Source organism: Roseateles sp. GW821-FHT09G03 (assembly GCF_059416045.1).
This window is the reverse complement of record NZ_JBWKOK010000013.1, coordinates 1-90,006: the sequence shown is the minus strand read 5'-3', so window position 1 is coordinate 90,006 and position 90,006 is coordinate 1. Positions and strand designations below refer to the sequence as shown.

Here is a 90,006-nt window from a genome sequence, read left to right as displayed (position 1 = left end):
GTACTCGGAGCGAGTCTCTCCGCCCCAGCAACCCCACCATTGAAGCCCCGTTGGGCCGGCGCTTCAACCATACAAGCAGAGCGAACCGCAGGTGAGCGGCGCGAGTTGGCGCCCCAGCTCGGCCACTCCGCCGGCCCCGGGCGACCTTGTGCCGTGGCTCGGTCACACTACAGGCCATGCCCCGCTTCGCCGCCAACCTGAGTTTCCTGTACCAGGAGCTGCCGTTCCTCGACCGCTTCGAGGCTGCGGCGCGGGATGGTTTCACGGGCGTGGAGTGCCTGTTCCCCTACGACGTTCCCGCCTCCGAACTGCGCGCTCGCGCTTCGGCCCAGGGGCTGAGCGTCGTGCTGATCAACGCGCCTACCGGGGACTGGGCGGCGGGGGAGCGGGGCCTGGCGTCGATCGATGGCCGGGAAGGGGACTTCCGCGATTCCGTCGAGCGTGCACTCGCTTACGCCTCGGTCGTCTCATCGCCGCGCGTGCATGTGCTCGCCGGTCTGCTGCGCGCCGGGAGTGATCGCGATGCGGCGATCGCACGCTACGAAGAGCGGCTGCATTGGGCTGCGGCGCACGCCGCGAGCGCCGGCATCGGGCTGACGATCGAGCCCATCAATCCGCATGACATGCCTGGCTACCTGCTGCAACGGCAGGACGAGGCGCATGCAATCGTCGAACGCATCGGCGCATTGAACCTGACGGTCCAGATGGACCTGTACCACTGCGAACGCGTCGAGGGCGACGTGGTGGCACAGGTGCGCCGATACCTGCCGACGGGACGTGTCGGTCACTTCCAGATCGCCGGCGTTCCGGACCGGCATGAGCCGGACGAGGGCTCACTGGCCTGGCGGGCCGCGCTGGCGGCGATCGACGAGATCGCGGCGGCGACCGGATGGGATGGCTGGATCGGCTGCGAGTATCGACCCCGGCGCGGGGCGGTGCCCGGGGGCACCAGTGCCGGACTCGGCTGGTTGATCCAGACTCGACGGGAAATCGCCTGACGCGGGTTGCCTCCGCCATCTACTGAGCGGCTCCATGTCAAGCGAGGAGTCGCGGTGAGAGATTGTCGAGGGAACATTGCCGTCCCCATATCGGGACTGGCGATCGCCCTGTCTGGCGGCTTGGCCATCCTTCCGACGGCCCAGGCCATGATCATCAACGAGGCGAAGTTCGCCGAGCTCGGCGGGAATCTGGACGCTGTGGATCAGACCTTCCACGTGGTCGCCGCAAAGCTGCGCGAGCGCAGTCTGTCGACCCAGTTCCTGGTGTCCGGTTGGCTGGACGGGTGCACGGCGACCTGGTTGGGAGAGGAGGCGCTGTACACCTACCTCTTGACGGCCGCCCACTGTGTCAACGCAGAAAGCGGGCAGGCGAGGCCTAGCCGTCGGACCTTCCTGGACTGGTACGGAAACGTCATTGCATCGGGCGTGGGCTGGGCGTTCCGGCCGCCCAAGGCTCCCAATCCTCCAGAGAAATGGGACTACGCCGAGGACATTGCCGTGCTTCGATTGCCAAGGTGGGCAACGCCCACGGATGCCGTCGGCAGACCCCTGGCGCGGCCGACGATCGCCGAAGGGCGACTGAAGGTCCTGGAGACCGTCCACTTTGCGGGATACGGAGCGACCGGCGTCGGCATGAGGTGTCTGGACCTGCCGGCAGAGCAGCGGCGAATGGCGGGCGAGGCGGTCGTGAGCCGTGCTTCAGTTGACGATCGGGATGTCGTCTACACGCGCTATGACCCTGTGAATGCGGGGCCGTCGTGGGCGTTCCCGTTCCGGGGCGACAGCGGCTCGGCGTGGTGGCGCTTGCAGGACGGCTATTGGTTGTTGTCGGGCTTGACTGCCGGAGGCACGGACCCACCCCTGCAGACGATGTCTCCGCCCATGTCCCGCTACGCGACGTGGATCAAGGGCCTCTTCGCGGGCGCCGTGCTGCAGTCGGAACGCATGTCGGTGACCGCGTCCGCCCCCTTCGTCTCGCGGAACCATGCAGACGACCCGTCAGGCCCCGCCATCTTCTTCCTCATTCCGCCCCAGGCCGGCGCTGTCGGACCGGCCGTCGGTCGATGGTCGGGCGAGTCCGGGATGAGCGTGATCACGGTGGATGTGACGGAGTCCCGTACCGGCGCATCCGCCAAGATTCGGCTCCGCGCCGTGCGGGATGCTGCCGGCTGCCGCCGCGCACCCATCGAGGATGCGTCGCCGTGCGTCGGATCGCGGGACAGTCGGCTGAAGGTGGCGTTTCGCGCGGAAGACAATCCTGACTTGAAGGCCGGCGCGTACATCGGCCGCTTCGATGTCGACGTGTTGTCCTGGTCGGATCGCTCCTTTCGGGAGCGCGTGACCCTCCATGTCGACATCCGGCATCTGCTGCGGGGTCAGGTCTTGACCACGGCGGCCTATGTCTCGCCCAACCTGGCCAGAGAAACCAGACGTGGCTCGGTCTACTACACGGTGCCTCCCCAGGATGGGGCGCGGGGACCGGCGACCGGCCTGTGGAGCGGCAGTCACGGCCCCAGCAGGATCGACGTGACGGTGCGCGATGCGGTGAGCCAGCAGGAACGACAGGTCGTGTTGAGAGCGCATCGCGATCCCCTGTGCGGTGGAACGACGGCCCGCATGGAAGACGGCTTTTCCTGTGGCCGCTCGGCCGGATCAGTGACGGTGCGCTTCCATGCCGAGGACAACCCGCATCTGCCGCCCGGTCTCCACCGGGGGCGACTGACCCTGCAGGCGCGCGGCTGGACCGATTGGCGCTTCGATCGATTGATCGAACTCGACATCGATCTGGACACGCTCGGGCCGCCGCCGCCGCCCGTTCCCCGTCAAGCGATCGTCCGCACCTCGCCGTCGCCGTAGAGATTGCTCTCGCAGCGTCCGCAGATCGTCGGATGCGCCGGATTGACGCCGACGTCCGCGCGGTAGTGCCAGCAGCGCTCGCACTTCTGGTGGGTCGACGGCGTCACCGTGATGCTCAGCTCGCCGGCCAGCGTGACGCTCGCCGCGGACGTGATCAGCACGAACTTCAGGTCGTCGCCCAGGCTCTGCAGCAGGGCGAGGTCCTCGGCGTTCACGCCCAGCGCGACCTCGGCCTGCAGCGACGAGCCGATCGCGCCGGTCGTGCGCACTTCCTCGATCGCCTTGTTCACCGCATCGCGGATCTCGTGGATGCGGTTCCACTTCGCGATCAGTCCGTCGTCGTGCGCGACACCGACCGACCAGTAGGTCTCGGTGAAGATGGTGTCGCCGGCCTGCTTGCCGGCGAAGACCTTCCACGCCTCTTCGGCGGTGAAGCTCAGGAACGGCGCCATCCAGCGCAGCATCGCGTGCGTGATGTGCCACAGCGCCGTCTGCGCCGAGCGGCGGGCGGCCGACTTCGGCGCGCTCGTGTACAGGCGGTCCTTCAGCACGTCCAGGTAGAACGCGCCCAGGTCCTCCGAGCAGTACACCTGCAGCTTGGCCACCACCGGGTGGAACTCGTAGCGCTGGTAGTGCGCCAGGATCTCCTCCTGGAACTGCGCCGCGCGGGCCAGCGCGTAGCGGTCGGCCTCCAGCAACTGGTCCAGCGGCACGGCGTCCGTCGCCGCGTCGAAGTCCGAGGTATTGGCCAGCAGGAAGCGCAGCGTGTTGCGGATGCGGCGGTAGCCGTCCACGACGCGCGCGAGGATCTTCTCGTCGCCGGCGATGTCGCCCGAGTAGTCGGACGCCGCCACCCACAGCCGGATGATCTCGGCGCCCAGCTTCTTGCTGGTCTCTTGCGGATCGACGCCGTTGCCCTGAGACTTGCTCATCTTGCGGCCCTTGCTGTCCACGGTGAAGCCGTGGGTCAGCAGGCCGCGGTACGGCGCGCGGCCGTTGACCGCGCAGGAGATCAGCAGCGACGAGTGGAACCAGCCGCGATGCTGGTCATGGCCTTCCAGGTAGAGGTCGGCCTCCGGCCCGGTCTCGTGCGCCGCGCCGGCGTGCGAGCCCTTGAGCACATGCTGGAAGGTGGAGCCCGAGTCGAACCACACGTCCAGGATGTCCTGGCCCTTCGAGTACTGCTCCGCCTCCGCGCCCAGCCACTCGGCCGGGTCCAGCTTGGACCAGGCCTCGATGCCGCCGGCCTCGACCAACTGCGCGGCGCGCTCGATGAACTCCAGCGTCTTCGGATGCGGCTGGCCGCTGTCCTTGTGCAGGAAGATCGGCAGCGGCACGCCCCAGCTGCGCTGGCGCGAGATGCACCAGTCGGGCCGGCCGGCGATCATGTCGTGCAGGCGCGTCTTGCCGTTCTCGGGATAGAAGCTGGTCTGCTCGATCGCGTCCAGCGCCAGCTGGCGCAAGGTCTTGTCGGCCTTGTCGACGGTGAACACGCCGTCGCCCTCGTCCATGCGGACGAACCATTGCGCGGCCGCGCGGTAGATCACCGGCGACTTGTGGCGCCAGCAATGCGGATAGCTGTGGCGGATCTTGCTGTGCGCCATCAGGCGATTGGCGTCCTGGAGCGCCGCGGCGATCACCGGGTTGGCCTTCCAGATGTGCTGTCCGCCGAACAGCGGTAGCTCGGCTTCATAGACGCCGTTGCCCTGCACCGGGTTCAGGATGTCCTTGAACGCCAGCCCATGCGCGATGCACGAGTTGAAGTCGTCCACGCCGTAGGCCGGCGCCGAGTGGACCACGCCCGTGCCGTCGTCGGCGGTGGCGTAGTCGGCCAGGTAGACGGGGCTCTCGCGATCGAAGCCCGGATGCACGTGCGCGAGCGGGTGCTTGAACTTCAGCAGCTCGAGCGACTTGCCCGCCGTGACGGCGACGGTCTTCCCTTCGATGCCCCAGCGGGCCAGGCACTTCTCGACCAGCGCCTCGGCCACGACGAAGTAGCCGCGCTCGGTGTCGACCAGCGCGTACGGCAGCTCGGGGTTCAGGTTCAGCGCCTGGTTGGCGGGGATGGTCCACGGCGTCGTCGTCCAGATGACGGTGAACGCCTCCTTGTCCAGCCTGGGCACGCCGAAGGCCGCTGCGAGCTTCTCCGGCTCCGCGCTCAGGAAGGCCACGTCGACGGCCGGGGAGTCCTTGTCGGCGTATTCGATCTCGAACTCGGCCAGCGAGGAGCCGCAGTCGAAGCACCAGTACACCGGCTTCAGGCCGCGATAGACGAAGCCGCGCTCGAACAGGCGCTTGAGGACGCGCAGTTCGCCGGCCTCGTTCTTGAAGTCCATCGTCCGGTACGGATGGTCCCAGTCGCCGAGCACGCCCAGGCGCTTGAAATCGGTGCGCTGCTGGTCGATCTGCTCGGTGGCGTAGGCGCGGCTCTTCGCCTGCACCTCGTCGCGCGGCAGGCCGCGGCCGAAGGTCTTCTCGATCTGGTTCTCGATCGGCAGGCCGTGGCAGTCCCAGCCGGGGATGTAGGCGGCGTCGAAGCCCTCGAGCTGGCGCGCCTTGACGATCATGTCCTTCAGGATCTTGTTGACCGCGTGACCCATGTGGATCTGGCCGTTGGCGTAGGGCGGGCCGTCGTGCAGCACGAACTTCGGCTTGCCCTGGCGCGCGACGCGCAGCCGCTGGTAGATGCCCTGGTCTTCCCATTCCTGGACCCAGCCCGGCTCGCGCTTGGGCAGGTCGCCGCGCATCGGGAACGGGGTGTCGGGCAGGTTGAGTGTCGAGCGGTAGTCGGACTTGGAGTCGTCAGTCATGGCGGCGGCAATCGAAGGGGGCGGCCGGAGGAGGAAGCCGCGAGAGAAGAGGGGTGGCGCGCAGGACGGAACGAAGGGCCGCGCGCGCCGGCTGAGCGGTCGAGATGAGCGGTCGGGCGCTCAGCCCTTCAAATTCGGTCGCGGGTGGTCTGGCGGCGGACGGCGGCGTGGGTCGTCGCCGGTTCGGCGAAGTACGCGCGTGCCTGGCGGACGTCCTCGCGGATCGCGGCGGTCAGGGCGTCCAGGCCGTCGAAACGGGCTTCGTCACGCAGTTTGTGCAGGAGTTCCACGCGCACGAGTTTACCGTAGGCCTCGCCCGGCCCCAGGCGGTCGGCCAGCGCCGCCGGCCAGTCCAGCGCATGGACCTCCAGCAGCACGCGGCCGGCATCCTCGACCGTCGGCCGCACGCCCAGCGAGGCGACGCCGTCCAGCACGACGCCCCCGGCCTTGCCGAGGTTCCGGTCCTGATCGTCGAGCCCGTGCACGCGCACGGCGAAGATCCCGTGCGCCGCCGGCTTGTCATGGTCGAACTTCAGGTTCAGCGTGCGGAAGCCGTCGCCCTGGCCGGGCGCGGTCTCCGCCAACTGCCGTCCGAGCTTCTGGCCGTGGATCACGTGGCCCGAGATCGCGTAAGGCCGCCCCAGCAGCCGCGCCGCGCCGTCCATGTCGCCGGCGGCCAGCGCCTCGCGCACGGCAGAGCTGGAGACCCGCAGGCCGTGCACCTCGTAGCTCATCATCCGCGCGACGTCGAAGCCCAGGCGCTGCCCGGCCGCGTCCAGCGTCGCGTAGTCGCCCTGGCGCTTGGCGCCGAAGCGGAAGTCGTCGCCGACCAGCACGTACTTCGTCCCGAGGCCGTCGACCAGCACCCGCTGGATGAAGTCCTGCGCCGGCAGCGAGGCCAGCGCCTCGTCGAAGCGCAGCACCACGACCTGGTCGATGCCGCAGCGTTCCAGCTCCTGGAGCTTGTCGCGCAGCGTGGCGATGCGCGCTGGCGCCAGCTCGGGCTTGCCGAGCTTCCTGGCGAAGAAGTCGCGCGGGTGCGGCTCGAAGGTGAGCACGCAGGTCGGCAGGCCGCGGTGGCGGGCCTCCGACAGCAGCAGCGCCAGCATGGCCTGATGGCCGCGATGGACGCCGTCGAAGTTGCCGATCGTCAGCGCGCATTGCGCCGCGATGCCGGGATGGTGGAAGCCGCGGAAAACCTGCATGGGCGGGGATTATCAGCCGCCGCGCGCGGCGCCGCCGCCGATCGGTGGATCCGGGCGGATCCGGGTGGATCAGGCCGCCGCCGCGGCCGCCGAGCCGGGGCTTGCCGCGCCGGGCAGGTGTTGCGCGACGACGTCCAGCAGCTCGTCCATCTCGAACGGCTTGACCAGGTGGCCGTCCATGCCGCTGGCCAGGCAGCGGGCGCGGTCGTCCTCGACGGTGCTGGCGGTCAGCGCCACCACGGGCGTGCGCGGCAGCAGCCGGCGCGCCTCCTCTTGCCGCCACGCGATGGTGGCGGCATAGCCGTCGAGTTCGGGCATGTGGCAGTCCATCAGGACGAGGTCGAAGCGCTGCGCGCGCAACAGCTCGAGCGCCTCGCGGCCATGACCGGCCGGCACGACGCTCAGTCCGCAGCGTTCCAGCATCGTCGTGGCGACCAGCAGGTTGACCGGGCTGTCGTCCACCAGCAGCACGCGGCCCGCCAGTTGCGGCAGCGGCTTCGGCGGCACGCCGGCGGACGGCGCGCGCGCCGGGGCGGCCTCGGCCGCGCAAGTCTGCAGCGGCAGCGTGAACTCGAACACCGAGCCCTGGCCCGGCGCCGACGCGCAGCGCAGGTCGCCGCCCATCGCCCGGGCGATCTCGCGGGAGATCGTCAGCCCCAGCCCGGCGCCGTCCCGGCGGGCCCGGTCGCTGCCGGGACGGCCCGCCTGCTCGAAGGGCGCGAAGATGCGTTCGAGCTGGTCCGCGGGAATCCCGTCGCCGGTGTCCCGGACCGCGAAGTGCAGCAGCGTGCCGGCGCGCATGTCCAGCACCGGCGAGACCTCGAGCGCGACGCGGCCGTGATCGGTGAACTTGATCGCGTTGCCCACCAGGTTGTGCAGCACCTGCTGGATGCGCGAGGCGTCGCCCATCGCGCGGGCGGGGAGCTGCGGCGCGACGCTCAAGCTGAAGTCCAGTCCCTTGGCCCGCGCGGACTCGCCCAGCAGCCGGGCGACGTCGCCGGCGACCTCGCGGATGTCGAAGGGCCGGGCCTCGACGACCAGCTTGCCGGACTCGATGCGCGCCAGGTCCAGGATGTCGTTGACCAGCGTCAGCAGATGCCGGCCGGAACGGCGCACGATCTCGACCTGCTCGCGCTGCTGCGCGCTGAGGTCGCCGCGCTCCAGCAGCTGGGTCATGCCGATGATGCCGTTGAGCGGCGTGCGGATCTCGTGGCTCATCACCGCGACGAAGCGGCTCTTGCTGCTGCTCGTTTCCTCCGCGGCGTTGAGCGCCAGCCGGCGCTGCTCGGCCAGGCGGGCCTGCTCGAAGCGCAGGCGCAGCAGTTCCAGCGTGCCGGCCTCGATGCGGCGGGATTCCAGCACCGTCAGCAGCCAGAACATGCCCAGGCCGCCGACGCTCAGCCAGCCAGTCACGCCGCCCTGCAGCGCGAGCCGGATCGCCAGCGGCGCGATCACCAGCGAGGCGAACAGCGCCTGCCCGCGCGCCCAGTGGCCCAGCGACACCATCGTGAACGCGACCAGGCCGACCAGCGTCGTCATGACCGCGCCGTCGATCTCCGGCAGGTTGGGGGTGGCGAAGAGCGCACCGATCACGCCCCAGGCCAGGCCGTCCAGTCCCAGCCCGGCCAGGTAGCGCCGTTCCTCGCGCGGCGAGGCGCGCTCCTGCAGCGGCAGGGCGAGGAAGCGCCGGGCCTGGACCGTGCGCCACAGCGAGATGATCCAGCGCGCGCCCAGCCAGCCGAGCAGGTCCACGACGGGCAGGTGCGGCCACAGCAGCACGACCGGCAGCAGGGCGAACAGCGCGCCGACGGCCGCCGGCATGGCCACGCGGGCCTGCAGGCTGCTCAGCCGCTCGGCCCGGACCTGGATCGCCACGCTGGGGGCGGCGTTGTCCTCGTGATGTTCGATGTCTGAGATTCCCATACGACCCGGTCGGCGAGGTGTCCGACCGATGCGGCTCCTGCTGCTGGAGCCGCCCAATGGCGGCGTTCTTGTAGCGGCGTTCCGGTGGCGCGTTTCTACCCAAGGATGGTGACAAATGATCTCGGGGACTTCCCGAAAGACCGGTGTCGTCCACTGACGCGGGATCATGAACCGGTTGTCCGACTTTCTCCGGACCCGCCTTGCGGGCCCTGCTCACGCCGATGCGCCCCGGGAGGCTCAGGCCGGGTCCGGCTCCGACATCGCCAGCTCACGCTGAGCGTCGTCCAGCCACATCCAGCCGCCTTCCTTCAGGTCGGCCGGCAGTTCCAGCGCGCCGATGCGCTGCCGGTGCAGGCTCAGCACCCGGTTGCCGACCGCGGCCACCATCCGCTTGGCCTGGTGGTAGCGGCCCTCGGTGAGGGCCATTTGCAGGCGGCCGTCCGGCAGCCGCTCCGCGGAGACCGCGCGCACCGGTTCCTCGGCGAGTTTCGGGTTGCGCTCCTCCAGCAGCACGCCTTCCACGAGCTTGCGCAGCTGCGCGTCGTCCACCTCGGCCTTGCAGACCGCCTGGTAGAGCTTGGGGACGTGGTACTTCGGGCTGGTCAGCTTGTGCTGCAGCGGACCGTCGTCGGTCAGCAGCAGCAGGCCGGTGGTGTCCTCGTCGAGGCGGCCGACGGGCTGGATGTCGCGGTTGCGTACCGGCTCGGGCAGCAGCGAGAACACGCTCGGGTGATGGCTCGGCTTGCGCGAGCATTCGTAGCCGGCCGGCTTGTACAGCAGGATCAGCGCCTTCTCGTGGTGGGGCCAGGTCTGGCCCTCCACCTCGAAGACGAGGCCGGCGGTGTCGAAGGTCTGGTTCGGATCGTCGACGACCGTGCCGCCGATCGACACCAGCCCATGATGGATCAGCGCGGCGCAATGCCGGCGCGTGCCGAAGCCCTGGCTGAACAGGATCTGGGCGATCGCCACGGGTTTGGCGGGCTTGTTGGCAGGCTTGTCAGCGGGCTTGTCGGAGGGGGCGGAACTCGAGGTCATGGGGAGGAATTGTCGCTGCGCGGAGGAATGTGTTCAGGAATTGAGCGATATCAAGGTTGGACGTTCGCCTGCGAGATGGATGGGGGCGTGGGGGGCACCCATGCGGCACCTCCGAACTGATGCCCACCGCCATGCCTTCCATCGTTCCAGTCACTTCCAGATCCATCACCGGGCAGATCGAACGCGACGCCGAGGCCGGCGATCACATCGAGGGCACGCGGCTCCACGATGAGTTGGGTGTCTGGACCTCGCAGCTGCCGCGCTGCTCCCCCGCGCCGGCGGGTTCGCGCACGCCCGCGCATCTCAACGACGAGACGCTGCTGGGCGAGGGGCTGCCCCACGCCAGCCGCCTGCGCGACGGCCCCGTGCTGATGGCGTCGCCGACCGTCCAGGAGGCGCTGCGTTTCGCCCAGGCCTGCGTGAAGCACCGGATCGGCTGGGTGGTGGATCTGCGGTCGTCGAACGACCAACAGTCGGCCCACGCGAGTCCCCTCGATGGTGGGGAGTCGGCCTTTGTCGATGAGGACGGGCGCGCGCGCTTTGCACGGAAGGGACGCGAGACACGGTTGAGCGGGGTGGGGCCGGGCGCGGCCGAAGACCACGTCCGCAAGCTCGAGTTCAGCCTGCAGCCCAGCCGGAAAATGCCGGCAACGGCGGGCCAGGCGCCGCGCGAGCTGTCGCAATCCCTGGACTGGATCCGGGTGCCCGTGGAAAACGGAAGCCCCATTTCGCCCCAGCGATTGCTCGACACCAGCGTGCATCTGGCCCGCACGGCGTCCGCGGCGCACGTGGCGTTCCAGTGCGCGCAGGGGCAGCATGTCGGCGCCACGTTCGCGGCGGCCCACGCCTTGCTGGAGTGGCATCGGCGCTCCCCGATCTCCGCGGATGAACTGCGCGATGTCGTGCTGGACGAATGCCTGAGCATCCGCCGCGATCGCGGCCCGGAGCTTTTCCGGCCAGAGGACCTCGCGTCGCTGATGGCCTTTGGCCGCCTGATGTTGGCAGCGAGGGATCTGCCATGACCGACGTCGAGTCCGGCACGGGGCGCGGAGATGGAAGCCAGGGCGCCTGGTCGCCCCGTCAGCCCGACTGAGACGGCGGCCGGATCGCGTCCACGATCGCACGCGAGACGACTTCCGCCGCGACCGCGCCCAGCAGCGTCATGTCGCCGTCGATGTCGGCGGTGCCGGTGGCGAGCGCGAACATCACGTCCCCATCCATCACCGTGTGAACGGGATGGATTGCCCGTGCCAGGCCGTCGTGCGCGATCTGCGCGAGCTTGGTGGCCTGCGCCTTCGTCAGGCGAGCATCGGTCGCGATGACGCCGATCGTCGTGGCGGATCCCTGCAGCGCGCCGCCGGGGCGCTCGCCGTCGAGCAACGCCTGGACCGTCGAACGTGGCCGGCCGTCCGCGCCGCGCGAGCCCGCAAGCACCTCGCCGCCGCGCGGGTCCACCACGTCGCCCACCGCGTTCACCGCCACCATCGCCGACAGGGTCATGCCGCCGATGCGGACAGTCGCCATGCCGAGTCCGCCCGGCATCGAGCGCTCGACGCCCAGCAGCTTGCCGACGGTCGCGCCCGTCCCGGCGCCGACGCGTCCGCGCGAGCGCTCGTCGGCCGAGGCCGCCTCGCAGGCGGCGCGTCCGGCCGCCGCATCGGGCGCGGTTTGCGCGCTGTGCAGCCAGAGATCGAAGAGCACCGCCGCCGGCACGATCGGCACGCGCACCTGACCGACCCGGAAGCCATGCCCGCGCTCCGCGAGCCAGCGCATCACACCGTCCGCGGCGGCCAGTCCGAACGCGCTGCCGCCGGTCAGCAGGATCGCGTGGACCTGCTGCACGGTGTTCTCGGGACGGAGCAGTTCGAGGTCGCGCGTGCCCGGCGCCGCGCCGCGCACGTCGACGCCCGCGGTCGCGCCGGCCTCGCAGAGCACGACGCTGCAACCGGTGGGCACGGACGGATGCGTGAAGTGACCGACCTTCAGGCCGGCCACGTCGCAGAGGGCGCCCGCGTCCGCACGTCCATCGGGCGCGGTCCTGCTCGGCGCAGCGCTCAAGGGCTCGTTCAAGGGCTCGCTGGAGGGGGCGCTCAAGGGATCGTTCAAGGCTTGGCGCCTTGCGGCTTCAACGCGCCGCAGTCGCTGCCCAGGTAACGGGCTTCGCCGGTGGAGCGCAGCACTTCCGTCTTGCCGTCGCGCTGCGCGCGGATCTCGCTCTTCGTCGTGTAGTGGTCCGGGCCGAGGAAGGTGATCTCGTTGGTCCCTTCCGAGGCCGGGTTGGTGCAGCGGAAATTCACCAGCATCGTGTCGCCGGTGCGCTTGCTGTCGTGCGTGCACTTGCCGTCGGTGCGGGGCATCGCGGCACGGTCGGCCTGTTCCTTCGTGACACAGGATTTGAGCGTCAGCTCGCCGCCCTGGAAGTTCATGCTGACGCCGTGCTGCGACATCATCGATTCCATCTGCTTGCGCTGCTCGGGCGGCAGCGCCGCCATCTGCTTCTGCATATGCTCCATCTGCGCCTGGCGCTGCGGATCGAGCTGGGGCTTCTGCTTGATCTCCCACAACCCGGGCTTGAAGTCCTGGGCGGAGGCGGTCATCGCGGCCGCCGCGAGCAGCAGGCCGGCGATCAGGGAGGATGGCGCGAAAGAGGAGGGCGCAAACGACATGGCGGGCTCCCTCGCCGCGAGGGCGGCGAGCTCCCGCCAGTTTATGCCCGCGTCAGGCGAAGACGCCGGCCGTGTCCTGCATGCGCGCACTGACCTCGCCCAGGTGGTGCAGCGAGTCGCCGTACTGCATCTCCATGACGGCCAGGCGCTTGAAGTAGTGGCTGCCGATGTACTCGTCGGTCACGCCGATGCCGCCGTGCAACTGCGTGCACTGCTGGCCGACGAAACGCATCGACTGCCCCAGCTGCACCTTGGCCTGCGAGATCGCGCGGCGGCGCGCGTCCGCCGGCTCGTTCAGCTTGAGCGTGGCGAAGTAGCTCATCGAGCGCGCCAGCTCCAGCTGCATCTTGACGTCGGCCATGCGGTGGCGCAGCGCCTGGAAGCTCGCGATCGCGACGCCGAACTGCTTGCGCGTGTTCAGGTATTCAGCCGTCAGCGCGACGAAGCGGTCCATCACGCCGACCGCCTCCGCCGCCTGCGCCGCGATGGCGATGTCGACGGCGTGTTCCAGCACCGCGAGCCCGCGGTCCGGACCGACCAGCAAGGTGGCGGGCGTGTCCTGGAGCGTGAGTTCGGCCGCGCGCGACCCGTCGTGCAGCGAATAGCCGCGCAGCGCGACACCGGTCGCGTCCTTCGCGACGAGGTACAGCGCGATGTTCGCGCCGGCGCCTCCGGCGCAGGCCGGCACGATGAACGCATCGGCCGCATCGCCTGCGGGGACCACGCTCTTCGCGCCGGTCAGCCGGTGGTCGGCGGTCGCGAGCGTGTCGCACACGTCGAGCCGGTAGCGCGCCTTGCGTTCCTGATGCGCGAGCACGACCAGCGCCTCGCCGCCCGCGATGCGCGGCAGCCATTCGCTTTGCACGTCGTCACCAGCATGCGCGAGCACGGCCGGCGCGACCAGTCCGCCTTGGGCATACGGCTCCATCACCAGGCCGCGGCCCAGTTCCTCCATGACCACCATCGCCTCGGCCGGGCCGAAGCCCAGGCCGCCGTGGGCCTCGGGCACCGCCAGGGCGGTCAGGCCCAGGCCGGCCAGCGCGTTCCACGCGTCGCGCGAGAAGCCCCCCGCCTTGACGATCGCGCGGCGCTGCTCGAAGCCGTAGTCCTTGTCGACGTAGCGCCGCACCGCGTCGCGCAGCGAGTTCTGGTCTTCGGTGAAATCGAAATCCATGTCGTGTCTCCTGCCTCAGCCCAGAACGGTCTGGGCGACGATGTTGCGCTGGACCTCGTTGGACCCGCCGTAGATCGTCGTCTTGCGATAGTTGAAGTAGTGGCTCGCGAGCGGCGCGCAGTGGGCCGCGCCGACCTGGTCGCCCTGCCAGCCGGCCTCCATCGCTTCCTGGATGAAAGGCGTCGAATACGGCCCGGCGGCCAGCATCATGAGCTCGGTGTAGCGCTGCTGGATCTCGCTGCCGCGGATCTTCAGCAGGCCGGCGACGTCCAGCGACTGCTTGCCGCTGGACTCGGCCGACAGCACGCGCAGCACCATCATCTCGAGCGCGACGATGTCCACCTCCAGCAGCGCGATCTGGTCGCGGAAGCGCGGGTCCTCGTAGACGCCCTCGGCCTTGGCGATGCGCTTCAAGCGCTCCAGCTCGCGCTTGCCGCGGTTGACGTCGGCGATGTTGGTGCGCTCGTGCGCGAGCAGGTACTTGGCGTAGGTCCAGCCCTTGTTCTCCTCGCCGACGAGGTTCTCCGCCGGGACCACGACGTCGTCGAAGAAGACCTCGTTCACCTCGTGTTCGCCGTCCAGCATGGTGATCGGCCGCACGGTCACGCCCGGCGACTTCATGTCGATCAGCAGGAAGGAGATGCCGGCCTGCGGCTTGACGCTCGTGTCGGTGCGCACCAGGCAGAAGATCCAGTCGCCGTACTGGCCCAGCGTGGTCCAGGTCTTCTGGCCGTTGACGACGTAGGTGTCGCCGCGGCGCTCGGCGCGCGTCTTGACCGAGGCCAGGTCCGAGCCCGAGCCCGGCTCGCTGTAGCCCTGGCTCCACCAGACGTCGCCGCTCATGATGCCGGGGAGGTGGCGCTCCTGCTGTTCGCGCGAGCCGAAGGCCATGATCACCGGCGCCACCATCACCGGCCCGAAGGGCACCACGCGCGGCGCGCCGGCCAGCGCGCATTCCTCTTCGAACAGGTGGCGCTGCACGGCGTTCCAGCCCGGGCCGCCGAACTGCTTGGGCCAGGCCCAGCCGTGCCAGCCCTGCTTGCCCAGGAGGCGCGCCCAGCGCTGCAGGTCGTCCTTGTTCAGGCGCAGCGCGTTGTGCACCTTGTGGCTGATGTCCTTCGGCAGATGCTCGGCCACCCACTGGCGGATGTCGGCCCGGAAGGCCTGCTCTTCGGGGGTGAAGTTGAGGTCCATGCTGGTGTGTCTCCTGCGGTCCTGGATGTCTTGCCCGGCGCTTGTGTCGCGCCTGTCGGGGGAACTGCGGCGGGTTTTAGCACGAGCGTTCGCTTTTTTCCTGTCCCGACCGGGACAAGCCCAGGGGCATCCCGGGGGCGGGGGAGAATGCGCGGCTTCCGGGCTCCGAAGATCCGCCATGACCGCCTCGCTCCCGACCGCACTCCCGGCCACGCTCCCGACCTTGTTCGCGACGTCCCTGCCGCGGCCCGTGCTCGCCATTCACGGCGGCGCGGGCACGATCCGCCGCGCCAGCATGAGCGCGGACATGGAAGCGCGCTACCGCGCCGCGCTGGCGGAGATCCTGGCCGACGGCGCGTCGCGGCTCGCGCGCGGCGACGCGGCCATGGACGTGGCGGTGGAGGCGGTGCGCCAGCTCGAGGAGTGCGAGCTCTTCAACGCCGGCAAGGGCGCGGTGTACACGGCGGACCAGCGGCATGAGCTCGACGCCAGCGTGATGGACGGGCGCGATCGCAGCGCCGGCGCGGTGGCCGGTGTGACGCGGGTGCGCAATCCGGTGCTGGCGGCGCGGGCGGTGATGGCGCACAGCGGCCACGTGCTGCTGATCGGCACGGCAGCGGACAGCTTCGCGTTCGAGCAGGGTCTGGAGCGCGTGGCGCCGGACTGGTTCGGCACGCCGCAGCGGCTCGCGCAACTGGAGCAGGCGAGGGCATCTGCCTCCGGTCAGGTGCTGGATCACGACGGGCAGCAGGCGGTCACCGATGCCAGCGCGACCGGCGGGCCTGGCGGGACCGCCGAGGGGCCCATCGATGAGCAGACCAAGTTCGGCACCGTCGGCGCGGTGGTGCGTGACGCGGCGGGCCACCTCGCCGCGGCGACCTCCACGGGCGGGATGACCAACAAGCGGCCGGGCCGCGTCGGCGATTCGCCGATCCTGGGAGCGGGCTGCTACGCGGACGACCGCAGCGTCGCGGTCTCCTGCACGGGCACCGGCGAAGCCTTCATCCGCGTCGCCGCGGCCCACGAGGTCGGCGCGCTGATGCGCATCGGCGGCCTGCCGCTGGCCGAGGCCTGCGCCCGGGTGGTCTTCGACGAACTGCCGACGGTGGGCGGCGATGGCGGCCTGATCGCCGTCGACGCGCTGGGCAATGTCTGGCTCGGCTTCAACACCGAGGGCATGTACCGCGGCTGGGTCGAGGCCGGCGGCGTGCCCGTGGTCGGCGTCTACAAGAACGAATGAGGACGGACAGGACCGGATGAGATCGACCGAGGCCATGAGCCACCGCGCCGCCGTCTTCCTGATGCTGCTGGTCACGCTGCTGTGGAGCACGGCCGGCGCGGTGTCGCGCCACCTGGACTCGGCGCGCGGCTTCGAGGTGACCTTCTGGCGCAGCGCGTTCAATGCGCTGGCGCTGACGGTCCTGCTGCCGCTGCTGCGCGGCGCGGACTACTGGCGGCACGCGCTGCCGCGCCTGCGCCGCTCCCCGGCGGTGCTGGGGTCCGGCTTGTGCTGGGCCGTGATGTACACGGCCTTCATGCTGGCGCTGACGATGACCGGCGTGGCCAACGTGCTGGTGACGATGGCGCTGGGGCCGCTGCTGACGGCGCTGTTCGCCCGGGTCTTCCTGCACCAGCGTCTGGCCGCGCGGACCTGGATCGCGATCTGGGTCGCGAGCGCCGGCATCGCCTGGATGTTCGCGAGCGAGATGAGCGCCGGTGACACCGCGTGGCTGGGCATGAGCGTCGCGCTGGCGGTCCCGATCGCGGCGGCCAGCAACTGGACGCTGCTGCAGGCGCGCGCCGGCGACGGCGAGACCGACCTGCTGCCCGCCGTCTGGCTGGGCGCGCTGCTGTCGGCGTTCGCGACGCTGCCGCTGGCCTGGCCGTTCGCGGCCTCGGGCCGGGACCTCCTGCTGCTCGCCGGCCTGGGCGTGTTCCAACTGGCGCTGCCCTGCCTGATCGTCGTCCGGCTGACGCGGGTGCTGCCGGCGGCGGAGGTGGCGCTGCTCGGCCTGATGGAGGTGCTGCTGGGCGTGCTGTGGGCCTGGCTGCTGGCGGATGAGGCGCCGTCGCCGGCGGCGCTGCTCGGCGGTGTTATGGTGCTGGCCGCATTGATTGGCAATGAGCTGCTGGCCGCGTGGCGCCGCCCGGCAGCTTCCACGAGTGGAGAAATGTCGCTGTGATTCCGTCGCTGCAATCCGAAGGGCAGGTCCTGGCCGAGGTCAACGGCTGCCTGGGCCTGATCACCTTGAACCGTCCGCAGGCACTGAACGCGCTGTCGCTGGCCATGATCCGCGACATGACCGCGCTGCTGACCGCGTGGGCCCGGGATCCCGCCATCCAGGCCGTCGCCCTGATCGGCGCGGGGCGCGAGGGCAAACCCGCGGCGTTCTGCGCCGGCGGCGACATCCGCTTCTTCCACCAGGCCGCGCTCGCCGGCGACGATGCGCTGGACGCGTTCTTCACCGAGGAATACGCGCTCAACCACCTCATCCACCAGTTCCCCAAGCCTTGCATCGCGCTGATGGACGGCGTCGTGATGGGCGGCGGCATGGGCATCAGCCAGGGCGCGCGGCTGCGCGTGCTGACGGAGCATTCCAAGCTGGCGATGCCCGAGACCAACATCGGCCTGTTCCCGGACGTCGGCGGCGGCTACTTCCTGTCGCGTTGCCCGGGGCACAGCGGCGAGTGGCTGGCGCTGACCGGCCAGGTCATCGGCGCGGGCGACGCGATCGAGCTCGGCCTGGGCGACGTCTTCGTCCGCAGCAGCGAGCTGCCCGCGATCGTCGAGGGCCTGCGGACCGGCGTGCAGGACAGCGCCGAACACGTGGTCGCGACGGTGATGGAGCGCGTCGACCTGGCGCCGGTCGCCGAGCACTGGAACTCGCGTGCGCTGATCAACAGGCACTTCTCGGCGGCCTCGGTGCCGGCGCTGTTCGCCTCGCTCGAGGCGGATGCCGATCCCTGGGCGCAGCACATGCTGGCGACGCTGAAGCAGCGCTCGCCGTTGATGATGGCCGTCACGCTGGAGCAGATCCGGCGCGCCGGCGCGATGAGCCTGGCCGACGACCTGCGCATGGAGCGCGACTTGGTGCATCACTGCTTCCACCTGCGGCCCGGCGCGGCCAGCGAGACGGTCGAGGGCGTGCGCGCGCTGGCCGTCGACAAGGACCACGCGCCGAAGTGGAACCCGGCCCGCGTCGAGGACGTGACGCGCGCCGATGTCGAGGCCTTCTTCCGGAGCCCCTGGTCGGCCGCCGAGCATCCGCTGCGCGGGCTCGACTGATTGGCGGTTCACGGACCGCCCCCGTTGTCCCTCGTGGGAGTGACGGGCAACACCCGACCCCGCGTTTTCAGAGAACCTTCACGGCATCCCCCTAGAGTCGCCGCACTCCGCACCTTCCGTGCGGAGTGATCTCGGAGCGACGGACGGATGACGATCAGGCGAGGGCCCAGGGCCGCGAACAGGGCGCGCATCGGCGCGGTGGTGTTGGCGGTCTGCGGCCCCGCGTGTGCCCAGATTTCAGGGAGCGTCGGCGTCCCGGAAGCCAAGGGATCTGCCGCGACACAGGACGCGACCGCGAAGCCCATCCAGATCGCCAAGGCGGAGCCCGTGACGCTCGATCGCGTCGAGCTCAGCGGCCGCCACTACGACAACGCCATCGGCACGACGGACGCCGCCTCGCAAGGCGCCGTGCGGGCCGAGCTGCTGAAGAGCCGCCCGGCGCTGCGACCGGGCGAGGTCCTCGAGTTCGTCCCGGGACTGATCGTCACGCAGCACAGCGGGGACGGGAAGGCCAACCAGTACTTCCTGCGCGGCTTCAACCTCGACCACGGCACCGACTTCGCGACGACGGTCATGGGGCTGCCGGTCAACCTGCCCAGCCACGCGCATGGGCAGGGGTACTCGGACCTCAACTTCCTGATCCCCGAGCTGGTCGAGCGCATCGACTACCGCAAGGGGCCGTACTTCGCCGGCAATGGCGACTTCGCGGCGGCGGGATCGGCGGACATCGGCTACTACCGCCGGCTCGACGATCCGTTCGTCGCGCTGACGCTGGGGGAGGGCCAGTACCGGCGCGGCCTGGCGGCAGGGTCGACCGATGTCGGCGGCGGCATGCAGCTGCTCGGCGCCGTGGAGGCCATGCGCAATGACGGTCCATGGAAGTTGCCCGAGGACCTGAACCGTCGCAACCTCGTGCTGAGCCTGTCGGGCGGCACGGGCGGCCCACGGGGGACGGACGGCGATCGTTGGCGCATCGGGCTGATGGACTACCGCGCGGACTGGACGTCGACGGACCAGATCCCGCAGCGCCTGATCGACGCGGGCACCCTCGACGGCCGTCCGTTCGGCCGCTTCGATGCCATCGACCCGAGCGACGGCGGGGACACGCGCCGCAGCAGCCTCTCCGCCGAATGGCAGCGGGAGGCGGACGGCACGACCACGCGCCTGGCGGCCTACGCGATGGCCTACAAGCTCGCGCTGTACTCGAACTTCACCTACGCGATGGAACGTCCCGACGTGGGCGACCAGTTCGCGCAGAAGGATGACCGCAAGGTCTACGGCATGAGCGGCAGTCACGCGTTCGATCACCTGCTCGGCGGCTTGCCGGCGCGCTCGGAGTTCGGCTTCCAGGTGCGCCAGGACCGGGCGCGCGTGGGACTGTTCAACACGGTGGCACGCGCGGTCGTCGATCCGGAGACCGACACGACGCGCGACGACGACGTGCGCGAGACGATGTCCGGCGTCTACGGCCAGACCAGCGTCGAGCTCGCGCCGTGGGCGCGTTCGGTGCTGGGCGTGCGCGCGGACCAGGGGCGCTTCCGCGTGGACCACCGTGCGGGGGAGGGCAACTCGGGCAGCGCGCGCGACACGCTGGTGTCGCCGAAGTTCTCGTTGGTGCTGGGCCCGTGGGCCAAGACGGAGTTCTTCGTCAACGCCGGCCGCGGCTTCCACAGCAACGATGCGCGCGGCGTGACCAGCGCGCTCGATCCGGCGCAGGGCCTGGTGAAGGCCAAGGGCTACGAGCTCGGTCTGCGCAGCGAGATCGTGCCGGGTCTGCAGAGCTCGGTGGCGTTGTGGAAGCTGGACTTCGATTCGGAGCTGGTCTACGTCGGCGACGCTGGCGCGACCGAGGCCAACCGGCCGAGCAAGCGCCGTGGCATCGAGTGGAACAACCGCTACGTGCCGCTGCCCTGGCTGCTGATCGACGCGGACCTCGCGTGGACGCATGCGCGCTTCTCCGACGCGGACCCGGCGGGCAATCGCATTCCGAATGCGGTCGACAAGGTGGCCTCGATGGGTGTGACGGTGCGCGAGCTCGGGCCGTGGTCGGCGAGCCTGCAATGGCGCTACCTCGGCAGCGGCGCGCTGATCGAGGACAACAGCGTCCGCTCGCATTCGTCGCTGACGACCAACCTGCGCGTGAGCCGGCGCTTCGGCACGAAGACCGAACTGACGCTGGACGTCTTCAATCTCTTAGCCCGCAAGGTCAACGACATCGAGTATTTCTACGAGTCGCAGCTGCCCGGCGAGGCCGCGCCGGTTGCCGATCGCCACGTCCATCCCGCCGAACCGCGCACCTTGCGCGTCACGCTGCGCCGCAGCTTCTGATGCGGCGCCGAATCAATGACCTCTTCTGCGTAGACGCAGGGGGACTGACCTACTTCAATCAACGCCCCCCATCAGAACGCCCTTCGGAGGGAATCGACAAACGCCTCTTCGCTCCGACACTGCATGCATCCGAGCCCTGAGTTCGATGGTTGTTGAAGTAGTGATGGAGAGACGCAATGGGGTTTGCAGAAGTGGAATATGACCTGGAGATGGAGCCGGAGGACGACTCGCTTGAGGAGCGCGTCACCGAGCCGGTGACGGATTCCGGTATCCCAGCGAAGCCGGTGGACCGGACGCCGGTTTTGGCAGATGAGGATTGGATGCGTGGCCTGGCCCCGCTGCTGAGGGTCTTGCGCGATCCGGAGACGATGTTCGGTGCATCGTCCGATCGCAGGCCGGAGCCGCGCCGGCCTGTTGATTGGGAGGCTACACCTCACCAGATTCAGGATTGCTTCGAGTACTGGGAGGCAAGTTGCTCGGACGTGCTGCTCCATCTGATGATGGCCGCCGACCTGCTGCGTGAATGTGCAGTGAAGATCTGTCGCGGCGAGGTGCAGATCACGATCCTTGAGCACGAAGATCTCTCGCCAAGCATCTTCATGGAACTGAGCATCGATGCGAGCTCGATGCAGGCTATGAGGCTCACGCATGAGTTGGATCGCCGCGCCTTCGACATGGAGCTGGCTTGTGACGGCTTCGTGTTCTGCTTCATGGACGGTGAAGGCGGTGATGACGACGAACCGGAGGGGAACGCGGTCCCCGTCTTCGCCTCGTTGAACTCTGCGATGCGAGAGGAAGAATGCGCATGACCACGAAACCTGAAGATCTGAAGTCGGTTGCGGAAGCGCTGTCCATCCAAGAAATCGAGGCGTGGCAGCGTTCTGCCATTTCGCGGGCGTACTACGCCAGCTTTCATCGATGCCTGGAGTGGGAATCTGGGCTACCGAAGAGGGCGTCCGTCAATCGACAGAAGGGTGGTGAGCACCAGCAGTTGCTCAATCGTTTGAGGAAGCCAAACGCCAACTGTTCCGAAAAGGAGAAGCAGCTCTCGATCAAGCTTCACAGTCTGCTACGGTCACAGCGAGAACGACGGGTCAAGGCGGATTACAGGATTGATGAGGATGTGAGCCGCAAGGAGATGCGACGGCAGCTTGCGGACGCGCGACAACTGTTCCGCGCTTGCGGCGACTGACCGCGATCAATGCGCCTCCCGGCGCATTGATCGTCGTTGCGGGGCCGGCAGGGCCCCGGCGGAGATTTACTTCGGCTGCTTGCGACGCGCCACGAACCCGACGGCCGCGAGGCCGGCCAGCATCAGCGCGTAGGTGCCCGGCTCCGGCACCGCCGAGAGGGCGATGTTGTCGATGGCCCCATTCAGGCCGCCGCTGAACACCAGCGAACGCCCCACGCCGGCGAAGCTCACCGACGCCAGGTCGAAGTGGCAGTACGACGAATCCGAGCAGCCCAGCTGCGCGTTGTTGGCCAGCGAGAACGAGCCCAGGATCGAGCCCGTGCCGTTCAGGCCGCTGTAGATCGTGACGGCACCGGCCAGCGCGCTCGCCGACGAATAGAACAGCGAGACCTCGCCGGTGAAGCCCTTGGCGACGTTCATGAAACCGGTCTCGCCCATGTTGTTGAACATCACGCCGCCCATCGTCGGGGCGTTGCTGAAGTAGTTGCCGCTCGGGCTGTCGGCCAGACCGTCGTTGGCCAGGCCCAGGATCGAGCCGCTGAACGACACGCCCAGGTTGGCGCCGCTGGCGCCGGCGCCGTCGGTGCCGCCGTTGTAGTAGTCGGCGACCGAGGCGAAGCTCGTCGGACCGTCGAAGTCGATCCAGGTGTTGGCGGCGCGGGCCGGGGCCGCGGACAGGGCGAGGGCCGACAGCGCGGCCACGGACATCAGGACGGTGGAAGCAGCACGCTTCATGGGAGTTCTCCGGTGGGGGTCAGGGGTTGCCTCCCGCATGCAGACCTTGACGACCGGTCGGATCGGGCATGCACGTCGGGACGCTTCGGCCGCGAGTCTCGAATCCGTCCAAGGCAGTCGCGTGACGGAAGTCTCATTCCACGGGTTTCCCGCGTCCCTGGTTTCAGGGGACGCGATTCCGGGACCTGCCACGGCGCTGTCACGGCTCGGTCAAGCCGGCTTTCTACGCTCCGCGTGACTTTTTCCTCACCTGATCCTCACCTTGTCCTCGCGGACACCTGGAGCACCCACCATGCGCTTCCCCTTCGCCCGACGCGACGTCGCCCTCGCCGCGCTCGCCGCCCTCGGCTCCCTCTCGCTGAGCACCGTCCCCGCGCCGGCCGCCGCCGCGGGCAAGACCCCCGGCCGCTACGTCAGCGGCGACTTCCACAACCACACCACCTGCTCGGACGGCTCGATCTCGATGCAGAAGCTGGTGAAGAAGGCCACCGACAAGCAGGACACCCCCTGGGGCCTGGACTGGTTCGTCCAGGCCGGCCACGGCGGCAACGGCAACCGCAACTGCACGCTGGTGGAGGACGCCTCGCTGTCCACGCCGTCCTATCCCTTCGTCGCCGGCCAGGGCCCGACGACGACCTGGACCGCCAGCATCGGCGCGGCCGCGATCAAAGGCGACGGCGGCGGCACCGGCGGCAACGGCAACATGTGGCGCTGGCAGTCGATCCAGGAGTTCCAGTACCCGCTGCTGGAGTACCTGTCGATCGCCAAGAACCAGCCGCTGTTCATCGGCATGGAATCGGTCGTCGCCGGCCATGAGCACACCTCGATGTCCATCGTGACGGGCCAGATGCCCAATGGCATCGACACCACGACCCTGCCCGCCAGCGGCAGCTTCTCCGCGCTCGGCAACGCCGACGCGCTGGCGCAGTGGTCCTACTGCTTCGACCGCGGCGACACCGACCGCAGCCGCGGCAACGTCACCGGCTCCAACGTGGGCAACAACTGGAACTGCGCGGTCCCGGGCAGCAACAGCCAGGCCGACGTGAGCTGGAACGCGCAAGCCCAGAAGCTGCTGCCCGCCGGCGGCGCCGGCACCGGCACGCGCGGCCACCTGAAGACGGTCGAGGCGCTGAAGTGGATGGCCCAGTACCACCCCAACGCCAGCTACTACGTGCCGGCCCACCTGGAGCGCGCCGGCCCGTTCTACGCCGACGGCAACCAGGGCTTCAACGTCGAGCACCTGCGCAACTTCAACAACGCGGCCCCGGGCATCGCCTTCGGCTTCGAGTCGCAGCCGGGTCACGGCGCCTCGGCCAACCGCGGCGAATACCAGGTCAACCGCAACACCTTCGGCAGCGAGCGGGTCGACTCGGTCGGCGGCACGACCTTCGGCGGCACCGGCGTGTACGCGGGCGTGGTCGGCGGCGTGTGGGACGCGCTGCTCGGCGAGGGCCGCAACTTCTGGTTCTTCGCCAGCTCCGACTGGCACAACCGCGGCAGCTTCGGTCCTGACGACCGCCGCTCGACGCAGGACTTCTACCCCGGCGAATACCAGCGCACCTACGCGATGGTCCGCAACGGCGCCGACAAGCTGCGCCCGCAGGCCATCGTCAACGGCCTGCGCTCGGGCAACGCCTGGTCGACGACCGGCCAGCTGATCGACCGTCTGGCCGTGGTCGTCTGCGCGTCGTACGCCGGTCCGGGCGCGCGCAGCAGCGCGTCGGTCGAGCAGCTCGCGCTGAACGCCGCCACCGGCAACACCGACACCGACGTGACCGGCTGCGCCACGATGGGCGAGAAGCTGGTGGTGCGTCCCGGCGCCGAGCTCGTCGTCGCCGTCGCGGTCCGCGACCCGGCGGGCACGAACTACTCGCCTTACAGCTTCCCGAACCCGTCGCTGAAGCAGGTCAACATCGAGCAGCCGCTCAACCAGCCGGTGCTGGACCACATCGACCTGATCCGCGGTCTGGTCAGCGGCTACCGCGCGCCGGGCTCGGCCGACTACGCCGGCGAATGGCCGCGCAACACCAACTGGCTGCGCACCGACGGCACGACCACCGGCCTGGCCAGCGTTCCCGCCGCGGCGAAGAACACGACGGCCTCGGTCATCCGCACCTTCAACGACGCCGGCGCGTCGCCGTGGGTCAAGGTGATCTCGGGTGCGGACAGCACGCAGTTCCTGAAGATGAGCTACCGCATCCCGGCGGTGACGGCCTCGCAGTACGTGCGTCTGCGTGGCTCCAACCTGCCGGCGTCGGTGCCCTTCGAGACCGACGGCAGCGGCAACCCGCTGGCCGACCTGTACACCAACGCCAACGACTCGACCAAGCTGCGCATCGCCTGCACGACGGTGGGCACCAACGTCCCGGCCAACGGCGCGACCTACACCGGCACGACGATCGACGGCTGCCCGAACCACCTGCCGACCGTCGGCGGCGTGAAGTACGTGGCGTACGACGTGGCGGCCTGGTCGGACCTCTGGTTCTACAGCAACCCGGTCTACATCGAAGTGTCGGGTTCGACGCAAGTGGCGGGTGTGAAGTAAACCAGCCGCACTGACCCCCTCGGCGCCGCGCGTTTCGACGCGCGGCGCATTTCCATTTCTGAAGTGATCCGATTGCCATGTCGATGACGATGCCTCCTGCGACCGAAGCGCGCGCCGCCTCCACTTCCTCCTCGTCCTCCAAGGGCGGCTGGCCCGCGTGGACGCGCGAGCCGCTGCTGCACTTCCTGCTGCTCGGCGGCGTGCTGTTCGGCGTGGACCACGTGATGGTCAGCCGCGCGGACGATCCGATGCGGATCGTCGTCGGCCCCGAGGTCGACGCCGAGGCGACGCAGGTCTTTACTGCCTCGCGCGGCCGGGCGCCGGATGCGAAGGAACTGGCCGCGCTGCGCCAGGTCTGGCTGGACAACGAGGTGCTGTACCGCGAAGGCCTGGCACTGCAGCTCGACAAGGGCGACACGGCGATCCGGGAGCGCGTGATCTTCAAGTCACTCAGCATGATCGACGCCGGCGTGAAGCTGCCGCCGGCCGACGACGCGCATCTGCGGGGCTGGTTCGAATCGCACCGCGAGAAGTACGACGATCCCGCGCGCTTCGACTTCGAGGAAGCGGTGCTGGCCGGCGACGCCGATGAGGCGGCCTTGCGCGCCTTCGTCGCGAAGCTCAACGGCGGCACGCCGGGCAGCGCGTCGGGCAGTGCGTCGGGCGATACCGGCGCGGGCCTGCGTGTCTTCAAGGGCCGGCCGCATGCCAACCTCGTGCAGAGCTACGGCGCGGATTTCGCGAAGGCGATCGAGTCGTCGACGGTCGGCGAATGGCGCGTGTTCCGCACCGTGGAGGGCGGCAACCCGGCCTGGCGCGCGATGCGGCTGGTGTCGACGACGCCGGCGAGGCCCGGTGACTTCAACGTGCTGCGCGGTGTGGTGCTGCAGGACTGGACCGACGCGACGCTGTCCGAGCAACGCAGTGCTGCGGTCCTCGCGTTGAGCCGCAAGTACACGATCCGCCGCGAAGGCGCCGCGCCAACGGCACCGGCCTCGAAGACCGCGTCCGCCGTCGCCGCCGGAGGCGAATCGAAATGAGCCGCTGGATGCGAAGACTCCTCGGCCTGCTGATGGCGGCGTTCGCGCTGGCGGGCGGCAGCGCGCGGGCGCACGAGATGAGCATGGCCGAGATGCAGGTGCGCGAGACCGCGCCCGGCGAGTTCATCTGGCAATGGACGGCAAGCGAGAAACGCGCCGCCGACGAGGTGCTCGCGCCGGCGTGGCCCGAGGGCTGCGCGGCGGAAGGCTTGACCCTGCGCTGCGGCAAGTCGGGCCTGACGGGCACGCTGACGATGGAGGGCGTCGGCCGGCAGTACTCGGCGGCGCTGGTGAAGGTGTTCTGGATCGACGGACAGACCAGCGTCTACACACTGACGGCGGGCCAGCCGTCGGTGCAGCTGTTCGGCTCGGCGCAGGACAAGCGCGGCATGGGCGAGATCGCCCGCGCGTACACGCTGCTCGGCGTGGAGCACATCCTGGCGGGCATCGACCACCTGATGTTCGTGATCGGGCTGCTGTTCCTGGTGGGCTTCCGGCGCCAGCTGCTGTGGACGATCACCGCGTTCACGGCGGCGCACAGCCTGACCCTGGGCATGAGTGCGCTGGGCTGGCTGCAGCTGCGCCCGCCGCCGGTGGAGGCCACGATCGCGCTGTCCATCGTGCTGGTCGCCTGCGAGGCGCTGAAACCATCACGTCGCGGACATGACGGCACAGGCGGCAGGGCCACGAGCAACGGCAACGGCAACGGCAACGGTGACGGCAACGACGGCGGTGCTGAGACGTTGGCGCGCCGTTGGCCGGCGCTGGTGGCCTTCCTGTTCGGGCTGGTCCATGGCCTGGGTTTCGCCGGTGCGCTGCGCGAGATCGGACTGCCGGAGAACCACCTGCTGGTCGCGCTGCTGACCTTCAACGTCGGCGTCGAGATCGGCCAGCTGATGACGGTCGGCGCGTGTTGGGCGCTGTGGCGGGTGTCGCGCCGGTGGCCGTGGACAGGTCGGCTGCGCACGGCGCTGCTGTACCTGATCGGCTCCGCGGCGGCGTACTGGTCGTGGCTGCGCATCGCGGCGATCGCCGGGTGAGGGCGCGACGATGGCCACCTCTGAAACTTTCAGCCTGTTCCCCACGCCTGTGATGCGGGTCCCGGGCGCCTTGCCACCCATGCTGGTGGCGGCGCTCGTGGCCCACTTCAGCGCGGAGGCGGTGCGGGACAACAACAGCTCGGCGAAGCTGGTGCACACGCGGATGCTCCAGCCGGGCGACAACCCCTTGCTGGTCGATGTCGCGGCGCTGCTGGCGGGGCCGTTGTCGGAATTCGGCGCGCTGCTCTTCGGCGAGCGCATGGCCTGGGGCGTCAAGGAACTGTGGGTCAACGTGATGGCGCACGGCGGCCATCAGGCGATGCACAACCATGCCAACAGCTTCGCCTCGGGCATCGTGTACCTGACGGGCACGAACGACTCGTCGCGGACCGTGTTCATGAAGTCGCCGGGCGGGACCGATTTCAGCTTCAAGAACGACCACCCCGGCATGGTCGCGGGACCGTTCAACGCGGAGAAGTGGATCAGCCCGTCGCCGTCGCCCGGGGACCTGGTGCTGTTCCCGAGCTACCTGATGCACGCGGTGCCGCCGAACGACGGGCAGACGCGCATCAGCCTCGCGTTCAACGCGATCCCGGCGCGGCTGAACTCGTGGGGCTACACGGTCGGGTTCAGCGGATGACGGTGTCGACGACGCCGACCGTCGTCGAGGCCGCCACGACGGCGTCGCGGAATCGCGCACGCGGCGCCGCGCTGGCGCTGATGGGATTCTCGGGTTTCGCGGGGCTCGGCTACCAGATGGTCTGGACGCAGCAATGCGCGCTGTGGCTCGGATTCGAGGCGGCGGCCGTGCTGGCCGTGATCACGGCGTTCTTCGGCGGGCTCGCGCTGGGTGCGATCGCCTTCGGTGGACGGATCGAGCGATCGACGTCGCCGTTGCGCTGGTACGTCGCCTGCGAGGCCGCGATCGGCCTGTGGGGGCTGACGCTGATCGTGCTGATGCAACCCGTGGGGGATGCCGTCGAGCACTGGATCGGCGCGGAACCCGCCGCGTGGTGGCAATGGACGGTGACCTTCGGCGCGAGCTTCCTGTTGCTATTGCCCGCGACTTCCGCGATGGGGGCGACGCTCCCGGCGATCGAGCGGATCCTGAGCGCTGGCGCCGACGCTGCGGCCGACCCGACCTCCGACCTCGAGGTCAGCGGGACAAATCGTTCGATCGCGGGGCTATACGCCGCCAACACGCTCGGCGCCGTGCTCGGCGTGCTGCTCGCGACGTTCTGGCTGGTGCCGGCCTTCGGGCTCGCGGCGACGGCCGCCGTCTGCGTGGGGATGAATGTCCTGTGCACGATCGGCGCGTGGAAGTGGCTCCACGCCGGGCGGCCGAGCGCGGCCCTGCACGATGCATGGAGGCTCCCGTCCGGGACCTCCACGCACCGTTCCGGTCCCGCCAGCGCTCGCTGGCCTCGGGCCCTGGCCTTGACGCTGCTCGCGGTCAGCGGCCTGCTGGGCATCGGGTACGAGGTCGTCGTCGTGCGCGTGCTCAGTCAACTCAACGAGGACACCGTCTACACCTTCGCGCTGCTGCTGGCGGTGTACCTGGTCGGCACGTCCATCGGCGCCGCAGGCTATCAACGTTGGCTGCGACGAGGGGAGGCGGACCGGCTCTCCCTGCTGCTGCCGGGCATCCTCGGCGCGACCTGTCTGCTCGGCCTCGCCGCGTTGTGGACGGCGCCCGCGCTGAAGGGCGGCGCCGTCGATGTCCTCGGCACGGGCTTCGCGGCGGCGCTCGGCGCCGAGGCGCTGCTCGCCGTGGTCGCCTTCGGCCTGCCCACGCTCGCGATGGGCGCCTGGTTCAGCCATCTCAGCGCGCAGGCGATGGGGCAGGGCGTCGCTTTCGGGCGTGCGCTCGCGGTGAATACGCTCGGTGCGGCGATGGCGGCACCGCTGTTCGGCGTCGTCATCGCGCCATGGTTCGGACCGAAGGCCGCCTTGCTGCTGATCGCCGGCGGCTACCTGGCCGCCACGTTGGCCGGATCGCAGGCACGCCGGCGACCAGGGAGCGCGCCGGGCGCGGCGTCCGGCCAGGTGTCCAGCCCCGCGTCCATGGCGTTCACGGCGGTCCCGGCGATCGCGGTCCTGGTGCTGGTGTTGGCGGCCGTCTTCGGCGCACCGCTCGCATTCGTCGATGTGCCGGACGGCGCACGTCTGGTCAGCTACGCCGAGGGCAGCATGGCCGCGGTCAGCGTCGTCGAGGACGGCGCGGGCGTCTCGCGGCTGCGCATCAACAACCGCCAGCAGGAGGGCAGCAGCGCGAGCCTGTTCGTCGATGGCCGACAGGCCTTGCTGCCCGTGCTGATGCATCCGGCGCCGCGTCGCGCGTTGTTCCTGGGACTGGGGACCGGCGCGACCTCCGGCGTCGCGGCGCAGGATCCGTCGCTGCAGGTCGACGCGGTCGAGCTGCTGTCCGAGGTGATCGAGGCGTCGCCGCATTTCACGCGGGCGCTGGGGCTGGAAGGCGCGATGCCGCGCCTCGTCGCGGCGGACGCGCGGCGCTTCGTGCGTGCGACCGAGACGCGCTACGACGTGATCGTGTCGGACAACTTCCATCCGGCGCGCAGCGGATCCGGCGCGCTCTATACCCGCGAGCACTTCGCCGCCGTGCGCGAGCGCCTGGCGCCGAACGGGCTGTTCTGTCAGTGGCTGCCGCTGCACCAGCTCGACCTCGACAGCCTGCGCAGCGTCACGCGCGCCTTCCTGGCGGTGTACCCCGATGCGATCGCGGTGCTGGCCGCCAACAGCCTGGAGACACCGGTGATCGGGCTTGTGGGCCGGCGCGATGCGGATGGCCCGCGGACGTCGACGGGGACGCCGTCGGCGGCAGCAGCAGCAGCAGCAGCAGCAGCAGCAGCAGCATCGACATCGACATCGACATTGGCGTCCTGGCACGCGCGTGTCGAAGGGGCGACCGCGCGGCGCGATGGCCGGACCTCGGCCGATTTCGGACTGGACGACGAATTCGCGCTGCTCGGTGGCGTCGTCGCGGGACCCCGATCGCTCGCTGCCTTCGCGGGTCAGGTGCCGATGAATACGGACGATCGTCCGATCGTCGCGTACCTCGCGCCGCGTCTCGTGTATGCGCCAGCATCGACGCCGAAGGAGCGGCTGTTCGAGTTCCTGCATCAGGCGAGCGCGTCGCCGACGGACATCGGCTTGCAGTCGCCGGACGAAGCGCGTCGCCTCGTCGCGTACTGGCAGGCGCGCGATCGATTCCTCGAGGCCGGGCGCACAGCGCGTCCTGTCGGCGATGCTGCAGCGATGCTCGCGCAAGTGGGTGAGCCATTGCTCGAGGCCGTGCGTTTGAGTCCGGATTTCCGGCCCGCCTACGACCCGTTGCTGCAGATGGCCGTGGCGCTGGCGCCGCGCGATGCGGCGACGGCCCGGCGCGTGCTCACCGCGCTGCGCGACGCGCAGCCCGCGCGCATCGAGGCCGCGCAGGCATTGCGAGCAATGGGGCCGTGAGCGACGCAATGGCCCTCATGTGTATGTGCAGGGGGACTCACCTACTCGAAGTGATTTCCCCCATCGATTCGCCCTTCGAGGGGAATCGACAAGCGCGCTTCTGATTCGACACTGCATGCCTTTCCGGGTCGTGGACTCGGATGCAGGAGTGGCTTGATGACGATGAATGTGCAGTGGGAGCGGGCGAGCAATCTGGTGATGCGTCTGCCCCCGGTAGGCCCGAGGCCCGTGGCCGAGTTTGATGAGGTCGTGGCGCTGTTGGCTGAGCCGACTGCGTTGTTCGGCCCGACGTCAGACGTGTGCGACGCCACCTGCGCCGGTCGATCGGCGAGCAGGAACTGGTCTCGGATCGCGGAGGATCTCCGCGTGTTGCTGAATCGATATCACCTCCGTCATTCGCATGCGATCCAGATGTTGCAGGTGGCGGCGCAGGTGCTTGTCGAGCATTCTTTGAAGCTCTGCAATTGTCCTCCGCGAGTGACGATGTCGCCACTTGGACTCGCTGCGCCGTCGATGCGCTATGAGTTGCAGATCGATGCGCCCGAACCTGTCGCGCGCGACGTCACGGAGGCGTATCTGGCGCGCTTGACCGCGATGGATCTCCAGATCGAAGGGGTGCGGATCTCGTTCAAGGGAAACGGGGAGGGCGGTCAGCGAGACATGGCCGTGCTGGAACGTGCGAAGCGGGTGGTGGCGAGTCTTCCGCCATTGGCGCCGAGGCCTCAAGTCAACTGTGCCGATCTGGCCGCGGTCCTTCTGGAGCCAAGCTCATTGTTCGGAGAGCCAAACGCGTCCAAGCGAATCACCACCGACGAAGGGGCCTTGCTCGACGCAGAAACGCTGGCCGAAGTGCTGAATCAGATCACGTGCGCCCACAACCTGGCGTGCTCGACGATCATGGAGGTCCTGCAGATGGCGGCCGCCTTGGCGCAGGAGCGGTCGATGCGCATCTGCGACGGCCAGAGTTTCAAGATCCAGATCTCGGATTTCGAGGATGAGGAACTCAGGCTGCGGTACATCCTGCGCCTCGACGCGACCAGTGATGTCGCCTATGAACTAGATGATGAATTGCTCTGGCAGCTGTGCGAGCTCGACACTGGCCACAGCGGCTTCGACTTTTCCTTTTCTGGTGAGTGGACGCGGAAGGATCGCCAATGCTCGCGCGATGTCCCGGACCACCAGGAGCCGATCGAGGAGGGCGCACGAGATGCCAGTGTCCTGCCGTGAGCTCTTGAGGCAGGCCAAGGAGCTGGAGGCGTCTCCCGAGGCTCATCACCGCCTGCTTGCCGGCCGCGCCTACTACGCCTGCTATCACCGGTGCCAAGACTGGGAGAAGACATTGCCGCACTTGGGCAGCGTCCGGCCGGAAACGAAGGGGGTGCATCAGGAGCTCATCGACCGTCTGCGGCGACCTCACAAGAGTTGTTCCCCGGACCAGGTGAAGCGGTCGAAATGGTTGGGAGCACGGCTCATCGAATTGCGCAACTTGCGCGCACGCGCGGATTACCAGCTTGAGGATGAACTTACAGAGGACGAAGCGGAATCGCAGGTGGAAATGGCTGAAGCCGTCTTCAATCGATGCGACTGGGACCGCAGTCAGCCGCGCTGAGTGCGGAGGACCTTTGCAGTTGCGTGGCGCGTCGGCAAGTCCTGACCCCACCACTGTTGGCACAAGCCCCTTCCCCCTTCACGGCTCGTTCACAACCCGGAAATTCTGCTGCTACACTTTGTTGAGAATAATTCTCATCCGTTCTGTAAGTGTTTGAAGTTAAAAAGCAAAATCAGTCCTTCCGTCAAGCTCGTCGCTTCCTGCGGCTTCGTCTTCTTCCGCTTCTGAGCACGCTGATCGCGTCCGCCGCCTGGGCGGTTGACGCGCCCGCACCGAGCCCCGCAGCCGCAGTGCCGGCCCCAGCACCCGCCGCGTCGGCCTCCGCCATCACCCTGTCTCAAGTCACCGTCTACGGCGTCCGCAGCGTCGCTCCGGGCAAGACCACGATCACCCCCAACGAGATCGAGCGCCAGCAGGCGTTGACCGTTCAGCAGTTGCTCGACAACCTGCCCGGCGTCGACCTCAACGGCAGCTTCCGCCCCGGCGGCCAGAGCCTGAACATGTGGGGCTTCGGCGATGTCGAGGACATCCGCGTGCAGCTCGATGGCGCCAACAAGGGCTTCGAGAAGTACCGGCAGGGATCGATCTTCATCGAGCCCGAACTGATCAAGCGCATCACCGTCGACAAGGGCGCGCACTCGGTGCGTTACGGCAACGGCGGTTTCGGCGGCACGGTGCTGGTCGAGAGCAAGGACGCCGAGGATCTTCTGCGTCCCGGCGAACGCGTCGGCGGGCTGGCCAAGCTCGGCTGGGCGAGCAACGACGACCAGCGCATCGTGTCGGGCAGCGTCTTCGCGCGCGCAGAGCCCGGCACCGCGCTGCCCTGGCAGTTCCTGGTCGCCGTCACCGGTCGCGACTCCGGCAACCAGGAGCGCGCCGACCACACCGTCTACGAGTTCTCCGAGACCCACAGCCGCTCCGCGCTCGCGAAGCTCACACTGCAGTTCGGCGAGAGCCGGCTGACGCTCTCCGACATCGAGGGCCGCAGCAAGGCCTGGGCCCCGTTCGCCGCCAAGCGCGACGAGGTGCCCGCGCCGACGCCGGCAGAGATCGCGAAGTACGGCGAGCGCGAGGCCTGGCTGCGCAAGGTGCTGTGGCGCGATCAGACCGACCGCACGCAGTCGCTGCTGTGGAGCTACGCGCCCGCATCGCAGCCGCTGCTGGACCTGCAGGTGCGTCTGAGCCAGTCGTCCAGCCGCCAGGACGACGAACGGCCCGACAGCATCACCAGCGACTTCGCGGCCAGCCTCGGCAAGGAGAGCCACGCCACCTACCGCGACCGGCAGGTCGACGTGACCAACACCGCCCGCTTCGACTTCGCCGGCGTGACGCACGCGCTGGCCACGGGCCTGCAGGCACAGCGCCACGACCGCGACACGCTGATGTTCCTGCACACCCGCACGAAGGACGCGAGCTACAACTACGGTTGGCTGCAGCCGTACTACATGCCGTCCGGCGAGCAGCGCACCGTGTCCGGCTGGGTCGAGGACGAGGCGCGCGTGGGCGCCTGGACGCTCACGCCGGGTCTGCGCTACGACCAGGTCCGTACGGCAGGCCTGCCGAACTTCGCGCCGCGCTACAACGATCCGGCCGCCGGCCACGACTACCGCCCGGTCTATCACAGTGGCTGGTCGCAGCACTTGTCGGCGAAGTGGCAGGCCACGGCCACCACCGCGCTGTTCGCGGACGCCGGCAAGACCTGGCGCGCGCCGGTCATCGATGAACTTTTCGAAGTGCAGTCGGCCGCGAGCAGCGCCCCGGCGACCAGCCGCAGCCTGCGCAAGGAACGCGTCACCGCGTTGCGCGGCGGCCTGAAGCACGAGCGCACCGATTGGCTCAGCAGCGGCGACGCGCTGGCCGCGACGCTGACCGTGTTCCGCAACCTCGTGCACGACAACATCCACAAGCGCTTCGGCATCTTCGTCGCGCCCGGCACCGAGCGGCCGCCCAACCTGCCGTTCTACCGGAACCTGCCCGGCTACCGCAGCGAGGGCGCGGAAGCGGAGACGCACTACGAGCAGCGGCGCGGCTTCGCCAGCCTGTCGCTGGCCTGGATGCGGGGCGAGCACCGCGGCTCCCTCCGCGATCCCTGGGCCGTGAAGAACCAGCCGCTGATCGACATCGGCGCGCCCAAGGCGGTCGTCGTGATCGGCGGGAAGTGGCCGTCGCTGGGCCTGGCCGCCGGCTGGCAGGGCAAGTTCGTCGCGGCGCAGAACAAGGTGCCGGACGACGAGGTCGTGCCGTACGCGCTGCCGCCGGCCAAGGGCTACGGGCTGCACGGTCTCTTCGCGCAATGGCAGGGCCGCGGCGCGTGGGCGGACACCAAGGTGCAGGTCGCGGTCGACAACCTCTTCAACCGCAGTGTCCAGCCCTACCTGGCCGAGCAGGTCTATGCGCCGGGTCGCAACATCAAATTGACGTTCAGCCAGCGTCTGTGAATCGTCGGGTCCGTCCCGTGAGACGGCGCCTGTGAAGGCGAGGGTGGTCCGACGCCACGGACCGCCCACCCCGATGACATCGAGGCAAACGGGCGTTGAGCGCCCGGATGCACCGCGCCCGTCAGCGCCGGTCGTGACCTTCGGCACGCGCAAGGTCCTTGGCAAGCCCTGACCCCTCAAGCGTGGGGGCGCGTTCTGCAAGCGCTTTCTCCACACTCCGCGCCGAGCGGCCGAAGCGTCGTCTCCTCCACTCTCGGGACTTATTCATGAGCAGATCCGGCGTGCGTGTCGTCGACATGACGGCGCGCCTGGGCGGCCTGGCCATCGGCCAGACCGGCGCGACCTTGTCCACCACGGAATCCCGCCAGGCGATCGCGCTGAGCGCGACGCCGGGCATGCCCACCATCGACTGGGTGCGCCCGCCCTATCCCAACGACGACCTCGGCGCCGACGACGGCCCCGCCGCGCTGCTGGTGATCCTCGGGCCGGGCTCGGTCCATGGCGCGCTGGACCTGCTGCGCCGCGCCTGGGCCGTCGACCTGCCGGCCGTGCGGCTGCTGCTGATGCCCAGCGCCATCGTCGAGGAAATGACCTTCGTGCCGATGGTGACGGCGGACACGCCGTCCACGGTGCTCTACCGGCTGCCCGACAGCAGCCCGGAGACGCTGTGGTTCGTCCTCATCGAGGAATTCAACAAGCTGACGAGCCGTTTCGGGCTCTCCTCCCTGCAACCCACTCCCTCCCTCAACAAGGACACCATGAGCAATCTGAAGCAGTCGATCGACGCCGCCATGACCATCGACGGCGCGCTGGCCGCCGCGCTGGTCGACTACCGCAGCGGCATGTGCTTGGCCCAGGCCGGTTCCGGCATGAACCTGGACCTGGCCGCCGCGGGCAACACGCAGGTCGTGCGCGCGAAGCTGCAGACGATGGAATCGCTGGGTCTGCGCAAGGGCATCGAGGACATCCTGATCACGCTGACGGACCAGTACCACCTGATCCGCCTGGTGCCCAACAACGCCGGCCTGTTCCTGTACCTGGTGCTGGACAAGAACAAGGGCAACCTCGCGCTCGCCCGCTACAAGCTGACCGAGATCGAGCGCTCGCTGCAGGTCTGAGACCTGCCCGCCGAACACTCGCTGATCAGGCGCTGATCAGGCGCTGATCACTCGCTGATGGTCTTCGTCGAGAAGGCCGTGTCCTTCGCGATGTCGGCCTCCGAGAACGGCACCTTCTGCCACTGCCCCGCGCTGTAGGCGCGCGTGTAGTCGCTGTAGTGCGCGGAGGCCGGGTCGTCCGACTGTGAGAAGGTCAGGAAGGTGTAGGCCTCGACGCCCTCGCCGGGGAAGCGCACCACCTGCAGGTAGCTGTTGGCGCTGGTCGCGGTGTTGAGGTCGTAGCCGCCCTGGTCCAGCCGGCTGAGCGCGCAGGCCACCGTGTAGTAGCCCTGCGGCTGGCCGCATCCGCCGAACAGCGGGATCTTCTCGCTGCCGCGCGTGGCGAAGAGCGTCTCGCCGCGCTTCGCGTTCAGCGCGAAGCCGCTGGCCTGCACGCGCAGGATCGCCGCGCCGAAGGCCTGCTGCAGCGTCGTCTTCACCGCGACGTTCAGGTCGCGCGGCGTGTGCAGCGGATCGGCGCTGCTGAAGGGCACCGCGAACAGCGAGGCCTCGGGGATGCGCGACGCGCGTGTCCAGAACTCATCCCACACATGCGCGCCGCGTGAGGCGAGCAGCGCCTTGCCGTCCCACGCCTGCAGCACCGCGCAGGCCTCGGTGGGATCGACCGTGCGCGCCGGGCTGAAGGTCTCGCCGGTGGCCGGATCGCCGCTCACGGTGAATGCCGTCGGCGGCGCGCAGAACATCGCGATCGCCTGATCCTTGAAAAGCTCCGACGTCAGCGTGCGGCTGTTGAGCACCATGGCGCGCACGGTCTCGCTGGTGGCCTTGTTGCCGCCGTAGCCGTCCGTGCCGGCCAGGCGTCCCTGCGCGAGCAGATGCGCGAGCCGCGTGCGGTAGCTGACCGACGCCGTGCCCGCCGGGCCGAGGACGTCCGGGAAGCCGGTCAGCGGCGCGGCCGTGTTGGCGAGCCAGTAGCTGTCGTTGCTGTTGAGCACGTAGTCGTCGCGCAGCAGGCTGGGCATGCGGGCGGGGCCGAGCGCGCCGGGCTGCTTCGAGTCGGGGTCGGTCAACCAGTCGCAGCTGCTCTTGGAGCCGTCGAGCACCGGCGTGCGCGGCAACGCGGCGCTGAGCGCGGTCGTCAATGCGGTCGCACAGCTCGTGAGCTGCGAGGCCGACACATTGGGCATCGCGCCGATGTCGGCGTACCAGGCCTGGCCGCTGCCGCGCGCGACGGCGACGGTGTTGACCCAGGGGATCGAGGATTCTTCGCGCTGGATGGCGGCGAGCTCGTCCAGCGTCTTCGCCTGGCTCCAGCGCAGCCAGACGCGGAACACGCGGAAGTTGTCGCCGTTGATGTCCCGGATCGCGAAGACGGTGTTCGTGCTCCAGCCCAGCGCCGCGTTGAGCGCGCCGAGGTTGACGATCGGACCGTACTGCGATTCGTACAGCGTGCGCGAGACCGGCGCGACGCTGCCGTCGCCCTGCTTGACCTGCACGGTGATCGCGCGGGCTGTCATCTTCACGGCGGCGCCGTCGCGCTGGTAGCTGGTCGGATCGCCGGGTGTCAGCGTCAGCTGGAACAGGCCGTAGCGGCGCGCGGTGGAGACGGTGTGGCTCCAGGCGACGTTGTCGGTGTAGCCGATCTGGATGACCGGCACCGCGAGGAAGGAGGTGCCCGCGACGTTGAGCTCGCCCGGAATGGTGAGCTGCGCCTGGTAGAAGCGGTCGGGACCGCGCCAGTACCAATGCGGGTTGCCGAACAGCAGCGGGCTGCCGTCGCCGGTCGCGGCGGTGCCGAAGCCGATCATGTTGCTGCCGACGCCGTCGCTGCCGCCGACCTGGAAATCGGGCAGGTGGGCCTTGGCGATGGTGATCCGTCGCGGTGTGGCGGCACGCGCATATCGCGATGCCTTGGGCGCTGTCACGCGTTCCGCCGTCGTGGCGGTCGCCGGGGGCGCTGAGGTCTTCGCGACCGCCGTGGCGTCAGTCGACGTCGCCATCGCGGGCGTCGCGGCCGCTGGCGGCGTCGCGTTGGCGATCTGCGCGATGAAGTTGCTGTAGCCCGCCGCGAAATGCGCGGCGTACATGCGGCGGAAGATGTCGGTGTCCGAGACCGGCACGACCCAGGCTTCGTTGCGGCAGGCCGCATGGGCGGTGGGTTCGGCGCCGGCCTTGATCTCGCGCACGTAGCGGTTGTAGCCGGCGGCGAAGCCGGCGACGAGCTGCTTGAGCTTGTCCGGCTGCGCGGCGATCAGCCGCTGCATCACGTCGTCGTTGAGGACGTGCCGGTGATAGAAGTCCGAGTCGAGGTTCTTCGGTTGTCCGATGGTGCCCTGGAAGGGGATGACGGCATCGGCGCCGAAATGTCGCGAGCGTTCACCGCGGAAGGTGAGCATCGAATTGGCGATGGTGCACAGGTCGTCCTGCGCCTGCGCGTAGCCGTAGCCGTACCCGGCGCCGCCCCAGTCGGCGGCCTTGATGTGGGGCACGCCCATCGCGGTGCGCCGGATCTCGGCGTTGTACTTGAAGGCGGGTGTCCCGTCGCCATCGCCATCGCCGACGCAGCCGGCGAGCAGCGCGGCCGATCCCCAGGTGATCGCCAAGGTCAGCGCATACAGCGGCCCACTGCCGCGTCGAACGGAAAGTCGCATGTTGTCTCCCTTTTGCTCTCTGGTAGTCGGCACGCCGGGGCGGGCCGGTTCGTTTCAAGCATAGGAGCCTCAAGATGCGGAAATCGAGATGGCGCTGAGGGCGACAGGAAAATTGAGGGGACGGCGGTTCGCATCGTCGTACGTCAATGCCGCTTGAAGTACTGCACCTCCCGCTCGTGTTTCTCGGCGGCCTCGCGGGTGTCGAAGGTGCCGAGGTTGCGGCGCTTCCCCGTCTTGGGATCGGGGTTGCGGGAGTAGAGGCGGAATTGCCCGTTGCTGAGCTTGCGGATCATGGCGTGCTCCTGGTGCTCGACGGCCGGGGAGGCCGGATGCATGGAGTCTTCGCCCTTCCGGGCGCGGTGTCTGTAGGACGGGAAGCCGGCGGGCTACCGCGACGCCGACGACATCGGCCCCGCCGTGCGTCCCTGCAGCAACGCGGCGCGCGTCTCGGCCTGGCGCACATAGTCCTCGTAGGCCCGGGTCGCCTCGGCCGCATCCCGGCTGCGCAGCATGGTCACGACCGAGCCCTGCCGTGTGAGCGATACGAAGTACTGCGAACTCTCGGCGCTCCAGACCAGGCGAGCCACCTCGTCGCCGAAGCGTGCCCGGCGCAGGGTCTCGACGGCGGAGCCGGCCACGCGCGACTCCACGGTCTCGCCTGTCGTCGCGGAGATCTCCCTGGCGGCCACGGGCACGTCGCTTCTCGGAGAGGGGCCGCGCGCCAGGCCTTCCGGATCTGTCATCCCGATGGCCGCGGTGGTCACCGGCGCGCGGGCCAGCGATGGGGGTGAGAAGGGCGGCGGCGGGGGAGGCGCCAACGGGGTCAGGGGCGGCACGGGAGCCGCGGTGATCTGCTGACCCAGCAGCACCGGCCGTCCCACTTCGCCGAGGCCGGCCATGCGGCGGAAACTGTCATAGCTCTGCCAGGCCGCGGCTTCATCGTTGGCGGTGAGCGTGCGCCGCACCGTGCCCTGCTGCGTCACGGCGACGTAGTACTTCTTTGGGAGAGTCGTCCGCGCCCAGACCTGGATGGCGATGTCGGCAACCTCGGCATGCCGGGTCACGACCACGGTTCTTGCTGCCATCCGCTTGCGCAGGTCGGCGATGTCGGCGAGTTCGGATTTCGCCAGGTTGGTCGCGGTTTCGGTCGCCGATGACGCTGATGACGCGGATGTCGCTGCCTTCGTCGGCCTGAGTTTCGCCTGTGTCTGCGACGGCGTCGCCTGCGCCGATGGCAGCGCCACGCCCGCGGCGATCAGCAGCGCGAGAACGGGGCCGTGAAGGCGCAGGAAACCGCTGGCGGAGCCAGGCGGGCGACGGGACGGGAACATCGGACGTGGGGCAGGAGACCGCGGCGGCGGCGGGGATGGTACGACGTACGCAAGCCCCAGCGTCGCCGCGTTCAGGGGCTCCGATGCAATTGGAAACAATGAACTGCCTCGAAGGAGGGGTTGACGGGCCGGATGAGGGGGAGAAACGCCGCCAAGCCCCGTCCGGCGCCCGATCACGGGCATCGCGGGATAATCCATCCCCATGTCCTCGAAGTTTTCCCCCTGGCGCCTGTCCGTCGCTCCGATGTTGGACTGGACTACCTCCGACTGTAGGTTCCTTCACCGGCTGCTGACCCGCCACACGCTGCTCTACACCGAGATGGTGACGACCGGCGCGATCCTGCACGGCGACAAGCACCGGCACCTCGATTTCAACGAGCAGGAGCACCCCGTCGCGCTGCAGCTCGGCGGCTCGGAGCCGGCCGATCTCGCGGCCTGCGCGAAGCTGGCCGAGCAATGGGGTTACGACGAGGTCAACCTGAACTGCGGCTGCCCGAGCGAGCGCGTCCAGCGCGGCGCGTTCGGCGCCTGCCTGATGGCGGAGCCGGCGCTGGTCGCCGACGGCGTCAAGGCGATGCGCGACGCCGTCGCCATCCCGGTCACCGTCAAGCACCGCATCGGCATCGACAGGATCGAGAGCTACGACTTCGTGCGCGACTTCGTCGGCCAGGTCGCCGACGCCGGTTGCGAGGTCTTCCTCGTCCATGCGCGCAACGCGTGGCTGCAGGGCCTGTCCCCGAAGGAGAACCGCGACATCCCGCCGCTGCGCTACGAGCTCGTCCATCGCCTCAAGCGCGAGTTCCCGCATCTGACGATCGCCATCAACGGCGGCCTCAAGACGGACGACGAGATCGCGGAGCAGCTCGACCATGTCGACGGCGTGATGATCGGCCGCCAGGCCTATCACGAGCCCTGGCAGATGGCGCAATGGGACCAGCGCTTCTTCGGCGAGGCGCACGCGCCGGTCGCGAGCCGCGAAGCGGTCGAGGCACTGTGGCTGGACTACCTCGACCGGCAGGTCGCGCTGGGCCGTCCGTGGTCGCAGGCGATGCGGCATGCGCTCGGGCTGTGGAACGGCCTGCCCGGCGCGCGCCGTTGGCGGCAGGTGTGGTCGGACCACAAGCTCAAGGCGATGGCGCCTCGCGAGGTCGCGAAGCTCGCCACCGCCGCGCGCCTCCAGGCCGCCGAGATCGCCAGCCAGCATCCCGCGTTCAAGCCGCCCGTCGAGGCGTCGACCGACACGTCGACCGATACGTTGACCGGCACGTCGATCGAGCGGGCCGATCCGGCTCCTGTCACGAACTGACCGCGCGACGGATCAGCATCGCCCCATGGCGCCGCACCTGTTCTTCCATTGCTATCCGACGGCGCTCGGCCATTGCGGCATCGCGTGGACCGAACGCGGCATCGTCGGCTCGCAGTTGCCGGAGGAGAGTTTCTCCGTCACGCGCGATCGCATGCGGGTGCGTTATCCGGCGGGGCGCGAGGAGCCGGACTTCGAACGCCTGCCCGAGCCGGTGAAGCAGGCCTGCCTCGGCGTTCGTGCGCTGCTGGACGGCGAGGCGCGCGATCTGCTGGAGGTCGAGCTCGACGACAGCGCCGTTCCGGCCTTCGACCGCGAGGTGCTCGCGTTCACGCGGCGTATCCCGGTCGGGCAGACGCTGACCTACGGCGAAGTCGCCGCGCGGCTGGGGCAGCCGAACGCGGCACGCGCCGTCGGCCGCGCCGAGGGCCACAACCCGTTCGCGCCGATCGTCCCCTGCCATCGCGTGATGGGCGCGCCGACGGCGGGCAAGGCGGCGAACCTGACGGGCTTCTCCGCGCCGGGCGGCGTCGTGACGAAGCTCAAGATCCTCGCGATCGAAGCGCGCGCGACGGGCCAGCAGGTCGGAGAGCAGCAGGATCTGTTCTAGGGAAGGCATGTCCTGCGAACATCGGTTGACGCGTGAACGTGAGGTGTCATCCGCACACTGAGAGGCCCTTGCGACTTCCCGGAACTTCTCGTGCTGAACGGCTTCTCCAACGACACCTTCGCTGACACCGCGTCGACCTTCCTGCTTGATACCGCGGGACGCGTCGCCGACGAGCCGGCGCCTCTCGGCAGGCCGGGACTTGCCCATGCCTCGGCAATCGATCGGGCAACGCAGACCGACCAGGCCAACGCCTTGTTCAAGAAGATCTTCGAGGACAAGGAGGCCTGGCTCGATCCCCACGAGCGCACCTCGATGTTGAATGCCATGGCCGCCATCAGCCTTGAGATGAAGGGCTTCACGGGCACGGGGGTGGTTGTTCATCAAGCGGGCGCCGACGGCTCATTGCCACCGTACGTCGAGCGTCCGAATGCGCGCCTCCTGCATGTCTTCCACGCCGAACACAGTGCCGGGGAAAAGACGGACGTCATGGTGGCGACCACGAAGGACGTCGGCATCCACCGGCGACGCCCCCCGGTGGGCTGGGGCGGATTCAGCGTGGAGGGGGTTGCCAAGGCGCTGTGCACGGCGCTCACACGGTCGCCGACGGGGTCGGGCAGCGTCTGCCTGACCCAGAACGACTTCAACGACTTCGAGCGGTCTCTGCGCAGCGCCATGCGCCGGCTCGTCGAAGACGATCCGGCGAAGCTCCTGCGCCTGGCGCGACAGGGCGCCTGGATGGCCTGACCGGCAGGCGCGTGGTCGCGGCGGCCGTTCGCCTCAAACCCACCGGTCGTTCGGCTGCGTGCGCTCGTTGTGCGCGGCCCCGGTGTTCACCACGCCACGCGGCTCGATGACGAGGATGTGCGTCTCCTGCGCGGCGCTGGGCTTGTGCTCCACGCCGCGCGGGACGACGAACAGCTCGCCCGCGCGCAGCGTGACTGCGCCGTCGCGGAAGTCCAGCCGCAGCTCGCCGGCCACGACGAGGAAGGCCTCGTCCGTCTCGGCATGCGCATGCCAGAGGAACTCGCCTTCGACCTTCGCGATCTTGAACTGGTAGTCGTTCATCTCCGCCACCACGCGCTGCGACCACTGCTCGTGCAGCAGCGAGAGCTTGTCGGCGAGGTTGACGGCGCGGTAGTCCCGGAGCGGGGCTGGGGCCGGGATCGAATGGGGGTCAGTCGTTGTCATGGCGTGCACGGCGTTCAGCGCGCGGAAGTCTGTCGGATCGCCCATCTTGGCGACCGGCCCGCGGCGAGTCTTGAACGATCGTGCGTCTGGTTCGAACCTGGACTCGAGCCCGTGCCTCAGACCGGGCCCGAACTGCCCGACATGCGCAGCCACCGCGCGGGCGTCACGCCGAATGCCTTCGCGAACTGGCGCGTCAGATGGCTCTGGTCGGCGAAACCCGCGTGGACGGCGCAGTCCGCGAGCGCTTGCCCAGCCAGCATCAACCGGCGCGCGAGGTCCAGCCGCCGCAGCGTCAGATAGCGATACGGACTGGTACCGAAGCTGGCGCGGAAATCGCGCGACAGGCTCCATCGATCGCGACCGGCGGCGGCGCCGAGTTCCTCCAGCGTGACGGCGCTGTCGAGCCGGTCGTCCATGAACTCGCGTGCGATGAGGGCCGCTCGGTAGTCGCCCCGTAGGCGTTTCGGCGTCGAACCCGCGGCCAACTGCAACGCCGTGGCGAGTTCCAGCAGCCCGTCGTCCTGCTCCAGCGCGTCGAGCGGCGCGGCGAGTTGCGCCAGCAGCGCACGCGTCGCGCGAGCGAGCCGGGGATCGGTCGACACCCCGCCCGGCACGAAGGGCAGGGCGACACCCCCCAGCATCTCCTGCAGCCGCGCCGGCGCCAGGTAGAGCATGCGGTAGCGGAAACCGGCCTCGGTGCCCGCATGGCCGTCATGCAATTCGTCCGGATGCAGCACGACCGTATGCCCGGCCAGACTGTGCCGCAAGGCCGAGCGGTAGGTGAAGGACTGGACGCCGCTCAGCGTGCTGCCGATCGCATAGGTGTCGTGGCGATGCGGGGTGTAGGCCTCGCCATGAAAAAAGGCCTCGAGTCGATCGAGGCCGTCGTGGCCCGCGCCGTGACGCACCCAGTCGGTGTCCGCGGCGGGGGCATGTGTCATGGCAGGCTCAGTCCCAGGGCGCCGCTTCGGCGGCGAGGTCTTCGTCCTTGGCGGGCGAGGCCGTCTTCGACGCCTTCGCCGCCGCTGCTTCGGATGCGGCTTCCGATGTGGCCGGCTTGGGTGAAGCGCCGCCCGGGGCATGTTCCGCCGCGATCTTGGCCGACTGGCCGATGAAGTCCAGTTCGCCACCCAGACCCTCGATCATGTCGGGGATCAGCTGCGCCAGTTCGCCGGTGGCCAGCGCGGCATCGACGTCGAAGGCCTCGTCCTTGGCCGGCTTGTCGCGGCCGTCGAACACGACGTCCAGGAACTTGATGCCCTTGATCTGCATCGTGTCCGTCAGCGTGAAGGACACGCGCTCCTTCCAGGTCATCGCCAGGCGAGTCGGCATCTTGCCGCTGGTCAGGTGCGCCTTGACCTCGTCGGTGTCCAGGTGGTGGCGGGCGTAGCGCACGGCGGCCTTCATCTCGTCGGCGGCCTTGAGTTCGCAGTCGCGGTCGATGACGAAGTCCGCGGGCGGCACGCCGTCCATCAGCCACGCGGCCATGCAGGCGGCGGGCGACTCGGCGCTCTGCAGCAGGTGCAGGTTGATCGACGAGTCGGCCTTCACCAGCAGCGTGATCAGCTCGTCGGCCTTGCCGATCGAGCCGGCATCCACCATCAGGAAGCCCTGCTTGGGGGAGATCCACACCCGCAGGTGCGATTGCAGCGTGAACGCGCGCGGCAGCAGTTCCAGCGTGGCCTGGTCCTTCATGTCGCGCTGCTGCTTCTTGCCGGGGCGGCGGCCCGTTTCAAGCTCGACGCGCTCGACCATCTCCTCGACCTTCTCGCGCACCACGGAGCCGGGCAGCACGCGCTTTTCCATGCGCAGGCTCAGCAGCCAATGGTCGCCGATCTCTTCGAGCAGGCGCGCGCCCGGTTCGCCACGCGGCGGCACCCAGCCGGCGGACAGCGCTTCCGTGGCGCCGCACGGGACGAAACGCTCGTTCTCGAGGGCATCCTCGAGCTTTTCGACATTGGGCTGCCAGTCGTTGGACAGACGGTAAACGATCAGGTTCTTGAACATACGGACGACAACTCGCGACAACTACAGACTACAGCAATGAAAACGGGGCCACGCGGAGGGCGCGGGCCCCGTTCAAACGATGCCATGATTGTCTCAGGTCTGGGGGGCGTGCCGGGAGTGGAACAACCCCGCTTGCGTTTGGAACCGTTACCTCACTCGATGGACTTTGGGAGGCCAGGCGCGGGCACTCCACGATGCAGGGGGCGTCCCTCCGGGAACCCCCAGCATCATTCCGGCCCCAGCAGCACTTGCTGCCTTCGGACCGAGGTGTGCTCTGGCCTCTCAGGCCTGTTCGGAGGCGATCTGGCGCAGTGCCTGCTCGAACGCTTCCGGCGGCTGGCCGCCCGAGATCAGGTACTTCTCGTTGATCACGACCGCCGGCACCGAGCTGATGCCGCGGCTCTGCCACAGCGATTCGGATTCGCGCACCTCGTCGGCGAACTCGCCGCTGTCGAAGACGCGCGCCGCCTCGGCGGCGTCCAGGCCGATCTCGCGCACTGTCTCCAGCAGGGTCTCGCGGTCGCCCGGGTTCTTGCCGTTGGTGTGATACGCGGTCAGCAGCGCAAGCTTCAGGTCGCGTTGCGCCTTGGCCGATTGCAGCCCGGCCCAGTGCAGCAGCCGATGCGCGTCGAAGGTGTTCCAGACGCGGCTGCGCGCACCCTCGGTGAAAGTGAAGCCGACGTCGGCGCCGCGCTGCTTCAGATGCGCGCGGATGTCCTTGCGCTGCTCGGGCGTCGAGCGGTACTTGCGCGTCAGGTGTTCCTCGATGTCCTCGCCCTCGGGGACCATCTGCGGGTTCAGCTCGAAGGGCTGGAAATGGAGGTCGACCTTCACGTCCGGCACGCGGGCGAGGGCAGTCTCCAGCGACTTCAGGCCGACCGCGCACCAGGGGCAGGCGACGTCGGAGACGAAGTCGATGCGCAGCGCCTGCAGAGGCTGGCCGGTGGGGACGGAGGCGGAAGCGGTGGTGTCGTTCATGCCGCCCACTCTAGCCAGAAGCTCAAGTCAACACGCGGTCGCTGGGCTTTGCCAGATAGAACCACTCGTGGCCGGGTTCCGCGTTGTTGTTGGGGAAGACGATGCGGCCGCCGAAGGGCGCGAGCACCGGCGTGCCGTCGGCGCGGGTGCCGATGCGATCGCCCTCGGCGATCGCGTCGAAGCTGGCCCAGGCGCGCGTGAAGGTGTCGTCCGGGCTCTCGCGGTCGACGACCTCGTAGAGCTGCAGGAACTCCATGGGGCGCTTCGGGTCGGCGAGCTCGACGCCCTCGGGCGCGATCATGCCCAGCAGCACCAGCGTGCGCAGGATCGCCTTGAAGGCGACCTCGGGACCCTCCGGGTCGGCGTGCTGGCCGCATTCCAGCGTGATGCAGTAGCCGCCGGTGCTGCGCATGTATTCGGTGGTGCCCACGCCGTAGTGCGGGTCCTGCTGCAGCGTCATCTTGCGCGAGCCGTCCGCGACCTTGTCGGCGCGGCGCTTCAGGCCCAGCGCGTAGGTCGACAGCCAGCCCTCGACGAGGCGCGAGGTCCCCACGGCCATCGCCAGCGCGCTCTCGGCGGCCTGGTGGCGGAAGGGCTCCAGCTCGCCGTCGTTGTCGCGCGGGCCGATCATCGCGAAGGCCGGGCCGGGGTTGTTGAAGCTGTGCAGGTCCAGCAGCACGTCGCTGGCGGCGATCCATGGGCACAGGCGGTTGGCGATGCGGTCCTCGAAGTCCTGCGGGATCGGGTTGACGCGCAGGTTGCGGTTCAGGTTGCGCTCGCCCTCGCGGCGCTGCAGGCGGTGGGCCAGCGGATTGACGATGGGGATCATCGTCAACGTGCCCTTGAGCAGCGTCAGCGCGCCCTCGTCCAGCATCGCCATCACGCGCTGGATCGCGCCGACGCCGGCGACCTCGTTGCCGTGCACGGCGGCCGTCACCAGCAGCTTGGGGCCGGGCTTCAAGCCGGCGAACTGGTGGACGCGGAGGTGGGTCGGGTGATCGGTGCGGGCGTCGCTCATGGCGTGGCGGAGGGGCTCGAAAAAGGAACGCCAAGCATAGGCCCGCACGAGCCCGCGCACTGCGCTGGCGTGCGCGGCGCGTATGCCGAAAGCGCGGGCGGCGATGAGTTGAAGTTGGGGCGCGATGGGCGCGCCGGCGGTCGCTCAGCGGCGGGTCAGGCGCCGAGCAGCGCTTGCGGGTCGAGCGGCGCGTCGCAGGACCAGTGCGTGTTCGGCAACTCGCCCGCGGCGACGCCGTCGATCCAGCGCGTCAGCCGGTACAGCGTGCCGAAGGCGAAGTCCGGCGGCGTTTCGCCCGGACCGGCGAGCAGTTCGCCGCCGCGGCGCACGTTGTCGGCCATCCAGGCCGGCAGGCGCAGGTGATACGGATTGCGGGCGACCTCGCCGTGGTGGCAGGCGAGGGCGCGCACCAGCAGCGCGGTGTCGCGCTGGCCGGTCTCGACCAGCGTCGTCGGCGCGGGCTGCGTGGCCCAGAACTCGGTGTGCGCGAAGACGGTGGAGATCCTCGCCTGGGCGAGCGCCTCGCTCACGAGCAGGTGCACGCCGATGTGCGTCGGGATGCCGTCGCCCGCGTGCGGCACGAGGATCAGCGCGGGCTGTTCGGCGACCAGCAGCTCGGCGACCAGCCGGACCTGCTCCTGCCACAGCGGCGTGCGCGCGGCGGCGGCTTCGGGCTTGACCTGCTCGAAGCCGTCGGCGGCCAGCAGGCGCAGGTCGAAGCCCAGCACGTCGCAGGCGGCGCCGAGTTCCGTCCAGCGCTCGGCGCGGCGGTCCTGCTTGCTGCCCAGGGTCACGGCGATGTTGGTGACGCGCCAGCCGGCTTCCTGGCGCAGCCGCAGCGGCAGCGCGCCGACGATGCATTCGTCGTCCGGATGCGGCGCGAAGACCAGCACGTGCGGCACGCGCTGGAGAGGGGTGTTCGGCGTGGTACCGGAACCATCCGGGACCGGCTTCTGCGCCAAAGGACTCACACCGGTACGCACGGGTTGCCGCAGGACGGCATACCAGCTGGCGATCCAGGATTCCCAGTCGGCCTGGCTGGCGGCGGGGCTGACGGCGGTCGGGAAACTGGGCGTAGGGGCCGGGGAAGGGGCGGTCGCGTTCATCGGCGGGAAGTTGGCGGCCCGGGCGCCTGGCGTCCGGGCAAGTTCGATCGACCCATCTTAGCGGGCCGGATCTCCGAATGGTATTACATTGGTAGTAAAACTAGATGGAGACCGGTGTAATCCCGGAGAAGACCGGTTGGATCGTCCGCGGACCGTGCCGGCGGTCCTTGGCGGTCCTTGTCAGGACGAAGGGCGTCCCGGCCAGGTGGCCAGCACAACCCCGCCCAGCGCAAGCGCATAGGCGAGCACCTGGGTGCTGCTCATCTGCTCGCCGAGCAGGACCAGACCCACGAGCGCGGTCGAGATGGGCAGGAACACCATGAAGACGCCGGCCTTGGCGGCGCTGACGTGCTGGAGGCCCTTCATCCAGAGCCAGACAGTGACGGTGCTGGCCGCGATCGCGTAGAAGAGCAGCAGGCCCCAGTCCTTGAGGGCGACGGTGCCGAAGTCGAAATCGACGGCCTGCCACAGGCCGAGCGGCGTGACGAGGACGAGGCCCCAGAGGTTGATCAGCGCGCTGATGCGGCGGGGCGGCAGGTCGGCGGTGAGGCGCTTGCCGATGACGACATAGCTGGCCTCGCAGCACATGGCGCCGATGAGCAGCAGCGCGCCCCAGGGCGAGGTATCGCCGAGGTGCTCACCGCCGCCATGGCGGTCGAGCGCGACCATCACGATGCCGCCGACCGCCATCGCGATGCCGAACAGCGTGCGCGGCGCGATGCGTTCGCGCAGGAAGAGCCAGCTCATCAGGGCGACGGTCGCCGGGATGCCGGCCATGATCACGCCGGCCACGACGGCCGAACTGTGCTTCATCCCGAACAGCAGGCAGATCGAGAACAGGAAGTTCCCGAAGAAGGATTCGAGGAAGAGCAGGAAGCGCGTGCGGCCGGTGAGCGGCTTCTCGGCCGGGCCGCGCCTGAGCCACGGCAGCATGAACACGGCGGCCATGCCGAAGCGCAGGAAGGCCAGCAGGAAGACCGGGAAGACGACGACCAGCAGCTTGGACAGCCCGACGTAGCTGCCGATCACGCTGGTGCTGGCGGCCAGGCTCAGGTACGAGAGCCACGGGACGTGGTGGCCGTCCGCGCCCTCGACGGCTGCGGGTTTCTGGTCGGTTGTGGCGCTGGACATGGTGGGTGATGATGCCCGACGCAGGGAGGGATCAGACATGGCGACAGGGGTTGGCGGGGCGTCGACGGGTTACTCGGGAACGCCCCTCGCACGCAAGCTGGGGATCCAGGCAGGAAGCACGCTGTGGGTGTTGAATGCGCCCGAGGATTACGAGGACTGGCTCGCGCCTATGCCCGAAGGCGTCATACGCGCCAAGCAGCCGTCGGCGACAGTCGACGTCGCGCATGTGTTCCTCGTCGAGCGCCAGGATCTCGCGCATCAGCTCAAGGCCCTGCGTGGCAAGCTGCGTGACGACGCGGCGCTGTGGATCTCGTGGCCGAAGAAGGCCTCGAAGGTTCCGACCACGATCACCGAGGACGTCATCCGCGAGGAGTGCCTGCCGCTGGGCTGGGTTGACGTCAAGGTCTGCGCCGTGAGTGAGGTGTGGTCGGGACTCAAGCTGGTCATCCGCAAAGAGTTGAGAGAAGGGAATCGTTCATGAGCGCGAAGTCTCGATGCGGCGCACTGAAGGCGAGAGCCGTGCTGGTTGTCGGCATCGCGTTGTCGACGGCCGGCGCCACGCACGCCTGCAGTTGCATCCAGCGCGATGCGTCGACACAGTACAGGTCTGCGGATCGCCTCGTGATCGCGCGCGTGACGCGCGTGCAATCTCCGATCGAATGGCTCGACCAGGAGCGTGTGTGGGCCGACATCCAGATCCTCGATACCTTGAAGGACTCTCCTCGCCCGCCGCCGACAAGGGTGTGGACGGAGCCCGAGACCCCGGCCTGCGGACTTCCGATGTTCGTGGGGCAGGTGTATCTGCTGGATGTCGACGAGCGCGAGGCGCCACAGGTGAACCACTGCTCAAGCTGGGCGATCGGCATCGGTAACGCTTACGGTTCACGCATGCTCAAACAGATGATGGACATCCGCGACAGAAAGCGCCGCTACGCAGTGCCGGGCACGGCGCGCGAAGGTCCGGCCTCATCTGCGGCGCGCTGACTACTTCAATCTGCGCAGCGCCACGCGGATCGCGTCGATCATCCGGTCGAGGTGTTCCCGCTCCGCGATCAGCGGCGGCGACAGCGCCAGGATGTCGCCCGTCGTGCGGATGAGAACGCCTTGCTGCCAGCAATCGAGGAAGGTCTCGAACGCGCGCTTGGTCGGCTCGCCCGCGCGCGGCGCCAGCTCGACGCCGCCGACCAGGCCGAGGTTGCGCACGTCGATGACGTGGGGCTCGCCGCGCAGCGAATGCAACTGCTCGGCGAAGTAGCCTTGCAGCTCCGACGCGCGCGTCAGCAGACCTTCTTCCGCGTACGTGTCCAGCGTTGCCAGGCCCGCCGCGCAGGCCAGCGGATGCGCCGAGTAGGTGTACCCATGGAAGAACTCGATCAGGTGCTCCGGCCCGGTCATGAAGGTGTCGTGGATTCGCTGCTGCGCGAAGACCGCGCCCATCGGCACGCAGCCGTTGGTCAGACCCTTGGCCACCGTCATCAGGTCCGGCGTCACGCCGAAGGTCTGCGCCGCGAACGGACTGCCGGTGCGGCCGAAGCCGGTGATGACCTCGTCGAAGATCAGCAGGATGCCGTGCCTGTCGCAGATCTCGCGCAGGCGCTGCAGGTAGCCCTGCGGCGGGATCAGCACGCCGGCCGAGCCGGCCACCGGTTCCACGATCACCGCGGCGATCGTCGACGCGTCGTGCAGCGCGACCATCCGCTCGAGGTCGTCGGCCAGTTCCGCACCGTGGGGCGGCAGGCCGACGCTGAAGGCGTTTCGGGCAATGTCGTGCGTGTGGCGCAGGTGATCGACGCCGGCGAGCAGCGAGCCGAACATCTTGCGGTTGGCGACCATGCCGCCCACCGACATGCCGCCGAAGTTGACGCCGTGATAACCGCGCTCGCGGCCGATGAGCCGCGTGCGCTGGCCCTCGCCGCGGACGCGGTGGTAGGCCAGGGCGATCTTCAGCGCCGTCTCCACCGACTCCGATCCGGAGTTGGTGAAGAACACTTTGTTCATGCCCTCGGGCGAGATCTCCGCGAGCCGCGACGCCAGCTCGAACGCCTTCGGGTGCGCCATCTGGAAGGGCGGCGCGAAGTCGAGCTCCGCCGCCTGCTCCTGGATCGCCTTCACGATGCGCGGCCGGTTGTGGCCCGCGTTCACGCACCACAGGCCCGCGACGCCGTCCAGGATCTGCCGGCCCTGGTCGTCGGTGAAGAACATGCCGTCGGCGCGCGTGAGCAGGCGCGGCGCCTGCTTGAACTGGCGGTTGGCCGTGAACGGCATCCAGTAGGCGTCGAGGTCGGGACGGGGTGAGGTGGACATGGTGAAGCTCCCGGGGCGCGCTCGGCGCGCGTGATCAGTAGGCTTGGCGATGGACTCAGTCTAGGCAAGCGCACGCGCAATCGGTGAGCGTTCCGGCGGCGGGAAAACCCGCAACGACGCAATCCGATGCGGCTTCGAGTTGGATTCTTCGAACAGAATGCCGCCCATGATCAAGGAAGTGCAACTGGATGCGATCGACCGCGCCATCCTCGCGGTCTTGCAGCGCGACGCGCGCATCTCGAACCAGGACCTCGCTCAGCAGGTCCATCTGTCACCGTCGGCATGCCTGCGGCGGGTCAAGCGGCTGGAGGATTCCGGCGTGATCGACCGTGTCGTCGCGCTGCTCAATCCGAAGGCGATCGGCAAGCCCGGCACCAGCTGGACCATCGTCAACGTCGAGCGCATGACGCCCGCCGCGCTGGCCGAGTTCGAGCAGGCGGTGAAGGACGCGCCGGACATCCTCGACTGCTTCTACGTCGCCGGCAGCAACGACTACCTGCTGCGCTTCGCCTACAAGGACGCCGAGGACCTCGAGCGCCTGCACACGCATGTGCTCATGCAGTTGCCGGGCGTGGCGAAGGCGAATTCGATGCTGGTGCTGCGCACGGTCAAGAAGACGAGCGCGTTCCCGTTGGACTGAGCGTCGGGTCCGGCATTGGATCCAACGCTGGATCGAGGCCCAGCGCGGAGGGTCAGGCCGTGCGCGGCCGCAGCACGCGCAGCATCGGCAGCAACTGGATCAGCAGCATCGCGCCGAGGATCAGCGCGCAGCCCAGCAACCCGGCGCCATTGAGGCGGTCACCCATCATCAGGTAGCCGAAGACGGCGGCGAACAGCGTCTCGGACGACAGGATGATCGCGGCGTCGGCCGCGTGCGCGTAACGTTGCGCGACGACCTGACCGGTGAAGGCGACGCCCACCGACAGCACGCCGGTGTAGAGGATCGGCCAGGCGGCGGCCTCGATGCCGGCCCAGCTCCAGGACTCGAAGCCCAGCGCCCAGGCCAGCGCGACGACGCCGCAGAACAGGAACTGTCCGCCGGCCACGGTGAACGGCGAGTTCATCCGGTCCGCGACCATGCCGACCAGCAGCACGTGCACGGCCCAGGGCAGCGAGGACGCGATGACCCAGGCGTCGCCCACGCCGATGTCCAGCTCATGCGCGCCCGACAGCAGGAAGGCGCCGACCAGGCAGGCCAGCGCGCCCGGCCATACCGACCAGTGCGGCAGATGGCGCAGCACCAGCCAGCCCAGCAGCGGCACCAGCGGCACGTACAGCGCGGTCAGGAAGCCGGCGTTGGTCACCGAGGTGTACTGGATGCCGATCTGCTGCAGCGCCGCGCCCGTGGTCAGCAGCGCGCCCAGGCCCATGATCTTCAACGCGTCGCTGCCGCGCAGCACGGTGGCGCCTCGCGCGCGCCGCTCGCGCACGATCAGCGGCAGCACGACCAGCGCGCCGATCAGGAAACGGATGCCGGTGAACATCATCGGGCCGAGGCTCTCCATCCCATGGGCCTGGGCGACGAAGGCCGAGCCCCAGATCATCGCGATGAGGGTCAGCAGCAGATTGGCTTGGATGCGGGTCATGGGCAGGGAGTGTCGGGGATCTCGGCGCCCGCGCCGGATGGCACGGGCGGGTCAGCCTTCTTCGGCTGGCAGGGCAGGGTTTCGGCAGAAGCCTGCGAGGAATCGAGCAGTGCGGCGATCAACTGCTCAGGTAGGCGATCTCTTCATCGCTGAAGCCGGCGGCGCTGCGCGCCTCGACGTTGAACGGCGGTCGCAGCCGCGGCGCCTCGTAGCGCTCGACGAGCTCGGGATAGAGCGTCAGTGGATCCAGCCCGCGCTCGCGGCACAGGTGGCGGTACCAGTGGTTGCCGATGCGGACATGGCCGACCTCGTCGCGCAGGATCACGTCGAGGATCTCCACCGCGCGCGCGTCGCCGGCCTTCGCGAACTTCGCCTGCAGCGGCGGCGTCGCGTCGAGGCCGCGCGCCTCCAGCGTGCGTGGCACCAGTGCCATGCGCGCGAGCACGTCGCCCGCCGTGCGCATCGCCATCGTCCACAGGCCGTCGTGCGCGTCGAAGTCGCCGTAGGCCTTCCCGAGGCCGCGCAGATGCTCGTCGAGCAGCGTGAAGTGCAGCGCCTCCTCGGACGCCACCTGCAGCCAGTCGAGGTAGAAGGCGCGTGGCATGCCGGGGAAGCGCCAGACCGCGTCCAGCGCCAGGTTGATCGCGTTGAACTCGATGTGCGCGATCGCGTGGATCAGCGCCGCGCGGCCTTCCGGCGTGAACGGCGAGCGCGATCCCACCTGCAGCGCGGCGAGCAGCCGTGGCCGCTCCGGGCGGCCAGGCGGCTCGGTGTCGGGCGTGAGGATGGCGGCGATGTCGAGCGAGGCCGTGTCCGCGGCGGCGTCGCCGGCCTCGGGCTGCGCGGTGTCGGCGGCATCGGCGGCGATGGCCGCGTCGTACAGCTCACGGGCCGCGAGCGCCTTGGCCTGGGGATCCGCGATCAGAAGTACCTGCAGCGCGCGGGTTCGAAGTTCCATTCGTAGAATTATCCCTTTTGGAGAACCGCATGGCCGTCTACCGCCTCGGCGAACACACGCCGGAACTCGGCACCGGCGTCTGGGTCGCCGAGAGCGCGCAGGTCGTCGGCCGCGTCACGCTCGAGGACGATGTCAGCGTCTGGTTCAACGCCGTCCTGCGCGGCGACAGCGAGCACCTCACCATCGGCGCCGGCAGCAACATCCAGGACGGCAGCGTGCTGCACGCCGACGCCGGCATGCCGCTCGTGCTCGGCCGCAACGTCACCGTCGGCCACCAGGTCATGCTGCACGGCTGCACCGTCGGCGACAACGCGCTGATCGGCATCGGCGCGGTCGTGCTCAACGGCGCGCGCATCGGCGCCAACTGCCTGGTCGGCGCCGGCGCGCTGATCACCGAGGGCAAGGAGTTCCCGGACGGCAGCCTCATCGTCGGTGCGCCCGCCCGTGTCGTGCGCCAGCTCACGCCGGAACAGATCCAGGGCCTGGCGATGAGCGCCGCCCATTACGTCCGCAACGGCCAACGGTATGCCGAGGAACTCGTCCGCATTGACGATCCGCAATCCGTCCCCAGATAACTCGAATTCAAAGGAACCCCATGGCTACGTCGATCAAGCCCGCTCCGAGCGAGCTCCACAAATTCCTCTTCGAAGGCCTGCCTGTGCGCGGCATGCTGGTCCGGCTCGACGACAGCTGGAAGGAACTCCTCGGCCGCCGCAAGGAGCCGCTGGCGCCGGCGGTGCGCGACCTGCTCGGCCAGATGACCGCGGCCGGCGTGCTGATGCAGGCCAACATCAAGTTCAACGGCGCGCTGATCTTCCAGGTGATGGGCGACGGGCCGCTGAAGCTGGCCGTCGTCGAAGTGCAGCCGGATGCGAGCTTCCGTTCCACCGCCAAGACGCGCGAAGTCGTGGCCGATGACGCGACCCTGCAGCAGATGCTCAACGCGCACGGCCAGGGCCGCGTCGCGATCACGCTCGATCCCAAGGACCGCCTGCCCGGCCAGCAGCCGTACCAGGGCGTCGTGCCGCTGAGCGGCCCGCAGGGCCAGCCGTTGGAGAAGCTCAGCGACGTGCTGCAGCACTACATGCGGCAGTCCGAGCAGCTCGAGACCACGCTGGTGCTGGCCGCCAACGACCAGCTCGCCGCCGGCCTGCTGATCCAGCGCCTGCCGATCGAAGGCGAAGGCAACCTCGAGGCGGGTGCCACGTCGGGCGTCGCGCGCGAGGAGATGGAGGACGCCTACAACCGCATCAGCATGCTGGCCGCGACCTTGACCGCGGAAGAGCTGCTGACGCTGGACAGCGACACGATCCTGCGCCGCCTGTTCTGGGAAGAGAACGTCCGCCGCTTCGACCCGCAGTACCCGCGCTTCGCCTGCACCTGCTCCCGTGAGCGCGTGGGCCGCATGCTGCTGGGCCTGGGCAGACAGGAAGTGGACGAGATCTTGGCGGAGCTCGGCGGCGTCGAGATCGGCTGCGAATTCTGCGGCAACCACTACGTCTTCGACCCGGTGGATGTCGGTGAACTCTTCACCGACCCGCAGTACCAGGCCCCCGGATCGAAGCAGGTCCAATAACGACGGCCAACAACGGCCAACAACGGCCAACGACGGACGCCCACGCAACGCTCCGCCAAGAACAGGGGTCAGCGAGCGCTTGTGGGGCCGGAGTGATGCTGGGGGTTCGCGGACGCGATGCCCCCTGCGTCGCGGAGAGCCCGCGCCTGGCCTCCCGACGTCGTCCTTCGACCGGGGTCAGGTCAGGTTCAGGGCGTATCCACGCGCACCACCCGATCCAGCGCCGTGGCTTTCACGCGCTGGGTCCCATGCGCCTTGAAGTAGGCTTCCAGCGCATCCACGTCCATGGGCCCGGTCTGCACCAGACGCGCGGTCGTGAAGGTCTTGAAGCTGTCCCCGCCGACCTGCAGGAAGTTGTTGATGGTGACGCGGATCTTCTGGTCCGGCGTGATCGCCCGGCCGTTCAGCGTCATGCTGCCGGGCACCACGTGCGAGCCGAACGGCCGGCGCTTGTCCCAGCGGTAGCTGAAGCCTTGCGAGGTCTGCAGCGCCAGGAATTTTTTCGGGTCGTTGGCCCACCATTGCTCTTCGAGCACGGCCTGCAGCTGCGTGCCGGTCATCTCGACCACCACCAGCGCGTTCGAGAACGGCAGCGCCGCGAAGAGGTCGCCGAAGGTGACCGTGTCGTCTGCGCGATGGATGAGCCCGGTGCGGACGCCGCCATTGTTCTGGAACGCGATCTGCGCCCCGCCGTTCTCCGGCGCGCGCGTCGCGGCCAGCATCGCGTCGGCCACGAGCTGGCCCATGGTCGAGCCGCCGCCTTCGTTCTTGTCGTCGCCTTCCTTGCTCAACGCCTGGGCGAGGAAGCCGACCTGGCGTTCGATCAAGGGCTGCGCGACGTGCTGGTAGCTGCTGATCAGCAGCGTCTGGCGCGGGTCCTTCGCCGTTTCCGGACGCACCACGACGTTGTTGGCACGGGCCTCGGTCATCGTGCCGGTGGCGCGGTCCAGGGTCAGGTCGATCTCGGTGACCAGGGTGCCGTACTTGTCGCCGCTGGTGACCAGGCGGCCGTCGATGCGGCAGTTGTACGCGCGGTGCGTGTGACCCGAGACGATCAGGCCGACCCGCTTGTCCAGCTGCTTGACGATGTCGACGATCGGACCGGAGATCTCCGGGCAGTCGTTGATGCCGCCGCTCGCGTAGCCGCCTTCATGGATCAGCACGACGAACGCATGCACGCCCTGGCGTTCGAGCTCGGGCACCAGGCGGTTGATCGTCTGCGCCTCGTCGTCGAAGCGCAGGCCGCGGATGCCGGTCGGGCTGACCAGCTCCGGCGTGCCCTTCAGCGACAGGCCGATGAAGCCCACCGGCACGCCGTCGAAACGCTTGATCGCGTAGGCCGGCAGCACGGACTGGCCGGTCTTCTCGTCGATCGTGCTGGCGGCGAGGTACTGGTACTTCGCGCCCTTGAACTCGGTCGGCCCCTTGCAGCCGTCCTTCGGATGGCAGCCGCCGCGCTGCTTGCGCAGCAGTTCATCGATGCCCTGGTCGAACTCGTGATTGCCCACCGAGGAGATGTCGAGCCCCATCATGCCCAGCGACTCGATCGTCGACTCGTCATGGAACAGCGCCGACAGCAGCGGGCTCGCGCCGACCAGGTCGCCGGCGGCCACGAACACGTGGTTGGGATTCTTGGCCTTGATCTGCGCGACCACCGTCGCCATCCGCTCGGCGCCGCCAGCCTCCAGCGTGATCGTCTGGTCGGGGTTCTGCGGATCGGGCAGCTTGATGCCGCCGGCCGGCGGCAGCAGGTTGCCGTGGAAGTCGTTGATCGCCAGCACCTTGACGGCGACCGAGCCGGTGGCAGGTCTTGCGGCCTTCGTGGACGCCGTCGCGATGTCCACGGAAGGCGGCAGCGGCGCCTGCGGTCCGGAGGAGGTCAGCGAGCCGCAGGCGGCGAGCAGCGCCGCGCTCAGCAGCATCGACAGAGCGCCCAGCGGGCGGACGGAAGAACGGTTCATCGGGGGAGGCTCCAGGAACGCCGTGAATCTCTGAGATCGCGAAACTCTCGACCTCCGCAAATGTTTGCGGCGGCGAAGCGGCGGATTGTGCCTCGCCTGTGTGGCGGGTCCGTGAGCGGCGCGTTCAGGTGCGCGGCAGGCGCTCGGCGGTGCGGCTGGCGTGCTCGCAGGCCGGGTCGTCGCAGAGTTCGCAGCCCTGCCAGCGGCCGTCGCCGCCCAGGCTCTCCTCGCGCTGGAGCAGGCGGCCGAACAATCCGTCCTCGCGACCGAGATGCGGCCTCAGCAGCGGACCGAGCGCATTGAGCGCCTGCTGCAAGCGCTCCGGGCCGGTGCCCGAGACCAGGCTGTAGCCAAGGCCTGCATCGCGCAGCGCGCGGCGCACGAGGCGGTCCGTCGGTTGCTGCGCGTGAGGGCCGTCCCGCATGTCGTCGGCGACCCAGGGCAGGTCCAGCGCCATCAGCAGCGTGGCGTCCATGCGGGCCTGGACCTGCAGCGCGAAGGGATAGAGGCTGGTGTCCTCGAAGAGCTGCTCGCTGTAGACGGCGGTCATCAGCGGCGTCGTGTCGTGCAGGACGAGGTCGTGATCCGCAGCGGCCGCTGCAGCGCGGCGCCATTGCTCCTCGGCGATCGCGCGCTGCTCGTCGGGACGCGGCGTGCGCTGCTCGCGCTCGCACCACTCGCGCAGGTACTCGCCCACGAGCGCGCAGCGCAGGCGCGTCTGGGCGCTCAGGTGCTCCAGCAGCGCCACGCCGAGGCGGCTCTTGCCGGTGCTCTCGGCGCCGACGAGGGCGATGTGCAGCGTCATGGCAGGTAGAGGGAGGGCGTGCGTGGGCGCAAGCGCATCTGGCAGCGAGGGCGGCGAAGGCGCTTGGCGGTGCGGGCTCAGGCGGCGATGGCCGCCGGCCGCAGCTGTCGCTGCCATGCGCGCCAGCCCGCCACCGACATCGGCACGAACACCGCGTACAGCACGACCGTCAACCAGTAGCCCTTGAGCGCGAACAGCCCGATGCTGACCAGGTTGACCATCACCCACACGGGCCAGTTCTCCTGGTACTTGCGGCCGAGCAGCCACTGGCCGGTAATGCTGGCCACCGTCGGGAGGGCATCCCAATAGGGGAGGGGGGAATCGGTGCGGTGCTGCAGGAACAGTCCCAGCAGCGGCCAGGCCGCCAGCGTGAACAGCACGGCGGCGAGACGGCCCTTCGGACCGAGCGTGCGCACGTGCAGCGTGTCGCCGTCGGCGGTGCGGCCGCGCATCCACTGCCACCAGCCCCACAGCGCGAGTGCCGCGAACAGCAGTTGCAGCGTGGCCTCGCCGTAGAGCCTGCCGCTCCAGAACAGCAGGAAGTAGAGCAGCGAACTGGTCAGCGCCAGCGGCCAGGCCATGACCTGCACGCGCATGTTGCACACGACCATCCAGATCGCGAGCGCGAACGCCACGAGCTCCAGCCAGCTGATCGGGCTGCCGAGGGCGTGGAAGGCGGGCGAGAGCGCCCAGGCGAGCAGAGCATCCATCTGCGTGAGCATGCGGGAATTGTGGAAGTTCAGCGGCGCAGCGGGACGAAGACCTCGTCCGGCTTGACCATGCCCAGTTCCATGCGGGCCTTTTCCTCGACCATCTCGAGGCCTTCGCGCAGGTCCAGCAGTTCGGCCTGCAGCTGCGTGTTGCGCGCGCGGGCCTTCTCGTTGGTCTCGACCTGCTCGCGCAGTTCGGCGCGCAGCTGGACCCCGCGGGCCAGGCCGCCCTTGCCGAACCAGAGCTGGGCCTGGATGGCGACAAGGAACGCGGTGAGGACGATGGCCAGGGCTTTCACAGGCCGCGAGTTTAGCTGCAACGAAAAAGGGCAGGCCCACGGGCCTGCCCTTCGAACGCGGGGAGCGCCCGCGCGGAACACGCTGCCGACGCCATCTGCCTGCGCAGATGAGCGATGTCGGCGATCAGCGCAGGTTGTAGAACGCCGCGCGGCCCGGGTACACCGCCACGTCGCCCAGGTCTTCCTCGATGCGCAGCAGCTGGTTGTACTTGGCCATGCGGTCCGAGCGCGACAGCGAACCCGTCTTGATCTGGCCGGCGTTCAGGCCGACGGCGATGTCGGAGATCGTCGAGTCCTCGGTCTCGCCCGAGCGGTGCGAGATCACGGCCGTGTAGCCGGCGCGCTTGGCCATCTCGATGGCGGCGAAGGTCTCGGTCAGCGTGCCGATCTGGTTGATCTTGATCAGGATCGAGTTGGCGATGCCCTTGTCGATGCCTTCCTTCAGGATCTTGGTGTTGGTGACGAACAGGTCGTCGCCCACCAGCTGCACCTTGTCGCCGAGCTTCTCGGTGATGTGCTTCCAGCCGTCCCAGTCGCCTTCGGCCATGCCGTCCTCGATCGAGATGATGGGGTACTTGTCGACCCAGGTGGCCAGCATGTCGGTCCACTGTTCAGCCGTCAGCTGGATGCCGCCTTCGCCTTCCAGCACGTACTTGCCGTCCTTGTAGAACTCGCTGGCGGCGCAGTCCAGGCCCAGCGCGATCTGCTCGCCGGCGGTGTAGCCGGCCTTGTCGATCGCTTCCAGGATCATCTGGATCGCGGCTTCATGGTTCTCGACGTTCGGGGCGAAGCCGCCTTCGTCGCCGACGGCGGTCGACATGCCCTTGGCGTCGATGATCTTCTTCAGCGCATGGAAGACTTCCGCGCCCCAGCGCAGCGCCTCGCGGAACGACGGCGCGCCCACGGGGATGATCATCAGCTCCTGCAGGTCGATGGAGTTGTTGGCGTGCGCGCCGCCGTTGATGACATTCATCATCGGCACCGGCAGCTGGTTGCCGCTCATGCCGCCGAAGTAGCGGTACAGCGGCAGGCCCGATTCTTCCGCGGCGGCGCGCGCCACGGCCATCGAGACGGCCAGCATGGCGTTCGCGCCCAGGCGGCTCTTGTTCTCGGTGCCGTCCAGGTCGATCAGGGTCTTGTCCAGGAAGGCCTGCTCGGAGGCGTCCAGGCCCAGCACGGCTTCCGAGATCTCGGTGTTGATGTGCTCGACGGCCTTCAGCACGCCCTTGCCCAGGTAGCGCGACTTGTCGCCGTCACGCAGTTCGATGGCTTCGCGCGAACCGGTGGACGCGCCCGACGGCACGGCGGCGCGGCCCATCACGCCGGACTCCAGCAGCACGTCGCATTCCACGGTGGGGTTGCCGCGGCTGTCGAGGATCTCTCGGCCGACGATGTCAACAATGGCGCTCATGGGAACAGTCTCCAGAAGTGAAAAAACTCGGTCGGCGCGCATGGTGCCAGCAACGGGTTACCTTGGCTGAACAACCTGCGTCCGGGGATTGGGGGACGAATGGGGCGACGAATGCGAAGCACGGAAAAAAGCCACCGGGCCGCTCGCCGTCCGTCTGGACAGGCTGGCGGCGCGATGGCTCGTGCGGGGCATGGTGGGGATCAGACGCCGTCGACGACGATCATGCGCATGACGCCGGCGTGCTCGCGTAGCGACTTCGCATGCTGGTAGGTCTCGCAGTCGTAGAAGGCCTTGGCCGCCGCGCGGTCCGGGAACTTCAGCACCACCAGGCGGCTCGGCGTCCAGGGGCCTTCCAGCACCTCGAACGCCCCGCCGCGGACCAGCACTTCCGCGCCATGCTCCTGCATCGCCTTCGTGCTCCATTCGCGGTACTTGGCCATCTGGTCGGCATCGGTCACGGTCACGTCGGCAATGATGAAGGCGGGCATGGGCGGAATCCCTGATCGTTGGCGCCTGGTAGGGCTGTGGGTCGTCTGAAATCCCGGGGCCCGAGGGTCAGGCCGCCGCGGGGGCGCTGACCTCGTGGCCGGCCTTGGCCTTGTGTTCCAGCGCGGCCTTGATGAACGCGATGAACAGCGGATGGCCGTCCCACGGGGTCGACTTGAACTCCGGGTGGAACTGCACGCCCATGTACCAGGGGTGCACGTTGCGCGGCAGCTCGACGATCTCGGTCAGCTTCTCGCGCTGCGTGATCGCCGAGATCACCAGGCCGGCATCCTGCAGCTGGTCCAGGTACTGCTCGTTGGCTTCGTAGCGGTGGCGGTGACGCTCGTTCACCACCGGACCGTAGATCTCGTAGGCCAGCGTGCCCGGCTTGACGTCGGAGCTCTGCGCGCCCAGGCGCATGGTGCCGCCGAGGTCGGACTGGGCGTTGCGCTTCTGGATGGAGCCGTCCGCGTCCTGCCACTCGTCGATCAGCGCGATCACCTTGTGCGGCGCGTCGGGTTCGAACTCGGTCGAGTTCGCGCCATCCAGGTGCGCCTTGTGGCGCGCGTACTCGATGGTCGCGACCTGCATGCCCAGGCAGATGCCCAGGTAGGGCGTCTTGTGCTCGCGGGCGTACTGGGCGGCGAGGATCTTGCCCTCGACGCCGCGCTTGCCGAAGCCGCCCGGCACCAGGATCGCGTCGTACTTGTCCAGCTGCTTCGAGTGTTCCGCGTCCAGCGTCTCCGAGTCCACATACTCGATGTTCACGCGGGCGTGGTTGTGGATGCCGGCGTGGCGCAGCGCCTCGTTCAGCGACTTGTAGCTGTCCGACAGGTCGGTGTACTTGCCGCACATGGCGATGGTGACTTCGGTCTTGGGGTTCTCGACCTCGTTGACCAGCGTGTCCCAGCGCTTCAGATCGGCGGACTTGGTGTTGAGCTGCAGCTTGGTGCAGATCATCTGGTCCAGGCCCTGCTCATGCAGCATGCGCGGGACTTTGTAGATCGTGTTGACGTCCCACATCGAGATCACGCCGTACTCGGGCACGTTCGTGAACAGCGAGATCTTCTCGCGCTCGTCGTCCGGGATGCGGCGGTCGGCGCGGCACAGCAGCGCGTCGGGCTGGATGCCGATCTCACGCAGCTTCTGCACGGTGTGCTGCGTGGGTTTGGTCTTGAGTTCGCCGGCCGCGGCGATCCACGGGACGTAGGTCAGGTGCACGAACGCGACGTTGTTCGCGCCGGCCTTCAGGCTCATCTGGCGCGCGGCTTCCAGGAAGGGCAGCGATTCGATGTCGCCGACCGTGCCGCCGATCTCGACGATCGCCACGTCCACCGCGTCCGCCGTGCCGTGACCGGCGCCGCGACGGATGAAGTCCTGCATCTCGTTGGTGATGTGCGGGATCACCTGGACGGTCTTGCCGAGGTAGTCGCCGCGGCGCTCCTTCTCCAGCACCGACATGTAGATCTGGCCGGTGGTGAAGTTGTTGCTCTTCTTCATCCGCGTGGTGATGAAGCGCTCGTAGTGACCCAGGTCCAGGTCGGTCTCCGCGCCGTCGTCCGTCACGAACACCTCACCGTGCTGGAACGGCGACATCGTGCCCGGATCCACGTTGATGTAGGGATCCAGCTTGATGAGGGTGACCTTGAGGCCGCGGGACTCGAGAAGGGCCGCGAGAGAGGCCGATGCAATGCCCTTGCCGAGAGAGGACACGACACCGCCGGTGACGAAGACGTACTTGGTCATTGTCTTGCAGCGCCGGTTTTCCGAGCAGGAAACCGAAAACGCCGTGGTGGTAAAAGGAGATTATAGCGATGCCGATTTGGCCTCGATCTCGCCCATCAATTCGAGGACGAGCGTCGCCGTGTCATCGGGTCTTTCGAAGGGGTAGAGGTGGGTGCCCTCGAACCAGCGGAACAGGTCCTTCGCGAGCGCCTTGGAACCGGCCGCATTGGCCTGGCGGAGTTCTTCGGACTGCGTGCCCGCGATGAAAGCCACCGGGCACTTCGGCGCGTGGCCGTGCAGGATGCGCGGCAGGTTGTGCGGCAGCGTGTTGTAGATGCGGGTCTCGATCTCACGCTTGAAACCCAGGCGCACCTGGCCGTCCTCGTGCGTGTCGAAGCCGCTGGCGATGTAGTCCTTCAGCACCCGGGGATCCCAGCGCGCGAACTTGTGCTTGGCGGCGAAATGCGCGTGCGCCTCATCGAGGCTGGGCCACTCGTAGCGCCGCTGGTGCGAGACCTTGCCTGGCGAGACGCGCTTGATGAAGCCGGCCGACTTCGCCACGCGCAGGCTGTGCGCGCGCCAGCCGTCGATGACCGGCGAGTCCAGCATCACCAGGCCCTGCGCCAGCGCCGGCTTGCGGCAGGCGACCAGCAGCGACAGCAACCCGCCGAGCGAATGTCCGACCAGCATCACGGGCGCTGTCGGCTTCACCTCGTCCTGGATGAAGTGCAGCAGTTCGTCGCGCAGATGCGGCCAGTTGCTGGTCACCGGATAACGCGGATCGTGGCCGATGCGCGGCAGCGCGTGCACGGTCCAGCCCGCGTCGCGCCAACGGTCGAACAGCACCCGGTAGCAGCCCGCCGGAAACCCGTTGGCATGCGAGAAGACGATGGTCTTGGCGGCGTCCATGGGGCAGGTGTGTCGTGGGCCCGGCGGAAGGCTCAGGGCCGGGTGGCGGCCAGCAGCTTGAGCTGGTACAGCGCCGCATGGGCTTCGCGTGGACTCAGCGCGTCGGGGTCGAGATCCCGCAACGCGTCGAGCAACTCGGAAGGCTCCTCGGATGCCGCGCCCGGCGCGGGCTCGGGCGGCGGCGCGAACAGGTCGATCTGCGTCTCGCCTTCGGTGGCGCGGGCTTCGAGTGCCTCCAGCGCCGCGCGGGCCTGCCGCACGACGGGACCCGGCATGCCGGCCAGCCGCGCGACCTGCACGCCGTAGCTGCGGCTCGCGGGGCCGGGCTGGATCTCGTGCAGGAAGACGATGTTCTCGCCGCTCTCGACCGCCGACACATGCATGTTGACCGCCTGCGGGTGCTTGGCCGGGAACTCGGTCAGCTCGAAGTAGTGTGTCGCGAACAGCGTGAACGCGCGGCACTTGTCGTGCAGGTGGGTGGCGATCGCGCCGGCCAGCGCCAGGCCGTCGAAGGTCGAGGTGCCGCGGCCGATCTCGTCCATCAGCACCAGCGACTGTTCGGTCGCGCTGTGCAGGATCGCGGCGCCTTCGGTCATCTCGAGCATGAAGGTGGACTGCGCGTTCGCGAGGTCGTCCGCCGCGCCAATCCGCGTGTGGATCGCGTCGATCGGGCCGAGCCGGCAGGCGGTCGCGGGCACGTAGGCGCCGATGGCCGCCAGCAGCGCGATCAGCGCGACCTGGCGCATGAAGGTGCTCTTGCCGCCCATGTTCGGGCCGGTGATCACCATCAGCTTGGTGCGGGCGTCGAGCCGGCAGTCGTTGGCCATGAACTCGCCGGCGCCGGTCTCGCGCAACCGCGCCTCCACCACCGGATGGCGGCCGCCCTGGATGTCGATGCAGGGATGCGGGACGAACTCGGGACGGCACCAGTTCAGCGTCGCCGCGCGTTCCGCGAGCGCGGCCAGCACATCCAGCGACGCCAGCGAGCGCGCCAACCGGCCCAGCGCCGGCATCTCCTCGGTGAGCTGGTCCAGCACCATCTCGTAGAGCATTTTCTCGCGGGCGAGCGCGCGTTCGTTCGCGGACAGCGACTTGTCCTCGAAGGCCTTGAGCTCGGGGGTGATGAAGCGCTCGGCGTTCGTCAGCGTCTGGCGGCGCGTGTAGTCGGCGGGGATCTTCTCGAGGCCGCTGTTCGTGACCTCGATGTAGAAGCCGTGCACCTTGTTGAATTTCACCCGCAGGTTGCCGATGCCGGTGCGCGCGCGTTCGCGGACCTCCATCGCGAGCAGGAACTGGTCGCAGTCGGTCTGCACGGCGCGCAGGTCGTCCAGTTCCTCGTCGAAGCCCTTGGCGATCACGCCGCCTTCGCGGATCAGCGCCTGCGGCTCTTCCGCGATTGCTCGGGTGAGCAGCTCGGCGATATGAGGCGAAGCGCGCAGACCTTCGGACAACTGGTCGAGCAACGCCGCACCGCCAGGGACCGTCTGAGCGAGTTCGGGCAGGATCAGCAAGGTCGCGCGCAGGCCGGCAAGCTCACGCGGACGCACCTGGCGCAACGCGATGCGCGCAGCGATGCGTTCGACGTCGGAGACCTGCCGGAAGGCTTCCCGCAGCGGCTCGAAGCCGGTGCTCATCAGTTCGGCGATCGCGTCCTGGCGTTCGCGGGCGACAGCGCGTTCGCGCTCCGGGTGCAGCAACCAGAAACGCAGCGCGCGGCTGCCCATGCCGGTGCGGCAAGTGTCCAGCAGCGACAGCAGCGTCGGCGAGGTTTCGCCGCGCAGCGTCTGTGTCAGTTCCAGGTTGCGTTGCGTGGCCGGCGGCAGGTCCAGCAGGTCCGATGCACGCAGCACGCGCAGGCTCTTCACGTGATTCAGTGCGCGAGTGCCTTGGGTGCTCTCGGCATAGGACAGCAGGCAGGACGCCGCCGCATGAGCGACGGGCAGGTCCTGCGCGTTGAGACCCTGCAGGTTGACGACCCCGAGCTGTTCGCAGAGTTTGCGGCTGCCTAGGTTCGAATCGAACTGCCAGCTCTGGCGGTTGGTGATCGGCAGCTTGGCGGCCAGCACGGCCTGCGGGTGCTTCTCCCGATCGATCAGGACCTCGGCCGGCGAGAGGCGCGCGAGCCACGATGGCAGGTCGCGCTCGCCGCATTGCGCCATCCCGATCTGGCCCTGCGTCATCGAGAGCCAGGCCAGGCCGAAGGTCTTGCCCTGCGTCGCGATGGACAACAGGATCGAGTCCTGCTTGTCGGCGAGCAGCTCGGATTCCGTGACCGTGCCGGGCGTGGCGACGCGCGTCACCTTGCGTTCGACGGGCCCCTTGGTGGCGCCGACTTCGCCGGTCTGTTCGGCGATCGCGACGGACTCGCCGAGCTTGAGCAGCTTGGCGAGGTAGGACTCCAGCGAGTGCACCGGCACGCCCGCCATGACGACCGGTTCGCCGCCGCTCTGGCCGCGGGTGGTCAGCGTGACGTCCAGCAGCGCGTTGGCCTTGCGCGCGTCGTCGAAGAAGACCTCGTAGAAGTCCCCCATCCGATAGAAGAGCAGCGTGTCCGGATGCTCGGCCTTGAGGCCGAAGTACTGCTGCATCATCGGCGTGTGGTGGCTGAAATCGGCGGAGACGGCGCTGGTCATCGGGAGCGGCGGGAGTGGGAAATGGACAACGCCCTCGGTCGGAGGGCGCTGTGGTGGCTGATTGGGGGACGAGTGTAGGGCATGGCCGGTCACGGTCTGGAGTTCCGGGTTCATTGGTAGAGGCGATGCTCGGGATCGAGCCAGACGATGTAGAAGACTTCGTCGACCAGGATGCCGTGAACTCGCCCGTGCTTGTTGGCGCTGAGTTGGAACTGCCAGGCTTCATGGCCGTCCCACTCGCCCGGCAGTGGTGGAAATCGGTGCGTCTCGCTGGTGTTCTCCCAGACATGTCGATGTGCGCGGAGCGCTTTGCCCTTGCTGCATCGGAATTCGTCCACCTGAAGCGAGGAGATCGCTTGCAGCCGCGAAAGCAGATGCAGCAGATAGCGCTTTGCATCGATGGACTGTTCAAGCCCGAACTTTCGGGTCGTCTGGAGCAGGCGGAACGAAAACTTCATCAGGTCTTCGGGTAAGCCGCGGCTGATATGTTCGCGGGTGGCGGGCCTGAGGGGTTGACGCTTCTTCATGCGGCCTCCTGGCGAGCGTCCTCTGCCTGGAAGAAGCGCTTCATCGACTCGTGGCTGACTTCCGTGCGACAGCCTTCGTGATGGTTGGACAGGCCGTTTCGAGCCTCCAGCCAGGGCGCCTCCATGCGCGTACGAATGTGCAATGAGTAGCCTGTGTCGATGCCGTAGAGATCGATGACCTCGTCGATCAGCTTGCGCAATCGGACGTCGAGGTCTTGTGGTTGCTCGATGGGTTCCATGATCGGACGGCCCCAATGCCCGTTGTACAGATCGTGGACCGCTGGGCAGGTCGGCCCGTGCATCCAAGCCTCCAGGCGTTCCGGAAATGCAGGTTCCTCGAAATGCGCGAGGTGCCACCCTTGCACGTAGTACAGCAACTTGTGCAGCTTCGCAGTCGTGATGGGGTCGCCGACTTCCTGAAACGCGGCAAGGATGTATTCAGAGATCTTCTTGGCAGTGGAGGGCATGGCGTTCACCTCTCGGGTCGTTGTGCGAAATGCTTGCAGCCATGCTAGGTCTGCGCCGACAGGTCGCGCTTCAACCGTTCGCGCCAAAAACGACAAAGCCCTCCAAGGGAGGGCTTCGTTGACCGGCGTCAAGGACGCCGCAGATCGTCGGGAATGCCGATGGAATCAGGCTTCCGCGCCGCCGTCGTTCTTCTTGATGCGCACCGGGGCGCGCTTCTTCGGCGCGTCGGTTCCCCCTTCGGTGGTGGCCGCGGCCTTCTTCTTGGGGGCGGGCTTGTCGGTCGGGTCTCCGCCGGCCGCTGCCTCTGCATCGGCGTCCAGCGCGTCCTGCGTGATCACGCGGGTGTAGGGCGCCAGGATCTGGACCAGCGGACCGTAGATGCGCGGCGTGCCGGCGACGATCTCGCGCTGGTGCAGGAAGTCCGGCTCGCCGGTGAAGTTGCCGACCAGGCCGCCCGCTTCCTGGATGATCAGCGAGCCTGCGGCCACGTCCCACGGGTTCAGGCCGGTCTCGAAGAAGCCGTCGTAGTGGCCGGCGGCCACGTAGCACAGGTCCAGCGCGGCCGCGCCCGGACGGCGCACGCCGGCGACCTCGGTCATCACTTCCTCGAACATCTTCAGGTAGCGCTTGAAGTTGTCACCGCGGCGGAACGGGAAGCCCGTGCCGATCAGCGCGTCGCTCATGCGGGTGCGCTTGCTCACGCGGATGCGCTTGTCGTTCAGGTAGGCGCCGCGGCCCTTGGTCGCGTAGAACAGGTCGTTGCGGGTCGGGTCGTACACGACGGCCTGCTGCACGATGTTGCGGTGCGCCAGCGCGATGGACACGCAGTAGAACGGCAGGCCGTGGATGAAGTTGGTCGTGCCGTCCAGCGGGTCGATGATCCACTGGTACTCGGAGTGCTTCGCGCCGTATTCGCGGCCGGATTCTTCGGCCAGGATGCCGTGGTCGGGGTAGGCCTGCAGCAGCGTCTCGATGATCGCCTGCTCGGCGGCCTGGTCCACTTCGGTCACGAAGTCGTTGGGCGACTTGGTGTTGATCTTCAGGATGTCCAGGTCCATCGACGCGCGGTTGATGATCGCGCCGGCGGTACGCGCCGCCTTGATGGCGACGTTGAGCATGGGATGGTGAGCGGCTTGCGTCATGCGGGACGGTTCCTGTGGGAAGTGGACTGGCGAAAGGAAAGAGCGGGCGTCGTACCTTGGGGCAAAACCTCGGGGGCGAATTGAATCGCGAGCGAGAAGGCCGGCGCGGATAATCTTCCATTTTGACACAGACTCGTGGTTTCCCCTATGCCCCCGGCTGACTCCGGCACGACCGCCCTCCCTCCGACGTCGGATCCGACACGCTTCGTGCTCATCGAGACCAGCCACCCCGGCAACGTCGGCTCGACCGCGCGGGCGATGAAGGTGATGGGCTTCCGCGACCTGGTGCTGGTGCGACCGCGCTTCGCCGACGTGCTGAGCCAGGAGGAGACGGTCGCCATGGCCAGCGGCGCGGCCGACATCCTGGCCCGCGCGCGTATCGTGGATCGCGTCGAGGACGCGCTCGACGGCTGCACCTTCGTCTGTGCCACGGCGATGACGCCGAGAGACTTCGGGCCGCCGACGCGCGAGCCGAGATCGCTCTTCGCCGAGTTGGCGCGGGGGGAGCCGAGCCCCCATCAGGTGGCCTTCCTTTTCGGGTCCGAGCGCTACGGCATGAGCAACGAGGACGTGTACCGCGCGCATGCGGTGCTGTCGATCCCGACGCATCCGGAGTACGGCTCGCTGAACCTCGCGCAGGCGGTGCAGTTGATCTCCTACGACTGGCGACAGGCGCTGGGCGGCTTCGCGGTGGAGGCGCGTACCGCGGATCCGCAGCTCGCCGATGCACAGGCGGTGCAAGGCCTGCTGACGCACCTTGAAAGCAGCCTCGTGCATCTCGGCTATCTCGACCCGGCGTCGCCCAAGAAGCTGATGCCGCGGCTGAATCAGCTCTTCAACCGTGCGGGGCTGACGAAGGAAGAGATCCACATCCTGCGCGGCATCGCCCGGGCGATCGAGAAGACCCACCCCGCCGCCGGCACGCCCCCCGCACTCGGGGGAGACGAGTAGCGCAAGCCTGGCCCAGGGCGTGGCGCCCGCGCGGCAGGCCAGTAAGCCTGCGCGGGGCAAGGTCGGGACCCGCCGCTAAACTGGCCGACCCTCAGCTCCAGCCCCTCGCGGGCTGCCATCGGGTCCCCCCACCATGTTCCAGCGTCTTCGCGAAGACATCGCCTGCATCCTCGAACGCGACCCCGCCGCCCGCTCGGCCTGGGAGGTGCTGACCTGTTACCCGGGTCTGCACGCGCTGGTGGTGCATCGTTGTGCGCACTGGTTCTGGCTGCGTGGTTTCCGCTGGCTGGGGCGCTTTACGTCCCACATCGGCCGTTTCCTGACCGGCATCGAGATCCACCCCGGCGCGACCATCGGCCGGCGTGTGTTCATCGACCACGGCATGGGCGTCGTCATCGGCGAGATGACCGAGATCGGCGACGAGGTCACGATCTACCAGGGCGTGACCCTGGGCGGCACCTCGCTGGTGAAGGGCGCCAAGCGGCACCCGACGCTGGAGCGCGGCGTGATCGTCGGCGCGAACGCCTGCATCCTCGGCGGCTTTACGGTCGGGGAGGGCGCGCGCGTCGGCTCCGGCGCGGTGGTGACCAAGCCGGTCCCGCCGGGCGCGACGGCGGTCGGCAATCCGGCGCGCGTCATCGAGGCCAAGCTCGATGCCAGACGCGAGGAAGCGGCGGCGCGGATGGGCTTCTCGGCCTACGGCGTGACGCAGGGCGATGACCCGGTGGCGCTGGCCATGAAGGGCCTGATCGACAACGCCGCCACTCAGGAGCACCAGATCGCGCTGCTGTGGCAGGCGATCGCGAAACTGTCCGAGCAGGAGCAGACTGATTGCGTGCCGCAGGGCGCGCAGCAGGGCGAGCACTTCGATGCCGCAGAGCTGTCGCGGCTGGTGAAGTGAGCCGCTGATTCACTTCCGCTACGGGCGGAAACGCAGAAGGGCGCCGATGGCGCCCTTCGTTCTTTCGAAACCGCCTCAAAGGGGCCGAGCAGCGCTCAGTGATGGTGCCCGTGCGCGCCGTGCGCGTGGCCGTGCTCGATCTCTTCCTGCGATGCCGCGCGGACGTCCGTGACCTTGACGCTGATCTTCAGGTGCTGGCCGGCCAGCGGGTGGTTGCCGTCCAGGTGCACGGTGTCGCCCTTGACCTTCACGACGGTGAAGACATGGAAGCCGTCGTCGGCCGCCGGCTCTTCCTCGCCCTCCTTGGCCTGGCGGATCTGGATCTGGCCGCCGACCTTCACGCCGGGCGGGAAGTCCTTCTTCGGGATCGTGATCAGCAGGCTCTCGTCGCGCTCGCCGAAGCCGGTCTCGGGCGTCAGCTCGATCGTCGTGGCGAAGCCCTTCTCCTGGCCTTCCAGCGCGGCTTCGACGACCGGCAGCGTGTTGCCGTAGCCGCCGATCAGCAGTGCCATCGGCTCATCGGTCTTCTCGATGATCTGTCCGAGCTTGTTCGCAACCTTCAGTTCGACGGTGGCGATGGTGTCCTTGGTGATCTTCATGGGTGTTGCTTGGTGCGTGCTACTTGTGGAGGCCCCTCGTGGAGGCCGCAGGGGTGGTCAGCCCGGGCGCTTGGGCCGTTGGGCAGTCTTGGGACGGAACGCGGCGCAGACCGCGTCGCGTGTTTCGAGATAGGGGCCGCCGATCAGGTCGATGCAGTACGGCACCGCGGCGAAGATGCCGCTGGCGGCTTCGTGGCCGGCGAGCGTCTCGGCGATCGCCTTGGGCTGGCCGGGCAGGTTGATGATCAGCGCCTGGCCGCGGATCACCGCGACCTGTCGCGACAGGATCGCGGTCGGCACGAAGCGCAGCGAGATCTGCCGCATCTGCTCGCCGAAGCCCGGCATCACGCGGTCGGCGACGTCCATCGTCGCCTCGGGCGTGACGTCGCGGATCGCGGGGCCGGTGCCGCCGGTGGTCAGCACGAGGTCGCAGCGGCTCTCGTCGACGAGCTCGCGCAGCGTGCGCGCGATGAGCTCACGCTCATCGGGAATGAGGCGCGGCTGGAACTCGATCGGATTGATCAGCGCCGAACGCAGCCAGTCCTGCAACGCGGGCAGGCCCTTGTCCTCGTAGACGCCGCTGGAGGCGCGGTCGCTGATCGACACGATGCCGATGCGGACCGGTTCCGGCGGTGCGAGCGCCGCCTCGTCGGCCGCCGGGGCCGCGTGTTCACTCATCGTCATCCTCGCCGGATTCCGCGTCGTCGCCGTCCGCCTCGCCCTTGCCGGCGAGCACATGCCCCTTCACGAACTGGAACAGTTCGCGCCAGGCGCGGCCGTTGCGCTGCTCGGGCGCCTGCGCGCGGTCCTTGCGGGCGGCGCGGATCAGGCTGCGCAGCTGCTGGGTGTCGACGTCGTCGAAGGCGTCGAGGAAGCCCTGCAGCGCGCTGTCTTCCTCGACGAGGCGCACGCGCCAGCGCTCGGCCTGGTGCAGCTCGAGCGAGTCCTGCGCGCGGCCGAGCTTGAACTCGGCGACGGCTTCGCGGATCGGCTCGGGGTCGACCTGGCGCATCAGCTTGCCGATCAGCTGCAGGTGGCGCTTCTTGCCGCTGCGCGCGGTGCTGGCGACGATGCGCCGGCCTTCCTTGATCGCGTCGAGCAGCGATTCAGGCAGGTCGAGCGCGGCCACGCGCTTCTCGGGCAGCGTGAGCAGTTCTTCGCCCAGCGCCTGCAGCGCGTCCATGTCGCGCTTGAGCTGGCTTTTGCTGGGGCGGTCGTCTTCGAGGTCGTCGAAGTCCGCGCGGTCGTCGTGGTCGTCGTGATCGGCGTTCATGAGAGGGAGAAAGCGAGAAGCCCCGACCGGAAGGGCGGGGCACAGCGCCCGTATGATAGTCGCCACCCCGCCGCGGCCTCGGATTCCCCCAGGCCGCGCTGCTTTCAAAGAGACCGCATTCATGAGTCAAGCCGAGCAAGGATTCGCCTACAGCCAGGACCATTTCCGCCAGTTGATCGAGGACGTCCTGGCCGAAGCCAAACGCCAGGGCGCCAGCGACGCCGGCGCGGAAGTGTCCGAGGGCAGCGGCATGTCCGTGTCGGTGCGGCGCGGCCAGCTGGAGAACGTCGAGCGCAACCGCGACAAGTCGCTGGGCATTTCGGTCTACCTGGGCCAGCGCAGAGGCAACGCGAGCACCTCCGACTTCTCGCCGCAGGCGTTGAAGGACACGGTCCGTGCGGCCTACGACATCGCCCGCTTCACGGCGGAGGACGAATTCGCCGGCCTGCCCGACGAGCAGGACCTGTCGCTCGACGAAGCGGCGCGGCCGTCGCTGGACCTGTTCCATCCGTGGGCGATCACCGCCGAGCAGGCCGCCGACATCGCGCTGCGCTGCGAGGACGCGGCGCTGAAGACGGACGCGCGCATCACCAATTCGGAAGGCGCGGCGGTCTCGGCGCAGCAGTCGCACTTCTATTCGGGCAACTCGCGCGGCTTCCGCGGCGGCTATGCGAGCTCGCGGCATTCGGTGTCGGTGGCCCCGATCGCCGGCCGCGGCGCCGGCATGGAACGCGACGCCTGGTACAGCTCGATGCGCGACGCGGCGGACCTGTCCTCCGCGGAGGCCATCGGCCGCTACGCCGCCGAGCGTGCGCTTGCGCGGCTCAAGGGCCGCAAGGTCAAGACGGCCAGCGTGCCGGTGCTGTTCGAGGCGCCGGTCGCGGCCGGCCTGCTGGGCGCGCTGGTGCAGGCCACCAGCGGCGGCGCGCTGTATCGCCGCGCCAGCTTCCTGCTCGACAGCCTGGACCAGCAGATCCTGTCGCCGCACGTCGAGGTGGTCGAGGATCCGCACATCGTCAAGGGCAAGGGCAGCTCGCCCTTCGATGACGAAGGCGTGGTCACCAAGGCCCGCACCGTGGTCGATGCGGGCGTGCTGAAGGGCTACTTCCTGTCGACCTACTCGGCACGCAAGCTGGGCCTGCGCACGACGGGCCACGCGGGCGGTTCGCACAACCTGACGATGCGCAGCAAGGCGACGGCGCCCGGCGACGACCTGCCGACGATGCTGCGCCGCCTCGGCACCGGCCTGTTCGTGACCGAGCTGATGGGGCAGGGCGTCAACTACGTGACCGGCGACTACTCGCGCGGCGCGAGCGGCTACTGGGTCGAGAACGGCGTCATCGCCTTCCCGGTCAACGAGATCACGATCGCGGGCAACGTCAAGGAGATGTTCAAGCAGATCGTGGGCATCGGCGCCGACACCTACACGCTGGGCAGCAAGACGGTGGGCTCCATCCTGCTGGAGAACATGAAGCTCGCCGGGGCCTGAGTCCTCCCCGGGCTTGTCAGGTTGACGCCAGCCCGGCGGTAGTTAATCCTGCTTTCGCTCAAGGGCGCCCGTAGAGGGCGCCCCATACCAACGAAACAGGAGACTTCATGGAGCGTCGTTCGTTCGTCAAGAATGCCGGCCTGGCCGGCGTGCTGGCCGCGGGTGCGGCACCGGCCATCGTGCATGCGCAGGCCAACATCCGGTGGCGGATGGCGTCGAGCTTCCCCAAGCAGCTCGACACGATCTACGGCGGCGGCGAGGTCTTCGCCAAGAAGGTCAGCGAGCTCAGCGGCGGCAAGTTCCAGATCAGCGTGCACGCGGGCGGCGAGCTGATGCCGGCCTTCGGCGTGGTCGACGGCGTGCAGAACGCGACGGTCGAGATCGCGCACACGGTGCCGTACTACTTCTTCGGCAAGGACGAGACCTTCGCGATCGGCGCGTCCATCCCGTTCGGATTGAACTCGCGGCAGATGACGGCGTGGACCTTCCACGGCAACGGTCTGAAGCTGATGCGCGAGTTCTACCGGAACTACAACATCATCAACTTCCCCGGCGGCAACACCGGCGCGCAGATGGCGGGCTGGTACCGCAAGGAGATCAAGTCGGCGGCGGACTTCAAGGGCTTGAAGTTCCGCATCGGCGGCTTCGCGGGCCGGGTGATCGAGCGCATGGGCGGCGTGCCGCAGAACCTGCCGGGCGGCGAGCTGTATTCCGCGCTGGAGAAGGGCACGATCGACGCGGCGGAATGGGTCGGCCCGTACGACGACCTGAAGCTGGGCTTCAACAAGGTTGCGCCGTTCTACTACTACCCCGGTTGGTGGGAGGGCGGCCCGCAGGTCGACTTCTTCATCAACACCAAGGCCTACGAAGCGCTGTCGCCCGAATACAAGGCGATCGTCGAGGCGGCGTCCGCGTATGTGCACGTGGACATGCAGGCCAAGTACGACGTGCTGAACCCGCAGGCGCTCAAGCAGCTGGTGGCGGCCAAGACCAAGCTGATGCGCTTCCCGAAGGACACGATGGACCTGGCGTTCAAGGAGTCGATGGCGCTGTACGCGGAGCTGTCGGCGAAGAACCCGAACTGGAAGAAGGTCTACGAGGATTACGCCAACTTCCGGCGTGACCAGAACCTGTGGTTCCGCTTCGCGGAAGCGGGCTTCGACGACTACATGCAGTCGCAGCGGTTCTGATCGGGATCGACGTCCGGACCGACATCCGCACCAAGTTCCGCTGAATGCGGGCCGCGCTTCGACAAGGGGCGCGGCCCGTTCCGCTTGTGGGGTGTCTGTGCGACGAGGGCCGGGTCAGCGGCGTCACAATCGGTCCTCGATCAAACGGCATCAGGATGAGTTCATGAACCAGGAAACGCAGTCGCTGGAAGCGCTCCTCAAAGCCCTTCGCGTGCTGCTCACGGTGGTGCTGACGCTGGTCGTCATCGCCGTCATCTGCTTCCGGCTCTTCGCCTACACCTTCACGTATGCGTCGCCGCCGTTCTGGGCGCTCGTGCCGGCGGGCGTGCTGGCGGGTCTGCTGATCGTGCGGCTTGTGCCGCAACGGATGCGCCGTGTTGGCGCGGTGCTGCTGCTGGTGCTCTACGCGCTCAGCATCGCCTTCTTCGGCTGGCGCCATGTCATGGAGCTGTACGCGTCGGACGGTCCCTATGCCTTCGATCTCTTCGAAGCGGTGTTGATCGTCCTGCTGGCCGTGCCTAGCCTGGTACGGCCGAGATCCACGTTCTGAGTTCGAGCAGCACTGGTCCGTGGCGCTGACGCTCAGTCCGCTCCCGCTTTGCGCCCCAACGCCACCTGGATCGCACGCGTCAGCGCCGCCAATTCGATCGGCTTCGCCACATAGCCCTGGAACCCTGCAGAGAGACCTTCCTGCCGATCCGCGACCATCGCGAATGCCGTCAGCGCCACTGCCGGCAATTGCTCCGGACTGCCTCCCGGCAGCTGCCGCACCGCGCGGATCAGCGAGCGTCCGTCCATCTCCGGCATCCCGATGTCAGACACCAGCAGGTCATAGCGCTCTTCGCCTTCCTCGAGCCGCGACAGCACCTCCGCCGCGCTCGTCGCCACGCTGACCTTCGCGCCCAGGCGGCTCAGCGCCACCTGGCCGACCTCGCGCGCGTCCTCCTCGTCGTCGACGAGCAGCACCCGCACGCCCGACAGCGTGTCTTCCGACAGGTCCACCGGTTCGGCGCACGGCGGCGGCGCCAGGGCCTGGTCCTTCAGCATCGGCAGGCGCAGTTCGAAGACCGCGCCGCCGCCCGGTCCCGGGCTGTCGGCGCAGATGCGGCCCTGATGCAGCTCCGCGATCGCGCGCGCGATCGCCAGGCCCAGGCCCAGGCCGCCGACCTTGCGCGTCTTGGAGCCGTCCTCCTGCCGCAACCGGTCGAAGACGAAGGGCAGGAACTCTGGCGAGATGCCGCGTCCCGTGTCCCGCACGCGCAGCAGCGCGCAGCCTTCGGCATCGACCTCGACCTGCACGTCGACGCTGCCGCCGCTTTCAGTGAACTTGATGGCGTTGCCGATCAGGTTCGTCAATACCTGCGACAGGCGCTGCGCATCGCCCGCGATCCACACCGGCGCCGCCGCATGGCAGTTCAGCGCCACGCCCTTGCCCTGCGCCTCGTGCAGCGCGCCCAGCACCGAGTCCGAAGCCAGCGCCGACAGGTCCATCGGCGTCGTCTGCAGCATCAGCTTGCCGGCCACGACCGCGCTCATGTCGAGCAGGTCGTTGATCATCCGCGCCTGCAGCTGCGCGTTGCGCCGGATCACCGTCGCCGCCTTGCCCAGCAGCGGATGCGCGTCCGAGAAATTGTTCAGGATGTCCGCCCACCCCGTGATCGCGCTCAGCGGCGAGCGCAGTTCGTGCGACAGCACCGCGAGGAACTGGTCCTTGAGCTCGTTGGCGCGCTCCGCCTCTTCCTTGCCCTGTCGCAACGCCTGTTGCGCCTCGTAGGCCGGCGTCGTGTCCTTGATGATCTTGGAGAAGCCCGTCGTCGCGCCCGCCGCGCTGAACAGCGGCGTCACCACGCCTTCGGCGCGCAGCCGCGTGCCGTCCTGCCGCATCAGCCAGCGGTCGTCGCGCGCCGCGCCCTGCGTCAGCGCGAGCGCCAGCTCGTTCTCCAGCACGCCCGCCGCGCGGTCTTCCGGCGTCAGCAGGATCTCCGCCGACATGCCGCGCACGGCGTCCAGCGCATGGCCGAAGATCGTCCCCGCCGCGCGGTTCCAGTCCCTGATGCGGCCCTCGGTGTCCAGCAGGATCACCGCGTGGTCCTGCAGCGAATCGACCACGCGCGCGTACAGCGCGTCGGCCTCGCGCAGCTGCGCCTCGACCTGGATCTGCGCCTCGCGCTGGCGCACCTCACGCAACGCGCGGTCGATCGCGACCGGCAGCCGCGTCAGCCGGCCCTTCATCACGTAGTCGGTGGCGCCGCGCTTGAGCAGCTCCACCGTGTTCTCCTCGCCGATCACGCCGGACACGAAGATGAACGGCGTCCCCGGCACCAGCCGCTGCGCCAGCGTCAGCGCCTCCGCGCCGGTGAAGCCCGGCAACTGGTAGTCGGACAGGATCAGGTCGAAGCGCTGCGTCTCCAGCGCGCCCAGCAGTTGCGGCTCGTCCTTCACCCAGGTCACCCGCGCGCGCGGATGGGTCGTCTCCAGCGACGCGAGCAGCAGCTCGGCATCGAAGGTCGAGTCCTCCAGCAGCAGGATCTCCAGCGGCGGCGAGCCCGCTTCGCTGGGCGGCAAGGACGAATCAGTCATGGTTCATTCGTAGCGGCGCGTGGCGCGCAGCGATCCGGGCGGCGGCTCGTTGAGCACGGCCCAGAACACCCCCAGGTCCGCGATCGCCGCGACGAACTGCTTGAACTCCACCGGCTTCACGACATACGCGTTCACGCCCAGTTCATAGCTGTGCACCACGTCCGACTCGGTCTGCGACGAGGTCAGCATCACCACCGGGATGCTCTTCAAGCGCTCCGTGGCGCGGACCGCCTTCAGCACTTCCAGCCCGTTCACCTTCGGCAGCTTCAGGTCGAGCAGGATCACCGCCGGATTGCCCTCGGCGCGGTCCGCGTGGACACCCTCGCGGTTCAGGTAGTCCAGCGCCTCGGCGCCGTCGCGCACGATGATCACTTCGTTGGCGAGCTGGCTGCGTTCCAGGGCGACCAGCGTCAGTTCGAGGTCGCGGGCGTCGTCTTCAACAAGCAGGATGGGCTTGAGCATGGCGTTCGGGGGAGTGCGGGGTCAGAAAAGGGTGGTGTCGGTCCGCGCGGGCTGCTCGGAGGCGCCCGGGACAGTGCCGGCAGGGAGGAGGGCGCCCGGAGGGACGGAGGTGGCGGAGAGGGGGGAGGGAGCGGCGGATTCGGCCGACTGCGCTTCTTGCATCGCGCGCGTCGGCAGGGTGAAGCGGAAACGCGCGCCGCGGTCGGCCTCGCCCCAGGCCTCGACCTGGCCGCCGTGCCGCTCGACGATGCGGCGCACGCTCGCCAGGCCGATGCCGGTGCCTTCGAAGGACTCGCTCTGGTGCAGCCGCTGGAACACGCCGAACAGCTTGTTCACGTACTTCATCTGGAAGCCGACGCCGTTGTCCGCGATGCTCAGGCCGACACCGTCCTCGGTGTCGATGCCGGCGATCTCGATGCGCGCCGGATCGCGCGGCCGCGTGTACTTGACGGCGTTGGTCACCAGGTTGCGGACGGCCACCTGCAGCAGCACCGGATCGCCCCACAGCCGCGGCAGCGGGCGCTGCACGGTCCACTCGATGCGGCGGTCCTTGTTCAGCGTGTTCTGTTCCGCGATCAGGTCGTCGATCAGGTGGCCCGTGTTGATCGAGCCATGCTTGATCGCCGAGCGTCCCATGCGCGAGAAGTCCAGCAGCGCGTCCACCAGCTGGCCGGCGTGCGCAGAGGCCTCCTTCACATGCGCCAGGTAGCGGCGCGAGCGCTCGGACAGCGCGCCGCCTTCCATCTCCAGCACCAGGTCGACGAAGCCCGCGATGTGGCGCATCGGCGCGCGCAGGTCGTGCGACACGGTGTAGGAGAAGGCTTCCAGCTCCTTGTTGACGCGGCCGAGTTCCATCGCGACCTCGGCCATTTCCTCGGCGCGCCGCAGCACGATGCCGATCAACGCCTGCCGCAGTTCCTGCACCGCGTGGATCTCGCCCGGCGTCCAGGGCAGGGACCGGCCGCTGACCTGCTGCTTCCAGCTCGCGAAGCTGCGGCGCGGATGCAGGCGCGAGTCCTGGCCGGTGGCCGATTCCTTGCGCGGATCGCCGGCCCAGACGATGGTCTGCACGATCTCCGGCCGGAACCAGACGATGTGATGCCGGTGCAGCTTGGAGATCGAGATCGCCAGCAGCCCCGCCGTCGGTCCGAGCGGATGGCCCGTCTCGTTGCCGAGCGCGGCCGCGTCCACCGGCAGCCGGTCGCTGTGCCAGACCTGGTCGACGCGGTTGCCCAGCCACTGGCCGAGTGCCAGCAGCGTGGCGTGGTCCGGCGTCTCGCCGACCGCCCAGCAGCTGTCGTTGAGGATCACCGCCGCGCCCGTCGCGCGCGCGAGCCGCAGCAGCGGCCCGGGCTCTTCGACCAGGCGCTGCAGCGTGGCATCGCTGTCGGACAGGTGCGAGACGATGGCCAGCGTCAGCTGCCGCAGCCGCAATTGCTCGGTGACCTGCTCGTTCTCTTCCTTGGCCTCGATCTGCAGCGACAGCAACTGGCCCAGGTGCTCGCAGGCCATGCGCGTCTGCCAGGACAGCTGACGCGGATCGTGGTCATGGCAGGACACCAGGCCCCACAGCTTGCCGCCCACGATGATGGACACCGACATCGACGCCAGCGTCCTCATGTTGCGCATGTATTCGAGATGCACTGGCGACACGCTGCGCAGCGCGGCCTGCGACAGGTCCAGCGCCGTCCCGTCGCGCCCGTCGACGAAGCGCACCGGCACCGGCTCGTAGTGCGCGTCGGCGATCAGCCGGATGTGGTTGATGCGGTAGAGCTCGCGCGCCTGCGGCGGAATGTCCGAGCCGGGGAATCGATGGCCCGCATACGCGTCGTAGCCCGGATCGATCGCTTCGGCGAGCACCTCGCCATGGCCGTCCGTATCGAAGCGATAGGCCAGGCAACGGCCGAAGCCCGTCAGCCGCTTCATCTCCGCGACCACGACGCGGCAGAGCTCCGTCACCGCGGCGGTGCGCTGCATCATCGGCACGAGGTGGCGCGCCAGGCTGTAGATCGGCGCGCGGTTGCCGGCGTCCTCGGCGTCGGATTCGAGTTCCAGGTAGGCGAGCCCGCCGATCCGATGGCCCGACACGTGCAGGCGGCGCCCACCGATCGTCAGCGTGCCGCAAGACACGGGGCCTTCGCCGTCGACCAGCCCCGGGCGCACGCCGCTGACCGCGTCCAGCGCGCCCTCGATGTGCGCGGGCAGCATCTCCGGGGTCGACGACAACAGCGCTGCCCAGTTCTCGCTGAACGCGACCAGGCTGCCGTTGCGCCAGTCCACCGCCGCCAGCCAGCCGTGCGGCTGGATCGCGCCGGGCACGCGGATCGGCTCGCTCGCGCACTGAGCGATCTGCAGATCCGACGGGGAAGACGCCAGCGTGTCGGTGTTCATGAGGCCCTCGGCGGCGCCGCGGCAACGGCGGGTGCGTGGGACGCCGCCATCGTGTCCGGCGCATCGACCGGTCCGAAGGTCGCGATCAGCGCCCGGAAGGTATCCACCGCCGCGCGACAGGCGGCGGCGCGATCGTCTTCATCGCCGCCGGCCTCCGCCTGGGCGAGCTGGCGGAACTCCCGCCACATCGCACCCGTCCGGGCGCCGAAGCCGTGGAAGTAGGCCGTGCCGTGCTCGGGGGTCAGGCCGTGCGTGGCGAGCAGTTTCGGCGTCAGCACCTGCCCGCCGAGCGCCGAGCCCTCGATGACGTACAGCGATCCGATCGCCGCCGCCGGCGAATCCAACCGAAGGCCGTGCTGCGCCGCGAGGGCCGAGGCGCGCATCGCGCCGTCCGCGGGATCCGCGGGCAGCTCCAGCGCGGCCAGGTCGCGCGCGGCGAACGGCGATCGCACCCGGGCGTCGAACCAGGGGTGCAGGCGCTCGGGCAGGGCGTGCCGCACGCGTTGCTCCCACAGCTGCAGGAACTCGTGGAAGCCCCGCAGGATGCGTCCGTAGCGCATGAGCGGCATCGGCGACTCCAGGCGCAGCAGGGCCTCGATGTCGTCGTGCAGCGGCCCGGTGCTGCGGCGCAGGCGGGGGAGCAGGTCGGTGTCGATCGTCGCGTCGGTCGTCGTCATGAAGCTCGGGCAGGCGGGGCGAAAGCGCACGCCGGATCGGGGCGTGGCAGGTCTTGCCGCAGCCCCTCTCCGCGAAGGCGCGGATTATGGTCAGAAAGGCGCAGGGCAAACATCCGTCCCGCCCCCTACGGACGAGGGGGGCGGCGCGGGTTCGAGAAGCCGGACAGAATGCCGGACCGTCCTCCAGAGGAAGGGATGCGGGGGGAGGCACGCCATTTGCCGGATCTCCCAATCGCACGCCCGACGCGCGTCGGCCATGCCGCGCGCGCCGGCCCTTCTTCGTGGACCTCTTGCCGCAGGGTTTGCCATGCTCCCCCACGCCGTCGTCGTCGACGACAACCTCGAGTCCAGTGAAACGCTGGGCATCCTCCTTGAACTGGAGGGCTACTCCGCCGCCACCGCCGGGACCTTGCGCGAGGCGCGCCAGCGCATCGCCGAGCACCGGCCGGACGTCCTGATATTGGACCGTGCGCTGCCGGACGGGCAGGGCATGGATTTCCTGACCGAAGCGCTGCTGCAGGGCCCGATGACGGTCGTCATGCTGACGGGCACGTCGGATCCGGGTGATGCTGCGGAGGCGATCCGCCGCGGCGCCAGCGCCTACCTGGTCAAGCCTGCGACGATCGATCAGTTGAAGGCGGTGCTGGACGCCGCGCCGCACGGCTCACGCCAGGCCGCCTGAACCTGAACCTGAACCTGAACCTGAACCAAAAGCAGCATCCGCTTCCCCCGAAGTCCTCGGTGCGGTGCCGTTGAAGGGCGGCGTTGTGTCGGTGTATGGGGGAAGGGTTTTCGCGGCGGAGCCGGGAAAATCTTTCTCCCATACGGACCCAGAGAGGGGGAAGGAAGGGGGCCTCCGTACTTCCGCCGCCGCTGGCCCTCACCCCAGCCCTCTCCCGCAAGCGGGAGAGGGAGTAAGAGGGGGCGCGCTCAGCGGGGGCTCAGCGGAAATCGTCGAGCTGGATCCCGTGGCGGTGCAGCTTGTCGTAGAGCGTCTTGCGTGGGGTGCCGAGCAGCTCCATCGCCGCCGGCACCTTGCCGCCTGAGCGGCGCAGTGCCTGCTCGATGAGCGCCTTCTCGACCATCTCCATCTGACGCGCCAGCGCCAGGTTGGGCACGGCCTGGATCGCGGCCGAGGAGTCGAGGTCGTCGAGCGCCAGCACGAAGCGGTCGGCCGCGTTGCGGATCTCGCGCACGTTGCCCGGCCAGTCGTGCGCCATCAGTTCGCGCAGCTTCTCGGGCGTGAGCTCGGGCGCTTCGCGCTCATAGCGCTTGCAGGCCTGGGCGACGAAGTGCTCGAACAGCAGCGGAATATCCTCGCGGCGCTCGCGCAGCGGCGGCAGCACCAGCGTGGCGATGTTGAGCCGGTAGTAGAGGTCGCTGCGGAACTGCCCGCGCTCGCCCATCTCCTTCAGGTCGGCCTTGCTGGCCGCGATGAAGCGGACGTTGATGACCTGCTCCTCGTTCGAGCCGAGCCGCTCCACGCGACGTTCCTGCAGCACGCGCAGCAGCTTGATCTGCAGCGCGACCGGCATGGTCTCGATCTCGTCGAGCAGCAGTGTGCCGCCGTTGGCGTGTTCGATCTTGCCGATGCGGCGCTTGCCCGCCGAGGTGAACGCGCCGGACTCGTGGCCGAAGAGCTCGCTCTCGAACAGCGCCTCGGGCAGACCGCCGCAGTTGATCGCGACGAAATTGCGGTCGCGCCGTGGGCTCTGGTCGTGCAGGCAGCGTGCCACCAGCTCCTTGCCCGTGCCGGTCTCGCCGAGGATCATCACGTCGGCCGAGGTCGAGGCCAGGTTGAGCACCTGGCGCCGCAACTGCTGCATCGCCGCCGACTTGCCCAGCAGCGCCGCCTCGATGCCGCTGGCCGCCGACAGCTGCGCGCGCAGCTCGTCGGCCGAATGGCGGATCAGGCGCAGATCCAGCGCCCGCCGCGCCGTGTCCAGCAGCCGCTCGGGCGCGAAGGGCTTCTCGATGAAATCGTAGGCGCCGCTGCGCATCGCCTGCACGGCCATGTTCACGTCGCCGTGCGCGGTGATCAGGATCACCGGGATCCGCGGATCGGTCGCCTGCACGTGCGCCAGCAGCGCGCGGCCGTCCATGCCTGGCAGGCGCACGTCGGTGATGACGATGACCTGCGCCCCGGGTTGCACGTGCGGCAGCGCCTCCTCGGCCGAGCGGCAGGGCAGCACGGCCAGCCCCTCGAGTTCCAGCGTCTGGGTCAGGCTGACCCGCACCGGCAGGTCGTCCTCGACGAACACGACCTTGTAGCCCTCAAACATGCTGCCCCTCCTCGGCCTGCCAGGTGTCGACCTCCAGGTCGAACTCGAAACACATGCCATGGTCCAGGCGGTGCGCGCGAAGTGCACCGCCGAACTCGTGGACGATTTTTGAAGAGATCACCAGCCCCAGCCCCAGGCCCTCGCCGGCGGGCTTGGTGGTGAAGAACGGCTCGAACAGCCGCGGCAGCAGCGATTCGCTGAGCCCCGGTCCGGTGTCCAGCACCTGCACGCGCACGCGCCGGCCATCGTCCGCCGGCACGGCCGCGACGCGCAGGCGCCGCTCATGGCCGTCATGCGGAGGCTCCGACGCGATCGCATCGATGCCGTTGGCCAGCAGGTTCACGAGCACCTGCTCCAGCCGGTTGGATTCGGCGCTGACGCGCAGCCCCGGCGGCACGTCGACCTCGACGGGCAGGTCCAACTGGCGCGTGCGATGTTCCAGCAGCAGCCGCGCGTTGTTCACGCTCGCCAGCAGCGACACCGCCGTGCGCGCGGGCTCCGCCTTGCGGGCGAAGCTCTTGAGCTGGCGCGTGATCTGACCCATCCGCTCGACCATGTCGTCCATCGTCTGCAGGTTGTCCGCGACCGCTTGCGTGCGGCCGGCCTCCAGCAACCTCTGCGAATTCCGTGCCAGCGCGCGCAGCGCCGTCAACGGCTGGTTCACTTCATGGGAGAGACCCGCCGACATCTGCCCCAGCACCGCCAGTTTGCTGGTCTGCAGCAGCTCGCCCTCGGCTTGCCGGCGTTGCGCGATCTGGTCCAGCAGTTCCTCGTTGGTCTGGCGGAGTTCCGCCGTGCGCTCGTCGACGATGAGCTCCAGTTGCGCATGCGCGTTCTGCAATTCGGTCTTCGCGTGGAAGAGCTGCCGCAGCGCGCGCCGCCGCGAGGCGAGGTAGAGCAGCAGCATGCCGATCGCCGCGCCGAAGGCCGCGCCGCTCCACGCCGCCAGGCGTGCCTGCCGCCGCACTTCCGAGAGGTCGGACAGCGCGAGCAGCCGCAATCCCAGCGGCAGCAGCTGCCGCTCCTGCGCCAGCAGCGTCGTGCTGGCCGGCGCGGGCGCCCGCACCAGCAGGCTGTTGTAGGCCTCCAGCGCGCCCGGCAGGCCCAGGTCCGGGCCGACCTTCGGATAACGCGCGCTGGCCTGCAGGCGGTCGCGCTCGGACGCGTCGGCGCGGTTCAGCACGGCGTAGCGCCAGTCCTCGACCGAGCTCATGATCACCACGCCCTGGTCGTCCGAGACCAGGATGCGCTCCCCCTGCGAGCGCAGCCCGAGGTCGACCCAGGTCGACTCCAGCGGCGCCAGGTTGAGCTTCACGACGATCACGCCCTGCAGCTGCTGGTTGCGCCGCAGCGGATGCAGCAGGAAGAAGTTGGTCGAACCGCTCAGCCCCGTCTGGCCCGCGTCGGAGGCGAAGAAGTGGTGCCGGTCCTGCTCGATCGCCTGCTGCAGCCGCAGCGGCGGGGTCAGCGGCTCGCTGGCCGCGAGCACGCGGCCGTCCGGATCGGCGACGAAGATCTGCGTCGTCCCCGCGCGCACGTTGACCCGCGCCAGCAGCAGGCTGGCGGCCTTGCGCAGGGCCTCGTCCCCGGGATGCTCGATCAGCCGGGCCACGTCGCCGTCGATGGCCAGCAGGCTGGGCAGATAGGCGTGGCGGCCGAGTTCGGTCTGCAGGTTGGACGCGTAAAGCTCCAGCCGTTCCGTCGCCAGCGCGCTCAGCTGGTCCAGACTGGCGCGTTCGCTGAAGCGGTGGCCCAGCAGCAGGCCCAGCAGCATCAGCACGCCGGTCAGGTACAGGTAGAAGGTCGGCCGGCCGAGGAAGTGCGCCAGCCGCTGGCGGGCCGATGTCGGGGCGAAGGAGGAGGAAGCGACCGAGGGCATGGGAGACGAAAAATCGACGCCCAGTGTGCCCAACTTGGCGCATGCCTTGCACCCGGCGCGGCGGCTTTTTTGTGACTGGCGAGGAATCGCCCGGCTGGCTAGGCGGTTTGTGCGGATTTCCGCACCCCGTTGCGTCGCCGAGACTGGGAACACAACGCCGGCTCGCGCGCACGGATGTCGCCTTGTCGGTGAATACCCTTGAAACGAGGCGCTTGGCACGGGGGTTGCACCCCGAAGCGCCGTCACGCGGTGCGAGCCGCGTCCAACTACACGCTGGGGCCTTATGGAGATACTTTTTCAGCAGATCATCAACGGCCTGGTGCTGGGGAGCATGTATGCCCTCGTCGCACTGGGCTACACGATGGTCTACGGCATCATCAACCTCATCAACTTCGCGCACGGCGACGTGCTGATGGTGGGGGCGCTCGTCAGCTGGACCGTGGTCACGGCGCTGGCGTCGCTGGGCCTGCCCGGCTGGGTGCTGATGCTGGCCGCGCTGCTGTGCGCGGTCGTGGTCTGCACGCTGCTCAACTACACGATCGAGAAGATCGCCTACCGGCCGCTGCGCAGCGCGCCCAGACTCGCGCCGCTGATCACCGCGATGGGCATGTCGCTGCTGCTGCAGACGCTGGCGATGATCATCTGGAAGCCGAACCCCAAGCCCTTCCCGCAGCTGCTGCCGGCCGATCCGATCCACATCGGCGGCGCCGTGATCACGGTGACGCAGATCGTGATCCTGGTGACGACGGTGGTGATCCTGGGCGGCCTGCTGTTCCTGGTGAACCACACGAAGATGGGCCGCGCGATGCGCGCCACTGCGGAGAACCCGCGCGTGGCTTCGCTGATGGGCGTCAAGCCCGACGCGGTGATCTCGCTGACCTTCATCATCGGCGCCGCGCTGGCCGCGGTGGCGGGCCTGATGTGGGCCGCCAACTACGGCACCGCGCAGCACACGATGGGCGTGCTGCCGGGCCTGAAGGCCTTCACCGCCGCGGTGGTGGGCGGCATCGGCAACCTGGCCGGCGCGATGGTCGGCGGGGTGCTGCTGGGCCTGATCGAGGCCATCGGCGCCGGCTACCTCGGCGACTGGACCGGCGGCGTGCTGGGCAGCCACTACTCCGACATCTTCGCCTTCATCGCGCTGATCCTGGTGCTGACGCTGCGGCCGTCCGGCCTGCTGGGCGAACGCGTCGCCGACCGCGCCTGAGGAGCCGCACATGTTCCAGACCAAATCCTCCAAGCTCATCACCTTCCTGATCGCCGGCGTGCTGCTGGTGGTGCTGCCGCTGTTCGCGCAGCAGTTCGGCAACGGCCCGGTCCGCATCATCGACCTGGCCCTGCTGTACGTGCTGCTCGCGCTGGGGCTGAACATCGTCGTCGGTTACGCCGGCCTGCTCGACCTGGGCTACGTCGCGTTCTACGCGGTGGGCGCGTATCTCTTCGCGCTGCTCAACAGTCCGCACCTGGCGGAGAACTTCGAGCACATCGCCGCCGCCTTCCCCAACGGGCTGCATCTGCCGCTGCTGCTGGCGATCGCGCTGGCGGCGCTGCTCGCAGGCCTGTTCGGCGTGCTGCTGGGCGCGCCGACGCTGAAGCTGCGCGGCGACTACCTGGCCATCGTGACGCTGGGCTTCGGCGAGATCATCCGGGTGTTCCTGAACAACATGGAATATCCGCTGAACATCACCAACGGCCCGCGCGGCATCGGCCAGATTGACGGCGTCCATTTCTGGGGCTTCGAGTTCAGCCAGAACCACGAGATCCTCGGCTTCGCCGTCAACTCGGTGTCGATGTACTACTACCTGTTCCTGGCGCTGGTGGTCGGCTCGGTGCTGATCTGCTACCGGCTCGAGAACTCGCGCATCGGCCGCGCCTGGATGGCCATCCGCGAGGACGAGATCGCCGCCAAGGCCATGGGCATCAACACCCGCAACATGAAGCTGCTGGCCTTCGGCATGGGCGCCACCTTCGGCGGCGTGTCGGGCTCGATGTTCGGCGCGTTCCAGGGCTTCGTCTCGCCGGAATCGTTCAGCCTGCAGGAGTCGATCATGATCGTCGCCATGGTGGTGCTGGGCGGAATCGGCCACATCCCGGGCGTGATCCTGGGCGCGCTGCTGCTGGCCGCGCTGCCGGAGGTGCTGCGCTACGTCGCGGGCCCGCTGCAGCAGATGACCGACGGCCGCCTGGACGCGTCCATCCTGCGCCAGCTGCTGGTGGCGCTGGCCATGATCGTGATCATGCTGATCCGTCCGCGCGGCCTGTGGCCGTCGCCGGAACATGGCAAGTCCCGGCCCCTGCCGCCGGGCGCGCAGCCGCCCGCGAATGCCGGCAATGCGATCAACGCCACCTGACCCGCGCCCGGAGCAAGAACCAATGACTGAAACCGTACTGAAAGTGGCCGGCGCCTCCAAGCGCTTCGGCGGCCTGCAGGCGCTGTCGGATGTGGGCATCGAGATCAAGAAGGGCCAGGTCTACGGCCTGATCGGTCCCAACGGCGCCGGCAAGACGACCTTCTTCAACGTGATCACCGGGCTGTACGTGCCGGACGGCGGCACCTTCGAACTCGGCGGCCAGCCCTACAAGCCGCAGGCGGTGCACCAGGTCGCCAAGACCGGCATCGCGCGGACCTTCCAGAACATCCGGCTGTTCGCCGACATGACGGCGCTGGAGAACGTGATGGTCGGGCGCCATGTGCGCACGCATTCGGGCCTGATCGGCGCGGTGCTGCGTACGCCGGGCTTCAAGAAGGAAGAGGCCGAGATCACCGCCCGCGCCCGCGAACTGCTGGACTACGTCGGCATCGGCCGGCACGCCGACTTCAAGGCGCGCACGCTGTCCTACGGCGACCAGCGCCGCCTGGAGATCGCGCGGGCGCTGGCGACCGATCCGAAGCTGATCGCCCTGGACGAGCCCGCCGCCGGCATGAACGCGACCGAGAAGGTCGTGCTGCGCGAGCTGATCGACCGCATCCGCAACGACGGCCGGACCATCCTGCTGATCGAGCACGACGTGAAGCTGGTGATGGGCCTGTGCGACCGCGTGTCGGTGCTGGACTACGGCAAGCAGATCGCCGAAGGCACGCCGGCCGACGTGCAGCGCAACCCCAAGGTGATCGAGGCCTACCTCGGCGCCCACGCGGCGCAAGAAGCTCACGCGGCTCCCTGATCCCGACCCATGGAAATCGAAAAGATGGCAGACAACATCCTCCTCCAGGTCGAAGGCCTCAAGGTCGCGTACGGCGGGATCCAGGCGGTCAAGGGCGTGGACTTCGTGGTGCGCGAGGGCGAGCTCGTCTCGCTGATCGGCGCCAACGGCGCCGGCAAGACGACCACGCTCAAGGCCATCACCGGGCTGCAGCCGCTGAACGTCGGCGACGTGAAGTTCCTCGGCCAGTCGATCAAGGGCCAGGGCGCCTGGAACCTGGCCAAGCAGGGCCTCGTGATGGTCCCCGAAGGCCGCGGCACCTTCACCCGCATGACGATCACCGAGAACCTGCAGATGGGCGCCTTCATCCGCAAGGACAAGGAGATCGAGGCCGACATCGAGAAGGTCTTCGGCCTGTTCCCGCGGCTCAAGGAACGTCGCAACCAGCTCGCCGGCACGATGTCCGGCGGCGAGCAGCAGATGCTGGCCATGGGCCGCGCGCTGATGGCGCGTCCCAAGCTGCTGCTGCTGGACGAGCCGTCGATGGGCCTGTCGCCGATCATGGTCGACAAGATCTTCGAGGTCGTGAACGACATCCACCAGCAGGGCGTGACCGTGCTGCTCGTCGAGCAGAACGCCAGCCGCGCGCTGGAGCTGGCCAACCGCGGCTACGTGATGGAGTCGGGCACGATCACCATGGAAGGCGACGGCAGGACGCTGCTCAACGACCCGAAGGTGCGCGCGGCGTATCTCGGGGAGTGAGCCTCGACGCGGCGCCGGTCACGGCTGGCGCGGCACGATGAGGCGCATGACGACGTGCATGACGACGAAGGGCCCTGCGGGGCCCTTCGTGCTTGGTGGAACCCCTCCGGAGAGGCGTCCTTGTCAGGGCTCGCCGGGACGATCGCGCGGGACCATCGCCAGGTAGTCGTCGATCCGGCCGCCGGCCAGCGGCTTGACCATCACGCGCAGTTCGTTGATGCGCTGCCCCATCGCGAGGCCGTCGCGGCGGCGGACCTCGATGAAACCCTGGCGTTCCCAGAAGCGTTCCGCGCGCTGGTTGCCGACGACGACCCCCAGCCGCACCCACTGGGCGCCGTTGCGCTGCATCCAGCGCTCCAGCTCCCCGTAGATCTCGCGCGCGGCCGGCGAGCCGTGCAGCGACGTCGCGACGATGAACAGACCCACCAGCCAGACCCGGGGTGCCATCAGGTCCGAGACCAGCGAGGCCATCGCGACCAGCTCGCCCGCGTCGTCGGCGTATCCCAGCAGGCGCTTGGCGCTGAAGCTCCAGCCGTCGGGCGGCAGGTCGCGGATCTCTTCGCGGGCCTCGTCGGGACGGGGCGCGGTGCCGTTCACCTGCTCGAAGTACAGCGGATTCCGTTCGTAGAACCGTTGGAGCAGGTCCTCATCGCTGGCCTGGAGTTCGAACACGCGGACATTCGGCAGCAAGGAGGAAGGCGGGAGGGGAATCGGCATCGGCGGGGTCCACGCGCCGGCGCGTCGAGGCGCCGGCCATCGGAAAGATCACCGAGCGTACCAAACGGCGAGGCGGGCGAAACCCCGCGTCTGACTTCCCCCGAAGGTGGGGGACGGGTCTTGCTCCCCGGTGGTCCGGGCGCGGTCGACTTCGAGCAGCAGGCCGACCGCGAGCAGCTCGTGCTGGTCGCCGACATCGGCGGCGGCACCTCC

Annotated in this window: 80 protein-coding genes; 36 read left to right on the top strand and 44 right to left on the bottom strand. The window is 68.8% G+C overall.

What is annotated here, in order from left to right; translation table 11 throughout:
* Positions 1–176: 176 nt before the first annotated feature.
* Both AC07OZ_RS29195 and AC07OZ_RS29190 read left to right on the top strand, forming a co-directional pair.
* On the top strand, positions 177–998 hold the full coding sequence (locus AC07OZ_RS29195; protein WP_495470522.1) for a hydroxypyruvate isomerase family protein: 822 nt from the start codon (positions 177–179) through the stop codon (positions 996–998).
* Between the two features lie 147 nt (positions 999–1,145).
* Positions 1,146–2,855 carry a trypsin-like serine protease gene (locus AC07OZ_RS29190; protein ID WP_495470521.1) on the top strand — a complete coding sequence of 570 codons (1,710 nt, stop codon included), beginning with the start codon at positions 1,146–1,148 and terminating at the stop codon, positions 2,853–2,855.
* Here AC07OZ_RS29190 and ileS read toward each other — a convergent pair.
* The 4 genes from ileS to AC07OZ_RS29170 all read right to left on the bottom strand — a co-directional run bounded on the left by ileS (position 2,822) and on the right by AC07OZ_RS29170 (position 9,762).
* Positions 2,822–5,665: an isoleucine--tRNA ligase gene (gene ileS, locus AC07OZ_RS29185; protein ID WP_495470520.1), complete on the bottom strand. Its 2,844-nt coding sequence runs from the start codon at positions 5,663–5,665 to the stop codon at positions 2,822–2,824. The genes AC07OZ_RS29190 and ileS overlap by 34 nt on opposite strands.
* Positions 5,666–5,793: 128 nt before the next feature.
* Complete coding sequence (locus AC07OZ_RS29180; RefSeq protein WP_495470519.1) at positions 5,794–6,870, bottom strand: bifunctional riboflavin kinase/FAD synthetase; 1,077 nt, start codon at positions 6,868–6,870, stop codon at positions 5,794–5,796.
* A gap of 69 nt (positions 6,871–6,939) precedes the next feature.
* Positions 6,940–8,793 carry an ATP-binding protein gene (locus AC07OZ_RS29175; protein WP_495470518.1) on the bottom strand — a complete coding sequence of 618 codons (1,854 nt, stop codon included), beginning with the start codon at positions 8,791–8,793 and terminating at the stop codon, positions 6,940–6,942.
* A 237-nt stretch (positions 8,794–9,030) separates the two neighbouring features.
* Entirely contained in the window at positions 9,031–9,762 is a 732-nt protein-coding gene (locus AC07OZ_RS29170) for a pseudouridine synthase (protein WP_495470524.1), read from the bottom strand.
* A gap of 197 nt (positions 9,763–9,959) precedes the next feature.
* Here AC07OZ_RS29170 and AC07OZ_RS29165 point away from each other — a divergent pair, with 197 nt between their 5' ends.
* Positions 9,960–10,850 carry a hypothetical protein gene (locus AC07OZ_RS29165; protein WP_495470517.1) on the top strand — a complete coding sequence of 297 codons (891 nt, stop codon included), beginning with the start codon at positions 9,960–9,962 and terminating at the stop codon, positions 10,848–10,850.
* 58 nt (positions 10,851–10,908) lie between these two features.
* Here AC07OZ_RS29165 and AC07OZ_RS29160 read toward each other — a convergent pair whose 3' ends face one another.
* The 4 genes from AC07OZ_RS29160 to AC07OZ_RS29145 are packed head-to-tail and all read right to left on the bottom strand — an operon-like array spanning position 10,909 to position 14,862.
* The gene (locus tag AC07OZ_RS29160; protein WP_495470516.1) at positions 10,909–11,922 is read right to left on the bottom strand and encodes a P1 family peptidase; all 1,014 of its coding nucleotides are present in this window, start codon (positions 11,920–11,922) and stop codon (positions 10,909–10,911) included.
* Between the two features lie 8 nt (positions 11,923–11,930).
* Positions 11,931–12,494: a DUF3617 domain-containing protein gene (locus tag AC07OZ_RS29155; RefSeq protein ID WP_495470515.1), complete on the bottom strand. Its 564-nt coding sequence runs from the start codon at positions 12,492–12,494 to the stop codon at positions 11,931–11,933.
* Between the two features lie 52 nt (positions 12,495–12,546).
* Positions 12,547–13,668: an acyl-CoA dehydrogenase family protein gene (locus AC07OZ_RS29150; RefSeq protein WP_495470514.1), complete on the bottom strand. Its 1,122-nt coding sequence runs from the start codon at positions 13,666–13,668 to the stop codon at positions 12,547–12,549.
* Positions 13,669–13,683: 15 nt separating this feature from the next.
* Positions 13,684–14,862, bottom strand: a complete 1,179-nt coding sequence (locus AC07OZ_RS29145; RefSeq protein WP_495470513.1) for an acyl-CoA dehydrogenase family protein — start codon at positions 14,860–14,862, stop codon at positions 13,684–13,686.
* Positions 14,863–15,040: 178 nt separating this feature from the next.
* Between AC07OZ_RS29145 and AC07OZ_RS29140 the strand changes: the two genes are divergently transcribed.
* The 6 genes from AC07OZ_RS29140 to AC07OZ_RS29115 all read left to right on the top strand — a co-directional run bounded on the left by AC07OZ_RS29140 (position 15,041) and on the right by AC07OZ_RS29115 (position 21,668).
* Entirely contained in the window at positions 15,041–16,102 is a 1,062-nt protein-coding gene (locus AC07OZ_RS29140; RefSeq protein ID WP_495470512.1) for an isoaspartyl peptidase/L-asparaginase family protein, read from the top strand.
* A gap of 34 nt (positions 16,103–16,136) precedes the next feature.
* Positions 16,137–17,045 carry a DMT family transporter gene (locus AC07OZ_RS29135; protein WP_495470511.1) on the top strand — a complete coding sequence of 303 codons (909 nt, stop codon included), beginning with the start codon at positions 16,137–16,139 and terminating at the stop codon, positions 17,043–17,045.
* Positions 17,042–18,148 (top strand): enoyl-CoA hydratase/isomerase family protein, encoded by a 1,107-nt coding sequence (locus tag AC07OZ_RS29130; RefSeq protein ID WP_495470510.1) that lies wholly within the window; start codon positions 17,042–17,044, stop codon positions 18,146–18,148. Before AC07OZ_RS29135 ends, AC07OZ_RS29130 begins: the two co-directional genes overlap by 4 nt.
* A gap of 327 nt (positions 18,149–18,475) precedes the next feature.
* On the top strand, positions 18,476–20,476 hold the full coding sequence (locus AC07OZ_RS29125; RefSeq protein ID WP_495470509.1) for a TonB-dependent receptor: 2,001 nt from the start codon (positions 18,476–18,478) through the stop codon (positions 20,474–20,476).
* A 176-nt stretch (positions 20,477–20,652) separates the two neighbouring features.
* Positions 20,653–21,285, top strand: coding sequence for a hypothetical protein (locus AC07OZ_RS29120; RefSeq protein WP_495470508.1), 633 nt, complete (start codon positions 20,653–20,655; stop codon positions 21,283–21,285).
* Positions 21,282–21,668 carry a hypothetical protein gene (locus tag AC07OZ_RS29115; protein WP_495470507.1) on the top strand — a complete coding sequence of 129 codons (387 nt, stop codon included), beginning with the start codon at positions 21,282–21,284 and terminating at the stop codon, positions 21,666–21,668. Before AC07OZ_RS29120 ends, AC07OZ_RS29115 begins: the two co-directional genes overlap by 4 nt.
* Positions 21,669–21,734: 66 nt before the next feature.
* Here the strand turns inward: AC07OZ_RS29115 and AC07OZ_RS29110 are convergent, their stop codons facing one another.
* The gene (locus tag AC07OZ_RS29110) at positions 21,735–22,403 is read right to left on the bottom strand and encodes a PEP-CTERM sorting domain-containing protein (RefSeq protein WP_495470506.1); all 669 of its coding nucleotides are present in this window, start codon (positions 22,401–22,403) and stop codon (positions 21,735–21,737) included.
* A 292-nt stretch (positions 22,404–22,695) separates the two neighbouring features.
* Here AC07OZ_RS29110 and AC07OZ_RS29105 point away from each other — a divergent pair, with 292 nt between their 5' ends.
* The 9 genes from AC07OZ_RS29105 (at position 22,696) to AC07OZ_RS29065 (ending at position 35,673) form a co-directional block, all read left to right on the top strand.
* Positions 22,696–24,948: a hypothetical protein gene (locus AC07OZ_RS29105; RefSeq protein WP_495470505.1), complete on the top strand. Its 2,253-nt coding sequence runs from the start codon at positions 22,696–22,698 to the stop codon at positions 24,946–24,948.
* 83 nt (positions 24,949–25,031) lie between these two features.
* A complete protein-coding gene (locus AC07OZ_RS29100) occupies positions 25,032–25,988 on the top strand; it encodes a peptidyl-prolyl cis-trans isomerase (RefSeq protein ID WP_495470504.1) in 957 nt (318 codons plus the stop codon).
* Positions 25,989–25,996: 8 nt separating this feature from the next.
* Entirely contained in the window at positions 25,997–27,028 is a 1,032-nt protein-coding gene (locus tag AC07OZ_RS29095; protein WP_495470503.1) for a HupE/UreJ family protein, read from the top strand.
* Between the two features lie 10 nt (positions 27,029–27,038).
* Positions 27,039–27,668, top strand: coding sequence for a putative 2OG-Fe(II) oxygenase (locus AC07OZ_RS29090; RefSeq protein WP_495470502.1), 630 nt, complete (start codon positions 27,039–27,041; stop codon positions 27,666–27,668).
* Positions 27,665–30,508, top strand: a complete 2,844-nt coding sequence (locus AC07OZ_RS29085) for a fused MFS/spermidine synthase (protein WP_495470501.1) — start codon at positions 27,665–27,667, stop codon at positions 30,506–30,508. Before AC07OZ_RS29090 ends, AC07OZ_RS29085 begins: the two co-directional genes overlap by 4 nt.
* A gap of 156 nt (positions 30,509–30,664) precedes the next feature.
* Complete coding sequence (locus AC07OZ_RS29080) at positions 30,665–31,735, top strand: hypothetical protein (protein ID WP_495470500.1); 1,071 nt, start codon at positions 30,665–30,667, stop codon at positions 31,733–31,735.
* Positions 31,716–32,117, top strand: coding sequence for a hypothetical protein (locus AC07OZ_RS29075; RefSeq protein WP_495470499.1), 402 nt, complete (start codon positions 31,716–31,718; stop codon positions 32,115–32,117). The genes AC07OZ_RS29080 and AC07OZ_RS29075 overlap by 20 nt, the downstream gene beginning before the upstream one ends.
* A gap of 290 nt (positions 32,118–32,407) precedes the next feature.
* Positions 32,408–34,555 carry a TonB-dependent receptor domain-containing protein gene (locus tag AC07OZ_RS29070; RefSeq protein WP_495470498.1) on the top strand — a complete coding sequence of 716 codons (2,148 nt, stop codon included), beginning with the start codon at positions 32,408–32,410 and terminating at the stop codon, positions 34,553–34,555.
* 758 nt (positions 34,556–35,313) lie between these two features.
* Positions 35,314–35,673, top strand: coding sequence for a hypothetical protein (locus AC07OZ_RS29065; protein WP_495470523.1), 360 nt, complete (start codon positions 35,314–35,316; stop codon positions 35,671–35,673).
* Positions 35,674–35,720: 47 nt separating this feature from the next.
* On the opposite strand, the gene AC07OZ_RS29060 is transcribed toward AC07OZ_RS29065, so the two are convergent.
* From AC07OZ_RS29060 to AC07OZ_RS29050, 3 genes are all read right to left on the bottom strand, one after another.
* A complete protein-coding gene (locus AC07OZ_RS29060; protein WP_495470497.1) occupies positions 35,721–38,324 on the bottom strand; it encodes a penicillin acylase family protein in 2,604 nt (867 codons plus the stop codon).
* A 143-nt stretch (positions 38,325–38,467) separates the two neighbouring features.
* On the bottom strand, positions 38,468–38,659 hold the full coding sequence (locus AC07OZ_RS29055) for a hypothetical protein (RefSeq protein ID WP_495470496.1): 192 nt from the start codon (positions 38,657–38,659) through the stop codon (positions 38,468–38,470).
* Positions 38,660–38,710: 51 nt separating this feature from the next.
* Positions 38,711–39,655, bottom strand: a complete 945-nt coding sequence (locus AC07OZ_RS29050) for a DUF2968 domain-containing protein (RefSeq protein WP_495470495.1) — start codon at positions 39,653–39,655, stop codon at positions 38,711–38,713.
* 202 nt (positions 39,656–39,857) lie between these two features.
* Here AC07OZ_RS29050 and dusA point away from each other — a divergent pair, with 202 nt between their 5' ends.
* The 3 genes from dusA to AC07OZ_RS29035 all read left to right on the top strand — a co-directional run bounded on the left by dusA (position 39,858) and on the right by AC07OZ_RS29035 (position 42,312).
* Entirely contained in the window at positions 39,858–40,961 is a 1,104-nt protein-coding gene (dusA, locus tag AC07OZ_RS29045) for a tRNA dihydrouridine(20/20a) synthase DusA (protein ID WP_495470494.1), read from the top strand.
* Positions 40,962–40,986: 25 nt separating this feature from the next.
* Positions 40,987–41,568 (top strand): methylated-DNA--[protein]-cysteine S-methyltransferase, encoded by a 582-nt coding sequence (locus tag AC07OZ_RS29040; RefSeq protein ID WP_495470493.1) that lies wholly within the window; start codon positions 40,987–40,989, stop codon positions 41,566–41,568.
* 90 nt (positions 41,569–41,658) lie between these two features.
* Complete coding sequence (locus AC07OZ_RS29035; RefSeq protein WP_495470492.1) at positions 41,659–42,312, top strand: hypothetical protein; 654 nt, start codon at positions 41,659–41,661, stop codon at positions 42,310–42,312.
* 33 nt (positions 42,313–42,345) lie between these two features.
* Here AC07OZ_RS29035 and AC07OZ_RS29030 read toward each other — a convergent pair whose 3' ends face one another.
* The 7 genes from AC07OZ_RS29030 to AC07OZ_RS29000 form a co-directional block, all read right to left on the bottom strand.
* Positions 42,346–42,756, bottom strand: a complete 411-nt coding sequence (locus AC07OZ_RS29030; protein ID WP_495470491.1) for a cupin domain-containing protein — start codon at positions 42,754–42,756, stop codon at positions 42,346–42,348.
* A 116-nt stretch (positions 42,757–42,872) separates the two neighbouring features.
* Positions 42,873–43,697, bottom strand: coding sequence for an AraC family transcriptional regulator (locus tag AC07OZ_RS29025; protein ID WP_495470490.1), 825 nt, complete (start codon positions 43,695–43,697; stop codon positions 42,873–42,875).
* A 7-nt stretch (positions 43,698–43,704) separates the two neighbouring features.
* The gene (locus AC07OZ_RS29020) at positions 43,705–44,763 is read right to left on the bottom strand and encodes a recombination-associated protein RdgC (RefSeq protein WP_495470489.1); all 1,059 of its coding nucleotides are present in this window, start codon (positions 44,761–44,763) and stop codon (positions 43,705–43,707) included.
* A gap of 282 nt (positions 44,764–45,045) precedes the next feature.
* Positions 45,046–45,741, bottom strand: a complete 696-nt coding sequence (locus AC07OZ_RS29015) for a DsbA family oxidoreductase (protein WP_495470488.1) — start codon at positions 45,739–45,741, stop codon at positions 45,046–45,048.
* A gap of 22 nt (positions 45,742–45,763) precedes the next feature.
* A complete protein-coding gene (locus AC07OZ_RS29010; RefSeq protein WP_495470487.1) occupies positions 45,764–46,759 on the bottom strand; it encodes a succinylglutamate desuccinylase/aspartoacylase family protein in 996 nt (331 codons plus the stop codon).
* A 155-nt stretch (positions 46,760–46,914) separates the two neighbouring features.
* Positions 46,915–47,865, bottom strand: coding sequence for a PIG-L deacetylase family protein (locus AC07OZ_RS29005; RefSeq protein WP_495470486.1), 951 nt, complete (start codon positions 47,863–47,865; stop codon positions 46,915–46,917).
* A 180-nt stretch (positions 47,866–48,045) separates the two neighbouring features.
* Positions 48,046–48,996 (bottom strand): DMT family transporter, encoded by a 951-nt coding sequence (locus tag AC07OZ_RS29000; RefSeq protein WP_495470485.1) that lies wholly within the window; start codon positions 48,994–48,996, stop codon positions 48,046–48,048.
* Between the two features lie 37 nt (positions 48,997–49,033).
* On the opposite strand from AC07OZ_RS29000, the gene AC07OZ_RS28995 reads away from it, so the two are divergent.
* Together AC07OZ_RS28995 and AC07OZ_RS28990 are read left to right on the top strand one after the other, a co-directional pair.
* On the top strand, positions 49,034–49,477 hold the full coding sequence (locus AC07OZ_RS28995; protein WP_495470484.1) for a DUF3052 domain-containing protein: 444 nt from the start codon (positions 49,034–49,036) through the stop codon (positions 49,475–49,477).
* Positions 49,474–49,980 (top strand): hypothetical protein, encoded by a 507-nt coding sequence (locus AC07OZ_RS28990; RefSeq protein WP_495470483.1) that lies wholly within the window; start codon positions 49,474–49,476, stop codon positions 49,978–49,980. The genes AC07OZ_RS28995 and AC07OZ_RS28990 overlap by 4 nt, the downstream gene beginning before the upstream one ends.
* On the opposite strand, the gene aptA is transcribed toward AC07OZ_RS28990, so the two are convergent.
* Complete coding sequence (gene aptA / locus AC07OZ_RS28985; RefSeq protein ID WP_495470482.1) at positions 49,981–51,300, bottom strand: omega-aminotransferase AptA; 1,320 nt, start codon at positions 51,298–51,300, stop codon at positions 49,981–49,983.
* Between the two features lie 166 nt (positions 51,301–51,466).
* Between aptA and AC07OZ_RS28980 the strand changes: the two genes are divergently transcribed.
* A complete protein-coding gene (locus AC07OZ_RS28980; RefSeq protein ID WP_377155933.1) occupies positions 51,467–51,940 on the top strand; it encodes an Lrp/AsnC family transcriptional regulator in 474 nt (157 codons plus the stop codon).
* 52 nt (positions 51,941–51,992) lie between these two features.
* Here AC07OZ_RS28980 and AC07OZ_RS28975 read toward each other — a convergent pair whose 3' ends face one another.
* Positions 51,993–52,886 carry a DMT family transporter gene (locus tag AC07OZ_RS28975; RefSeq protein WP_495470481.1) on the bottom strand — a complete coding sequence of 298 codons (894 nt, stop codon included), beginning with the start codon at positions 52,884–52,886 and terminating at the stop codon, positions 51,993–51,995.
* Between the two features lie 118 nt (positions 52,887–53,004).
* Positions 53,005–53,844: a ferritin-like domain-containing protein gene (locus AC07OZ_RS28970; RefSeq protein WP_495470480.1), complete on the bottom strand. Its 840-nt coding sequence runs from the start codon at positions 53,842–53,844 to the stop codon at positions 53,005–53,007.
* 29 nt (positions 53,845–53,873) lie between these two features.
* Here AC07OZ_RS28970 and AC07OZ_RS28965 point away from each other — a divergent pair, with 29 nt between their 5' ends.
* On the top strand, positions 53,874–54,419 hold the full coding sequence (locus AC07OZ_RS28965; protein ID WP_495470479.1) for a gamma carbonic anhydrase family protein: 546 nt from the start codon (positions 53,874–53,876) through the stop codon (positions 54,417–54,419).
* Between the two features lie 20 nt (positions 54,420–54,439).
* Positions 54,440–55,420 carry an Hsp33 family molecular chaperone HslO gene (gene hslO / locus AC07OZ_RS28960; protein ID WP_495470478.1) on the top strand — a complete coding sequence of 327 codons (981 nt, stop codon included), beginning with the start codon at positions 54,440–54,442 and terminating at the stop codon, positions 55,418–55,420.
* A 188-nt stretch (positions 55,421–55,608) separates the two neighbouring features.
* On the opposite strand, the gene AC07OZ_RS28955 is transcribed toward hslO, so the two are convergent.
* The 12 genes from AC07OZ_RS28955 to AC07OZ_RS28900 all read right to left on the bottom strand — a co-directional run bounded on the left by AC07OZ_RS28955 (position 55,609) and on the right by AC07OZ_RS28900 (position 68,496).
* Positions 55,609–57,381, bottom strand: coding sequence for a bifunctional metallophosphatase/5'-nucleotidase (locus tag AC07OZ_RS28955; RefSeq protein WP_495470477.1), 1,773 nt, complete (start codon positions 57,379–57,381; stop codon positions 55,609–55,611).
* 124 nt (positions 57,382–57,505) lie between these two features.
* On the bottom strand, positions 57,506–58,186 hold the full coding sequence (locus AC07OZ_RS28950) for an AAA family ATPase (protein ID WP_495470476.1): 681 nt from the start codon (positions 58,184–58,186) through the stop codon (positions 57,506–57,508).
* A 77-nt stretch (positions 58,187–58,263) separates the two neighbouring features.
* Entirely contained in the window at positions 58,264–58,908 is a 645-nt protein-coding gene (gene pnuC, locus AC07OZ_RS28945) for a nicotinamide riboside transporter PnuC (RefSeq protein ID WP_495470475.1), read from the bottom strand.
* Between the two features lie 17 nt (positions 58,909–58,925).
* Positions 58,926–59,195 carry a cell division protein FtsB gene (ftsB, locus tag AC07OZ_RS28940; protein WP_495470474.1) on the bottom strand — a complete coding sequence of 90 codons (270 nt, stop codon included), beginning with the start codon at positions 59,193–59,195 and terminating at the stop codon, positions 58,926–58,928.
* Positions 59,196–59,319: 124 nt separating this feature from the next.
* Complete coding sequence (gene eno / locus AC07OZ_RS28935; RefSeq protein ID WP_088405489.1) at positions 59,320–60,606, bottom strand: phosphopyruvate hydratase; 1,287 nt, start codon at positions 60,604–60,606, stop codon at positions 59,320–59,322.
* Positions 60,607–60,806: 200 nt separating this feature from the next.
* Positions 60,807–61,094 carry a DUF1330 domain-containing protein gene (locus tag AC07OZ_RS28930; protein ID WP_495470473.1) on the bottom strand — a complete coding sequence of 96 codons (288 nt, stop codon included), beginning with the start codon at positions 61,092–61,094 and terminating at the stop codon, positions 60,807–60,809.
* A 67-nt stretch (positions 61,095–61,161) separates the two neighbouring features.
* Positions 61,162–62,838, bottom strand: a complete 1,677-nt coding sequence (gene pyrG / locus AC07OZ_RS28925) for a CTP synthase (RefSeq protein ID WP_495470472.1) — start codon at positions 62,836–62,838, stop codon at positions 61,162–61,164.
* Between the two features lie 60 nt (positions 62,839–62,898).
* A complete protein-coding gene (locus tag AC07OZ_RS28920; RefSeq protein ID WP_495470471.1) occupies positions 62,899–63,726 on the bottom strand; it encodes an alpha/beta fold hydrolase in 828 nt (275 codons plus the stop codon).
* A 32-nt stretch (positions 63,727–63,758) separates the two neighbouring features.
* The gene (gene mutS / locus AC07OZ_RS28915) at positions 63,759–66,359 is read right to left on the bottom strand and encodes a DNA mismatch repair protein MutS (protein WP_495470470.1); all 2,601 of its coding nucleotides are present in this window, start codon (positions 66,357–66,359) and stop codon (positions 63,759–63,761) included.
* A gap of 110 nt (positions 66,360–66,469) precedes the next feature.
* Positions 66,470–66,886, bottom strand: coding sequence for a hypothetical protein (locus AC07OZ_RS28910; RefSeq protein WP_495470469.1), 417 nt, complete (start codon positions 66,884–66,886; stop codon positions 66,470–66,472).
* Entirely contained in the window at positions 66,883–67,353 is a 471-nt protein-coding gene (locus tag AC07OZ_RS28905) for a Panacea domain-containing protein (protein ID WP_495470468.1), read from the bottom strand. Before AC07OZ_RS28905 ends, AC07OZ_RS28910 begins: the two co-directional genes overlap by 4 nt.
* A gap of 165 nt (positions 67,354–67,518) precedes the next feature.
* Complete coding sequence (locus AC07OZ_RS28900) at positions 67,519–68,496, bottom strand: inositol monophosphatase family protein (RefSeq protein ID WP_495470467.1); 978 nt, start codon at positions 68,494–68,496, stop codon at positions 67,519–67,521.
* Between the two features lie 147 nt (positions 68,497–68,643).
* Between AC07OZ_RS28900 and AC07OZ_RS28895 the strand changes: the two genes are divergently transcribed.
* Together AC07OZ_RS28895 and cysE are read left to right on the top strand one after the other, a co-directional pair.
* Entirely contained in the window at positions 68,644–69,447 is an 804-nt protein-coding gene (locus AC07OZ_RS28895) for an RNA methyltransferase (protein ID WP_495470466.1), read from the top strand.
* 133 nt (positions 69,448–69,580) lie between these two features.
* Positions 69,581–70,348 (top strand): serine O-acetyltransferase, encoded by a 768-nt coding sequence (cysE, locus tag AC07OZ_RS28890; protein ID WP_495470465.1) that lies wholly within the window; start codon positions 69,581–69,583, stop codon positions 70,346–70,348.
* Positions 70,349–70,443: 95 nt separating this feature from the next.
* On the opposite strand, the gene AC07OZ_RS28885 is transcribed toward cysE, so the two are convergent.
* Genes AC07OZ_RS28885 through yjgA form a run of 3 tightly spaced genes read right to left on the bottom strand, consistent with a single transcriptional unit; the run spans position 70,444 to position 72,220 of the window.
* Complete coding sequence (locus tag AC07OZ_RS28885; protein ID WP_331617172.1) at positions 70,444–70,947, bottom strand: FKBP-type peptidyl-prolyl cis-trans isomerase; 504 nt, start codon at positions 70,945–70,947, stop codon at positions 70,444–70,446.
* A gap of 57 nt (positions 70,948–71,004) precedes the next feature.
* The gene (gene mog, locus AC07OZ_RS28880; protein ID WP_495470464.1) at positions 71,005–71,625 is read right to left on the bottom strand and encodes a molybdopterin adenylyltransferase; all 621 of its coding nucleotides are present in this window, start codon (positions 71,623–71,625) and stop codon (positions 71,005–71,007) included.
* Positions 71,618–72,220 carry a ribosome biogenesis factor YjgA gene (yjgA, locus tag AC07OZ_RS28875; RefSeq protein ID WP_495470463.1) on the bottom strand — a complete coding sequence of 201 codons (603 nt, stop codon included), beginning with the start codon at positions 72,218–72,220 and terminating at the stop codon, positions 71,618–71,620. Before yjgA ends, mog begins: the two co-directional genes overlap by 8 nt.
* 121 nt (positions 72,221–72,341) lie before the next feature.
* Between yjgA and pmbA the strand changes: the two genes are divergently transcribed.
* From pmbA to AC07OZ_RS28860, 3 genes are all read left to right on the top strand, one after another.
* Entirely contained in the window at positions 72,342–73,709 is a 1,368-nt protein-coding gene (gene pmbA / locus AC07OZ_RS28870; protein ID WP_495470462.1) for a metalloprotease PmbA, read from the top strand.
* Positions 73,710–73,816: 107 nt separating this feature from the next.
* Positions 73,817–74,899, top strand: a complete 1,083-nt coding sequence (locus AC07OZ_RS28865; RefSeq protein ID WP_495470461.1) for a TRAP transporter substrate-binding protein — start codon at positions 73,817–73,819, stop codon at positions 74,897–74,899.
* A gap of 163 nt (positions 74,900–75,062) precedes the next feature.
* Entirely contained in the window at positions 75,063–75,449 is a 387-nt protein-coding gene (locus tag AC07OZ_RS28860; RefSeq protein WP_495470460.1) for a hypothetical protein, read from the top strand.
* Between the two features lie 32 nt (positions 75,450–75,481).
* Here AC07OZ_RS28860 and AC07OZ_RS28855 read toward each other — a convergent pair whose 3' ends face one another.
* The 4 genes from AC07OZ_RS28855 to AC07OZ_RS28840 are packed head-to-tail and all read right to left on the bottom strand — an operon-like array spanning position 75,482 to position 81,009.
* Positions 75,482–77,479, bottom strand: coding sequence for an ATP-binding response regulator (locus AC07OZ_RS28855; RefSeq protein ID WP_495470459.1), 1,998 nt, complete (start codon positions 77,477–77,479; stop codon positions 75,482–75,484).
* 3 nt (positions 77,480–77,482) lie between these two features.
* On the bottom strand, positions 77,483–77,941 hold the full coding sequence (locus tag AC07OZ_RS28850) for a response regulator (protein ID WP_377155894.1): 459 nt from the start codon (positions 77,939–77,941) through the stop codon (positions 77,483–77,485).
* A 21-nt stretch (positions 77,942–77,962) separates the two neighbouring features.
* Positions 77,963–80,332: an ATP-binding protein gene (locus AC07OZ_RS28845; protein WP_495470458.1), complete on the bottom strand. Its 2,370-nt coding sequence runs from the start codon at positions 80,330–80,332 to the stop codon at positions 77,963–77,965.
* A complete protein-coding gene (locus tag AC07OZ_RS28840; RefSeq protein ID WP_495470457.1) occupies positions 80,329–81,009 on the bottom strand; it encodes a biliverdin-producing heme oxygenase in 681 nt (226 codons plus the stop codon). The genes AC07OZ_RS28845 and AC07OZ_RS28840 overlap by 4 nt, the downstream gene beginning before the upstream one ends.
* A 307-nt stretch (positions 81,010–81,316) precedes the next feature.
* Between AC07OZ_RS28840 and AC07OZ_RS28835 the strand changes: the two genes are divergently transcribed.
* A complete protein-coding gene (locus AC07OZ_RS28835; RefSeq protein WP_495470456.1) occupies positions 81,317–81,691 on the top strand; it encodes a response regulator in 375 nt (124 codons plus the stop codon).
* A 259-nt stretch (positions 81,692–81,950) separates the two neighbouring features.
* On the opposite strand, the gene AC07OZ_RS28830 is transcribed toward AC07OZ_RS28835, so the two are convergent.
* Together AC07OZ_RS28830 and AC07OZ_RS28825 are read right to left on the bottom strand one after the other, a co-directional pair.
* Positions 81,951–83,291, bottom strand: a complete 1,341-nt coding sequence (locus AC07OZ_RS28830; RefSeq protein WP_495470455.1) for a sigma-54-dependent transcriptional regulator — start codon at positions 83,289–83,291, stop codon at positions 81,951–81,953.
* Positions 83,284–85,170 carry a sensor histidine kinase gene (locus tag AC07OZ_RS28825; protein WP_495470454.1) on the bottom strand — a complete coding sequence of 629 codons (1,887 nt, stop codon included), beginning with the start codon at positions 85,168–85,170 and terminating at the stop codon, positions 83,284–83,286. The genes AC07OZ_RS28830 and AC07OZ_RS28825 overlap by 8 nt, the downstream gene beginning before the upstream one ends.
* A gap of 283 nt (positions 85,171–85,453) precedes the next feature.
* Here AC07OZ_RS28825 and AC07OZ_RS28820 point away from each other — a divergent pair, with 283 nt between their 5' ends.
* Genes AC07OZ_RS28820 through AC07OZ_RS28805 form a run of 4 tightly spaced genes read left to right on the top strand, consistent with a single transcriptional unit; the run spans position 85,454 to position 89,076 of the window.
* Positions 85,454–86,377, top strand: coding sequence for a branched-chain amino acid ABC transporter permease (locus tag AC07OZ_RS28820; RefSeq protein ID WP_495470453.1), 924 nt, complete (start codon positions 85,454–85,456; stop codon positions 86,375–86,377).
* Positions 86,378–86,387: 10 nt separating this feature from the next.
* Entirely contained in the window at positions 86,388–87,521 is a 1,134-nt protein-coding gene (locus AC07OZ_RS28815; RefSeq protein WP_495470452.1) for an ABC transporter permease subunit, read from the top strand.
* Positions 87,522–87,543: 22 nt separating this feature from the next.
* On the top strand, positions 87,544–88,335 hold the full coding sequence (locus AC07OZ_RS28810) for an ABC transporter ATP-binding protein (RefSeq protein WP_495470451.1): 792 nt from the start codon (positions 87,544–87,546) through the stop codon (positions 88,333–88,335).
* Positions 88,336–88,359: 24 nt separating this feature from the next.
* Complete coding sequence (locus AC07OZ_RS28805; RefSeq protein WP_495470450.1) at positions 88,360–89,076, top strand: ABC transporter ATP-binding protein; 717 nt, start codon at positions 88,360–88,362, stop codon at positions 89,074–89,076.
* Positions 89,077–89,199: 123 nt separating this feature from the next.
* Here the strand turns inward: AC07OZ_RS28805 and AC07OZ_RS28800 are convergent, their stop codons facing one another.
* Positions 89,200–89,793, bottom strand: coding sequence for a GNAT family N-acetyltransferase (locus AC07OZ_RS28800; RefSeq protein WP_495470449.1), 594 nt, complete (start codon positions 89,791–89,793; stop codon positions 89,200–89,202).
* Positions 89,794–90,006 lie beyond the last annotated feature (213 nt).

Coding starts and splice junctions, on each gene's coding strand:
- AC07OZ_RS29195 (WP_495470522.1), top strand. CDS start 177: ATGCCCCGCTTCGCCGCCAACCTGAGTTTCCTGTACCAGGAGCTGCCG.
- AC07OZ_RS29190 (WP_495470521.1), top strand. CDS start 1,146: ATGATCATCAACGAGGCGAAGTTCGCCGAGCTCGGCGGGAATCTGGAC.
- ileS (WP_495470520.1), bottom strand. CDS start 5,665: ATGACTGACGACTCCAAGTCCGACTACCGCTCGACACTCAACCTGCCC.
- AC07OZ_RS29180 (WP_495470519.1), bottom strand. CDS start 6,870: ATGCAGGTTTTCCGCGGCTTCCACCATCCCGGCATCGCGGCGCAATGC.
- AC07OZ_RS29175 (WP_495470518.1), bottom strand. CDS start 8,793: ATGGGAATCTCAGACATCGAACATCACGAGGACAACGCCGCCCCCAGC.
- AC07OZ_RS29165 (WP_495470517.1), top strand. CDS start 9,960: ATGCCTTCCATCGTTCCAGTCACTTCCAGATCCATCACCGGGCAGATC.
- AC07OZ_RS29155 (WP_495470515.1), bottom strand. CDS start 12,494: ATGTCGTTTGCGCCCTCCTCTTTCGCGCCATCCTCCCTGATCGCCGGC.
- AC07OZ_RS29150 (WP_495470514.1), bottom strand. CDS start 13,668: ATGGATTTCGATTTCACCGAAGACCAGAACTCGCTGCGCGACGCGGTG.
- AC07OZ_RS29145 (WP_495470513.1), bottom strand. CDS start 14,862: ATGGACCTCAACTTCACCCCCGAAGAGCAGGCCTTCCGGGCCGACATC.
- AC07OZ_RS29140 (WP_495470512.1), top strand. CDS start 15,041: ATGACCGCCTCGCTCCCGACCGCACTCCCGGCCACGCTCCCGACCTTG.
- AC07OZ_RS29135 (WP_495470511.1), top strand. CDS start 16,137: ATGAGCCACCGCGCCGCCGTCTTCCTGATGCTGCTGGTCACGCTGCTG.
- AC07OZ_RS29120 (WP_495470508.1), top strand. CDS start 20,653: ATGGGGTTTGCAGAAGTGGAATATGACCTGGAGATGGAGCCGGAGGAC.
- AC07OZ_RS29115 (WP_495470507.1), top strand. CDS start 21,282: ATGACCACGAAACCTGAAGATCTGAAGTCGGTTGCGGAAGCGCTGTCC.
- AC07OZ_RS29110 (WP_495470506.1), bottom strand. CDS start 22,403: ATGAAGCGTGCTGCTTCCACCGTCCTGATGTCCGTGGCCGCGCTGTCG.
- AC07OZ_RS29105 (WP_495470505.1), top strand. CDS start 22,696: ATGCGCTTCCCCTTCGCCCGACGCGACGTCGCCCTCGCCGCGCTCGCC.
- AC07OZ_RS29100 (WP_495470504.1), top strand. CDS start 25,032: ATGACGATGCCTCCTGCGACCGAAGCGCGCGCCGCCTCCACTTCCTCC.
- AC07OZ_RS29095 (WP_495470503.1), top strand. CDS start 25,997: ATGCGAAGACTCCTCGGCCTGCTGATGGCGGCGTTCGCGCTGGCGGGC.
- AC07OZ_RS29090 (WP_495470502.1), top strand. CDS start 27,039: ATGGCCACCTCTGAAACTTTCAGCCTGTTCCCCACGCCTGTGATGCGG.
- AC07OZ_RS29085 (WP_495470501.1), top strand. CDS start 27,665: ATGACGGTGTCGACGACGCCGACCGTCGTCGAGGCCGCCACGACGGCG.
- AC07OZ_RS29080 (WP_495470500.1), top strand. CDS start 30,665: ATGACGATGAATGTGCAGTGGGAGCGGGCGAGCAATCTGGTGATGCGT.
- AC07OZ_RS29075 (WP_495470499.1), top strand. CDS start 31,716: ATGCCAGTGTCCTGCCGTGAGCTCTTGAGGCAGGCCAAGGAGCTGGAG.
- AC07OZ_RS29065 (WP_495470523.1), top strand. CDS start 35,314: ATGAGCAATCTGAAGCAGTCGATCGACGCCGCCATGACCATCGACGGC.
- AC07OZ_RS29060 (WP_495470497.1), bottom strand. CDS start 38,324: ATGCGACTTTCCGTTCGACGCGGCAGTGGGCCGCTGTATGCGCTGACC.
- AC07OZ_RS29055 (WP_495470496.1), bottom strand. CDS start 38,659: ATGCATCCGGCCTCCCCGGCCGTCGAGCACCAGGAGCACGCCATGATC.
- AC07OZ_RS29050 (WP_495470495.1), bottom strand. CDS start 39,655: ATGTTCCCGTCCCGTCGCCCGCCTGGCTCCGCCAGCGGTTTCCTGCGC.
- dusA (WP_495470494.1), top strand. CDS start 39,858: ATGTCCTCGAAGTTTTCCCCCTGGCGCCTGTCCGTCGCTCCGATGTTG.
- AC07OZ_RS29040 (WP_495470493.1), top strand. CDS start 40,987: ATGGCGCCGCACCTGTTCTTCCATTGCTATCCGACGGCGCTCGGCCAT.
- AC07OZ_RS29030 (WP_495470491.1), bottom strand. CDS start 42,756: ATGACAACGACTGACCCCCATTCGATCCCGGCCCCAGCCCCGCTCCGG.
- AC07OZ_RS29025 (WP_495470490.1), bottom strand. CDS start 43,697: ATGACACATGCCCCCGCCGCGGACACCGACTGGGTGCGTCACGGCGCG.
- AC07OZ_RS29020 (WP_495470489.1), bottom strand. CDS start 44,763: ATGTTCAAGAACCTGATCGTTTACCGTCTGTCCAACGACTGGCAGCCC.
- AC07OZ_RS29015 (WP_495470488.1), bottom strand. CDS start 45,741: ATGAACGACACCACCGCTTCCGCCTCCGTCCCCACCGGCCAGCCTCTG.
- AC07OZ_RS29010 (WP_495470487.1), bottom strand. CDS start 46,759: ATGAGCGACGCCCGCACCGATCACCCGACCCACCTCCGCGTCCACCAG.
- AC07OZ_RS29005 (WP_495470486.1), bottom strand. CDS start 47,865: ATGAACGCGACCGCCCCTTCCCCGGCCCCTACGCCCAGTTTCCCGACC.
- AC07OZ_RS29000 (WP_495470485.1), bottom strand. CDS start 48,996: ATGTCCAGCGCCACAACCGACCAGAAACCCGCAGCCGTCGAGGGCGCG.
- AC07OZ_RS28995 (WP_495470484.1), top strand. CDS start 49,034: ATGGCGACAGGGGTTGGCGGGGCGTCGACGGGTTACTCGGGAACGCCC.
- AC07OZ_RS28990 (WP_495470483.1), top strand. CDS start 49,474: ATGAGCGCGAAGTCTCGATGCGGCGCACTGAAGGCGAGAGCCGTGCTG.
- aptA (WP_495470482.1), bottom strand. CDS start 51,300: ATGTCCACCTCACCCCGTCCCGACCTCGACGCCTACTGGATGCCGTTC.
- AC07OZ_RS28980 (WP_377155933.1), top strand. CDS start 51,467: ATGATCAAGGAAGTGCAACTGGATGCGATCGACCGCGCCATCCTCGCG.
- AC07OZ_RS28975 (WP_495470481.1), bottom strand. CDS start 52,886: ATGACCCGCATCCAAGCCAATCTGCTGCTGACCCTCATCGCGATGATC.
- AC07OZ_RS28970 (WP_495470480.1), bottom strand. CDS start 53,844: ATGGAACTTCGAACCCGCGCGCTGCAGGTACTTCTGATCGCGGATCCC.
- AC07OZ_RS28965 (WP_495470479.1), top strand. CDS start 53,874: ATGGCCGTCTACCGCCTCGGCGAACACACGCCGGAACTCGGCACCGGC.
- hslO (WP_495470478.1), top strand. CDS start 54,440: ATGGCTACGTCGATCAAGCCCGCTCCGAGCGAGCTCCACAAATTCCTC.
- AC07OZ_RS28955 (WP_495470477.1), bottom strand. CDS start 57,381: ATGAACCGTTCTTCCGTCCGCCCGCTGGGCGCTCTGTCGATGCTGCTG.
- AC07OZ_RS28950 (WP_495470476.1), bottom strand. CDS start 58,186: ATGACGCTGCACATCGCCCTCGTCGGCGCCGAGAGCACCGGCAAGAGC.
- pnuC (WP_495470475.1), bottom strand. CDS start 58,908: ATGCTCACGCAGATGGATGCTCTGCTCGCCTGGGCGCTCTCGCCCGCC.
- eno (WP_088405489.1), bottom strand. CDS start 60,606: ATGAGCGCCATTGTTGACATCGTCGGCCGAGAGATCCTCGACAGCCGC.
- AC07OZ_RS28930 (WP_495470473.1), bottom strand. CDS start 61,094: ATGCCCGCCTTCATCATTGCCGACGTGACCGTGACCGATGCCGACCAG.
- pyrG (WP_495470472.1), bottom strand. CDS start 62,838: ATGACCAAGTACGTCTTCGTCACCGGCGGTGTCGTGTCCTCTCTCGGC.
- AC07OZ_RS28920 (WP_495470471.1), bottom strand. CDS start 63,726: ATGGACGCCGCCAAGACCATCGTCTTCTCGCATGCCAACGGGTTTCCG.
- mutS (WP_495470470.1), bottom strand. CDS start 66,359: ATGACCAGCGCCGTCTCCGCCGATTTCAGCCACCACACGCCGATGATG.
- AC07OZ_RS28910 (WP_495470469.1), bottom strand. CDS start 66,886: ATGAAGAAGCGTCAACCCCTCAGGCCCGCCACCCGCGAACATATCAGC.
- AC07OZ_RS28905 (WP_495470468.1), bottom strand. CDS start 67,353: ATGCCCTCCACTGCCAAGAAGATCTCTGAATACATCCTTGCCGCGTTT.
- AC07OZ_RS28900 (WP_495470467.1), bottom strand. CDS start 68,496: ATGACGCAAGCCGCTCACCATCCCATGCTCAACGTCGCCATCAAGGCG.
- AC07OZ_RS28895 (WP_495470466.1), top strand. CDS start 68,644: ATGCCCCCGGCTGACTCCGGCACGACCGCCCTCCCTCCGACGTCGGAT.
- cysE (WP_495470465.1), top strand. CDS start 69,581: ATGTTCCAGCGTCTTCGCGAAGACATCGCCTGCATCCTCGAACGCGAC.
- AC07OZ_RS28885 (WP_331617172.1), bottom strand. CDS start 70,947: ATGAAGATCACCAAGGACACCATCGCCACCGTCGAACTGAAGGTTGCG.
- mog (WP_495470464.1), bottom strand. CDS start 71,625: ATGAGTGAACACGCGGCCCCGGCGGCCGACGAGGCGGCGCTCGCACCG.
- yjgA (WP_495470463.1), bottom strand. CDS start 72,220: ATGAACGCCGATCACGACGACCACGACGACCGCGCGGACTTCGACGAC.
- pmbA (WP_495470462.1), top strand. CDS start 72,342: ATGAGTCAAGCCGAGCAAGGATTCGCCTACAGCCAGGACCATTTCCGC.
- AC07OZ_RS28865 (WP_495470461.1), top strand. CDS start 73,817: ATGGAGCGTCGTTCGTTCGTCAAGAATGCCGGCCTGGCCGGCGTGCTG.
- AC07OZ_RS28860 (WP_495470460.1), top strand. CDS start 75,063: ATGAACCAGGAAACGCAGTCGCTGGAAGCGCTCCTCAAAGCCCTTCGC.
- AC07OZ_RS28855 (WP_495470459.1), bottom strand. CDS start 77,479: ATGACTGATTCGTCCTTGCCGCCCAGCGAAGCGGGCTCGCCGCCGCTG.
- AC07OZ_RS28850 (WP_377155894.1), bottom strand. CDS start 77,941: ATGCTCAAGCCCATCCTGCTTGTTGAAGACGACGCCCGCGACCTCGAA.
- AC07OZ_RS28845 (WP_495470458.1), bottom strand. CDS start 80,332: ATGAACACCGACACGCTGGCGTCTTCCCCGTCGGATCTGCAGATCGCT.
- AC07OZ_RS28840 (WP_495470457.1), bottom strand. CDS start 81,009: ATGACGACGACCGACGCGACGATCGACACCGACCTGCTCCCCCGCCTG.
- AC07OZ_RS28835 (WP_495470456.1), top strand. CDS start 81,317: ATGCTCCCCCACGCCGTCGTCGTCGACGACAACCTCGAGTCCAGTGAA.
- AC07OZ_RS28830 (WP_495470455.1), bottom strand. CDS start 83,291: ATGTTTGAGGGCTACAAGGTCGTGTTCGTCGAGGACGACCTGCCGGTG.
- AC07OZ_RS28825 (WP_495470454.1), bottom strand. CDS start 85,170: ATGCCCTCGGTCGCTTCCTCCTCCTTCGCCCCGACATCGGCCCGCCAG.
- AC07OZ_RS28820 (WP_495470453.1), top strand. CDS start 85,454: ATGGAGATACTTTTTCAGCAGATCATCAACGGCCTGGTGCTGGGGAGC.
- AC07OZ_RS28815 (WP_495470452.1), top strand. CDS start 86,388: ATGTTCCAGACCAAATCCTCCAAGCTCATCACCTTCCTGATCGCCGGC.
- AC07OZ_RS28810 (WP_495470451.1), top strand. CDS start 87,544: ATGACTGAAACCGTACTGAAAGTGGCCGGCGCCTCCAAGCGCTTCGGC.
- AC07OZ_RS28805 (WP_495470450.1), top strand. CDS start 88,360: ATGGCAGACAACATCCTCCTCCAGGTCGAAGGCCTCAAGGTCGCGTAC.
- AC07OZ_RS28800 (WP_495470449.1), bottom strand. CDS start 89,793: ATGCCGATTCCCCTCCCGCCTTCCTCCTTGCTGCCGAATGTCCGCGTG.